The sequence below is a fragment of the Marichromatium sp. PS1 genome (assembly GCF_041155115.1).
Classification (GTDB): Bacteria; Pseudomonadota; Gammaproteobacteria; order Chromatiales; family Chromatiaceae; genus Marichromatium; species Marichromatium gracile.
In genome coordinates, this window is sequence record NZ_BAAFHB010000004.1 from 395,273 (window position 1) to 510,615 (window position 115,343).

General features: G+C 69.4%; 83 protein-coding genes and 1 tRNA gene (1 of these 84 cut by a window edge). 31 read left to right on the forward strand and 53 right to left on the reverse strand.

Annotated features, from left to right (window positions below; translation table 11 throughout):
* The first annotated feature begins 57 nt into the window (after window positions 1–57).
* Window positions 58–1,413: an SPOR domain-containing protein gene (locus tag ACAM26_RS10880; RefSeq protein WP_369613638.1), complete on the forward strand. Its 1,356-nt coding sequence runs from the start codon at window positions 58–60 to the stop codon at window positions 1,411–1,413.
* Window positions 1,414–1,427: 14 nt separating this feature from the next.
* On the opposite strand, the gene ACAM26_RS10885 is transcribed toward ACAM26_RS10880, so the two are convergent.
* The 3 genes from ACAM26_RS10885 to ACAM26_RS10895 are packed head-to-tail and all read right to left on the reverse strand — an operon-like array spanning window position 1,428 to window position 5,830.
* A complete protein-coding gene (locus tag ACAM26_RS10885; RefSeq protein ID WP_369613639.1) occupies window positions 1,428–3,779 on the reverse strand; it encodes an RND family transporter in 2,352 nt (783 codons plus the stop codon).
* 25 nt (window positions 3,780–3,804) lie between these two features.
* Complete coding sequence (locus tag ACAM26_RS10890; RefSeq protein ID WP_123142417.1) at window positions 3,805–5,022, reverse strand: DUF1302 family protein; 1,218 nt, start codon at window positions 5,020–5,022, stop codon at window positions 3,805–3,807.
* Window positions 5,023–5,044: 22 nt separating this feature from the next.
* Entirely contained in the window at window positions 5,045–5,830 is a 786-nt protein-coding gene (locus tag ACAM26_RS10895; RefSeq protein WP_123140932.1) for an outer membrane lipoprotein-sorting protein, read from the reverse strand.
* Window positions 5,831–6,101: 271 nt separating this feature from the next.
* Here ACAM26_RS10895 and ACAM26_RS10900 point away from each other — a divergent pair, with 271 nt between their 5' ends.
* The 7 genes from ACAM26_RS10900 to ACAM26_RS10930 all read left to right on the forward strand — a co-directional run bounded on the left by ACAM26_RS10900 (window position 6,102) and on the right by ACAM26_RS10930 (window position 18,717).
* Window positions 6,102–11,576: an amino acid adenylation domain-containing protein gene (locus tag ACAM26_RS10900; RefSeq protein WP_369613640.1), complete on the forward strand. Its 5,475-nt coding sequence runs from the start codon at window positions 6,102–6,104 to the stop codon at window positions 11,574–11,576.
* Complete coding sequence (locus tag ACAM26_RS10905; RefSeq protein ID WP_369613641.1) at window positions 11,573–12,682, forward strand: saccharopine dehydrogenase NADP-binding domain-containing protein; 1,110 nt, start codon at window positions 11,573–11,575, stop codon at window positions 12,680–12,682. The genes ACAM26_RS10900 and ACAM26_RS10905 overlap by 4 nt, the downstream gene beginning before the upstream one ends.
* Complete coding sequence (locus ACAM26_RS10910) at window positions 12,679–13,782, forward strand: trans-aconitate 2-methyltransferase (RefSeq protein WP_369613642.1); 1,104 nt, start codon at window positions 12,679–12,681, stop codon at window positions 13,780–13,782. Before ACAM26_RS10905 ends, ACAM26_RS10910 begins: the two co-directional genes overlap by 4 nt.
* Window positions 13,779–15,863, forward strand: coding sequence for a methyltransferase (locus ACAM26_RS10915; protein WP_369613643.1), 2,085 nt, complete (start codon window positions 13,779–13,781; stop codon window positions 15,861–15,863). Before ACAM26_RS10910 ends, ACAM26_RS10915 begins: the two co-directional genes overlap by 4 nt.
* On the forward strand, window positions 15,860–16,954 hold the full coding sequence (locus ACAM26_RS10920; protein WP_369613644.1) for a Gfo/Idh/MocA family oxidoreductase: 1,095 nt from the start codon (window positions 15,860–15,862) through the stop codon (window positions 16,952–16,954). Before ACAM26_RS10915 ends, ACAM26_RS10920 begins: the two co-directional genes overlap by 4 nt.
* Window positions 16,951–17,658 carry a VOC family protein gene (locus ACAM26_RS10925; protein ID WP_123140926.1) on the forward strand — a complete coding sequence of 236 codons (708 nt, stop codon included), beginning with the start codon at window positions 16,951–16,953 and terminating at the stop codon, window positions 17,656–17,658. Before ACAM26_RS10920 ends, ACAM26_RS10925 begins: the two co-directional genes overlap by 4 nt.
* Before the next feature lie 138 nt (window positions 17,659–17,796).
* Window positions 17,797–18,717, forward strand: a complete 921-nt coding sequence (locus tag ACAM26_RS10930) for a helix-turn-helix transcriptional regulator (protein WP_369613645.1) — start codon at window positions 17,797–17,799, stop codon at window positions 18,715–18,717.
* Here the strand turns inward: ACAM26_RS10930 and ACAM26_RS10935 are convergent.
* Window positions 18,690–19,430 carry a 4'-phosphopantetheinyl transferase superfamily protein gene (locus ACAM26_RS10935; RefSeq protein WP_369613646.1) on the reverse strand — a complete coding sequence of 247 codons (741 nt, stop codon included), beginning with the start codon at window positions 19,428–19,430 and terminating at the stop codon, window positions 18,690–18,692. The two genes, ACAM26_RS10930 and ACAM26_RS10935, sit on opposite strands and share 28 nt — an antisense overlap.
* A 209-nt stretch (window positions 19,431–19,639) precedes the next feature.
* On the opposite strand from ACAM26_RS10935, the gene ACAM26_RS10940 reads away from it, so the two are divergent.
* The 7 genes from ACAM26_RS10940 (at window position 19,640) to ACAM26_RS10970 (ending at window position 35,007) form a co-directional block, all read left to right on the forward strand.
* Entirely contained in the window at window positions 19,640–22,618 is a 2,979-nt protein-coding gene (locus ACAM26_RS10940) for a salicylate synthase (protein ID WP_369613647.1), read from the forward strand.
* Entirely contained in the window at window positions 22,615–29,127 is a 6,513-nt protein-coding gene (locus tag ACAM26_RS10945) for an amino acid adenylation domain-containing protein (RefSeq protein ID WP_369613648.1), read from the forward strand. The genes ACAM26_RS10940 and ACAM26_RS10945 overlap by 4 nt, the downstream gene beginning before the upstream one ends.
* Window positions 29,128–29,461: 334 nt before the next feature.
* Entirely contained in the window at window positions 29,462–31,579 is a 2,118-nt protein-coding gene (locus ACAM26_RS10950) for a TonB-dependent receptor (protein ID WP_123140921.1), read from the forward strand.
* A 13-nt stretch (window positions 31,580–31,592) separates the two neighbouring features.
* A complete protein-coding gene (locus tag ACAM26_RS10955; protein ID WP_369613649.1) occupies window positions 31,593–32,873 on the forward strand; it encodes an MFS transporter in 1,281 nt (426 codons plus the stop codon).
* Complete coding sequence (locus ACAM26_RS10960) at window positions 32,863–33,648, forward strand: thioesterase II family protein (RefSeq protein WP_369613650.1); 786 nt, start codon at window positions 32,863–32,865, stop codon at window positions 33,646–33,648. The genes ACAM26_RS10955 and ACAM26_RS10960 overlap by 11 nt, the downstream gene beginning before the upstream one ends.
* 14 nt (window positions 33,649–33,662) lie before the next feature.
* Window positions 33,663–33,983, forward strand: coding sequence for a hypothetical protein (locus tag ACAM26_RS10965; protein WP_369613651.1), 321 nt, complete (start codon window positions 33,663–33,665; stop codon window positions 33,981–33,983).
* A 22-nt stretch (window positions 33,984–34,005) separates the two neighbouring features.
* On the forward strand, window positions 34,006–35,007 hold the full coding sequence (locus ACAM26_RS10970) for a hypothetical protein (RefSeq protein ID WP_369613652.1): 1,002 nt from the start codon (window positions 34,006–34,008) through the stop codon (window positions 35,005–35,007).
* 47 nt (window positions 35,008–35,054) lie between these two features.
* Here ACAM26_RS10970 and ACAM26_RS10975 read toward each other — a convergent pair whose 3' ends face one another.
* The gene (locus ACAM26_RS10975; protein WP_369613787.1) at window positions 35,055–35,765 is read right to left on the reverse strand and encodes an IS1 family transposase; all 711 of its coding nucleotides are present in this window, start codon (window positions 35,763–35,765) and stop codon (window positions 35,055–35,057) included.
* A 147-nt stretch (window positions 35,766–35,912) separates the two neighbouring features.
* On the opposite strand from ACAM26_RS10975, the gene ACAM26_RS10980 reads away from it, so the two are divergent.
* Window positions 35,913–37,253 (forward strand): pentapeptide repeat-containing protein, encoded by a 1,341-nt coding sequence (locus tag ACAM26_RS10980; RefSeq protein ID WP_369613653.1) that lies wholly within the window; start codon window positions 35,913–35,915, stop codon window positions 37,251–37,253.
* Between the two features lie 266 nt (window positions 37,254–37,519).
* Here the strand turns inward: ACAM26_RS10980 and ACAM26_RS10985 are convergent.
* Window positions 37,520–37,609 (reverse strand) — tRNA-Ser (locus tag ACAM26_RS10985).
* 294 nt (window positions 37,610–37,903) lie between these two features.
* Here ACAM26_RS10985 and ACAM26_RS10990 point away from each other — a divergent pair.
* The gene (locus tag ACAM26_RS10990) at window positions 37,904–38,575 is read left to right on the forward strand and encodes a Bax inhibitor-1/YccA family protein (protein ID WP_062275071.1); all 672 of its coding nucleotides are present in this window, start codon (window positions 37,904–37,906) and stop codon (window positions 38,573–38,575) included.
* A gap of 72 nt (window positions 38,576–38,647) precedes the next feature.
* Window positions 38,648–38,833: a hypothetical protein gene (locus ACAM26_RS10995; protein ID WP_005224143.1), complete on the forward strand. Its 186-nt coding sequence runs from the start codon at window positions 38,648–38,650 to the stop codon at window positions 38,831–38,833.
* A 57-nt stretch (window positions 38,834–38,890) separates the two neighbouring features.
* On the opposite strand, the gene ACAM26_RS11000 is transcribed toward ACAM26_RS10995, so the two are convergent.
* The 3 genes from ACAM26_RS11000 to ACAM26_RS11010 all read right to left on the reverse strand — a co-directional run bounded on the left by ACAM26_RS11000 (window position 38,891) and on the right by ACAM26_RS11010 (window position 45,106).
* Window positions 38,891–40,651, reverse strand: a complete 1,761-nt coding sequence (locus ACAM26_RS11000) for a SufS family cysteine desulfurase (protein ID WP_369613654.1) — start codon at window positions 40,649–40,651, stop codon at window positions 38,891–38,893.
* A gap of 215 nt (window positions 40,652–40,866) precedes the next feature.
* The gene (locus ACAM26_RS11005; protein WP_123143197.1) at window positions 40,867–41,865 is read right to left on the reverse strand and encodes an MDR family oxidoreductase; all 999 of its coding nucleotides are present in this window, start codon (window positions 41,863–41,865) and stop codon (window positions 40,867–40,869) included.
* Window positions 41,866–41,905: 40 nt separating this feature from the next.
* A complete protein-coding gene (locus ACAM26_RS11010) occupies window positions 41,906–45,106 on the reverse strand; it encodes an EAL domain-containing protein (RefSeq protein ID WP_369613655.1) in 3,201 nt (1,066 codons plus the stop codon).
* 355 nt (window positions 45,107–45,461) lie between these two features.
* On the opposite strand from ACAM26_RS11010, the gene ACAM26_RS11015 reads away from it, so the two are divergent.
* Window positions 45,462–45,803 (forward strand): hypothetical protein, encoded by a 342-nt coding sequence (locus ACAM26_RS11015; RefSeq protein ID WP_369613656.1) that lies wholly within the window; start codon window positions 45,462–45,464, stop codon window positions 45,801–45,803.
* Between the two features lie 16 nt (window positions 45,804–45,819).
* On the opposite strand, the gene serS is transcribed toward ACAM26_RS11015, so the two are convergent.
* The 18 genes from serS to rpoE all read right to left on the reverse strand — a co-directional run bounded on the left by serS (window position 45,820) and on the right by rpoE (window position 61,809).
* Window positions 45,820–47,094, reverse strand: a complete 1,275-nt coding sequence (serS, locus tag ACAM26_RS11020) for a serine--tRNA ligase (protein WP_369613657.1) — start codon at window positions 47,092–47,094, stop codon at window positions 45,820–45,822.
* A 16-nt stretch (window positions 47,095–47,110) separates the two neighbouring features.
* Window positions 47,111–47,416, reverse strand: coding sequence for a DUF190 domain-containing protein (locus tag ACAM26_RS11025; protein WP_123140912.1), 306 nt, complete (start codon window positions 47,414–47,416; stop codon window positions 47,111–47,113).
* Complete coding sequence (crcB, locus tag ACAM26_RS11030) at window positions 47,413–47,787, reverse strand: fluoride efflux transporter CrcB (protein WP_190287942.1); 375 nt, start codon at window positions 47,785–47,787, stop codon at window positions 47,413–47,415. Before crcB ends, ACAM26_RS11025 begins: the two co-directional genes overlap by 4 nt.
* 653 nt (window positions 47,788–48,440) lie before the next feature.
* Entirely contained in the window at window positions 48,441–49,022 is a 582-nt protein-coding gene (locus tag ACAM26_RS11035; RefSeq protein ID WP_123143200.1) for a class I SAM-dependent methyltransferase, read from the reverse strand.
* An 18-nt stretch (window positions 49,023–49,040) separates the two neighbouring features.
* On the reverse strand, window positions 49,041–49,706 hold the full coding sequence (locus ACAM26_RS11040; RefSeq protein WP_369613658.1) for an endonuclease III domain-containing protein: 666 nt from the start codon (window positions 49,704–49,706) through the stop codon (window positions 49,041–49,043).
* The gene (locus tag ACAM26_RS11045) at window positions 49,700–50,935 is read right to left on the reverse strand and encodes a sugar phosphate nucleotidyltransferase (protein WP_369613659.1); all 1,236 of its coding nucleotides are present in this window, start codon (window positions 50,933–50,935) and stop codon (window positions 49,700–49,702) included. Before ACAM26_RS11045 ends, ACAM26_RS11040 begins: the two co-directional genes overlap by 7 nt.
* A 148-nt stretch (window positions 50,936–51,083) precedes the next feature.
* Window positions 51,084–51,830, reverse strand: a complete 747-nt coding sequence (gene pdxJ, locus ACAM26_RS11050; RefSeq protein ID WP_200189290.1) for a pyridoxine 5'-phosphate synthase — start codon at window positions 51,828–51,830, stop codon at window positions 51,084–51,086.
* Between the two features lie 62 nt (window positions 51,831–51,892).
* Window positions 51,893–52,630 (reverse strand): DNA repair protein RecO, encoded by a 738-nt coding sequence (gene recO, locus ACAM26_RS11055; protein ID WP_369613660.1) that lies wholly within the window; start codon window positions 52,628–52,630, stop codon window positions 51,893–51,895.
* 9 nt (window positions 52,631–52,639) lie between these two features.
* Window positions 52,640–53,542 (reverse strand): GTPase Era, encoded by a 903-nt coding sequence (era, locus tag ACAM26_RS11060; RefSeq protein WP_369613661.1) that lies wholly within the window; start codon window positions 53,540–53,542, stop codon window positions 52,640–52,642.
* Window positions 53,535–54,212: a ribonuclease III gene (gene rnc / locus ACAM26_RS11065; RefSeq protein ID WP_369613662.1), complete on the reverse strand. Its 678-nt coding sequence runs from the start codon at window positions 54,210–54,212 to the stop codon at window positions 53,535–53,537. The genes era and rnc overlap by 8 nt, the downstream gene beginning before the upstream one ends.
* The gene (locus tag ACAM26_RS11070) at window positions 54,209–54,604 is read right to left on the reverse strand and encodes a DUF4845 domain-containing protein (RefSeq protein ID WP_123143206.1); all 396 of its coding nucleotides are present in this window, start codon (window positions 54,602–54,604) and stop codon (window positions 54,209–54,211) included. The genes rnc and ACAM26_RS11070 overlap by 4 nt, the downstream gene beginning before the upstream one ends.
* 10 nt (window positions 54,605–54,614) lie before the next feature.
* Window positions 54,615–55,433, reverse strand: a complete 819-nt coding sequence (gene lepB, locus ACAM26_RS11075) for a signal peptidase I (protein ID WP_369613663.1) — start codon at window positions 55,431–55,433, stop codon at window positions 54,615–54,617.
* Window positions 55,434–55,575: 142 nt separating this feature from the next.
* Window positions 55,576–57,378, reverse strand: coding sequence for a translation elongation factor 4 (lepA, locus tag ACAM26_RS11080; protein ID WP_123141031.1), 1,803 nt, complete (start codon window positions 57,376–57,378; stop codon window positions 55,576–55,578).
* A gap of 218 nt (window positions 57,379–57,596) precedes the next feature.
* Window positions 57,597–59,018, reverse strand: a complete 1,422-nt coding sequence (locus ACAM26_RS11085) for a DegQ family serine endoprotease (protein ID WP_123141032.1) — start codon at window positions 59,016–59,018, stop codon at window positions 57,597–57,599.
* An 87-nt stretch (window positions 59,019–59,105) separates the two neighbouring features.
* Entirely contained in the window at window positions 59,106–59,576 is a 471-nt protein-coding gene (locus ACAM26_RS11090; RefSeq protein WP_123141033.1) for a SoxR reducing system RseC family protein, read from the reverse strand.
* A 3-nt stretch (window positions 59,577–59,579) separates the two neighbouring features.
* Window positions 59,580–60,455 (reverse strand): MucB/RseB C-terminal domain-containing protein, encoded by an 876-nt coding sequence (locus tag ACAM26_RS11095; RefSeq protein WP_223806149.1) that lies wholly within the window; start codon window positions 60,453–60,455, stop codon window positions 59,580–59,582.
* 82 nt (window positions 60,456–60,537) lie between these two features.
* Window positions 60,538–61,098 (reverse strand): sigma-E factor negative regulatory protein, encoded by a 561-nt coding sequence (locus tag ACAM26_RS11100; RefSeq protein ID WP_165913505.1) that lies wholly within the window; start codon window positions 61,096–61,098, stop codon window positions 60,538–60,540.
* A gap of 132 nt (window positions 61,099–61,230) precedes the next feature.
* The gene (gene rpoE / locus ACAM26_RS11105) at window positions 61,231–61,809 is read right to left on the reverse strand and encodes an RNA polymerase sigma factor RpoE (RefSeq protein ID WP_062274792.1); all 579 of its coding nucleotides are present in this window, start codon (window positions 61,807–61,809) and stop codon (window positions 61,231–61,233) included.
* A 356-nt stretch (window positions 61,810–62,165) separates the two neighbouring features.
* Here rpoE and nadB point away from each other — a divergent pair, with 356 nt between their 5' ends.
* The 3 genes from nadB (at window position 62,166) to ACAM26_RS11120 (ending at window position 71,212) form a co-directional block, all read left to right on the forward strand.
* A complete protein-coding gene (gene nadB, locus ACAM26_RS11110; protein WP_123141036.1) occupies window positions 62,166–63,794 on the forward strand; it encodes an L-aspartate oxidase in 1,629 nt (542 codons plus the stop codon).
* Window positions 63,795–64,101: 307 nt separating this feature from the next.
* Window positions 64,102–68,304, forward strand: a complete 4,203-nt coding sequence (locus ACAM26_RS11115; protein ID WP_369613664.1) for a response regulator — start codon at window positions 64,102–64,104, stop codon at window positions 68,302–68,304.
* Window positions 68,294–71,212, forward strand: coding sequence for an ATP-binding protein (locus tag ACAM26_RS11120; RefSeq protein WP_369613665.1), 2,919 nt, complete (start codon window positions 68,294–68,296; stop codon window positions 71,210–71,212). Before ACAM26_RS11115 ends, ACAM26_RS11120 begins: the two co-directional genes overlap by 11 nt.
* Here ACAM26_RS11120 and ACAM26_RS11125 read toward each other — a convergent pair.
* The 11 genes from ACAM26_RS11125 to ACAM26_RS11175 all read right to left on the reverse strand — a co-directional run bounded on the left by ACAM26_RS11125 (window position 71,209) and on the right by ACAM26_RS11175 (window position 85,588).
* On the reverse strand, window positions 71,209–73,794 hold the full coding sequence (locus ACAM26_RS11125; protein WP_132230013.1) for an EAL domain-containing protein: 2,586 nt from the start codon (window positions 73,792–73,794) through the stop codon (window positions 71,209–71,211). The two genes, ACAM26_RS11120 and ACAM26_RS11125, sit on opposite strands and share 4 nt — an antisense overlap.
* A 264-nt stretch (window positions 73,795–74,058) precedes the next feature.
* The gene (locus ACAM26_RS11130) at window positions 74,059–75,771 is read right to left on the reverse strand and encodes a fused response regulator/phosphatase (protein ID WP_132230012.1); all 1,713 of its coding nucleotides are present in this window, start codon (window positions 75,769–75,771) and stop codon (window positions 74,059–74,061) included.
* Window positions 75,772–75,790: 19 nt separating this feature from the next.
* Entirely contained in the window at window positions 75,791–76,096 is a 306-nt protein-coding gene (locus tag ACAM26_RS11135) for an STAS domain-containing protein (RefSeq protein ID WP_123141041.1), read from the reverse strand.
* Window positions 76,097–76,177: 81 nt separating this feature from the next.
* Entirely contained in the window at window positions 76,178–77,254 is a 1,077-nt protein-coding gene (locus ACAM26_RS11140) for a chemotaxis response regulator protein-glutamate methylesterase (protein ID WP_123141042.1), read from the reverse strand.
* Window positions 77,255–77,276: 22 nt separating this feature from the next.
* The gene (locus tag ACAM26_RS11145; protein ID WP_369613666.1) at window positions 77,277–78,473 is read right to left on the reverse strand and encodes a methyl-accepting chemotaxis protein; all 1,197 of its coding nucleotides are present in this window, start codon (window positions 78,471–78,473) and stop codon (window positions 77,277–77,279) included.
* 88 nt (window positions 78,474–78,561) lie between these two features.
* Window positions 78,562–79,173, reverse strand: coding sequence for a chemoreceptor glutamine deamidase CheD (gene cheD / locus ACAM26_RS11150; RefSeq protein ID WP_123141044.1), 612 nt, complete (start codon window positions 79,171–79,173; stop codon window positions 78,562–78,564).
* 2 nt (window positions 79,174–79,175) lie between these two features.
* Window positions 79,176–80,018 carry a protein-glutamate O-methyltransferase CheR gene (locus ACAM26_RS11155; protein ID WP_123142808.1) on the reverse strand — a complete coding sequence of 281 codons (843 nt, stop codon included), beginning with the start codon at window positions 80,016–80,018 and terminating at the stop codon, window positions 79,176–79,178.
* A gap of 145 nt (window positions 80,019–80,163) precedes the next feature.
* Window positions 80,164–82,404, reverse strand: a complete 2,241-nt coding sequence (locus ACAM26_RS11160; protein ID WP_369613667.1) for a methyl-accepting chemotaxis protein — start codon at window positions 82,402–82,404, stop codon at window positions 80,164–80,166.
* Between the two features lie 57 nt (window positions 82,405–82,461).
* Entirely contained in the window at window positions 82,462–82,965 is a 504-nt protein-coding gene (locus tag ACAM26_RS11165) for a chemotaxis protein CheW (protein ID WP_123141047.1), read from the reverse strand.
* Between the two features lie 47 nt (window positions 82,966–83,012).
* Window positions 83,013–85,187 (reverse strand): chemotaxis protein CheW, encoded by a 2,175-nt coding sequence (locus ACAM26_RS11170; RefSeq protein ID WP_123141048.1) that lies wholly within the window; start codon window positions 85,185–85,187, stop codon window positions 83,013–83,015.
* Window positions 85,188–85,222: 35 nt separating this feature from the next.
* Complete coding sequence (locus ACAM26_RS11175) at window positions 85,223–85,588, reverse strand: response regulator (protein ID WP_062274831.1); 366 nt, start codon at window positions 85,586–85,588, stop codon at window positions 85,223–85,225.
* Window positions 85,589–86,143: 555 nt separating this feature from the next.
* Here ACAM26_RS11175 and ACAM26_RS11180 point away from each other — a divergent pair.
* Window positions 86,144–86,704, forward strand: coding sequence for a DUF1566 domain-containing protein (locus ACAM26_RS11180; protein WP_369613668.1), 561 nt, complete (start codon window positions 86,144–86,146; stop codon window positions 86,702–86,704).
* A 13-nt stretch (window positions 86,705–86,717) separates the two neighbouring features.
* Here ACAM26_RS11180 and ACAM26_RS11185 read toward each other — a convergent pair whose 3' ends face one another.
* Window positions 86,718–88,649 (reverse strand): methyl-accepting chemotaxis protein, encoded by a 1,932-nt coding sequence (locus ACAM26_RS11185; RefSeq protein WP_369613669.1) that lies wholly within the window; start codon window positions 88,647–88,649, stop codon window positions 86,718–86,720.
* Between the two features lie 497 nt (window positions 88,650–89,146).
* On the reverse strand, window positions 89,147–89,482 hold the full coding sequence (locus ACAM26_RS11190; RefSeq protein WP_062274840.1) for a hypothetical protein: 336 nt from the start codon (window positions 89,480–89,482) through the stop codon (window positions 89,147–89,149).
* Between the two features lie 523 nt (window positions 89,483–90,005).
* Here ACAM26_RS11190 and ACAM26_RS11195 point away from each other — a divergent pair.
* Window positions 90,006–91,286: a dicarboxylate/amino acid:cation symporter gene (locus tag ACAM26_RS11195; RefSeq protein ID WP_123142812.1), complete on the forward strand. Its 1,281-nt coding sequence runs from the start codon at window positions 90,006–90,008 to the stop codon at window positions 91,284–91,286.
* Between the two features lie 91 nt (window positions 91,287–91,377).
* Window positions 91,378–94,821, forward strand: a complete 3,444-nt coding sequence (locus tag ACAM26_RS11200) for a sulfite exporter TauE/SafE family protein (protein ID WP_369613670.1) — start codon at window positions 91,378–91,380, stop codon at window positions 94,819–94,821.
* A 7-nt stretch (window positions 94,822–94,828) separates the two neighbouring features.
* Here the strand turns inward: ACAM26_RS11200 and ACAM26_RS11205 are convergent, their stop codons facing one another.
* Both ACAM26_RS11205 and ACAM26_RS11210 read right to left on the reverse strand, forming a co-directional pair.
* A complete protein-coding gene (locus ACAM26_RS11205; protein WP_123142814.1) occupies window positions 94,829–96,364 on the reverse strand; it encodes a GTPase family protein in 1,536 nt (511 codons plus the stop codon).
* Window positions 96,361–97,593, reverse strand: a complete 1,233-nt coding sequence (locus ACAM26_RS11210; protein ID WP_123141054.1) for a YcjF family protein — start codon at window positions 97,591–97,593, stop codon at window positions 96,361–96,363. Before ACAM26_RS11210 ends, ACAM26_RS11205 begins: the two co-directional genes overlap by 4 nt.
* An 892-nt stretch (window positions 97,594–98,485) precedes the next feature.
* On the opposite strand from ACAM26_RS11210, the gene ACAM26_RS11215 reads away from it, so the two are divergent.
* Both ACAM26_RS11215 and ACAM26_RS11220 read left to right on the forward strand, forming a co-directional pair.
* Window positions 98,486–99,100: a hemolysin III family protein gene (locus ACAM26_RS11215; protein ID WP_123141056.1), complete on the forward strand. Its 615-nt coding sequence runs from the start codon at window positions 98,486–98,488 to the stop codon at window positions 99,098–99,100.
* Entirely contained in the window at window positions 99,097–99,330 is a 234-nt protein-coding gene (locus ACAM26_RS11220) for a SlyX family protein (protein ID WP_123141057.1), read from the forward strand. The genes ACAM26_RS11215 and ACAM26_RS11220 overlap by 4 nt, the downstream gene beginning before the upstream one ends.
* Window positions 99,331–99,339: 9 nt before the next feature.
* Here ACAM26_RS11220 and rluB read toward each other — a convergent pair whose 3' ends face one another.
* The 7 genes from rluB to ACAM26_RS11255 are packed head-to-tail and all read right to left on the reverse strand — an operon-like array spanning window position 99,340 to window position 105,137.
* Window positions 99,340–100,170, reverse strand: a complete 831-nt coding sequence (gene rluB / locus ACAM26_RS11225; protein WP_123141058.1) for a 23S rRNA pseudouridine(2605) synthase RluB — start codon at window positions 100,168–100,170, stop codon at window positions 99,340–99,342.
* Entirely contained in the window at window positions 100,160–100,792 is a 633-nt protein-coding gene (gene scpB, locus ACAM26_RS11230) for an SMC-Scp complex subunit ScpB (protein ID WP_123141059.1), read from the reverse strand. Before scpB ends, rluB begins: the two co-directional genes overlap by 11 nt.
* Entirely contained in the window at window positions 100,773–101,672 is a 900-nt protein-coding gene (locus ACAM26_RS11235) for a ScpA family protein (protein ID WP_369613671.1), read from the reverse strand. The genes scpB and ACAM26_RS11235 overlap by 20 nt, the downstream gene beginning before the upstream one ends.
* 44 nt (window positions 101,673–101,716) lie before the next feature.
* Window positions 101,717–102,934, reverse strand: a complete 1,218-nt coding sequence (locus ACAM26_RS11240; protein WP_082806104.1) for a tryptophan--tRNA ligase — start codon at window positions 102,932–102,934, stop codon at window positions 101,717–101,719.
* Window positions 102,935–102,951: 17 nt separating this feature from the next.
* The gene (locus ACAM26_RS11245; RefSeq protein ID WP_123141061.1) at window positions 102,952–103,623 is read right to left on the reverse strand and encodes a site-2 protease family protein; all 672 of its coding nucleotides are present in this window, start codon (window positions 103,621–103,623) and stop codon (window positions 102,952–102,954) included.
* A 10-nt stretch (window positions 103,624–103,633) separates the two neighbouring features.
* Window positions 103,634–104,254 (reverse strand): L-threonylcarbamoyladenylate synthase, encoded by a 621-nt coding sequence (locus tag ACAM26_RS11250; RefSeq protein WP_369613672.1) that lies wholly within the window; start codon window positions 104,252–104,254, stop codon window positions 103,634–103,636.
* A 10-nt stretch (window positions 104,255–104,264) separates the two neighbouring features.
* Complete coding sequence (locus tag ACAM26_RS11255; protein ID WP_165913512.1) at window positions 104,265–105,137, reverse strand: PHP domain-containing protein; 873 nt, start codon at window positions 105,135–105,137, stop codon at window positions 104,265–104,267.
* 89 nt (window positions 105,138–105,226) lie between these two features.
* Between ACAM26_RS11255 and ACAM26_RS11260 the strand changes: the two genes are divergently transcribed.
* Together ACAM26_RS11260 and ACAM26_RS11265 are read left to right on the forward strand one after the other, a co-directional pair.
* Window positions 105,227–105,970 carry a hypothetical protein gene (locus tag ACAM26_RS11260; protein WP_123142820.1) on the forward strand — a complete coding sequence of 248 codons (744 nt, stop codon included), beginning with the start codon at window positions 105,227–105,229 and terminating at the stop codon, window positions 105,968–105,970.
* 96 nt (window positions 105,971–106,066) lie between these two features.
* Complete coding sequence (locus ACAM26_RS11265; RefSeq protein ID WP_369613673.1) at window positions 106,067–106,885, forward strand: DUF3050 domain-containing protein; 819 nt, start codon at window positions 106,067–106,069, stop codon at window positions 106,883–106,885.
* On the opposite strand, the gene ACAM26_RS11270 is transcribed toward ACAM26_RS11265, so the two are convergent.
* Entirely contained in the window at window positions 106,848–108,053 is a 1,206-nt protein-coding gene (locus ACAM26_RS11270; RefSeq protein ID WP_123142831.1) for an ammonium transporter, read from the reverse strand. The two genes, ACAM26_RS11265 and ACAM26_RS11270, sit on opposite strands and share 38 nt — an antisense overlap.
* Window positions 108,054–108,422: 369 nt before the next feature.
* On the opposite strand from ACAM26_RS11270, the gene ACAM26_RS11275 reads away from it, so the two are divergent.
* Complete coding sequence (locus ACAM26_RS11275; RefSeq protein ID WP_369613674.1) at window positions 108,423–110,099, forward strand: methyl-accepting chemotaxis protein; 1,677 nt, start codon at window positions 108,423–108,425, stop codon at window positions 110,097–110,099.
* On the opposite strand, the gene ACAM26_RS11280 is transcribed toward ACAM26_RS11275, so the two are convergent.
* The 3 genes from ACAM26_RS11280 to ACAM26_RS11290 are packed head-to-tail and all read right to left on the reverse strand — an operon-like array spanning window position 110,087 to window position 113,596.
* The gene (locus ACAM26_RS11280; protein WP_369613675.1) at window positions 110,087–110,713 is read right to left on the reverse strand and encodes a membrane integrity-associated transporter subunit PqiC; all 627 of its coding nucleotides are present in this window, start codon (window positions 110,711–110,713) and stop codon (window positions 110,087–110,089) included. The genes ACAM26_RS11275 and ACAM26_RS11280 overlap by 13 nt on opposite strands.
* Window positions 110,710–112,377 carry an intermembrane transport protein PqiB gene (locus ACAM26_RS11285; RefSeq protein WP_123141068.1) on the reverse strand — a complete coding sequence of 556 codons (1,668 nt, stop codon included), beginning with the start codon at window positions 112,375–112,377 and terminating at the stop codon, window positions 110,710–110,712. Before ACAM26_RS11285 ends, ACAM26_RS11280 begins: the two co-directional genes overlap by 4 nt.
* Window positions 112,352–113,596, reverse strand: a complete 1,245-nt coding sequence (locus ACAM26_RS11290; protein ID WP_369613676.1) for a paraquat-inducible protein A — start codon at window positions 113,594–113,596, stop codon at window positions 112,352–112,354. The genes ACAM26_RS11285 and ACAM26_RS11290 overlap by 26 nt, the downstream gene beginning before the upstream one ends.
* A 163-nt stretch (window positions 113,597–113,759) precedes the next feature.
* On the opposite strand from ACAM26_RS11290, the gene hrpB reads away from it, so the two are divergent.
* Window positions 113,760–115,343: the 5' portion of an ATP-dependent helicase HrpB gene (gene hrpB / locus ACAM26_RS11295; protein ID WP_369613677.1), read on the forward strand. 936 nt of this gene lie beyond the right edge of the window; the window shows 1,584 of its 2,520 coding nt (coding positions 1–1,584); the start codon lies at window positions 113,760–113,762; the stop codon falls past the right edge of the window.

The window sequence follows — 115,343 nt, forward strand, 5'->3', positions numbered from 1 at the left end:
CCAGCGCGCGCCCCACCCCGCCCCCAGGCCCTGGACTCACTGCGCGAGGAGCGTTGGATGACAGAAGAGAATTCCACACCGCGCACCGCCGAGGCGGGCGCGAAGCAGGATCGGGACGCCGCCCTGATCGCCACCATCAGCCATCGTCTCGCCCGGGTCGCCGAACAGGACCCGGACGGCACCGAGACCCTGGTCAACAGTCTGGGGCGGGCGCTCGCCCAACTCGACCAGGGGCAGATCGGGATGCGCGAGCGCATCTATCTCGCCGAGATCCTCCAAGCCTTCGAGGACCTGGAGACCGACCCGCGCCAGCTGCGCACCCTCGAACGGCTCGCCGAGGACATGGTCGCCCCGATGCCGGAGCCGGGCGCCCAGGACAACACCCTGGAGTCGCTGTTCGAGGACCCGCTGCCGGGGCGCGTCCATCAGGCCCAGAAGAGATCCCCCGAGCCCGAGCCTCAACCCGAACCCGAGCCGCCACCGAGACCGCGGCCGACCCCGCCGCCCGAACCCGCACCGCCGCCCAGACCGGAGCCGGAGCCGGAACCCATAGCCGCCGTCCACGAACTCGACGACGACATTTGGGAGCGCACGCCCGCGCCCGCGCCGCCACCGCCGCGGCCCGAGCGACGCGCACCGCCACCACCGCCCGAGCCGGACCCCGAGCCCTTGGCACGCGCCAGCCGGGCACGTCCGCGGCCCGACGCCGACGGTCGCGCGTCTGGCACGGCCAGCGCGACGACACAGCGGCTCGATCCACGCGACCGTAAATGGTGGGAGAGACAGCTCGAGCGCGTCAAGCTCCAGGGCGCGGCCGCGCTCGGCGCGCTCGGCGGGGTATTGGTGCTGGTGATCGCGCTCGCCTGGTGGAACCTGGGGGGCGCGGTCGCCGGACTCGGCGCCGGGCTCAGCGACGAGCCGCTGCGCGCCATCCAGGGGCTCGAGACCCAGGTCTCGGGGCTCCAGGCCGAGGTCCGGGCGCTCACCGACGCGCTCGAGACCACCCGCGCCGAGCTGGCCGAGGCACGACGCGACGCGCCCGTCGACGACGGCGACGCCGACTTCCCCGACGCCCCCCTCGCAGCAACCCCGGCGCCGACCACCCCGACGCCGACCGCCGCGCCCGGACGGCGCGTCGCGCTCAAGGAGATCCGCTACACCCTGCAGCTCGGCGCCTTCCTCAGCGAGGAGCGCGCCGGGCGCTTCCAGCGCCAGCTCGCCGCCCAGGGGATCGACACCTGGCGCATCGACAGCGGCCCGGGCAGCGGCTGGATCGCCATCACCGAGGGCATCTACCCCGGCTGGACGCCCGCGGCCACCGCCCTGGCCAAGCTCCCCCGACCACTGCGCGACGCCGGCGCCTGGGTGCGCGAGCTGCCGGTCGGCACCGAGCTCTACACCGGGCGGCGCTGAGGCCGCCCGGCCCCTCACCCCCGGCGTGACCGGGGGTCGAAGGGACGCAGCCGCTCGAGCAGCACCGGGGTGACGAAGAAGTCGGTGAGCAGCGCCGCACCGATCCCCAGCGCCACCAGCGCGCCCATGTGGACGAACATGTTCACCGTCGAGGCGAGATAGACGGAGAAGTTCAGCACCAGCACCACCGAGGTCAGCACCAGGGCGACGCCGACGCTGGTGAAGGTACGCCGGATCGACTCGACGTAATCGCCACCGGTGCGCTGGTGCTCGAGCCGGGCATGGGCGATGAAGTGGATGCTGTCGTCGACCGCCAGCCCCAGCAGCATCGGCATGATGGTCACCGTCATGATGTCCATCGGGATCCCGCTCCAGCCCATGGCGCCACCGACGGCGAGCGCCGGGGCGACGTTCGGGATCATCGCGATCAGGCCGATGCGCACCCCGCCGAAGACCACCATCATCAACCCCCCGATGATCACCAGCGCCACCATGAAGGAGCCGAGCTGGCCCCAGGTGACCTGGTGCATCATGTAGGTGTACTGCGCGATCGAGCCGATCAGATACACCTTGGCGTCGGGGAACAACTCGGCGGCGCGGGCGCGGATACGCTCGAGCTCGCGCTCGGCCTCCTCCGAGTCGTAGTCGCTGACCTCGATCATCATCCGCAGTCGCTGGTAGTCGTAATCGACCCAGCGCGCCGCCTCGGTGCCGCCGGCGTTCTCGTAGAGCAACAGCAGCTGGGCGAGCAGCTGGCGATCCTCCGGCAGCCGGTAGTCGGCGTCGCCGCCGCCGAACACCGCCTGGTGCAGGTCCTTCACCACCAGGTTGAGCGAGGTCACCCGCTTGGTCAGCGGGAAGCCGAGGATCTCCTCGCGCAGCTGGTCGAGCTTGGCGAGGTTGGCCGGCTCGCGCGCCTTGTCCGGGGCGTCGAAGGCGATCGCCAGGTCATAGGCGTAGAGCGAGCCGACCTCGCTCTCGGCCACCGCGTTCATCCGCGCGATATAGGGCACCTGCAGCCCCATGGTCTCGCGATAGTCGAACGAGACGCGGAACTGACTGAGCCCGGCCACGCAGCCCAGGGTGAGCAGCAGGAAGACGGCGATCACCGCACGCGGACGACGCAACACCCAGCCGCCGAAGGCGCCGAGCAGCCGCTCCAGCGCACGCCCACGGGGGCGATCGCCCGGACCCGCGTCCGGCGCCGGGGCGCGATCCCGACCGAAGCTCAGCAGCACCGGCAACACCAGCACCACCAGCGCCCAGGTCACCAGCACCAGGCTCGCCGCGGTGTAGCCGATCCAGTGGATCGGCTGCAGCGGGATGAGCAGGAAGGAGAGCATCGCCGCGGCCGTGGTCAGCGCGGTGAACAGCAGCGGCCAGCCGGTCTCCTCCAGGGCGTGGAGGATCGCCGCGCGGCGCGCGCCGGTGACGAGGAAGCGACGGCGGAAGTGGTTGATGACATGGATCGAGTAGCCGATCGACACCGCCATGCCGAGAAACAGCGGCAGGAACACCAGCGAGGGGTCGATACCGACGCCGAGATGGCCCTGCACCCCGAGCACCATCGCCATCGCCGCCGCCGCGGTGAGCAGCGGGAAGAGCACGCCCCACACCGAGCGCAGCGTCACCGCCAGGATCAGCGCGCTGACCAGCAGCGAGATCCCCAGCAGGCGCGGCGCCTCGGCGTTGAAGAACCGCTTCTTCTCGTAGTTGACCGCCGGCAGCCCCGAGACCTGCGGGCGCATGAAGGCGTACTCGGGCTGGGCGGCGATCTCGCTGCAGCTGCGCCCGACCTGCAGGTCCGGGCCCTCGCTGCGCGCGACCTCGCCATAGCCGTGGAGACGCAGCATCACCCAGGTCTGGGTGCCGTCGGCCGAGACCAGCCGATCGCGGATCGACGGGCGCGACATCGCCAGGGCGCGGATCTCGGCGAGCGCCGCGGCCGACTCCGGCACCGGCTCGGGGACCAGCTCGGTGATCTCCAGCCCCTCCTCGCTCCCGAGCATGAACTCCAGGTCGGTCAGCGACAGCACCTCGTCGGCATGGGGGACGCGACGCTCCAGCTCGGTGCCGAGCGCGCGGATGCCGCGCAGCACCTCGGGGCTGAACACGTCCTCGTGCTCGATCAGCACCGCGCAATAGTCGCTGTTGCCGAAGATGCGCTCGAAATGGTCGTGGTCCTGACGCATGGCGTCGTCTTCGAGCAGCCAGTTGTCCGGGTCGACATCGCTGTGCAGGCCGCCGATCCCGGACACCGCCGCACCGAGACAGAGCCCGACGCCGAGCAGCACCCACAGTCGGCGACGCAGCAAGGTCTCGGTGAGCCGGCGAAAGCCGAGGTTGACGCGCTCGATCCTCAGCATGACGCGCTCCCCGTGGCGGCGCGGGTCAGAAGCTGTACTTGAGCTTGAGCCATAACTGATCGTTCTCCTTGTAGAAGGCGAAAGCCCCCTCCTCGCCGCCGAACAGGTCGAGCCCGAGACCGGCGTGGAAGCGATCGGTGACCGCGTAATCGAGGCTGAGGCGGTTGTAGTAGCCCTGCTCGTTGGGACGGACGAAGAGCAGGTTGCTGAATTCGAGGGTCTCGCGCAGCAGATCGGCGCTCAGCCCCAGGGTGAGCACCGGGGTATGGGCCTCGCTGGCCAGGCCCTGGCCATAGCCGGGGATCCAGGCGTCCGAGACCTGGGCGATCAGCGTCCAGTTGTTGCCCGGCGTCCAATCCAGCCCGAGCATCCAGTGCAGCAGGTCCTCGCGGCGCAGCGGGTCGCGCCAGTCGGCGGGCTCGAGGCGCTGCCCCTGGATGTAGACCGCCTCGCCACGGAACACGAAGCTCTGCCACGGACGGGCGAACTCCAGCCCCCAGAGGGTCAGACGATGGTGGCGCGGCACCAGGGTGAGGGCGCCGTCGGCGCCAGACTCGCGATCGAGGCTCGGCAGGTCCTCCCAGGTGTGGAGGACGGAGACGGCGAGATCGAGCCCGGCGCCGTAGTAGGACCAGCGCGCGGCGAACACCCCCTCGTCGAGGGCGCTGCCGGGACGCTCGACGCCCGCGCGCGCCACCCCCTCGGGGACCGGGTCGGGCAGCGCCCAGACCTCGCTCGGCGCGCGTCCGGGGCGAAAGCGCGGCGACCAGATCAGCGTGATCTGGCTGGAGTCGTCGAGCCGGCGCAGCCGTAGCGCGTCGACCCCGAGCCGCACCTCGTCGAGCTCGCGGGTGAGCGACTCGGAGCTGTCCAGGGTCGAGACCCGGTCGACGATACGCAGCCCGTCGGCACGCCCCCAGATCACCACCTGGCGCCCGAGTCGCGCGTCCCAGCCGCGCCCGACTAGATCGAGATAGCCCTCGTCGAGCTCGATCCGGTTGCCCTCGAAGGCGAGATCACGCTCGGCGGTGATGCGCGCGAACAGCTGACGATCGCCCTCGCCGGCGTAGAGCCGCAGCCGCGCCCGGGCGCGCGAGCCCTGGGTGTCCTGAGGGGCGGCAAGCTGCAGCGCCTGATAGGTCTCGACGAAACCGTCCCAGCTCAGGGTGTCGAGCAGCTCGCCCGAGGCCGCCGGCGACAGACAGCCACAGCACAGCAGGACGGCGACGAGACGGCGACACATCGACGGGAACGACACGGCGGGGTCAGCGCAGATGGCCGCGCTGGATCGCCGAGACCTCGAAGAGCGCGTCGCGCAGCCCGGTGTCGTGGGCGATCTCCTCGATGGTCATCAGCGTGCGGTGGTCCTGCTGGACGTTGTGCATCTCGGTGCGGAACTGCACCCAGAAGCCGTCCTGCTGGCGCGCCTCGAGCACCCGCAGCACCTTGAGCAGACCGCGGTGGTCGTAGAACTCGACCTTGATCGGCAGGTCGGCGTCCTTGCGCACCCACACCTGCTTGCGGGTATAGAACTCGTCGGCAGCCTTGGGCACCGACTCCACCACCCAGCAATCGTGCCCGTCGAGGCGTTCCTCACCGATCAGTTGATGGGTGTCCTCCTCGACGCTGCGGTCGCCCAAATCGTCATAGGTGAAGTCCGAGCCCATGAAGGCGTCGTTGCGCGACTCGCCCATGATCCGCCGCACCCGCTTGAGCGCGGGCAGATAGAGCCAGCGATCGTCGTCACGCGCGATGTCGTCGTACTCCCAGGTGAGGAAGGCGGTGCCCTTGACGTCGGGCGGCGACTGCAGCGCCATCACCTTGCGGGTGTCCGGCCCGTCGTCCTTGGACAGCACCAGCATCCGCCGCACCCGGGTGCTGCCGTTGCTGTTGATCAGCTCCATCACCATGGTCGAGCGGCGATCCTCACCGTCGGGACGCTGATCGACACGGGTCATGATCTCCTCGCCGGTGGGGGCGGCGAGGGTCGTGGCGGCGGTGAGCGCGAGCGCGCCGGCGAGCAGGCGGGATAACAGTTGGGCGCTGGGCATCGATGGGGTCCTCTGATCGGTTTCGGGGAGGCCCCCAGCCTATGAGTCGCCCCGCCCCGACGCTCCCCGCATAGGGTCGCACGCTGACCCGATCTGAAGTTTTCCCGTCCGCGCCACAGAGAATCCCGATTCGGGCAGAGGCCGTCCCGTTGCGGTGAGCGGCGTCCTGCAACGGGCCTTTAACCTCAAATAATAATGATTCTCGAATACATTCTTAAGTAGATCGCCGGCGCGTCCCCGGAGCCCGGATCACAGGAGCGGATTCACCACCATGCAAGCCACCGAGTTGATGACCGAACTGGAGACCCTCGGGGTCGCGCTCTGGGCCGAGGACGGCAAGCTGCGCTTTCGTGCCCCCAGCGGCGTGCTCACCGAGGAGCGCATGGCGCACCTGCGCGCGCACCGCGACGACCTCCTCGCCCTGCTTGCCGAGCCGGCCACGGTCGAGGTCGACGCCGACCCGGCGCAGGCCCACGCGCCCTTCGGCCTGACCGATGTGCAGACGGCCTATCTGCTCGGCCGTCACGACTCCTTCGGTTACGGCGGCGTGGCCTGTCACGGCTATCTCGAGGTGCTCTACCCCAGGGTCGAGGACCCGGCGTGCTTCGAGACGGCCTGGAACCAACTGATCGCACGTCACCCGATGCTGCGCGCGGTGATCGCCCCCGAGGGCACCCAGCGGGTACTCGAGACCGTGGCGCACTACGCGCTCCGGGTCGACGACCTGCGCGCGCTCGACACCGCCGCGCGCAAGCACGCCCTCGCCGAGACCCGCGCCGCGCTCGATCACCGTCTCTACGAGACCACCCGCTGGCCGCTGTTCGAGCTGCGCCTGAGCCGCACCGAGGCCGGCGAGATCCTCCACGTCTCGCTCGACTCGCTGATCGCCGACTGGGCCAGCGCCAGCATCCTCTTCGACGAGCTCGACCGCATCCTCGCCGGCGAGGGCGAGGCGCTGCCCGCGCTCGAGATCGGCTTCCGCGACTATCTCGTCGCCGAGCGACGGATGCGCGAGAGCGCCCGCTATCAACGCGACCGTCAGTACTGGATGGCGCGCGTCGACGCCCTGCCGCCGGCCCCCGAGCTGCCGCTCCGGCACGACAGCGGCGAGGGTCCGGCGCGCTTCGCCCGTCATCACGCCCGGCTCGATGCGACGACCTGGGAGCGGCTGCGCGCCCGCGCCGCCGAACACGGCACCACCGCCACCATCCCGGTGCTCGCCGCCTACGCCGCCGTGCTCCAGCGCTGGAGCCGACACCAGGCCTTCAGCCTCAATCTCACCCTGCTCAACCGGCTGCCGCTGCACCCGCAGGTCGAGCGGCTGATCGGCGACTTCACCTCGGTGAGCCTGCTCGAGATCGCACCGCTCGACGGACGCGCGTTCGACGACTGGGCCGCGGCGATCGGCGAGCGGCTGTTCGCCGATCTCGACCACCGGCTGTTCTCCGGCGTCGAGGTGCTGCGCGAGATCACCCGCCGACGCGGCCGCGAGGCGGCGCTGATGCCGGTGGTCTTCACCAGCGCCATCGGGCTCGGCCGGGGCGAGCCGCCGCGCAGCGGTCGGCGCACCCTGCGCGGGCTCACCCAGACCCCGCAGGTGCTGCTCGACTGCCAGGTGATGGACGATCACGACGGGCTGGAGATCAACTGGGACGTGCGCCAGGGCGTCTTCCCCGAGGGCATGGTCGAGGACATGTTCACCGCCTTCACCAGCCTGCTGCGCGCGCTCGCCACCGAGCCGGCGCGCTGGCGCGACCAGGACCCGGTGGCGCTGCCCGAATGGCAGCGCCAGGAGCGCCGCGCGGTCAACGACACCGCCGCCGCGCTGCCCGAGCGGCTGCTCCACCAGGCGGTGTTCGAGCGCGCCGCCGAGCACCCCGGGGCGAGGGCGCTGATCGACGCCCGCGGCACGCTCGACTACGCCACCCTGACGCGCGCCGCCGGCGCCGTCGCCGAGGCGCTGCGCGCGGCCGGTTGTCGACCGGGCGAGCGGGTCGCGGTGGTGATGGAGAAGGGGCGCGAGCAGGTCGTCGCGGTGCTCGGCGCCCTGCTCGCCGGCGCCGTCTATGTGCCGATCGACATCACCCAGCCGGCGCTGCGCCGGGCGCGGATCATCGAGCGCGCCGATGTCCGACTGGTGCTCACCCAGTCCTGGCTCGCGCTCGACAGCGGTTGCACGGAGATCGCCGTCGACACCCTGGCGCCCGCCGCCGAGGTGCCGGTGTGTCCCGCCGGCGACCCCGACGCGCTCGCCTACGTGATCCACACCTCCGGCTCGACCGGCGAGCCCAAGGGGGTGATGATCAGTCACCGCGCCGCCTGCAACACCATCGACGACATCAACCGCCGCTTCGGCGTCGACGCCGGTGCGCGGGTGCTCGGGCTCGCCCAGCTCGGCTTCGATCTCTCGGTCTACGACCTCTTCGGCACCCTCGGACTCGGCGCCACCCTGGTGTTGCCCGACCCGGCGCGCGGCGCCGACCCCTCGCACTGGGCCGAGCTGATCGCCCGCCACGCGCTGACCCTGTGGAACTCGGTCCCGGCCCAGCTGCAGATGCTCGCCGGCTACCTGGAGAGCGAGCCGCGCGCCCTGCCCTCGCTGCGTCTGGCGCTGCTCTCCGGCGACTGGATCCCGATCACCCTGCCCGAGCAGCTCGCCCGGCTGCTGCCCGATCTGGCGCTGGTCTCGCTCGGCGGCGCCACCGAGGCAGCGATCTGGTCGAACTATCACCGCATCACCCGGGTCGACCCCGACTGGACCAGCATCCCCTACGGCCGACCACTAGCCAACCAGGGGCTGCGGGTGCTCGACGCCGAGCTGCGCGACGTCCCGGTGTGGACCCGGGGTGAGCTCTATCTCGGCGGCGCCGGGCTCGCCCAGGGCTATCTCGGCGATGCCGAGCTGACCGCGGCGCGCTTCATCACCCACCCGCGCGACGGCCAGCGGCTCTATCGCACCGGGGACCTGGCGCGTTACCGCCCCGGCGGCGAGGTCGAGTTCCTCGGTCGCGAGGACGGTCAGGTGAAGCTGCGCGGTCATCGCATCGAACTCGGCGAGGTCGAGAGCGCGCTGCTCGCCCATCCCGATGTCGGCGCCGCCGCGGCGGTGATCAGCGCCCCCGGCGCGGGCGAGCGCGCGCTGCTCGGCTTCGTCGAGTGCGCCGCCGTCGAGCGTCCCCCCGAGGACGATCCCGAGCCGCTGCGCCGCGCCGTGGCCCGTTTCGCCGAGCGCCAGTGCGCCAACACCTCGCGACTCGACGAGGCCAGCGCCGAACTCGAGGCGGCGGCGCGTCAATCGATGCTCGCCGCCCTCGCCGCCCGGGGGCTGTTCGCCGACACCGAGAGCTGGCAAGCCTTCGACGAGATCCTCGAGCGCGCCGCCATCGCCCCGCGTCACCACTGGCTGACGCGCCGCTGGCTCGACCTGCTCGAACGCGGCGGCTGGCTCGAACGCGCTCAGGACGCCGAGCGCTACCGCCTCGCGCGCCCCTTCTGCGCCGCGGCCGCACCGGCGGCCTGGACACGACTGCGCGAACACCACGGCGCGGTCTTCTCATCGGCCTTCGTCGACTATCACCTCGCCCATGTCGAGCGGCTCCAGGCGCTGCTCGAGGACCGCGCCGATCCCTTCGCCCTGCTCTTCCCCGAGGGGCGACAGGAGACCGCGCTGGCGATCTATCGCGACGACCTCGCCGCGCGCTACAACAACCAGGCCGCCGCCGCACTGATCAACCGCGTCGTCACCGGGCACGGCGAGCGCCATCCGCTGCGCATCCTCGAACTCGGCGCCGGCACCGGCGCCACCACCGCCGAGGTGCTGGCGCTGCTCGAGGGCTACCCGGTCGACTATCTGTTCACCGACATCAGCCCCTTCTTCCTCGGCGAGGCCCGGCGGCGCTGGGGCGAGCGCGCGGGGATGCGCTTCGCCCGCTTCGACCTCGACGGTGATCTCCGCGCCCAGGGGCTGGCGCCCAACGGCGCCGACCTGATCCTCTGCGCCGGCATGCTCAACAGCGTCGCCGACCCCGAGCGCGCGCTCGATGCCATCGTCGAACTGCTCGCCCCGGGCGGCTGGCTGGTATTCACCGAGCCGACCGAGGAGCTGGCCCACGTGATGCTCACCCAGGGCTTCATGATGAGCCCGCGGGACGACGGCGCCGGACGCTTCCTCTCCCGCGAGCGCTGGCGCGCGCTGATCGAGTCGCGCGGCGGCGCACTCGCCGTGGAGCTGCCCGAGGCGGCCCACCCCCTCGCCTGCCGCGGCATGGCGGTGTTCGCCGCGCGCTTCAAGCGCGAGCGCCGCGCCCTCGACCTCGACGACCTCGCCGCCACCCTCGCCCAGCGACTGCCGGCGCCGATGCGCCCCGCGCACCTGCAGGTCCTCGACCGTCTGCCGCTCAGCGCCACCGGCAAGATCGACCGCAAGCGCCTCGCCGGACTGCGCCCGGCACCGCTGACCGACGGCGACGAGCACGCCGCGAGCGACGCGCGCGCGCCGGACCCGCTCGAGACCGAACTCTGCGCGATCTGGGCCGATGCCCTGGGGATCGAGCGGATCGCCCCCGAGGAGAACGTCTACGATCGCGGCGCCGACTCGCTGATCCTCGCCCGGGTCGCCGGACGGCTGCGCGAGGAGGTCGACGCCGCCGCGCCCTTCGCCTACGACACCCTGCTGCGTCAGATGCTCAACGAGCCGACGGTGGCCGCGCTCGCCGCCGCGCTGCGCGCCAGCCCCGAGGCCGAGCCGGCCGCGGCGCCGGTGGCGCAGCCGGACCGCGCGGCGGCGAGCGCCGAGAGCAACGCCCGGCTGGTGTCCTTCGGCGGTGGTGATACGGGTCCGCTGCGGGTGATGTTCCACGCCGCGCTCGGCACCCTCGACTACTTCCAGCATCTCGGGCGCGGGCTCGCCGCCCAGCGGCTCGGGCCGGTGGTCGGCATCGCCGTCGCCGACGTCGAGCGCTATCTGGCCATCGACACCCCGGCGCTGATCGAGACCGTCGCCGCCGATTACGCCGCGCGGCTGCGCGCCACCGGCCACACCCGCTTCCAGCTCGTCGGCTACTGCCTCGGCGGGCTGCTCGCCACCGAGACCGCGCGCCGGCTCTTCGAGCAGGGCCTGGAGGTGGTCGACCTCACCCTGGTCGACAGCATCCCGATGTTCATCGACACCGACGAGGAGCTGGCCTTCGAGGCGATCTTCGTCCCCAACCTCAACCTCGATCCGGTGGCGGCGGTGTTCGGCGAGCAGGTCGAGCCCGAGCAGCTCCATCGCGCCATCGCCCGGCTCACCGACAACCCCGAGCGCCGGGTCCCGGCCGGGGCGATGGCCGCGCTCTCCGGCGACCCCGGACTGGAGGCGGTGGCCGCGGCGGTGCGTGCCCGCGAGGCGATCGACCAGGAGACCCGGCTCGCCGGCTATGCCAGCGCCGCCGCCGCCCAGGCCGGGCTGCCGGTCGGTCCCGAGCTGGTCCCGGCGCTCTTCCGGGTGTGCCGCCACAGCATGCGCGCGGCGCGCTTCGACCCGCCGCCCTATGTCGGCGACATGACCTTCCTGCGCTGCCGCGAGCAGCAGTCGTTCGGCATCGCCGCCGGGGTCGGGCATCTCGCCGCGCCCTTCTGGCAGGAGGTCTGCCTCGGCGAGTTCCGGCTGATCGACGTCGCCGGCAACCACTTCAGCGTGATCGAGCCGCCGCACGTCGAGCAGGTGCTCGCCCATCTCGGCGCCGCGCTCGGAGCGCAACAGTGAGGGTCGGACTGCTCGGCGCCAGCGGCGAACTCGGCGGCGTCGCCGCGCGCGTCCTGCTCGATGGCGGACTCGACACCCTGCGTCTCGGCGCACGCGATCGGCGCCGCGTCGAGACGCTGGCCGCCGAGCTGCGCCGACGGGCGCCGGGGGCGCGCATCGAGACCCGCGCGGTCGATCTCACCGAACCGGCCTCGGCGCTGGCCTTCGCCGCCGACTGCGGGGTGCTGGTCAACTGCGCCGGTCCGGCCCGCGACACCAGCCGCCCTGCCGCGCTCGCCGCCATCGCCGCCGGGGTCGATCTGGTCGACGCCAGCGCCGAGCCGGGGATCGCCGCGCTGTTCGAGCGCGCCCCGGCGCGCACCGCGCTGCTCGGCGCCGGGCTCCAGCCGGGGTTGACCGGGCTGCTGCCACGCTGGCTGGCGGGGCGGGGGTTTGCGCGCGTCACCCGGTTGCGCAGCTATCTGCGGGTGTTCGACCGCTTCACCGCCACCGCCGCGACCGACTTCCTCCACGCCACCGACGCCGGCTGCCTGCCGCTGGCGGCCTGGCGCTCGGGACCGCGCGGCGGCGCGCTGGCGCGGCGCAGCGCGGTCGAGCTGCCCTTCTTCGACGCCCCGGCGACGCTGCTGCCCTATCTCGATCAGGAGGCGATGGCGCTCGCCGGGGCGCTCGGGCTGGAGCACGGCGACTGGTTCAGCGTGGTCAGCGCGCCCCAGGTGCTCGACGCCTTCGACCGCGCCCCCGCGCTGGATCCGGAGGCGGCACGCGCGGCGCTCGAACGCGCCAGCGCGCTCGACCTGCTCGGGCGTCGCCCGCGCATCCAGCTGCTGGTGGAACTCGCCGGACGCGACCCGGCGGGACGGGCGCTGACCCGCTGCGCCCTGGTCGACGGCGTCGGCAACGCGACCGTCAGCGGCACCCTGATCGCCCTCGCCGCCCAGGCGGTCGTTGCCGGAGCGCTCACCCCCGGCGCGGGCTTCGCCGCGCTCGCGCTCGACCCCGAGGCGATGCTCGCGGGGCTGCGTGCGCAGCGCGCGATCGAGCCGCCGCAATGGCTCGACGGCGGGGTCGAGGACCTCGCCGTTACCGAGGAGGGCGCGCTGTGATCCTGTTGCCGAGTCAGCAACGGCTGATCGCCGCCATGCCCCGTCCCGCCGCGCCCGAGGCCCTGGCCGCGGCGCTGGCACGGCTCGAGGCGATCAGCCTCGCGGCGATCCTGCGGGTGCTGATCGAGCAGCGCGCGCTCGTCGCCGAGACCGGGCGCGATGCCGCCGCGGTCGCCGCCGCGCTCGGCGCCGCGCCGCGTCACGTCTGGCTGATCGGTCGCTGGCTCGCCGTGCTCGCCGCGCGCGGCCTGATCGTGCGCGACGGAGCGGGCTATCGCCGCGCCGCCGAGACAGCGCCCGAGGTCGCCACCGAGGCGCTCGACGCGGCCTATGCCGCGCTCGGCTTCCCGCCGGGGATGGCCGGGCTGCACCGGCTCGCGCTCGGCCATCTCGTCGACCTCGCCCGCGACCGCACCGGCCTGCCCGAGCTGGTGTTTCGCAACGGCGGCGATCTCGCCGACCTCGGCGCCTATCAGCGCAACCACTTCACCGCCGCGCTCAACGCCGTCTGCGCCGAGCTGGTGGCGCTGCGACCACGCCGGGTGGTCGAACTCGGCGCCGGGCTGGGACACACCACCGAGGCGGTGCGCGCGCGCCTCGGCGCACTGCCGCCGGATTATCTGTTCACCGACGTCTCGCGCCTGTTCACGCTGGCCGCGGAGCGCCGTCACGGCGTCGACACCGCGCTGCTCGACATCGACCGCGACCCGCGCGAGCAGGGCCGCGCGCCCGGCTCGGCGGCGCTGGTGCTGGCCACCAACGTGCTCCACAACGCCGTCGACGCGGTACGCGCCCTCACCCACATCCGCACCCTGCTCGCCCCCGGCGGCTGGCTGGTGTTCAGCGAGTCGGTCGACGACAGCGCGGCGACGCTCGGCGCCATGCAGTTCCTGCTCTCGCCCGCACCCGGCGCGCCGCGCCCCGGCAGCGGCGACGAGCGTGCACGCGAGGGACGGGGGTTCCTCGACACCGCCGGCTGGCGCCGCGCGCTCGAAGGCGCCGGGCTGGCGATCCATTCCATCCTGCCCGAGGAGGACGACCCGCTGGCCCTGGCCGGTCAGCGGCTGTTCATCGCGCAGGCCCCCGAGGAGTCCGCATGATCCGCTCATCCACCCTGTTCGCGGCGCTCGAGGCCGCCGCCACCACGCCGCGCCTGATCGTCGACGGTCACGTCTGGAGCGGCGCCGCGCTGCTCGAACACGCCGAGCGGCTCGCCGCGCGGCTCGCCGCCGACGGACTCGGCGCCGGTCGGCATCTCCACTGGCGTCCCGACGACCCGGCGCTGACCCTGCAGGCAGGGCTCGCCTGTCTGCAGCTCGGCGCCGAGCTGCGACTCGACCCCCAGGCGCCGCCGCCCCCGGACCCGGCCGATCTCGCCGCGATCGAGCCGCTGCAGACAGCGCCGCCGGATACCGCGATCGCGCACCCCGGCCCCTGGTTCGGCGCGCCGCGCATGCTCGCGCTCCAGGAGACGCCCGCGGCGCTCGCCCTCACCGCCGCGCTCGCCTGCTGGCAGCAAGGCGGCTGCGTACTGTTGCTGCCGGCCGACTGTGCCCCGGCACGCGCGCTCGGACTGCTCGAGCGCGACCGGGTCGATCAGGCGCTGATCGCGCCGACCCGGCTCGACGCCCTGGCGGCCCACCCGGCCGCCGCGCTGGCCGATCTCGATGCCCTCGAACGGCTGTTCTGCCCGCTTCTCGACCCCGGCCAGCAAATGCCGTCACAGCAGCTCGGCGTCGACTGCATGTCACTGGTCGAGACCGGCGATGGCTGGACGATCGCCACCCCGACGGCGCGACTGGAGGCCGAGGCGCGCGCCCTGCCCGAGCTGGCCGAGGCGGTCGCACTCGAGCGCCCGGGGACGACACCGCGACTGGTCGCGGTCCCCGCCCCGGCGCGCACCGCCCTCCCGACCCTGCCCGAGGACCGGGCGATCGACATCGGCATGACCGCCGACGATCTCGATCACGCCGTCGCGCTCACCGAGCGGCTCGCCCGGATCGCCCTCGACTCGATGCTCAACGCACTCTGGCGCGGCGGTCTGTTCACCGATTCCGAGACGACCCACGCCCCCGACGAGGTGCTGCGCCGGGCCGGGGTCGCCCCCGCCCATCGCGCCCTGGTCGGGCGCTGGCTCGAGGTGTTGCGCGCAGAAGGGCTGCTGGCCGCCGAGGCCACAGGCGCGCTGCGCTCGACCCGCCCGCCGAGCGCCTACGACGACGCGGCGCTCGCCACCGCCTGGACGACGATCGAGGAGGCGTGGCGCGACTGTCTCGGCAGCGCCGAGACCATCGTCTACGCCCGCGACAACGCCGCGCGCCTGCCGGCGCTGCTGCGCGACGAGCACCGGGCGGTGCACCTGCTCTTCCCCGAGGGGCGCACCGAGCGCGCCGCCGCGCTCTATCGCGAGTCGGTCGTCGGTCGCTACCAGCACCGCGCCATGGCCGAGCTGGCAGCGTGCATCGCCGCCGCGCACCCGCGCGGGCGGGCGCTGCGGGTGCTCGAGGTCGGCGCCGGCACCGGCGCGACCACGGAGCAGGTGTTGCCGGCGCTCGCCGGGTACGCGGTCGACTATCGCTTCACCGATGTCTCCGCCTTCTTCCTCGATCGTGCCGCCCCCCTGCTCGCGCCCTATCCCTGGGTGCGGCGCGGCCTGCACGACATCGACCGCGACCCCGCCGAGCAGGGGCTGGCCGCGGCGCGCTTCGACCTGATCCTCGCCGGCGGGGTGCTCAACGCCGCGCGCGACACCGACGCCTCGGTGCGCTGGCTCGGCGAGCTGCTGGCCCCCGGCGGCTGGCTGCTGCTCTCCGAGCCGACCCGCGAGGAGTATTGGGTGATGGCCTCGCAGGCGCTGATGCTCAGCGAGGCGAGCGACGCGCGGGCCGACGCCCGCGCCACCTTCCTCGATCTGGCGCAGTGGCGCGCGGTGCTCGACGGCGCCGGTCTCGAGCGGGTGCGCGAGCTGCCCGGTCCCGATCACCCGCTCGATCGGCTCGGTCATCGGGTGTTCGCCACCCGCCGGCCAGCGGCACCAGCGAGCGCCGCGACCCTGGCCGCACGACTCTCCGCGCCCTGCGATCTGACGCTGGTCGCACACCTGCCGCGCACGCCCTCGGGCGCGATCGACCGCGCGCGGTTGGCGCGAGAGACCGCGATCGAGACGGAGGCCCACGCATGAGCACCAGCCACCCCGTCAAGGTCGTGGTCGCCGGCACCGGCTTCGGTCGTGTCTATCTCGATGCGGTGCGCTCGGCGCCCGAGCGCTACACCCTCGCCGGCATCCTCGCCCGCGGCAGCGACTACTCGCGGGCGCTCGCCGGCAAGCTCGGCGTGCCCTGCTACACCGATCCCGAGCAGATCCCCGGGGATGTCGCCATCGTCTGCGTGGTGGTGCCCTCGGGGGCGACCGGCGGGCCGGGCGCGGAGATCGCCCAGCGGCTGCTCGCCCGTGGCGTGCACGTCCTCCAGGAGCACCCGGTGCACGCCACCGAGATCACCGCCTGCCTGCGCGCCGCGCGCGCCGGCAACGCCGCCTATGCGGTCAACACCCTCTACCCCAACCTCGCGCCGGTGCGGCAGTTCATCGACACTGCCGCGCGGCTGCGCGCCCAGCAGCGCATCCTCTGTGTCGACGCTGCCTGCAACAGCCAGGTCAGCTACCCCTTGCTCGACCTCATCGGTCACGCCCTCGGCGGGCTGCGGCCCTGGTCGTTCACCGACTGCCCGCCGCCGCCCGGTCAGCCGTTCCGACAGCTCTATGCCGAACTCGCCGGGGTGCCGGTGACGCTGCGCGTGCACAACCAGGTCCACCCCGAGGACCCGGACAACCACGGGTTGCTGATGCACCGGGTGTCGCTGTTCTGCGAGGGCGGCGTGCTCACCCTCGCCGACACCCACGGCCCGGTGCTGTGGAACGCGCGGCTGCACGCGCCGCGCGATGCCAGCGGTCGGCTGCGCCTTGCCGGTCCCGGCACCGAGCGGCTCGACACCCCGAGCACCAGCCTGATCGACGGTCTGCCGACGCCGACCTTCCACCACATCTTCGCCCACACCTGGCCCGATGCCGTGGTGCATGCGCTCGATGCGCTGCGCGCCGACATCGCCGAGCCGGGCGGTCGCGCGCGTGCCGGACGCTGGGCGCTCGACGTCTCGCTCGCCTGGCGCGAGCTTGCCTCGCGGATCGGCGTCCCCGAGCTGATCCGCCCCGATCCACCCCGTCCCGTGGCGCTGGAGACGCTGCTGGGCGAGCCTTGCGAGGAGCCGCGATGAAGACCCGTTGCAGTCATGTCCTGGTGCGGGTGAACGACCTGCACCGCGCCGTCGACGACTACCGTCGGCTCGGTTTCCAGGTCGACTACGCCACCCCGCGCGAGCGCGCGCAGCACGCCCATGTGTGGTTCAGCGACGGCCCGGTGATCGAGTTGCTCACCACCCCGGCCAACGCCCGCTGGTTCAAGTGGCCGATCGACCTGATCGCCGGGCGTGGCGCGGGACGGCGGATGATCGGCTGGAGCGCGCGCGGCGAGGGCTTCTGCGACCTCGCCGTGGTCACCGACTCGGGGCTGTTCGACGCCACCCGCAAGACCCTGTGCGCCGCCGGCATCCCGATCGGTCGCGCGGTACGCTGGCGCCGACGTCGCGCCGACGGAAGCGAGACCCGCTTCAGCTTCGCCTATCCGCGCGACCCGGCGCTGCCCTTCATGGTCAGCCCCTACCAGCCGCGCCAGCACCCGGCGACGATCCGTCATGCCAACGGCGCCAGCCGTCTCAGTCGGGTACGGCTGGGCGCGCCCGTCGAGCGTCATGCCGAGATCCGCCGCATCATCGGCGATGATCCGACCATCGTGCTCGAGGATGCGCCGAGCAGCGGGGTCAGGACGATCGAACTCACCGGCCTGACCGAAACGCTCGACCCCGCGCTGCTGCACGGCGCGACAATCCGGGCGGCATCGGCCGAACAGGATTGCAAATAAGATTAATTCTTGTTTACGATACTCCCCCATCCCCAACAGGGTCGTGCCCGCGCCGTCCACCGCGATCGCGTGGGCGCTGCCCGTGTCGGCGACCCCATCACGACCGACGCCAGCGGTCATTGCGTTCAGGAGGGAGGAATGTCTTGTCTACAGGAATCATCGTCCGCGGCGGGGCACCGTCAGCCCAGACCCGCACCGCGGGTCCACGAGGCCCTGCCGGGCGTCCAGGGCTGGTCGATCGAGGTCTGTCCGGGGATGACCGCCGCGCTCTACAGCGGTAACGGACAGCGCGAGACCCAGGCGGTGGTGGTCAACACCAGCCACCAGGTGCACTTCACCTGTCTGTTGCGCGAGGCCTCGCAGGCGCGGGTGCGCGATCGGGTGTTCTGCCCCAAGGTCGGCGAGGGCTGCATCGGCTACGCCCCGGACGAACGCTTCGCGGTACGTTACGGCGCCCAGTACCAGCAGATCGATCTGGCGCTCAGCCCCGAGCTGCTCGGCGAACTCGTCGGCGAGGACTTCGGCCAGGTCAGCGAGGCGATCGCGCAGGGCTTCCTGATGCGCGCCAGCCGTCCCGGCAACCGCACCATCGCCGCCGCCACCCGCCTCGCCCAGCGTATCCAGCAACCCGAGCCGCTGCTGCTGCACGCCGCCGCGCTCGAGTATCTCGGCTGGCTGCTGCACGGGCTCACCCCCGACGAACGCGATCCGCGCACCCCGCTGCGCGAGCGCCGTTGTCTGCTCGCCGCGCGCGAGCGTCTGCTCAGCAACCTCAGCGAACCGCCGACCATCGCCGAGCTGGCCCAGGACACCGGGCTCAACCAGCTCAAGCTCAAGCAGGGCTTCAAGGCGCTGTTCGGCACCAGCATCTACGCCCTCTTCCAGCAACATCGCATGGACCGTGCCCGCCAACTGCTGCGCCAGCACAGCGTCACCGAGACCGCACTGATGCTCGGCTACAGCAACATCAGCCACTTCAGCGCCGCCTTCCGCAAGCAGTTCGGGGTGCTGCCGAGCGAGACCCGCAAGCACTATCTCGGCAACGCCGGCGCCGACTGAGCCGCGTCCCAGTTCAGTTGCCACCAATCCACCTGCGTCCAGGGACGCGCGCAGGCCAGCGCCAGATGCACGCCGCTGTCGAGACACCGGTGGCGCGCCTGCCAGCAACGCCCGCGCCAGCGACAGCGATAGCGCCCGTCGCCCTCGGGGCGAAGCGCCAGTGCGGCGAACTCGATCCCGAGCCCGAGGCCGATGCCCTTGGCGATCGCCTCCTTCAGCGTCCAGGCGATGTAGAAGCCCTGCTCGGCCGACACCGGCGCCGGCGCCAGCCGATCCTCCGGGTGGCCGATGGCGATCCCCGCGATACCGCCGCGGCGCACCGCCGGTTGCTCCAGATCGATCCCGACCGCCCCACTTGGGTCGCAGGCGAGCGCCACCCAGTCGCCGGCGTGCGACAGGTTGAAGGCGAGCGCGCCGCTCGCCAGCGCGGGCTTGCCGTGGGCCTCGCACACCAGCGCCAACGCCCCGGGTGACTCACCGAGCAGCGCCGCCAGCACCCGCCGCTTGAGCGCGTGCGCGCTCGCGCAACGCAGCCGGTCGGCGGGCCGGCGATAGCGCGCGCAACGCGACCGCTCCGCCGCCGACAGCCAGGGCGCGAGCGCCTCGCCGCGCGGCGCCAGGGGGGCAATCACCACCAGGGGCCGATCCAGCCCGCCGGCCAGCACCGACTCGACCCCGGACCAGGGGCACTCGCGCCAGTCACCATCCAACACTCACGTCATCCTCCATCCGACATCGCGCCTGGAGCGCCGATCCGATCTCCGCCGGGAAGAATCCCGATCGGGGTTCACGGCTGCCGATCCGGGGAGTCGGCCACCGATATAGCAAATGATAATTGATATCAAATAAGCCTTCAGCCATCCGTCCCTGCACGGTGCAGATGGCGCATCGTTCTCTCGCCCGACAACCCCGGAGACCCTCCATGGACCACACCCTCGCGTTCTGGCCGCCCGAGACGGCGCAAAGCTATCGGGACAAAGGCTACTGGGAACCGCTGACCCTGGGCGAGCAACTGCGCCGCTGGGCCGTGACCCAGGGCGAGCGCACCGCGCTGATCGCCGGCGACGCGCGCCTGAGCTACGCCGCGCTCGACGCCCGTGTCGACCGTCTCGCCGCGGCGCTGCACGGGCGCGGCATCGCGCTCGGCGACCGGGTGCTGGTACAGCTGCCCAACGACCTGCCGCTGGTGCTCACCACCCTGGCGCTGCTGCGCCTCGGCGCGGTGCCGATCATGGTGATGACCGCGCTGCGCGAGCGCGAGCTGGCCGCGCTCGGCGCGCTGGCCGAGCCGGTCGCCTGCGTCGTCCCGGACCGCTTCCACGGCTTCGATCATCGCGCCCTGGCCGAGCGCATCCAGGCCGGGCTGCCGAGCCTGCAGGAGATCGTCGTGGTCGGCGAGGCCGGGCCGCACACCGCCTTCGCCGCGCTCGACGCCGAGCCCCTCGACCTGCCCCGGCCCGACCCCGAGTCGATCGCGCTGCTGCTGCTCTCCGGCGGCACCACCGACGTGCCCAAGCTGATCCCGCGCACCCATGTCGACTACGCCTACAACGCCCGGCGCGCCGCCGAGATCAGCGGGCTCGACGCCGACAGCGTCTATCTCGCCGCGCTGCCGGTGGCCCACAACTTCCCGCTCGCCAGCCCCGGCATCCTCGGCACCTTCTGCACCGGCGGCCGGGTGGTGCTCGCCCGCACCCCGGGCTTCGACGAGACCTTCCCGCTGATCGCCCGCGAGCGCGTCACCCACACCGCGCTGGTCCCGGCGCTGGTGCCGCTGTGGCTGCAGGCGCGCGAGTGGGACGACACCGATCTGTCGAGCCTCCAGGTGCTCCAGGTCGGCGGCGCCCGGCTCGAGCCCGAGACCGCCGCGCGCATCCGTCCCGAACTCGGCTGCACGCTGCAACAGGTCTTCGGCATGGCCGAGGGGCTGCTCTGCTTCACCGGGCTCGACGATCCCGACAGCATCGTGCTGCACACCCAGGGGCGACCGATGTGCGCCGACGACGATGTCCGCATCGTCGACGCGAATGGTCACGAGGTCGCCCCCGGCGAGGCCGGCGAGCTGCTGGTGCGCGGCCCCTATACCATCCGTGGCTACTATCGCGCCGAGGCCCACAACCGCATCGCCTTCACCAGCGATGGCTATTACCGCTCCGGCGACAAGGTGCGACGCACCGCCGAGGGCGCGCTCGTCGTCGAGGGACGGATCAAGGACCAGATCAACCGCGCCGGGGAGAAGATCGCCGCCGCCGAGATCGAGGCCCTGCTCGTCGAGCACCCGGCGATCCGCGAGGCGGCGCTGGTGGCGCTGCCCGATCCACGACTCGGCGAGAGCGCCTGCGCCTGCGTGCTCGGCGACGACCCGACACTCGATCTCGCCGCGCTCCACCGCTTTCTCGCCGCGCGCGATCTGCCCCGTCACAAGTGGCCCGACCGTCTGGAGCACCTCGACGGCTGGCCGCTGACGGCGATCGGCAAGATCGACAAACAGGCGCTGCGCACGCGCTTGCAACCGGCGACCGAGCGCCCCGCGCCGCGCGCCTATCTCGAGCACCGGCTGCGCATCGTCGGCGAGCCGCTGCAACTGGCCACGCGTCTCGCCCAGGCCGGGCTCGACGACACCCTGACGCTCTACGAGCGCGACGGCGAGTGGTCGCTGGGCATCGGCGTCGCCGCACGCCTCGACCTCAACCTCGAACGGGTGCGTATCCGCTACGACGAGGAGACGCGGAGCTGGCCGCTCGAGGACTTCCCCAGCGCGGTCGAGGCGGCGCTCGCGGCACTGCCCTTCAGCGGCTGGCGCGCCTACGGCATGGCCCGCTTCGAGCTTGCGCGACGCTTCCACGGCCTGCCCGACGCGGACACTCGCACCGAGCTGCTGCAACTGGTGGTGCCCGCGCGCGAGATCCGGCTGCGCGAGGGCGAGGCCTTGCTGCGCGGGCTCTCGCAGCAGGACCTCGACGCCCTCGCCGAGACCCTCGGACGGCTCGACAGCGACCGACCCGAGACCCCCGACCTGCCGGTGCGCGCGGTCCAGGCCCCGGTCGCCCACGAGCACGGCGAGGCCTATCAGCAGATGGTCGCCGCGGCGGTGGCCGAGATCCAGGACGGCCAGTACCAGAAGGTGATCCTGTCGCGCCGGGTCGGCATCCCCGAGCCGATCGACCCGATCACCAGCTATCTCGCCGGGCGACGCAACAACACCCCGGCGCGCTCCTTCCTGTTGCTGTGGCCGGGCTTCCGCGCCGCCGGATTCAGCCCGGAGACGGTGCTCGAGGTCTCGGCCGAGGGCTGGGTGAGCACCCAGCCGCTGGCCGGTACCCGCGCGCTCGGCGAGACTCCGGAGGAGGAGTCGGCGCTGCGCGCCGAGCTGCTCACCGATCTCAAGGAGGTCGCCGAGCACGCCATCTCGGTCAAGCTCTCGTTCGAGGAGCTGGAGGCGGTCTGCGACCCGCGGACCATCCAGGTCTCGGAGCTGATGTCGGTGGCGCGACGCGGCTCGGTACAGCACCTCGGCTCGCGCGCCGGCGGTCGGCTCGCCCCCGGCGCCAACCCCTGGCACGCCTTCCAGTCGCTGTTCCCGGCGGTCACCGCCTCGGGCATCCCCAAGCGCGAGGCGATCGACGCCATCGGCCGTCACGAGACACAGCCACGCGGGCTCTACAGCGGCTCGGTGCTCACCGTCGACAGCGACGGCACCCTCGACGCGGCGCTGGTGCTGCGCGCCTTCTACGAGCAGGGCGGTCGGCAGTGGTTGCAGGCCGGCGCCGGGCTGATCGCACTCTCCACCCCGCAGCGCGAGCTGCAGGAGACCCGCGAGAAGCTCGCCGGGGTCTGCGCCACCCTGTTCGCCCCGGCGCTGGCCGCCAACGACCAGCCCGAGGAGGCCCGCGCGTCATGAGTACCTGCGCCGCCATCGCCCCCGAGACGGTGCGCGAGCAGGTCTGCGCGCTGCTGCCGCTGCCCGCCGCCGAGGTCGCCGCCGAGGACAACCTGATCGCGCTCGGGCTCGACTCGCTGCACGTGATGCGGCTGGTCAGCCAGTGGCGTCGCGCCGGCGCCGAGATCGGCTTTGCCGAGCTGATCGAGCGCCCCACGCTCGCCGCCTGGCAGGGGCTGCTCGGCGCCGCGCCGGCGCCGACAGCGCCGGCGCCGACAGCGCCCCGGCACGACCCCGCCGCGCCCTTCGCGCTGACCGACGTCCAGCACGCCTACTGGATCGGTCGGCAGGACGGCCAGCCGCTCGGCGGGGTCGGCTGTCACGCCTATCTCGAACTCGATGGCGACGCGCTCGACCCGGCGCGGCTCGACGCCGCCTGGCGCGCCCTGCTCGCCCATCACCCGATGCTGCGCGCGCGCTTCGACGACCAGGGACGCCAGCGGATCGCGGCGCAGAGCGGCTGCGCGCCGCTCGCCGTCCACGACCTGCGCACGCTCGACCCGGCGAGCCGCGCGCAACGCCTGGAGACGATCCGCGAGGCGCTCTCGCACCGCCGTCTCGCCGTCGAGCGCGGCGAGGTCGCGGGGCTTGCGCTGAGCCTGTTGCCCGAGGGTCGCGGTCGGGTCCATCTCGACCTCGACCTGCTGGTGGCCGATGTCGAGAGCCTGCGCATCCTGCTGCGCGATCTGGCCAGGCTCTACGCCGCGGACGCGCCCCCGGCGGCGCCCGCCGGGTGGAGCTTCGCGGACTATCTGGCGGCGGTCGAGACGCGCGCCGCGCCGCGCCTTGAGGCCGATCGTGACTACTGGCGGGCACGCGCCGCGACCCTCCCCGCCGGTCCGCAACTCCCGCTGCGCCAGGCCCCGGAGACGATCGACCGACCCCGCTTCCGCCGCCGCCGGCACTGGCTCGATGTCGCCGACTGGCGACGCCTCGGCGAGCGCGCCCAGGCCCGCGGCCTGACCCCGGCGCTGGTGCTCGCCACCGCCTATGCCGAGGTGCTCGCACGCTGGAGCACCGAGCCCAGGCTCTCGCTCAACCTGCCGCTGTTCGACCGCCACGACGACCTCCCCGGCGCGGCCGAGGCGGTGGCCGACTTCACCAGCCTGCTGCTGCTCGAGGTCGACTGCGCCACGCCGCGCGACTTCGCCGCGCGCGCCGCGACGGTCCAGCGCCAGTTCCATGCCGACATGGCCCACGCCGGCTATTGCGGCGTGCGGGTGCAGCGCGACCTCGCCCACCTGCGTGGCGGCGATGGTTTCGCCGCCCCGGTGGTGTTCGCCTGCAACCTCGGCGCGCCGCTGCTCGACGACGACACCCGCGCGACCCTCGGCGCGTTCGAGTACATGATCTCGCAGACCCCGCAGGTGTGGCTCGACCATCAGGTCTACGAACAGGACGGCGCCCTGCTGCTCGCCTGGGACGCGGTCGAGGCGCTGTTCCCCGAGGGCATGATCGACGCCATGTTCGCGGCCTACACCGAGCTGCTCACGCGTCTGGCGCGCGACGAACGGGCCTGGTCCGAGCCGGCGATGCTGCCGCTCCCCGAGGCGCAGCGTCGGGTCCGCAGCGAGGTCAACGCCACCGCGCTGGCGCTCCCCCCGCGTCTGCTCCACGCCGGACTCTTCGCCACCGCACGCCGCGAGCCCGCGCGCCCGGCGCTGGTCGACGGCGAGCGGGTGATCGACCACGGCGAACTCGCCGCCGCGGCGCTGCGCATCGCCGGCTGGCTGCGCGCCGCCGGACTCGCCCCGGGCGAGGCGGTGGCGGTGTCGCTGCCGCGCGGCGCGGCCCAGGTCGCGGCGGTGTTCGGGGTGCTCGCCGCCGGGGGCTGTTATGTCCCGATCGGGGTCGAGCAGCCGTCGGCGCGACGCGCACGCATCCTCGAGCGCGCCGGGGTCGGGCTGGTGCTCGATGCCGAGACGATCGCGCAGGCCCGGGCCCACGCGCCGTTGCCCGCGCCGATCGCGGTGGCGCCGAGCAGCCCGGCCTATGTGATCTTCACCTCCGGCTCGACCGGCGAGCCCAAGGGGGTGGAGGTCACCCATCTGGCCGCGGCCAACACCATCGATGCGATCAACCAGCGCTACGGCGTCGGGCCGGAGGATCGGGTGCTGGCGGTCTCGGCGCTCGACTTCGATCTCTCGGTCTACGACCTCTTCGGCCCCTCGCAGGTCGGCGGCGCGCTGGTCTGCGTGCCGGAGACGGCGCGGCGCGATGCCGCCGTCTGGCGCGCGCTGATCGCGCGCCACCGGGTGACGCTGTGGAACTCGGTGCCGGTGCTGCTGGAGATGCTGTTGAGCCTCGCCGGGACGGACGAGCACCCGCTCGGGCTGCGCCTGGCGCTGGTCTCGGGCGACTGGATCGCCCGCGACCTGCCGGCGCGGCTCGACGCCGCCACCGACGGCGGTTGCCGCATGGTGGCGATGGGCGGGGCGACGGAGGCGGCGATCTGGTCGAACGCTTTCGAGCCCGCGCCCGAGCCGCTCCCGGGCTGGAACTCGATCCCCTATGGCCGACCGCTGCCCAATCAGTGCTATCGCGTGGTCGACGCCCAGGGACGCGACTGCCCCGACTGGGTCCCCGGCGAGCTGTGGATCGGCGGGGCGGGACTGGCCAGCGGCTATCGCGGCGATGCCGAGCGCACCGCCGAGTGCTTCGTCACCCGCGCCGGGGCGCGCTGGTATCGCACCGGCGACATCGGCCGCTATCACCCCGACGGGCTCCTGGAGTTCCTCGGTCGCGCCGATCACCAGGTCAAGGTGCGCGGGCACCGTATCGAGCTCGGCGAGATCGAGACCGCGCTCACCGCCGCGCCCGCCGTCACCGAGGCCTGCGCCCTCACCCTCGGGCAGCCGCCCCGTCTCGGCGCGGCGGTGGTGCTCGCCCCCGGCGTACAGCCCGAGCAGGCCCTCGCGGCGCTGCGCGAGAGCCTCGCCCAGCGCCTGCCCGAGTACATGATCCCGACCTCGATCCTGCCGCTCGAACGGCTCGATCTCAGCGCCAACGGCAAGGTCGATCGCCGCGCGATCGCCGCCCGGCTCGACGCGCTCGACGCCGCAGGCGCGCGCACCCCGCCCCGGGGGCCGCTCGAACAGGCCCTCGCCGCGATCTGGGCCGAGGTCCTCGGGCGCGAGGACATCCACCGCGAGGACGACTTCTTCCTCCTCGGCGGCGACAGCCTCTCGGCCACCCGGGTGGTGGCGCAGCTCGAACCCCGGGGCATCGCCATCGAGCAGCCGCTGCGCCATCTCTTCGCCCACCCGCGGCTGGCGGACTTCGCCGCCGCGGCCAAGCAGGTCGAACAGATCGCCGCCCGTGCCCTGGTGGCCGATCGCGCGGCGCGTCACGCGCCCTTCCCGCTCACCGAGATCCAGCGCGCCTACTGGCGCGGTCGCACCCAGGGTCTGGCGCTGAGCACCGGCACCCGGTACCTGATCGTGCTCGACGGCGCCGGGGTCGACCTGGAGCGGCTGGAGGCGGCCTGGAACCTGTTGATCGAGCGTCACGAGATGCTGCGCGCCACGGTCGAGGCCGACGGCGAGCAGCGCATCCTGCCCTCGGTGCCGCGCGTGACGATCACCGTCGATCATCTCGACGAGGCCGGTCCGGCGACCGCCCAGGCGGTGCTCGACGCGGTCTGGGACGCCGCCCCCTCGCCGACCGTGCAACGCTGGCCGGGACACTGGCTGCACGCGGTGCGCTACGGCGAGCGGACGCGGATCGGGTTGTGCATCGACTACCTGCTGGTCGACGGCTTCAGCGTCAAGCTGCTGCTCGCCGAACTCGCCCGGCTCTATGCCGACCTCGACACCGAACTGCCGCCGATCGGGGTCTCGTTCCGCGACTATGTGCTCGGGGTCCGTCCCGCGCCCGAGGCCGAGGCGCGCGCCGAGACCTATTGGCGCGCGCGCCTCGACGATCTGCCGCCGGCCCCGGCGCTGCCCCTGGCGCGCGCGCCCGAGTCGCTGGAGCGGGTCGCGTTCGGCCGTCGCGAGGCGCGGCTCGAACCGGCCGTCTGGGCGCGGCTGGAGTCCGGCGCGCGTGCGATCGGCGTGACCCCGTCGGTACTGCTGCTCACCGTCTATGCCGAGGTGCTCTCGCGCTGGAGCGGCGGCGGGTCGCACACCCTCAATCTGACCCTGTTCGATCGCCAGCGCGTCCACCCCGACATCGACGCCGTGGTCGGCGACTTCACCAGTCTCGCGGCGCTGCCCTACCGGCCCGAGGCGGCGAGCGATCTGGCCACCCGGGCGCGGGCGGTGCGCGAGACCCTGGTCGAGGTGCTGGAGCACCGCGCGCGCTCCTCGATCTGGCTGCAGCGCGAGCGCACCGCCCGGCTCGGGCCGGACGGCGCGGCGCTGCCGGTGGTCTTCACCAGCACCCTGGGGCTGCCCGAGCGCCACGGTGTCGCACCGCCCCGCGACTTCCCGGCGCTGGTCGGCGGCGGGCGCTCGGAGACCCCGCAGGTGTGGCTCGACCACCAGCTCTACGAGCAGGACGGCGCCCTGGTGTTGCAGTGGGACGCGGTCGAGGCGCTGTTCCCCGAGGGGATGCTCGATGCCATGTTCGCGACCTATACCGCGACGCTCGCGCGGCTGGCCGAGGACCCGACGGGCTGGTCGCGCCCGCTCGTGCTCGACCTGCCCGAGCCGCAGCGGCGGATGCGCGAGGAGGTCGGCGCCACCGCGCAGGACATCGCCCCGCGCCTGCTCCATGCCGGGCTCTTCGCCACCGCGCACCGCGACCCCGGGCGCCCGGCGCTGTTCGACGGCGAGCGGGTGATCGACCACGGCGAACTCGCCGCCGCGGCGCTGCGCATCGCCGGCTGGCTGCGCGCCGCCGGGCTCGCCCCGGGCGAGGCGGTGGCGGTGTCGCTGCCGCGCGGCGCGGCCCAGGTCGCGGCGGTGTTCGGGGTGCTCGCCGCCGGGGGGTGCTATGTCCCGATCGGGGTCGAGCAGCCGTCGGCGCGACGCGCGCGCATCCTCGAGCGCGCCGGGGTCGGGCTGGTGCTCGATGCCGAGACGATCGCGCAGGCCCAAGCCCATGCGCCGCTGCCCGCGCCGGTCGCGGTGGCGCCGAGCGGTCCGGCCTATGTGATCTTCACCTCCGGCTCGACCGGCGAGCCCAAGGGGGTGGAGGTCACCCATCTGGCCGCGGCCAACACCATCGATGCGATCAACCAGCGCTACGGCGTCGGGCCGGAGGATCGGGTGCTGGCGGTCTCGGCGCTCGACTTCGATCTCTCGGTCTACGACCTCTTCGGCCCCTCGCAGGTCGGCGGCGCGCTGGTCTGCGTGCCGGAGACGGCGCGGCGCGATGCCGCCGTCTGGCGCGCGCTGATCGCGCGCCACCGGGTGACGCTGTGGAACTCGGTGCCGGTGCTGCTGGAGATGCTGTTGAGCCTCGCCGGGACGGACGAGCACCCGCTCGGGCTGCGCCTGGCGCTGGTCTCGGGCGACTGGATCGCCCGCGACCTGCCGGCGCGGCTCGACGCCGCCACCGACGGCGGTTGCCGCATGGTGGCGATGGGCGGGGCGACGGAGGCGGCGATCTGGTCGAACGCCTTCGAGCCCGCGCCCGAGCCGCTCCCGGGCTGGAACTCGATCCCCTATGGCCGACCGCTGCCCAATCAGTGCTATCGCGTGGTCGACGCCCAGGGGCGCGACTGCCCCGACTGGGTCCCCGGCGAGCTGTGGATCGGCGGGGCGGGACTGGCCAGCGGCTATCGCGGCGATGCCGAGCGCACCGCCGAGCGCTTCGTCACCCGCGCCGGGGCGCGCTGGTATCGCACCGGCGACATCGGCCGCTATCACCCCGACGGGCTCCTGGAGTTCCTCGGGCGCGCCGATCAGCAGGTCAAGGTGCGCGGGCACCGTATCGAGCTCGGCGAGATCGAGACCGCGCTCACCGCCGCGCCCGACGTCACCGAGGCCTGCGCCCTCACCCTCGGGCAGCCGCCCCGTCTCGGCGCGGCGGTGGTGCTCGCCCCCGGCGTGCAGCCCGAGCAGGCCCTCGCGGTACTGCGCGAGACCCTCGCCCAGCGCCTGCCCGAGTACATGATCCCGACCTCGATCCTGCCGCTCGAACGGCTCGATCTCAGCGCCAACGGCAAGGTCGATCGCCGCGCGATCGCCGCCCGGCTCGACGCGCTCGACGCCGCAGGCGCCCGCACCCCGCCCCAGGGGCCGCTCGAACAGGCCCTCGCCGCGATCTGGGCCGAGGTCCTCGGGCGCGCCGACATCCATCGCGAGGACGACTTCTTCCTCCTCGGCGGCGACAGCCTCGGCGCCACCCGCACCGTCGAGCGGCTCAGGCGCGAGGGCGTCACCCACACCCTGGTGCCGCTGCGGCTGCTGTTCGGCGCCTCCACCCTGGCGGCGTTCGCCGAGCGGATCGCCGAGTTCGGCGCCGTCTCGCCCGGCGACCCGGGGACGGAGCAGACGGTCTTCGAGGAGGGCGCGCTGTGAGACCACGCGGCACGCCAGGCGCCACACCGGACGATCCCGGCTGAGCCCGCCTCGCCCTCATGCACACCCGACCTTCCAGCCAGCCGATGACAGCCATCCCGCGGCTGTCGGCCAGCCACGCCCCGCGCCGCGCACCGCGGCGGGGGCGCTGCGCGATGCCGATGCGCCCAGCGCCGCGATGGAACGGCACAGGCACACCAGGCAACCGTCTCCCGCCAGCCGAGCGGCGGGCGACGACATCACGGAGCGACCCGCGCCCGTGTTCACCCGAGGCCCGCAAGGCCCATGCATCGCTAAGGAAAGAAGCACGCAGATGAACAAGAGAGAGCATTCCATGACGCCCCCACAGCAGATCCAGCCATTGATCCTGGCGCTGGTCGTCGGCGCGAGCGGACTGACCACCCTGCCCGTGGCCACGCACGCGGCGGGTGCGGAGACCGGGGAGGCCTCGGTCTCGCTGTCGACCATCACCGTCACCGCCCGACGCGGCGAGGAGCAGGCCAAGGAGATCCCCTTCGGGCTCAGCGTGCTCGGCGGCGAGCAGCTCGAGGAGCAGCGTCTCGACAACCTCGAGGAGGTGCTGGCGACGGTGCCCGGCGTCGACATCAGCGGCGACGGCGGTCCCAACAACTCCAACGTGCGCATCCGTGGCGTCGGCTCGCTCTACCAGCTCAACATGGACGACAACTCGGTGGTGCTGAACGTCGACGGGGTGTCGATGTCCACGCGCAACCTCGCGCTCGGCATGCTCGACATCGAGCGCATCGAGGTGCTCAAGGGGCCGCAGGGCACCCTGTTCGGACGCAACAGCGAGGCCGGCGCGATCAATGTCACCACGCGCAAGCCGACACGCTATTTCGAGGGCCATGTGCGCGGCGAGGTCGGTGAGCTCGGACGCAAGATGGGCGAAGCGGTGTTCAGCGGCCCGATCTCCGAGCAGGTGAGCGCCCGCGTGGCCTATCGCAACACCACCTCGGATCTCTGGGTGGAGAACAGCCGCGACGGCGAGCCGCTGATGCGCCCGCACGAGCAGACCCTGCGCGGCACCCTGCTGTGGGAGATCGGCGCGGGCACCGAGGCGACGCTGGTGGCCGAGCGCTACTCGATCGAGCACCAGGCCAACCTGATCGTCGCCCAACCCTATGGCGATCAGCCGGCCAACGACCTCACCCCGGGGCTGTTCGACGACAACGAGCGCAAGACCGAGCGCTACTCGCTGGAGATCAACCACGACCTCGCCGGCAGCCGGCTGAGTCTCATCACCTCGCTGGTCTCGACCGATATTGTCAAGTGGAAGGCCTATGACCGCACCATCACCGAGCAGGTCTTCGGTTTCCCCGGCGAGGTCGCCTTCCTCGACACCTCGGAGCAGGACGAGACCAGCCAGGAGCTGCGCTGGTCGTCGCTGCCCGATGCCCCGGTGTTCTGGGTGACCGGCCTGCACCTGTCGCAGTCCGACCGCACCTTCGACACCCTCGACACCATGACCGGCAACTTCTATGCGCGCGACTTCAGCAGCCAGAGCGCGGCGCTGTTCGGCGAGCTGACCTATCCGCTCGGCGATGCGCTGAAGCTCACCGGCGGCGTGCGTCACTCCTGGGACGAGAAGGACTACGAGGCGAGCTATCGGCGCGGCGCCACGGTGACCCGCGACGAGCGCGACCTCAGCGACGACTACACCACCGGGCGACTGGCGCTGAGCTATGCCCTCAGCGAGGAGACCAACCTCTACGGCCTGCTCGCCCGCGGCCACAAGTCCGGCGGCTTCAACGACTATGCCTCCAGCATCGAGGGCAGCACGCCCTACGACTCGGCGAGCGTCAACACCCTCGAACTCGGCTTCAAGCACGAATCGCTCGACGGGCGCTTCACCCTCAACGGCGCGCTCTTCTTCAACCGGGTGAAGGACGACCACCTGCTCGGCTACGACGCCCACACCTTCGCCGCCACCGCGATCAACGCCGACACCGAGAGCAAGGGCGCCGAGCTGGAGGGGCGCTATGCCTTCGACAACGGGCTCTCGCTCGCCGCCGCGCTCAGCTATACCGACGCCCAGATCACCAGCGACGCGGTCGGCGTCTCCGGCGGCGACGTCGACGACGGCAACCGCGTCCCCGAGGTGCCGCGCTGGGGCGCGAGCCTGAGCCTCGGCCACGTCAAACCGCTGCCGGCCGTCGGCGGGCTCGGTCCGCTCACCCTCAACACCCAGCTCAGCTATCGCTTCGTCGGCGAGCGCCCCGGCGACCCGCAGAACACCTTCGACCTCGACGCCTACCAGAAGCTCGACCTGCGCGTCGGCCTCGCCGCCGGCAACGCCGAGCTCTATCTGTGGGCCGACAACCTGCTCGACGAGGACTACGACCTCTACGCCTACCAGTACACCCCGACCCTGCGGATCGGCGCGCCGGCGCGCGGGCGTACCGTCGGACTCGGCGTCAATTACTTCTTCTGAGACCTGATCCGTGATGAATGATCCAACCCGGACCAAGACCCCGAGGTCCACCTGGTGGCTGCTCGCCAGCCTCTACACCACCCAGTACCTCGGGCTCGGCTTCTTCGTCATCGCCCTGGCCGCGCTGCTGCGCGAGCAGGGCGCGCCGCTCGACCAGATCAGCCTGGTCTATATGCTCGGGCTGCTGTGGGCGCTCAAGTTCCTCTGGGCGCCGCTGGTCGACCGCATCGGCGTGCGCCGCTGGGGGCACTATCGCGGCTGGCTGATGCTGATGCAGGCGGGGATGATGGCCTGCTTCCTGCTGATCGGCGCCTACGACCTGATCGACGACTTCTCCACCATCTATCTGCTCTGCGTGGTGGTCGCCCTGCTCTCGGCGACCCAGGACATCGCCGCCGACGGGCTCGCCTGCCGGCTGATCCCGGCCGAGGAGCGCGGCACCGGCAACGGCATCCAGGTCGCCGGCGGACTGCTCGGCAACATGCTCGGCGGCGGCGTGGTGCTGATGGCCTATCCCTATCTGGGGTGGGTCGGCAGCATGGTGGTGCTCGCGCTCGCCACCGGGGTGGCGCTGGTGCAGTTGCTCGTCTTCCGCGAGCCGCGCTGGCCGGTGGCGACGACCGCGCGGCCCCGGCTGCTGCCGCGCATCGGTGCCCTGCTGCGCGCCCGCCCCGGGCGCTACTGGCTGGCGATGCTGCTGCTCTACCCGCTCGGCTACAACCTGATGTTCATCCCGCTGACCCCGATCCTGGTCGATCTCGGCTGGTCGGTCGAGCGCATCGGCTTCACCGTCAACGTCTTCGGCTCGGTGGTCGGCATCATCGGCGCGCTGGCCGCGGGCTGGGTGTTCAACCGCGTGGCGCGACGCAACGCGCTGACCGGCGCGGCGCTGCTGCAGATCATCGGGGTGGGCGCCGTCGCACTGCCGCTGCTGGGGATGACCGACACCCTCACGGTGATGCTCGCCATCGGCGCCTTCTTCCTCTTCTGCAATCCGGCCACCACGGTGCTGGCGGCGGTGATGATGGACCACGCCTCGCACGACGCCCCGGCCACCGACTACAGCCTGCAGTTCAGCCTGAGCATGGGCTTTGCGATGGTCGCGGCGACGGTGAGCACCTCGCTGGCCGAGCAGCTCGGCTATCTCTCGGTGATCTGGACCGCACTGGCGGTGGCCGTCGTCGCCCTGCTGCTGGCGCTGCCCTACCGCTTCCAGCGGGTCTTTCCCGAGGGTGAGTCGACGGAGGACGCACCCGCGCTGGACCCCGCCGTGGTGACGGGCGATGCGCGCTGAACCCTCGCGCCACCTCGCCCCGGCCGCCGCCACGGCGGCGGCCGGGCGCTGGATCCGCCGCCCGCAACCGCACCCGGCGGCGCGGCTGCGGCTGTTCTGCCTGCCGCACGCCGGCGGCACCCCGGCGCTGTTCAAGCACTGGCCGCCGCTGCTGCCCGACTGGATCGAGCCGCTGATGGTCTGTCTGCCGGGGCGCGAGAACCGGCTCGACGAGCCGCTGCCCGAGGACATCCCCACCCTGGTCGGGCAGCTTGCCGGTGCCGTGCGCCCCTGGCTCGATCGTCCCTGGGCGCTGTTCGGCCACAGCATGGGCGGGGCGCTCGCCCACGAACTGACCCAGACGCTCATCGACCAGGGACTGCGCGCGCCCGAGCAGCTGGTGATCTCGGCGCGCGAGCCGCCGCAGTGCCACCACGGCGGCGACCTCCACCGGCACGACGACGACACCCTGTGCGCGGCGCTCACCGCGCTCGGCGGCACCCCGCCCGAGCTGCTCGCGCTACCCGAGATCCGCGCCATCGTGCTGCCGGCGGTGCGCCAGGACTACCGCCTGATCGAGACCTACCGCCCCGACCCCGAGCGCCCGCCGCTACCCTGCCCGCTCACCGTCTTCCGCGGCCGCGACGACCCCGACCTCGACGCCGAGGAGGCCGACGCCTGGTCGCGCTGGACCGACGCCGGGTTCCGCGTCGAGACCTTCCCCGGCGGACACTTCTATCTCAGCGACGCGCCGGGCCCGGTGGTCGCCCGGTTGAGCGCATTGCTCGCCCAGTAGCCCCGCAGGTCGGGTTGCCCGTCGCGCAGCGGTCACCGGGAGGCGATGGCGATCGGGGCGGGCAACCCGACATCCATGCCTGGAGACGGCGCGCGGCGGTGATGGGCACGCTGCGCGTTGCCCATCCGACCGGCGCGATCGGTGGGGCCGTCGGCCACGACATCGACGAATCGGCTTCTTGGACGGCTTGCCCGACATCGGCGCAAGGGATGAAAAACCGCCTCGGTGTCCCGAGGGCGCTTGATGCCGATCACCAGACGTCGGCGCAGATATCGGGTGACGTGGCGTCGGGCGATGACGGAGCGATGGGGCTTCCCTACAATGGGGACACCTGATGTGTAACCGGGATGGTGGCGGATGTCCAGGCGGTGGGATGGCAAGGAGAACCTCTGGGCGCTGGAGGAGCAGGACGTCCTCGCGAAGCTTGCGCTGTTACGGGCCTCCGCCGACGATGCGGCGCGACACGTCCGCAACCTCTATGTCACCTTCCTGCTGTTCAGTTTCTATATCGCGGTCATCGTCTTCTCCACGGACGACGAACAACTGCTGCGCGAGACCGGCGCCACCCTGCCGCTGCTCGACATCGAGTTGCCGTTGCTGGGGTTCTATAGTTTTATCCCCTGGCTGGTGCTCTTCTTCCACGCTCACCTGCTGCTGCAGTTCTTCCAACTCTCGCGCAAGCTTTTCAATCTCGACGCCCTGTTGCTGAAGCTTCCCGAGGCGGAAGAACGCACCTATCGAGAGCTACCCTTTCCGCTCGTCTTCAGCTATGCGCTCATCGGCCGACACCACCCGGGCCTGATCCGCTTGATGCTGCGAGTCGTGGTCAAAGTGACCATGATTCTCTTGCCGATCCTGCTGCTGGCCGCCATTCAATGGCAGTTTCTGCCCTATCACAGTTTCTGGATCACCCTCGACCATCAGCTCGTCATAACCCTGGATCTGCTGCTCATCGCGCTGCTCTGGCCGCGCCTGAGTTCGCGCTCTGGCCGCTGGCGAATTCGCTGGCCGACATCCAGATGGTTGCCGAGAAAGATCGGGAGGCTGATTCGTCCGAACCGGAGATGGCAGCGCAGGGGCGCGAGAGTACCTCCAGCCTTGGCACTAATCTTTTTATCCGTTATATGGGGGCTAATGGCTCCACCGGGAGGTGGAATCGAATGGATGATCGGTGAAAACCAACCGTGGATAAACTGGCTCTTTCAACGCAACCTGAATTTACGTGAGCGCGTATTAATGGGAAAGACCCCACCCGCCGAGGTGCTATACGCGGCCCATATCGACACGGATGAAGAGCGCGCCGAGATATGGAAAGACGTCGGTCAAGCACTGGACTTGCGACATCGGGTAGTGCCCTGACCGATAGGGTTTTGAATCTCTCGATGTGTTTGGCTTCCCACAATGAATCACACGCACATCTTGGCGTTGTAGTGATGAATGAAGTTCCAGAGTGCACCAAGATGGTTTTCCTGGTTCTTCGAGAACGCGAGCGACTTTCTCACCAAGCGGGAGATACGCTGCCGGAGTGTACCGTTAAACCGTTCGATATGGTTGGTTTCCCCTTGTGACTTCGCACTGGGATAATGTCGGTGTGCCGGGATGATCCGCGCATAGGCGCTCCAAAAATCTGTGTAGACGGGAGCGGAAGTCTGATATTGCGCTGGGATGGAATCCCACAGAGCCTGTGCGGAGCGCTCCGTACGATCGCCAACATGGACCCCGACGATACGCCGGGGCAGGCGATCCATAGCGAGCCAGATCCATTGTTTGTTCAGGCGTTTTCCGACAAAGGACCACAGTTCGTCGCACTCCAGGATTACTCCGTAGGATGTGGTGTTTTTTTTTAGCGCGACCTGACGAGGAACCTTCTTGTACTTCTCGTTCACGTAGTTCTGCAGCCAAGCCTCGGAGACCTTCACCGCACGGGCAATTCCGGCCAGGGAGATTTTTTCCAGCAGCAACCGATCGATCAGTTCGCGGGTTTCCTGAGAAACCTGCCCCTTGGCAGGATGGATAACGAACTGGCGACCGCAATCTTGACACTTGTATAACTGCTTTTTCAGCCGGTTGAATCCATTTTTGGTCACATGGTTGGAGTGACACTGCGGACATGTCAGATACATTTTCTTCAACCTTAAAGAAATGGATTCTGATCTTATCGAAACCTATCGGTCAGGGCACTACCCAATCTTGACACTTGTATAACTGCTTTTTCAGCCGGTTGAATCCATTTTTGGTCACATGGTTGGAGTGACACTGCGGACATGTCAGATACATTTTCTTCAACCTTAAAGAAATGGATTCTGATCTTATCGAAACCTATCGGTCAGGGCACTACCCGACATCGCGATTTGCGGTATGCGGATTTCTGGAGAGCGACGCTTTGGGATGTCGACCTCAGGGCGGCGCAACTGCAGGGGGCCGACCTCAGAGAGGCGCAACTGCAGGGGGCCAATCTCAGGAGTGCGCAACTGCAGGGGGCATATCTCAGCTGGGCGCAACTGCAGGGGGCCGATCTCATAGAGGCGCAACTGCAGGGGACCTATCTCTGGGGGGCGCAACTGCAGGGGGCCGATCTCAGGAGTGCGCAACTGCAGGAGGCCTATCTCTGGGGGGCGCAACTGCAGGGGGCCAATCTCAAAGAGGCGCAACTGCAGGGGGCCGATCTCTGGGGGGCGCAACTGCAGGGGGCCGATCTCTGGGGGGCGCAACTGCAGGGGGCCGATCTCAGCTGGGCGCAACTGCAGGGGGCATATCTCAGATGGGCGCAACTACAAGGGGCCGATCTCATAGGGGCACAACTACAGGGGGCATATCTCAGATGGGCGCAACTGCAGGGGGCCGAACTCAGGGGGGCGCAACTACAGGGGGCCAATCTCAAAGAGGCGCAACTGCAGGGGGCCGATCTCAAAGAGGCGCAACTGCAGGGGGCCGAACTCATAGAGGCGCAACTGCAGGGGGCTGATCTCGGGGAGGCGCAACTGCAGGGGGCTGATCTCGGGGAGGCGCAACTACAAGGGAGCAGTTTGCAAGGCGCGACATTTTATTCAACAGATTTCGAGAATACCAACCTAACACTTTCCTACCTCAAATCAGTAAAATTTCTTCCTATCATCCCCAAAAAGACGAGCCTAATCTCAACGGACTTTTTAGCCGAGCGCAGGATTTTCTTGCAAGCCATAAGACTTAGTGACACCATGGAATGGACGAGCGTCAATTCCATTGAAAAAACAGAATACGATCTTGAAATTTATTCTGATTTTATTTCTAAAGAAGCGAAAGAAAGAATTTCCACAAGCATCGAAACTTTCTGGTCGATTGCCTTCGATCTGCCGTTGACGCCAACGGTGATTTCACCGGAGCAAGCCCCACAGGCAATCTATGACCAATGCGGCCTCTTCGCCAATTGGCCTGACCCGCCTAGTGAGGAAGAATTCCTGCAGGAACAAGCGGGCTATCTCGCCAACCTTGCCTGTTCTGACCAATACATTGCGGCACGCATGATTGAAAGAGCTGAAGCCAATCCGATATTGGCTGAGGCGATTCAAAGAAGGGCGAGTGAAGAAGACTGCCCAATCCTCAACGAGGCGTTGACAGCCCCGTAGGTTGGGTTGCCCATCGCTCACCGGTCATCGAGGCAGCGATGGCGGTCGCGACGGGCAAACAAACGAGCCCGATCGACGCCAGAAGACGATCGAGGTCATCGTCAAGCGACGGCTCAGCCGTTGGGTTGCCAAGGATGGCCAACCCAACCGACCGGCTTCATGCGCCCGCTGGTTATACCGGCCCCAAAATGAAAAAACCCGCCGAGAGGCGGGTTTCCAGAATCAAGCGAACCGTGAGCAGATGGGCTGCAAGCGCTTGATTGATATGGCGGAGGGACAGGGATTCGAACCCTGGAAGGGCGTTAACCCTTGCTGGTTTTCAAGACCAGTGCATTCAACCGCTCTGCCATCCCTCCAATAACTTTTTCCGCCGTGACGGGCCGCGTTCAAGACCGTCGCTTGCGACCGCTCAGCTACCTTTCCGGGGCAGGCGCGGGACGACCTGTGGGGACGGCTTGAGTTGGCGCCGGTCGTCCGCATCTGGCGGGGATGGAAGGATACCGCAACTCGGGCGTTTTCCCAAGTCCGGTCGGGCTTGCGCGGGGCGGCGGGTCAGGTATCCTTCTGGAACTTGAGAGATCGCAATCAGTCTCACCCAGCGATCAACTCGGTTTCCCAACCTGTTCGACCATAAGGAGTGAATGCACGACATGGCCAACAACAACTTTTCCTTCGTTCAGAGTGCCCCGTCGGCCGTCTCGGCCAACAAGGTGCTCAAGAACACCTACCTGCTGCTGGCCGCGACCCTCGGTTTCAGCGCGCTGACGGCGATGCTGTCGATCGCGCTGGCGATGCCCTCCTGGACCTACCTGGCCTCGGTGATCGTGGCCATGGTGCTGGGGATGTTCGTGCTGCCGCGCACCGCCAACTCCTCGGCCGGCATCGGCGTGATCTTCCTGATCACCGGCCTGATGGGCTTCGGTCTGGGCTCGATCCTGAGCATGTATCTGGCGCTGCCCAACGGCCCGCAGACCGTGGGTCTGGCCTTCGGTGGCACCGCCGCGATCTTCCTCGGGCTGTCGGGTTACGCGCTCAGCAGCAAGCGTGACTTCAGCTTCATGGGCGGGTTCATCTTCGCCGGCATGATGGTGGTGATGATCGCGGTGATCGCGAACCTGTTCCTGCAGATGCCGGCGCTGTCGCTGGCGATCTCCTCGGCCATCATCCTGCTGATGAGCGGCTTCATCCTGTTCGATACCAGCCGGATCGCGCGGGGTGAGGAGACCAACTACATCATGGCCACCTACGGCATCTATCTGAGCATCTTCAACATCTTCATCAGCCTGTTGCAGATCCTCGGCATCATGGGCGGCGACGAGTAATCACCCTGCTCGCCCCGCAACAGCCCCGGCCCCGCGCCGGGGCTTTTGTTTGTCTCGCCGGAGGTCTCCACCATGGAACTGTTCCTGAAGATCATGGCCGCAGCCCTGCTCGGGCTGATGCTGTTCTATCTCTGGCCGGTCTACAAGCGCTGGCAGGAGCACGGCCCCAAGGCCGAGAAGGGTGACTGGGCGGCGGCGATCGTGCCGCTCGGCGCAGTCGCGGCGCTGGTGATCGTGCTGATCATGGCGGTGCGCTGAGGCGCGCCCCACCCTCCCCCGGCACGGGGCCGTCCGGCCCCGTGCCAACGCATTCGCTCAGGCGTCCGCCGCGACCTGACGCGCGGCCACCTGACGCAGTCGCTGCACCATCGCCTCGAGTCCGTTGCGCCGGTTCATGCTGAGATGCCCGTCGAGCCCGAGCCGGGCGAAGAAGGCGCGGGCGTCGAAGTCGAGGATGTCGCGCGCGCGCTGCCCGGAGTAGAGCTGCTGGAGCAGTGCGATCAGCCCGCGCACCAGCTCGGCGTCGCTGTCGGCGAGGAACTCGACGCGCTCGGGGTCGTCGGGCATGGCGCGGGCGGCGATATAGACCTGGCTCTGACACCCCTGTACATGCGTCGCGGCGTTCTGCATCGACGCGGGCAGGTGCGGCAGCCGACCGCCGAGGTCGATGATGTATTCGTGCCGGGTCGGCCAGTCGGGCAGCAGCTCGAAGTCGTCGGCGATCTGCGCGGCGGCGGCGGCGGGCGACTCGGCGCTCGGCCCCGGGTAGTCGAGCGCGGTCTCGGCGACGGGCGCGACCCGTGCCTGACGCGCGCGCATCTCGTCAGCGATCTCGGTCAGCGCATCGGCCAGGGTGTCGATCTCCTCCAGGGTGTTGTAGACCCCGAAGGAGGCGCGCACCGTGGCCGCCACGCCGAGCCGGTCCATCAGCGGCTGGCAGCAGTGGTGGCCGGTGCGCACGCAGATGCCGCGCAGGTCGAGCGCGGTGCCGAGGTCGAGGCTGGAGATCGCCGGCGCCTCCATCACCCAGGAGGTGACGCAGCTGCGCCGCTGCGCCCGGCCCTTGAGCGCGAGCCCGGGGATGGCCTCCAGACGCTCGGTGGCATGACGCAGCAGCCACTGCTCGTGGGCGCTGATGCGCTCGAAGCCGACCGACTCGATCCAGTCGATCGCCGCGCCCAGCCCCACCGCGCCGGAGATGTTGGGCGTGCCGGCCTCGAAGCGGGTCGGCGGCGCGGCATAGCGGGTGGCCTCGAAGCTGACCTGCTCGATCATGTCGCCGCCGCCCTGGTAGGGCGGCATCGCCTCGAGCAGCGCGCGCTTGGCATAGAGCACGCCGATCCCGGTCGGGCCGTAGAGCTTGTGGCCGGAGAAGGCGTAGAAGTCGACATCGAGCGCGCGCACGTCGGTGCGCCCGTGGGCGACCCACTGGGCGCCGTCGACCAGCACCAGGGCACCGTGCGCGTGGGCCAGCTCGATGATCTCGCGCACCGGGTTGACGGTACCGAGGGCGTTGGAGACCTGGTTGACCCCGACCAACCGGGTGCGCGGCGAGAGCAGCCGACGATAGGCGTCGAGGTCGATGTCGCCGGCATCGTCGATGGGGATGACGCGGATACGCGCCCCGGTCTGCTCGGCGACCATCTGCCAGGGGACGATGTTGGAGTGGTGTTCGAGGTTGGAGAGCAGGATCTCGTCGCCGGGGCCAAGGTTGGCGCGCCCCCAGGTGGCGGCGACCAGGTTGATCGCCTCGGTGGTGCCGCGGGTGAACACGCACTCGGCGGGTTCGGCGGCGTTGAGGAAGCGCGCCACCGCCGCGCGGGCGTGCTCGTAGAGCCGGGTGGCGTGCTGCGAGAGGCGGTAATTGCCGCGATGGATGTTGGCGTGGGCGCTACGGTGATAATCGCTGACCGCCGCGATCACCGCCTGCGGCTGCTGGGTCGAGGCGGCGCTGTCGAGATAGACCAGCGGGCGACCATCGACCTGGGTGGAGAGGATGGGGAACTGGGCGCGCAGCGCGGCGACGTCGAGGGTCGCGTCATCGCTGCGCGGAGCCGGTGCGGCTTGAGCGTTCATGGCTGAATTCATTGGTTTAAGGCGATGCACGATTCTATCGCGGCGGCGCCCGGTGCGGTCGGCCGGATGCGTCTGCGACAGTGCGGCAGGCACTCGGGTGGCACACGGCGCGCGTCCCTGGGCGGCGTGGTCGATTCGGTCGACGGGGCGCGCTCCGCGCGCCCCCATTGGGTAGGGAGATGGGTCCGCCGCGGGCGAGATGCCAGTGGCGCGGCTCAGTCGGCCTCGGGGATGCGCACCACGGTGCGACCGCGGACCCGTCCGGCGAGGATCTCCTCGGCGGCCTGGGGCAGTTGCGCGAAGTCGACCTCGCGGGTCATGGTCTCGAGCCGGTCGAGATCGAGATCGCGCGCCAGCCGCGACCAGGCGCGCTCGCGCAGCGCGTGCGGGGCCATCACCGAGTCGATGCCGTAGAGGGTGACGCCGCGCAGGATGAAGGGCGCGACCGTGGTCGGCAGCTCCATCGCATCGGCCAGCCCGCAGGCGGCCACCGCGCTGGCGCGCTGCATGCGACTGAGCACGTTGGCCAGGGTGAGCCCGCCGGCGACATCGATCGCCGCCGCCCAACGCTCGGATTCGAGCGGGCGCGGGGGCTGGGTGAACTCGGCGCGATCGAGGATCTCGGTGGCGCCGAGCTCGCGCAGATAGTCCGCCTCGTGCGGGCGCCCGGTGACCGCGGTGACCCGATGACCGAGCCGTCCCAGCAGCGCCACGGCGATGCTGCCGACACCGCCGGCGGCGCCGGTCACCAGCACCTCGCCGGCGCCCGGTTCGAGTCCGTGCGACTCCAGCGCCAGCACCGCGAGCATCGCGGTGTAGCCGGCGGTGCCGATGGCCATCGCCTGGCGGCTGGTCAGCCCCTCGGGCAACGCCACCAGCCAGTCGCCCGGCACCCGGGCGCGTCCGGCATAGCCGCCGGAGTGCTTCTCCCCCACCCCGTAGCCGTTGAGCACCACGCGATCGCCGGGGCGGAAGCGCGGATCGCCCGACTCCACCACCCGACCGGCGAAATCGATGCCGGGGATCAGCGGGAAGCGCCGCACGATCGGCGAGCGTCCGGTGAGCGCCAGCCCGTCCTTGTAGTTGAGCGTCGAGTACTCGACCGCGACGGTGACATTGCCCTCCATCAGGTCGGCCTCGGTCAGCCGGGTGAACTCGAGCTGCTGGGCGCCGTCGCGACGGTCGATCCGATAGGCGCTGAAGGTGGTCGTCATGTGGCGATCTCCTGTGCGTTGGGAGTGAGGGGTGGAGACGTCAGCCCGCCGTCGGGACCAGGGCGCGCTGGGGTGAGCGACGAGGACCTCGCGCACGCTGCTGGTCCTCGAGCATGCGCGTCAGGGTATTGGCCGAGACCGGGCGGCTGATCAGATAGCCCTGGATCAGGTCGCAGCCCTCGGCGGTGAGGATACGTTGTTGGCGAAGGTCCTCGACGCCCTCGGCGACGGTGCCGATATCGAGATTGCGCGCCATCGACAGGATGGCGCGTACGATCGCGCGGCTGCGTCCGTCGGTGGCGAGGTCGTTGATGAAGCTGCGATCGATCTTGATGAAGTCGACCGGGAAATGGGTGAGATAGCTGAGGCTGGAATAACCGGTGCCGAAGTCGTCGAGCGAGATGCCGATACCGAGGGCACGCAGTCGCTCCAGCTCGGCCAGGGCGCGCTCCGGGTCTTGCAGCAGCACCCGCTCGATCAGCTCGATATGGAGCAGGCGCGCGGGGATGTCGTAGCGTTCGAGCAGGTCGGCGATGGTCTCGGCCAGCCCGCCGGCGGTGATCTGCGGCTCGGAGACATTGACCGAGACGCGGATCTCGGGCAGCCCGGCGTCGCGCCACAGCCGCATCTGGCGCAGCACCGCCTCGATCACCCAGCGCCCCACCGGCACCACCAGATCGCTGCTCTCGATGATGTCGATGAAGACCCCGGGCATCACCAGCTGACCGCCACGCTGCCAGCGCAGCAGCGCCTCGGCGGCGTGGATGCCGTTCTGCTGCGGCTCGACCAGCGGCTGATAATGGACGACGAACTGCTCCTCGGCCAGGGCAATGCGCAGCGCCTCCTCGAGCGCCAGGCGCTCGACCGCCGCGGCGGTGATTTCGGGGCGGTAGAAGGCGATCGAGCGCCGCCCGCTGCGCTTGGCCGAGAGCAGCGCCGAGGCGGCATTGCGCAGCAGCTCGGCGGCATTCTCGCCGTCGCCGGGATAGAGCGCGCCGCCGGCCGAGGCGCTGAGGGTGAGCTGACCGTGACCGGCGATCTCGATCGGCTGACAGCAGATGGCGAGATAGTGCGCGGCGAACGCCGAGGCGGCGGAGATCTCGCCCTCGATCTCGGTGAGGATGACGAAGGTGTCGTCGCTCAGCCGCGCCACCAGATCGCCCGGCCCGGTCGACTCGCTCAGCCGCTCGCCGAGCACGCAGAGCACGGTGTCGGCGACGTTGTGACCGTAGCTGGCGATGACGTCGTTGTAGCGATCGATATCGACATAGAAGACCCCGAGGCGCTGACGATGGATGGTCGCCAGGTCGACGGCCTGGGCCAGGCGCTGCTTCAGCAGCCGGGCGTTGGGCAGGCCGGTGAGGGGGTCGTGGTTGCTGAGATACTCGATCTCCTCGGCCGAGCGGTAGCGCTCGGTGATGTCGCTGAAGATGGCGACATAGTTGACCACCTGACCGTGGTGGTTGCGGATGGCGTTGATACTCATCCACTGCGGATAGAGCTCGCCGTTGCTGCGCCGGTTCCACAGCTCGCCCTGCCAGCGCCCCTGCTCGAGCAGCGCGCGCCACAGCTGACGATAGAAGTCCTGACCCTGACGACCGGACTTGAGCAGTCGCGGGTTGCGACCACGCACCTGCTCCGGGGTGTAACCGGTGATCTCGGTGAAGGCGGGATTGACCGCGACGATCTCGCCGTCGGCATCGGTGACGATGATGCCCTCGGCGGTGTTCTCGAACACCGCGTTGGTCAGGCGCAGGATGTCCTCGCGCCGGCGCTGCTCGCTGAGATCGCGGATGATCGCCACGCGCAGCCGTCCGCTCTCGAGCTCGATGCGCCGGGTGCGCACCTCGGCCGGGAAGGTCGAGCCGTCGCGCCGCCGGTGCAGCCACTCGAAACGGGCGCTGCCGTGCTCGGCGAGAAACCCCAGCACCTCGGCGTTGCTGTCGGCCGAGCGACGCCCGTCGGCCTGGAACTCGGGCGAGAGCGCGCCGGGATGGACATCGGTCAGCTCGGCGGCGCTGTCATAGCCGAACAGCCGCGCCGCGGCCGGATTGGCCAGACAGCTCAGGTCGGCGCCGTCGATCACCCACATCGCCTCCTCGGCGCCCTCGAACAGGGCGCGGTAGCGCGCCTCGCTCTGGCGCAGCGCCTCCTGGGCGCGACGATCCTCGGTGATGTCGAGCACCGAGCCGAACACCCGCAACGGCTCGCCACGATCCCCCGGCACGATCCGGATGCGCTGGCGCACCCAGCGCACCCCGGCGTCCGGGCGCACCACGCGATGCTCGACGTCCTCGGTGGCAATACCGCACCGCGCCGCATCCAGTACCCGGGCGACGCGGCCACGGTCCTCGTCATGGACCCGTTCGAGCAGCCCCTGCTCGCTGGCGACGAAGGTCCCGGGATCGACCCCGAGGATGGCCAGCAGCTGCGCCGACCAGAACACCCGACCGGTGGCGAGGTCGAGTTCCCAGCTGCCCAGCGCAGTGATTGCCTGCGCCTCGCTCAGCAGCGTCTGGGTGCGATACAGGGCGCTGAGATCGCGCCCGCAGCCCATCACCCCGAGCAGCTCTCCGTCGGGACCGTGATAGGGGGTCTTGAGGACGTCGAAGAGCAGGCGCTGGCCGCGCGCGTCGCTGTACCAGAAGTCGAAGCGGCGCGCGCGCTTCTGTTCGAGCACCAGTCGATCATCGGCGCGCACCCGCGCGGCGACCTCGGGAGGGAAGAGCGCCTCATCATCCTGACCGATGATCTCCGCCGGCTCGCGACCGACCAGCGCGCCGAGCGCGCGGTTACAACCGAGATAACGCCCGTTCTCATCCTTGAAGAAGATCAGGTCGGGCGAGTTGTCGAGCACGCTGCCGAGCTGCCCCTGGGTGAGCGCCAGTGCCTGCTCGGTCAGCCGATATGCGGAGACATCGCGATGGGCGACCAGCACCTGCCGCTCGGCCTCCTCGCCATCGTTCAGCAGACGGGCGCCGAGACTCAGCCAGCGGGTCTCGCCCTCGAGCGGCAAGACGTATTCGAGCGAGAAGTCGGCGCGCCGCCCCTGGCAGACCTCACGGACCCCCTGGCGCGCCTGATCGAGCACCTGGCCAGGCCCCTCCGGCACCGCCCAGACACCGAGCGGCAGGGTCGCGCGCTGCTGACGGTTGCTGTAGAGCACCCGCCCCTCGGGATCGATCACCGCGATCGCACACTCGAGGGCATCGAGACATGCCCAGGCATCGATCGACTTCATGGACGGCTCGGGATGGCGGGACAACGGAGACTGGAACCTTTTCTCATCGTGCTCGGTTAGGGGGCGAGACAGACATGCGACGGGCGGAGGGAGGGGTCGCGACCGAGCATGCGCCACGGCTCCGTCTCCCTGACCCTTGGGCGATCAGCATAGAACAACATCCGTGCCCACGTGCCCCACCCCGGGGCGACTCATCGGAACCCGCATTCTGACGGGCGCAAGGGCATTGATCAAATGGGGCGTCCCCACCCGAGCAGTACATCATCGACGAACCTCGGGGACAGCCGGCGACGCCGCCGCTATGCTTGACGACACCTGCCGAACACGCGCCGGTCGCAACCGGCCGGAGCCCGTCATGCATCAGCACGCACGCGCCGTCTGCGGCGCCGGACCTGTCGTTCTCGTCCTGGTCGCAAGCCTCGTCGGCTGCGCCACCGCCACCCGCCATGTCACCGACTGGGGCAGCATCACCCTGGCGCCGGGCGACACCGGCACCTGTACCTCCAACCCCTGCGCGGTCTATCTGCAGCTGCCGCCCGGCGAGGGCCGCTACCGGGTCACCGCCAATCAGGTCGATCTCGGCGACTACCCGGCGGGCGCACTCGCCGCGCTCGGGCACTTCTACGACAGCAAGGCGCTGGAGATCGTCGGCGCCGGGGTGGCGCGCGCCTACGTCTATATCCCGCAGACGCGCTGAGGCGGCGCGCCCGGACTCAGCCGAGCACCTCGAGACCGCCCATGTAGGGGCGCAGCACCTCGGGCACGGTCACCCGACCGTCGGCGAGCTGGTAGTTCTCGAGCACCGCCACCAGGGTGCGACCGATCGCCAGCCCGGAGCCGTTGAGGGTGTGCAGCAGCTCGGGCTTGCCGGTCTCGGGGTTGCGCCAGCGTGCACGCAGTCGCCGCGCCTGGAAGTCGCCGAAGTTGCTGCACGAGGAGATCTCGCGATAGGCCTGCTGACCCGGCAGCCACACCTCCAGGTCGTAGGTCTTGCGCGAGGAGAAGCCGAGATCGCCGGTGCACAGGGTCACCACCCGATAGGCCAGCCCCAGCCGTTGCAGGATCGACTCGGCGTGCCCGGTGAGGGCCTCGAGCGCGGCGAAGGACTCGGCCTCGGGCACCGCCTGCACCAGCTCGACCTTCTCGAACTGGTGCTGACGGATCATCCCGCGGGTGTCCTTGCCGTAGGAACCGGCCTCGCTGCGGAAGCAGGGGGTGTGGGCGACCCAGCGGCGCGGCAGCTCATCGGCCTCGAAGATGCAGTCGCGCGCCAGATTGGTCACCGGCACCTCGGCGGTCGGGATCAGATAGAGATCGCGCTCGCCGGGAACCTTGAACAGATCCTCCTCGAACTTGGGCAGTTGACCGGTGCCGTAGAGGCTGTCGGCGTTGACCAGATAGGGGACATAGGTCTCGGTGTAGCCGTGCTCGGTGGTGTGCACGTCGAGCATGAACTGGATCAGCGCGCGATGCAGCCGCGCCATCGGCCCGGACAGGGTGACGAAGCGCGAGCCGGTCACCTTGGCGGCGAGATCGAAGTCCATCCAGCCGTTGCGCGCGCCCAGGTCGACGTGATCGAGCGGGGTGAAGTCGAAGCTCGGCACCTCGCCCCAGCGCCGCTCCTCGCGGTTGTCGGCCTCGTCGCGCCCGTCCGGCACGCTGTCGTCGGGCAGGTTCGGCAGCCCCAGCGCGATCGACTCGATCTCGCCCTGGCACTCGGTCAGCGCCTGCTCGGCGGCCTTGAGCCGATCACCCAGGTCGGCGACCTCGGCGAGCAGCGGCTGAATATCCTCACCCGCGGCCTTGGCCTTGCCGATCGACTTGGAGCGGGTGTTGCGCTCGGTCTGCAGCGTCTGGGCCTCGACCTGCAGCCGCTTGCGCTCTTGTTCGAGCTGCTCGAAACGGGCAGTGTCCAGGGTCACGCCGCGACGGGCGAGCAGCTCGGCGACGCGCGCGAGATCGTTGCGCAACAGTCGTGGGTCTAGCATGTAGTCTCCTTGGGTCTCAGGACTCGACGGTGACCGGCCAGGACACGATGTGCCCCGGTTTCACCTGATTACGGATTCGGGCGATCGCCGCACGGGCACGTTCGGGGGCATCGAAGAACTCCACCACCAGCGGCAGATCGAGCGACAGATCGATCAGCGAGGCGGCGTGGGCGCGCCCCGAGGGACCATAGCCCTCGATCGCGCGCAGCACCGTCACCCCGCGCACCCCCAGCTCGTCGCGCAGGGCGTGCACCAGGGGTTTGAGCTCATGATCGGACTCGGCGAGATAGACCCGCACCATGATCGCTTCGTTCTGACTCACAGTGACCTCCCCAGGGCGATGCCCGCCCAGCACAGCAACACGCAGACCCCGACGCTCGCGCCCACGTTCAGGGTGGCGCGCAACAGCGCCCCCTGCTCGATCAGGTTCAGGGTCTCGATCGAGAAGGTCGAGAAGGTCGTCAAGGCCCCCAGAAACCCGACCAGCACGGCGCCGCGCCACTCGGCCGCCACCGCCAGCCGCTCGGTGAGCAGCACGAACAGCAGCCCCATGAGGAAGGAGCCGATGACGTTCACCGCCAGGGTGCCCCAGGGGAAGTCACGCCCCAGCACCCGGTAGACGCCGGTCGAGATCCAGAAGCGCGACAACGCCCCGAGCGCGCCGCCCCCGGCGATCGCCACAAGTTGCAACACGGTATCTTCCCGCCAAAAGGGATAAGTCTACTATGGACGTCCGGGCCTTTGCCCGGGCGAACGCCCCGCCCACCCTGGCCACTGCCGCACATCCGAAGCGCACACACAGCGGACACCGATCGCACCGACTTGATATTATCGGGCCACGGCAATACCACTGCCCGCAGCGACCTCGACTCAGACTGCTGAGCAAAAAAATATCACCGACCCTCAACGCCGCTGACGCAACCTTCTGATAAAAAAGACATAAAAATCAAAAGCGTCAATGTCAGCCAGCGAGAAAACAGGGCATACATCGGTGCAAGGCATCTATTTTTCGCCACTCAAGAGCTTCGGCAGAAAAGACCAAGCGCTTGATTCAAAATGCTTTTTAGGGAATTTGCGGCCGCAATGCTCAATCCATTACAACAAGGATTGAAACGCAGGGATCGCTGCCGGGTAGAGATGGGCGAGCACGGCCGCAATGCTCAACCCATACAACAAGGATTGAAACCTTGGATGCGCCAAACGCTGTTTTGTTGCGATGAGAGGGTGAGGAACGGGCAACTCAACCTGCGAGATGACATAGCGATTTAGGTTGGGTTGCTGTTTTTCAGCAACCCAACATCGGTCGATGGCGTCAACAGCGATCAGATCGATCTCAATGCATCGAGTCAGCAGTGTTCGAGCAATACGCTGAAATCCCCCGCCAGATAACCCTCACGCACCCTCATGGTCGCATTCAAGGTATCAGCGAGCTGTTGGATCTCGGTGGGTCGGCGGCAATTGTAGATGAGCGAGGTGTCGCGGCCCTTGAGCAGGTTGAACACGAAACCGCGACGGCTGGCGGCGAGACAGTTGCGGATGAAGCTCTGGGTCTCATCCCAGGTGAGGATGTTCATGGCGCCGCTGCAGACGTAGTAATCGGCCTCGGGCAGCGGATCCTGGAGCACGTCGCACTGGCGGATCTCGCAGCCGGTGCGCGCGCGCGCCGTCTCGATCATCGGCGCCATCACGTCGAGACCGAGATAGCGCCCCGGCGTCTGGTCGCGCTCGCGCAGATAGACGAGGAAGTCGCCGAAACCACAGCCGGCATCGGCCAGCTCGACGCTGGAGAGGTCCTCGGGCAGCAACTCGCGCAGCACCCGGAAACGTACCCGCTGGGTCTCCTCGGAGATCCACTGCACCCCTTCGGCATTGGTGCCGTGGGTCTTGAGTGCGTCATCGTAGAAGGTGTGGTTATCGACTCGCGGCATGGTCTCGCAATCCTCGTCTCAGCTCACCTGGGTCGGTATCGATGACGGACAGCACGCCCGCAGCGCACACCCCGCACAGACCGGCCTGGTCCGGCAGGCATGCTTGGCGTGCGCCACGATCAGCGCATGATACTCCTGCAACAGCGCGACATCGTCCGGCAGCGCCCGCTCGAACCAGCGGCGGATGGTCTCGTAGTCCTCGTCACCGCCGAGCAACCCGAGCCGCGAGAACAGTCGCCGGGTATAGGCATCGACCACGAACACCGGGCGCGCGAAGGCATAGAGCAGGATGTCGTCGGCGGTCTCCGGGCCGATGCCGGGGGTCGCCAGCAGCCACTCGCGCAGCCTCGGGGTGGCGAGCGCGGCGAGCGGCTCGAGACCGCCAGCGGCATGATAGCGCTTGCAGAATCCCTGCAGGCGTCGGGTCTTGACCCTGTAGTAGCCGCTGGGCCGCAGCAGCTCGGCCAGCCGCGCCGGATCGAGCGCGAGCAGCGCCTCGGCGTTCAACGCCGTCTCGGCGCGGACCTGGTCGAGCGCGCGCTCGACGTTACGCCAGCTGGTGTTCTGGGTGAGGATGGCGCCGACCATGACCTCGAACGGGGTCTCGGCCGGCCACCATCCCTGGGGGCCATGGGCCGCGAGCAGGGTCCGATAGACCGTCTGCGGCGTGGCCGCCGCTACCACTCGACGTCCCTGGACACCACCACGATGCCCTCTTCCGAGACATCGAAACGCTCGCGATCGCGTTCGGGATCGATGCCGACCTGCTCGCCCGGCGGCACCACCACGCCCTTCTCGACGATGCAGTTGCGCAGATGGGCCTCGGCGCCGACCTCGACGCCGTCGAACAGGATCGCCTCCTCGACGATGGCGCTGTCACCGACGCGCACGCAGGGGAACAGCATCGAGTGATTGACCCCACCGCCGCTGATCACGGTGCCGGCGGCGAGCATCGAGTTGACGAACACCCCCTCGTTGCCGCTGCGCGCGCCGGGCACGGTACGCGCCGGCGGATACTGCCCCTGGGCGGTGCGGATGTTCCAGTTGTCCTGGTAGAGATCGAGCGGCGGCTGCGGGCGCAACAGCGCCATGTTGGCGCGATAGTAGGCATCGACCGAGGAGAGATCGCACCAGTAGCGATCCGGAGTGACGCGCCCGCGCTCCTGACCGAAGCGATAGGCGCGCACCCGGTGGCTCTGGGTGAGATGGGCGAGCACGTCCTTGGCGAGATGACGATCCGGGGGCAGCGGGCCGACCTCGGCATCGGCGCTCTCGCGGCGAGCGAAGGCATCGAACAGCCAGCCGCGATCGAAGACATAGACGCCCATGGTCTCGAAGGCACGCTCGCCGGTGATCTCACCGGCGCGCTCGGCCGGCAGGATGCGCACGATGCGGTCGTGCTCGTCGAGTTCGACGCGGGCCTGGGTCTGCGAGGGCGGCGCGCCGGGATCGACCTCGCGCACCGCCACCGTGACCTCGGCGCGGGCGTCGACATGGGCGTGCACCATCTCGCTGTAGTCCATGCGATAGACGGCGCTGCCATCGAGCGCGAGGACCTGGCGCGCGCGGTTGCGCTCGATCAGGTTGCGATTCTGGCGGATCGCGTCGAAGGGCCCGGCGTACCAGTGCTTGCCATCGCGCATCTGCGCCGGCACCGGGATGATGAACTCGCCGAGTTCGGGGTTGTAGATCGACCAGCCATCGCGCAGGTGTTTGTGCAATGAGTGACTCTTGTACTGCGTGATCACCAGGACCTGACGCAGCCCGGAGTGCAGACAGTTGGCCAGCGCGAAGTCGATCACCCGGAACTTGCCACCGAAGGGAACGGCCGCCTTCGGGCGATGACGGGTCAGAGGCGCGGGGCCCACCCCGCGATCGATGGCAAGCAAAAAGATCAGGGTATCTGCGGACATGGCTCTTGGCTTTGGCTGACGGGAGTATTTTCCCGCGGCACAGTCTAGCCCGCAGATCGAGGTCGGGGAACGACGTCGGGCATGTTCCGATCGAAAGGGTCATGTCGATCGGGCACGCCGAGCGCCCTCCCCCGACGGCGCATGCCTCTCAGCGACGGCTGCCCACGGCGATCTGTGCACGCATGTCGCGCACCGCGCGATCGAGTCCGGAGAAGAGCGCGCGGGCGATGATCGCATGACCGATGTTGAGCTCGGTGATGCCGGGGATGGCGGCGATCGGCTTGACGTTGTCGTAGTCGAGCCCGTGTCCGGCATTGACCTGCAGGCCCAGCGACAGACCGTGATCGACGGCGCGCTCGATGCGCGCCAGCGCCTCGGCGCGGGTCTCGCGCGTCTGCGCATCGGCATAGTGGCCGGTATGCAGCTCGACGACCGGGGCGCCGATGGCGCGCGCCGCGTCGAGCTGTGCCGGCTCGGGGTCGACGAACAGCGACACCCGCACCCCGGCCTCGGCCAGACGGGCGCAGAAATCGGTGAGATGGGCCTGATTGGCGATCAGGTCGAGTCCGCCCTCGGTGGTCAGCTCCTCGCGTCGCTCGGGGACCAGACAGCAATCGTGCGGGCGCAGCCGGGCGGCGATCTCGCCCATCTCGGCGGTGGCGGCCATCTCCAGGTTCATCCGCGTCTGCAGGATGCCGCGCAGCAGCTCGACGTCGCGGTCCTGGATGTGACGACGGTCCTCGCGCAGGTGCAGGGTGATGGCGTCGGCCCCGGCCTGCTCGGCGACCAGCGCCGCCTGGATCGGCTCGGGGTAGCGGGTGCCGCGCGCCTGGCGCACGGTGGCGACGTGATCGATGTTGACGCCCAGCAGCACCTCGTTGGCATGCGTGCTCAAGGGATTTCTCCTCGCTTCGTACGGTCGGGAAGGCGGCGCCATGACCGGCGTCGCCACTCAATCTAGTGTGGGGATGAACGCTCGCGCCCGCCATACCACTGCTGGAACAGCGCGCGGGTGCGCAACGGACGTTCGCCGAGATGCGGGGCGAGCATGGCGCGCAGCAGCGCCCGCGCCTCGCGCGCGCGTTCGGCGTCGGCCGGCGCGGCGTCGGCGGCGAGCGCCTGCAGGGTGGCGCCACGGCAGCACAGTCGCGGGTCATCGGTGGCGGTGGCCGCGCGCAGCCCCTGCTCGGGCTCGAAGACATAGTCGGCGGTGGCGCGCACCGGCCGACCGGTGGCGGTCTCGACATCGAGCGCGAGGCCATACCCCAGGGCATCGAGCAGGCGCAGCTCGAAGCGGCGCAGCACCGGCTCGAGGTCGTCCCCCGCGGCCAGTGCCGCGAGCGCGACCTGGTAGTCGTCGAGCAGCGCATCGTGCGGGTCCTCGCGACCGAGCAGACGCAACAGCAGCTCGTTGACATAGAAACCGCAGAGCAGCGCCCGACCGGCGAGCGCATAGGGTCGGCCCACGGCCTCGACCCGGGTCAGGGTGCGCACCTCGCCGCGCCCGCCGAGTTCCAGCCACAGCGGCTGGAAGGGCTGGAGCAGCGCGGCGCGTCCGCCCGAGCGCGCGCGCCGCGCGCCGCGGGCGACCGCGGGCAGCCGCCCGCGACCGACACAGAACAGCTCGACCAGCAGGCTGGTGTCGCGATAGTCGTGCCGGTGCAGGACGAAGCCGTGACAGGCGCTGGCGCTCACCGCCGCCGATCAGTCCTCGCTGTAACCGAGCCGCGCGAGCGCGGCCTCGTCGCTCGACCAGCTCTTCTTGATCTTCACCCAGACCTCGAGATGGACCGGGCAGTCGAAGAGCTTCTGCATCTCCAGACGCGCCTGGGTGGCGGTGGCCTTGAGCGACTCGCCCTGCTTGCCGATGATGATCGCCTTCTGTCCCGGGCGCTCGACCCAGATCAGGGCGTTGATCATATAGCGCCCGTCGACCGCCTCGAAGCGCTCGATCTCGACCGTGGTGCGATACGGCAGCTCCTCGCCATAGCGCTGGGTGAGCTGTTCGCGCAGCAGCTCGGCGGCGAAGAAGCGCTCCGAGCGGTCGGTGAGCTGGTCCTCGGGGAAGATCGGCTCGCCCTCGGGGAGCGCGGCGAGCACCGCCTGCTCCAGCGCCTCGACCTGACTGCCGCGCGCCGCCGAGACCGGGAACAGCTCGCGGAAGGCGTGACGCTCGCCCAGGGTCTGGAGGAAGGGCAGCAGCGCCTCCTTGTCCTCGACCCGGTCGACCTTGTTGATCACCGCGATGCACTCGACCCCGGCGCGGGCGACGGCGGCGAGCGCCTGCTCGTCCTCCTCGGTCCAGCGCAGCGCCTCGACCACGAACAGGATCAGGTCGGTGTCGGCGAGCGCGGCGCGCGCGGTACGGTTGAGATAGCGGTTGAGCGCACTCTCGCCGCGACGATGGATGCCCGGGGTGTCGACGAACAGGATCTGTCCCTCGGCGCGGGTCTTGACCCCGAGGATGGAGTGGCGCGTGGTCTGCGCCTTGTGCGAGGTGATCGCGAGCTTCTGACCGAGGATGCGGTTGAGCAGCGTCGACTTGCCGACGTTGGGGCGCCCGACGATGGCGACGGTGCCGCAGCGACCGGTGATGGCGTCATTCATGTTCGAGGATCTCCAGCATGGCCTCGGCGGCCGCCTGTTCGGCACGGCGCCGGCTGGTGCCGGTGCCTCGGGTGGTCAGATCGGCATCGCCGAGCGCACAGACCACGGTGAAGGATTGTGCATGCTGATCACCCTCGATGGTGATCACCGTATAGCCCGGCAACGGCCGCTTGTGGGCCTGGAGGAACTCCTGCAGCCGGGTCTTGGGGTCCTTGCCGGAACGGTCGATGCTGGTCTGCTCGAGACGCTCGGCGAACAGCTTGGCCACCACGGTATTGGCCACGGCGAAGCCACCGTCGAGATAGACGGCGCCGAGCACCGCCTCCAGGGCATCGGCGAGGATCGAGTCGCGGGCGTGACCGCCGGTGCGCAGCTCCCCCGCCCCCAGGCGCATGTAGTCGCCCAGCTCGATGCCGCGGGCGAGCTTGGCCAGCGACTCGCGCTTGACCAGGCTCGCGCGCAGACGGCTGAGCGTGCCTTCGGCGGCCTCGGGGAAGCGATGGCCGAGCGCCTCGGCGATCAGCAGCCCGATCAGGGCATCGCCGAGGAACTCGAGACGTTCGTTGTTGTTCGGGCCGACGCTGCGGTGCGTCAGGGCCTGTTCGAGCAGTTCGGGGCGGGCGAACTCGTGCCCGAGCACACGGGCCAGCCGTCTGGGGTCTGCATTCACTGAGTGCTGATTTCCACCTGATTGTGGAACGTGAGCACGACATCGACGTTGAAGAACAGATGCGTGCGACGTTCATACTCGAGGACCACGCTGAATCGATCGGCATCGGTCCGCTTGATGACGAACTCCTGCGCCGAGACCGAGGTGATCCCGTTGATGTCGAGATTGCGCATGAGATAGTCGGTGATCTTGCGCGGATTCCTGCCCACCGGCTCGACCGGATCCTCGAGCCCGTCCATCACCGACTGGATGGTCAGGTTCTGCATGTAGATCGGCCCGAGCTTGAGCAGCAGGGTGATGAAGAAGGCCGCCAGCCCGACCAGGATCGTGAAGGAGAGGATCCCGGCCCCAGCTTGCCGGCGGGCGGGCGTCGTGCATCTGCGTGTCGGCATCGCTCGCACCTCAGTCGATTCCGTCGCCGAGTCGCGACCAGGCGATCGGCAGGCCGTCGCGGGCACCGTCCCAGTGCATCCAGATGCCGAACGCCTTGCCGACCAGATTCTCCTCCGGGACGAAGCCCCAGCAGCGACTGTCGTTGCTGTTGTCGCGATTGTCACCCATCACGAAGTACTGCCCCTCCGGCACCTTGACCGAACCGAAGGCGAGCACCCGGCAGCCGGGCGGCAGATCGGGGGCGCGCGAACGGGTGAGGATGCTGTGCTCGACCCCGCCGAGGCTCTCGAGGGCCTCGCGCGCGCCGGTCATCTCTCGCCCGGAGCCGACACCAGTGTAGCGCCCGATCGGCAGCTGGGCCACCGGCTCGCCGTTGAGATAGACGGTCTTGCCGCGATAGCCGATGACGTCGCCGGGCAGCCCGATCACCCGCTTGATGTAGTCGGTCGAGGGGTCGAGCGGGAAGCGGAACACCACCACGTCGCCACGCTCGGGCTCGCCGATGTCGACGAACTTGGCGTTGAGCACCGGCAGACGCAGCCCGTAGGCGTACTTGTTGACCAGGATGAAGTCACCGGTGAGCAGGGTCGGCATCATCGAGTTCGAGGGGATGCGGAAGGGCTCGACCACGAACGAGCGCAGGATCAGCACCGCGAAGATCACCGGGAAGAAGGCGCGCGCATACTCCACCACCACCGGCTCCTTGACCGGGGCGCCACCGGCGGCGGCACGGCGACGCGGGGCAAGCCAGCGCGCGTCGAGCAGCCAGATCGCGCCGGTCACCACGGAGGCCAGCACCAGGAAGGCGGGAAAGTCGAAGTTGGTCATTGCGTCTGCAGGGTCTCTTGGTCCTTAGGGGATGGTCCGTGCCCCGGGGGGCGACAGGCGACGGCGGGCGCGTCCACCCGAACGGGCGAGCGGCGAGTGACGGGCGCCGGGGCCGCGCGCACCGGGCGCGCGGCCGGCGGGCTCAATTATCCTTGCCGACCTGGAGCACGGCAAGGAAGGCCTCCTGCGGGATCTCGACCTTGCCGACCTGCTTCATGCGCCGCTTGCCGGCCTTCTGCTTCTCGAGCAGCTTGCGCTTGCGGGTGGCGTCACCGCCGTAGCACTTGGCGGTGACGTTCTTGCGCAGCGCCTTGACCGTGGTGCGAGCGATGATCTTGGTGCCGATAGCCGCCTGGATGGCGACCTCGAACATCTGCCGCGGAATCAGCTCCTTCATCCGCTCGGTGACCTCGCGCCCACGCGACTGCGACTGCGCGCGATGGACGATCGAGGACAGCGAGTCGACCTTGTCGCCGTTGATCAACACGTCGAGCTTGATCAGGTCGGCGGCCTCGAAGCGCTTGAACTCGTACTCGAAGGAGGCAAAGCCACGGCTGACCGACTTCAGCCGGTCGAAGAAGTCGAGCACCACCTCGCTCAGCGGCAGGTCGTAGGTGACCTGCACTTGGCCGCCGAGATACTGCAGGTTCTTCTGTACCCCGCGCTTCTCGATACAGAGGGTGATGACCGCGCCGAGATAGTCCTGCGGGACGAGGATGTGGGCCTCGATGATCGGCTCGCGGACCTCGGCGATCTGGTTCGGCTCGGGCAGATTGGCGGGGTTGTCGACCTTGATCAGCTCGCCGTCGTTGCGCAGCACCTCGTAGACCACGGTGGGCGCGGTGGTGATGAGGTCGAGGTCGTATTCGCGCTCGAGCCGCTCCTGGATGATCTCCATGTGGAGCATGCCGAGGAAGCCGCAGCGGAAGCCGAAGCCGAGCGCCTGGGAGACCTCGGGCTCGTAGTAGAGCGCGGCGTCGTTGAGGCGCAGCTTGCCGAGCGCCTCGCGCAGGTCCTCGTAGTCGTCGGTGACCACGGTATAGAGCCCGGCGAAGACGCGCGGGCGCATCTCCTTGAAGCCCGGCAGCTTGGCACCGGGGTTGTCGGGATGGGTGATGGTGTCGCCCACCGGCGCGCCGTCGATCTCCTTGATGCCGGCGATGAGGAAGCCGACCTCGCCGGTGGAGAGACACTCGCGGTCGGTCTTCTTCGGGGTGAAGACGCCGACCGCATCGACCTGATGGGTGCGCCCGGTGGACAGCATCTGGATCTTGTCGCGACGACGGATCTCGCCGTTGACCACCCGCACCAGCGAGACCACGCCGACGTAAGGGTCGAACCAGGAGTCGATGATCAGCGCCTGCAGCGGTGCCTCGCGGTCGCCTTCGGGCGGCGGGATGCGCTCGACCAGCGCCTCGAGGAGATCGGGGATGCCGAGACCGGTCTTGGCGCTCACCCGCAGCGCGTCGGTCGCCTCCAGGCCGATGATCTCCTCGATCTCGCCGATCACCCGCTCGGGCTCGGCCGAGGGCAGGTCGATCTTGTTGAGCACCGGCAGCACCTCGAGCCCCTGGTCGATCGCGGTGTAGCAGTTGGCCACGCTCTGCGCCTCGACGCCCTGGGCGGCATCGACCACCAGCAGCGCGCCCTCGCAGGCGGCGAGCGAACGCGACACCTCGTAGGAGAAGTCGACGTGACCGGGGGTATCGATGAAGTTGAGCTGGTAGGTCTCGCCGTCGCGCGCCTGATAGTTCAGGGTGACGCTCTGCGCCTTGATGGTGATGCCGCGCTCGCGCTCGAGGTCCATGGAGTCGAGCACCTGGCTCGACATCTCGCGATCGGTCAGGGCTCCGCTGACCTGGATGAAGCGGTCGGCGATGGTCGACTTGCCGTGATCGATATGGGCGATGATCGAGAAGTTACGGATGTGGGAGAGATCGGTCATCGGGATTGCGTGTGCGCCCAGCGGCTGATGAATGCGAGTGATCGCGATGCCGCCCGGTTGAGGGCGCGGCATCGCGACAGATAGCCGCTCATCTTACCAGAGGCGCGGGGGACGGCGCATCAGGCAGCGGCCAGCCAGCGGCCAGCGGCCAGCGGCCAGCGGCCAGCGGCCAGCGGCCAGCGAAGAGGATAGCCGCGCTGGCCGGGCCGATGCCCGGATCATTCGGGGTCGGGCATGCGGATGGCGAAGAACATCCGCCCGTCGCTGCGTTGCACCAGCACCGCCACCGAGCGCCCCGGCTCGATCCCGGCGAGGATCTGCTCGAAATCGGCGGGGTCGGCGACCGGCTGGCCGTCGAGCATCAGGATGAGGTCGCCGGCGCGCAGCCCGGCGCGCTCGGCCGGGCCGGGTTCGAGGGCCTCGACCATCACCCCGCCCTGCTCGACGCCGAAGTGCTCGCGCTGCTCCGGGGCGATGGCGCGCACCACCAGGCCGATACGGTTGGCCGGGGTCTCATCGAGCGCCGGCGGCGCGGCGAAGGCGTCCTCCTCGGGCAGCTCGGCGATGGTGACCGAGAGGCTGATCCGCTCGCCACGACGCAGCACCCTGAGTTCGGCCTGCTCACCGATCGGCGTCACCCCGACCAGCGGCGGCAAGGCGCTGGAGGTGAGCACGTCCTTGCCGTCGAAGGCGAGGATCACGTCGCCCGGGCGCAACCCGGCCGCCGCCGCCGGGCTGTCGGCCAACACCTCGGCGACCAGCGCGCCGCGCGGCTGCTTGAGGCCGAAGCTCGCGGCCAGTTCGCGGGTGACGTCCTGGATCATCACCCCGAGCCAGCCACGGGTCACGCGCCCCTTGGTCTTGAGCTGTTCGATCACATCCATGGCGACATCGATCGGGATCGCGAACGACAACCCCATGAAACCGCCGGTGCGGCTGTAGATCTGGCTGTTGATGCCGACCACGCGGCCATCGAGATCGAACAGCGGCCCCCCTGAGTTACCGGGATTGATGGCGACATCGGTCTGGATGAAGGGGACATAGTTCTCCGAGGGCAGGTTACGCCCCTTGGCGCTGACGATACCGGCGGTGGCCGAGGACTCGAAGCCGAAGGGCGAGCCGATCGCCAGCACCCATTCACCGACCTGGAGATCCTTGGAGGAACCGATGCGCACCGCCGGCAGGCCCTCGGCGTCGACCTTGAGCAGCGCGATATCGCTGCGCTTGTCGGTGCCGACCAGATCGGCGACGAACTCGCGCCGATCGCTGGTACGCACCACGATCTCGTCGGCGCCCTCGACGACATGCGAGTTGGTCATCACGAAGCCGTCGGAGGAGACGATGAAGCCGGAGCCGAGCGAGCGCGACTCGATGTCGTCGGGCAGCTCGCCCTCCTCGCCGAAGAAGCGATCGAAGAAGTCGCGCAGCGGCCCCTCGTCGGGCAGGTCGGGGATGGTGAAGCCGTGCATCTCGGAGACCGAGGACGTGTGCTGCTTGGTGCTGATGTTGACCACCGAGGGGCCGTTCTCGGCAACCAGGCTGGCGAAGTCCGGCAGGGTACGCCCGACGGCCATCCCCGGCGCCAGGGCGCAGCAGAGCAAGGTGGTCAGAGCGAGCGAGAGACGGGGTTTCGAGCGCATGGTTGCTCCTCAATGATTCATCGGCGCGGCCGGGGCCGCTTGGCTGGCGGGTTCGCGGGCGCCTGGAGCGACGGGCGCAATCAGCCGTCAGGGCTCGAGCAAGGTCACCCGCAGCGGCTCGGCGCCGAGACGACGGATCACCTCCGGCTGGCGTGATGGATCCCGGGCCAGGGCACGACTGTAGCCGCGAAGCCACACCAGTGCGAGAGTAAGACCCAAACCGGCCCCGAGCAACCCCAGCGGATCGGACGCGGCGCCACCGAGTGCGTTTCCCGCCACGGCACCGAGCACCAGCCCCAGGGTCGGCGCCAGATAGGCCGCGAGCGAGAGCCGAAGCACGCCCTGAGCCGAGATCGCCAGGACCACCTCGTCGCCGACCTCGACCCCGATCCGATCACGTGCGCGGACCTCGGCGGCGCGCCGCGAGAACAGCCGCTCGAGCAACGATGTGCCACAGGCGCCACGCGCGGCACAACCGCCACAGACGCTGCGCCGCTGGGTCCGGACGCGAACGTGATCACCGTCGCGGGCGATCACCCGCCCCTGTTCTTCGATCATGGTTCAGTCCTCGGCGTGGCGGCGCACGCCCGCCACCGCCGCTTCCACGGTCGCGACCGGCACCTCGCCGACCGCGGTGATCTGATAACCGGCGCGCCAGGCCCCGGCGGCATGCACGGCACCGATGTTGGTCGCCCCCTCGAGCCCGGGGGTGGCCGTCCGTTCGACATAGATCGAGTAGGCCGAGAGCCGGTCGGTGAACAGGAAGTGCTCGAGCTCGCCGCCGTCGTCCTGTGGGATTCGGTGATGGGTCACCAGCTCGAACCCGGTGGGCTGATCGACGAACCGCCATTGCGGCGGCGGTTCGGTCACCGGCGCCTCGCGCACGCCCTGGGGCGCGGCCTCGGGCTCGGTGCCGTCGTCGGGGTGGAAGGTGACGGTGGCGAACATCAGCTGCTCGAGCGCCTGCTCGGAGCGGTCGATCAGATCGGATTTGAGCGGCAGCGCGGTCGCACGGTCGATATGGAAGCGATAGCCGTATCTCAGCGCATCGCGCGGGATGATGCCGATCACCTCGGTATCGCGTCCGGCCACCCGCCCCCGCCCCAACCGTTCGACACGATAGTGTTCGCCGAGGCGCTCGGGGTCGATGCCGTTGGTGTCGATCAGGCCGCCACCGCCGCCGGCGCTCCGCACCGAGATGCCGTAGCCGTCACGCATGGTGCAGTTGACCCGCCGGGAGTCGCGCGAGAGCGCCCGCACCGGGCCGCTGAGCGCGACCAGACGCTCCTGGGTGTGACCGGCGGCGACACGATGGATCAGGTGCAGGGTCTCGAGCTGGTTGTCATGGAGATAGACCAGGGTGCCCTCGTAGCTGAGCGCGCGCAGCGCCTCGGACATCCGGTCGAGCAACTCGGCGACCGGCGCATCGGAGCGCATGCGCGCCTGCTCTCCCGACGCCCCGGCCAGGGGCGTGCTCAGACACAGCAGGAGCAGGCAGACCCGACCGGTCGACCGGGGACTAGCGAGGCGATTCATAACCGACGAAGGTCGCATAAGGCAGCATGCCCTTGGCCCCGCTGGCGGAGGCCGTGTCTTGATGAGTGACCAGGAACAGATCGAGCTTGTTGGCGAGATCCGGGCGATCGATGCCCCAGCGCCCGTCGCCGACGGTGACCACCGCAGGCGGCGGTGCCTGATGCTGCGCCGTGGCCGGGAAGCCGCCCTCGAGCCGGTCGCCGCCCTGGAGAAACAGCGGCGGCACCGCGAACACCGCGACGAAGGCCGCGGCGGCGGCCAGCGCCATCCCCGCTGCCGGCGCCAGCGCGCGGCGCGGCTGGAAGCGATGGCGCTGATGGAACACCAGGGCGTCGGCCACCACCTGCTCACGCACCGCATCGGCCACCCCGGCGCACGACGGATCGAGTCGCTCGCCGCGGATGGCGTGACCGATCATCTGGTAGCGCGCCCAGGTCTGGCGCAACGCGTCATCGTGCGCCAGCGTGTCGAGCAGGCGCCCGGCGCTGGCGGAGTCGAGTTCGCCGTCTTGGAGTTCGGAAAGTCGTTGTCTTAGCTCGGTCATTGGTTCACGCCTGCGCTGGGTTCTGTCGCTGTCTCGGCCTTGCACCCGAGGTTCACGCGTCATCGCGCGAGCCGAGCGCTGGGCCACCCAAGGCCCGAACGGACATGCCGCACGGGCGGTTGACGCCCATATTCAGGGCTTGAGCAACGGACGCAATCGCTTGTCGATCGCGTCACGCGCCCGAAAGATGCGCGAGCGCACGGTGCCGATCGGGCACTCCATGGCATTGGCGATCTCCTCATAGCTCATGCCCTCGAACTCCCGCAGCATGATCGCCGTGCGCAGGTCATCGGGCAGGTCGTCGAGCGCGGCCTGGACCGTGCGCGCGATCTCGTCGCCGAGCAGCTCACGCTCGGGCGTGGCGCCATCGCGCAACCGCCCGCCGCCCTCCATCTGCTCGGCCACCTCGGCCTCGACATCGCCACCCGGCGGGCGCCGCCCCTGGGCGACGAGATGATTCTTGACGGTGTTGACGGCGATCCGGTAGAGCCAGGTGTAGAAGGCGCTCTCTCCGCGAAACCCCGGCAAGGCGCGATAGGCCTTGAGGAAGGACTCCTGGGCGACATCCATCACCTCCGCTGGGTCGCGCAGATAGCGCGAGATCAGGTTGGAGATCTTCTGCTGGTACTTCAGCACCAAGAGGTCGAAGGCGCGTTTGTCACCGGCCTGGGCGCGCTCGACCAGCTCCTGATCGGCCTGACGCTCAGACATGGGTCACGACCGCCGGTCCCCCGACCATCGGCTCCGTTGGCATGGACAGCTCCCCGGTTAGGAAGTTCTTCGGACAGGGCCGCAAAAATCCGACCCCGACCGTGCGAATCAAAGCATGCAATCCTGACCGGAATCGCTCGAAGCGGCAAGTCCGTGCAACGCTCACGGCCCCATCGATCGGTCGCCGCCATCGTCACGACACGGCAGTGGCACGGCGTGCGGACTGGATTTCCCGACCCCGGCGGCATAAAAATGAAGGCTGCCCCGCGCCGCGGCGTGGAGACGACTCCGGCCCCGAGCACCTCCCGAGACCGGCGTTGAACCATCCCTGTTCCCTATTGCAGCGAGTCCCGACCATGCCAGCAACCGTTCATCGTCATGACGTCCTCATCCTCGGCAGTGGTGCCGCGGGGCTCAGTCTCGCGCTGCGACTCGATCCCGATCTCTCGGTCGCGGTGGTCTCCAAGCGCGAGCTGGTCGAGGGCAGCACCCTCTACGCCCAGGGCGGCATCTCGGCGGTGCTCGACGAGCACGATTCGATCGAGTCGCACGTCCAGGACACCCTCAAGGCCGGCGCCCATCTGTGCGATCGCGAGATGGTGCGAATGGTCGTCGAGCGCGGCCCCGACAACATCCGCTGGCTGCTCGACCAGGGTGTCGAGTTCACCCGCGACGAGGCCTATCAGAGCACCGGCGGCTACCACCTCACCCGCGAGGGCGGGCACTCGCACCGGCGCGTGGTCCACGCCGCCGACGCCACCGGGCGCGCGGTGGCGACCACGCTCGAGGCGCAGGTGCGCGAGCGCGCCAACGTCTCGCTCTACGAGCAGCACATCGCCGTCGACCTGATCACCACCAAACACCTGCCGGGCAGCCGCGATCATCGCTGTCTCGGCGCCTACATCCTCGATCTCGGCAACGGCCAGGTCGAGACCTTCATGGCCCGTTTCGTGGTGCTCGCCACCGGCGGGGCCAACAAGGTCTATCTCTACACCAGCAACCCCGACGTCTCCACCGGCGACGGCATCGCCATGGCCTGGCGCGCCGGGTGTCGGGTGGCGAACATGGAGTTCATGCAGTTCCACCCGACCTGTCTCTATCACCCCGAGGCGCGTTCCTACCTGATCACCGAGGCGCTGCGTGGCGAGGGCGCACGGCTGCTGCTGCCCGACGGCGAGCGCTTCATGCCGCGCTTCGACGAGCGCGCCGAACTCGCCCCGCGCGATATCGTCGCGCGCGCCATCGACCACGAGATGAAGCGTCTCGGCGCGCCCTGCGTCTATCTCGACATCTCCCACCGCCCGGCCGAGTTCATCATCGAGCACTTCCCGACCATCCACGCCCGCTGTCTCGAACTGGGGATCGACATCACCCGCGAGCCCATCCCGGTGGTGCCGGCGGCGCACTACACCTGCGGCGGGGTGATGGTCGACAGTCACGCCCGCACCGATCTGCCCGGGCTCTATGCCAGCGGCGAGACCGCCTACACCGGGCTGCACGGGGCCAACCGCATGGCCAGCAACTCGCTGCTCGAATGCCTGGTCTACTCCGAGCGCGCTGCCGAGGACATCGCCCGCCTGGCACCCAAGGTCGAGTTCGCTCCCGACGCGCCGGAGTGGGACGAGAGCCGGGTGACCGAGCCCGACGAGGAGGTGGTGGTCACCCACAACTGGGAGGAGCTGCGCCGCTTCATGTGGGACTATGTCGGCATCGTGCGCACCACCAAGCGGCTGCGTCGCGCCAAGCGCCGCGCCGACCTGCTCGCCCACGAGGTGATCGAGTACTATGCCAACTTCCGGGTGAGCAACGACCTCATCGAGCTGCGCAACCTGCTCGAGGTCTCCGACCTGATCATCCAGTCGGCGCTGCGCCGGCGCGAGAGCCGCGGGCTGCACTACACCCTCGACTTCCCGCGCCGCGACGCCTCGCAGCGCACCCCCACCATCCTCATCCCCGACCGCTACGTGCCGCGCGCCCGTCACTGAAGGATCCGGCGGGCAACACGCCGACCACGGCCGCAAGGGGTCGACCCGAATGCGCCTCGAATCACAGCGAGGCGCACCCATCGCCCCATATAATTAGGGAGTTAAGCCCACCACCCAGCACCAGGTCGGCACCCTCGCACGCGGTATGCCGACCGCGGCGCATCCTGCCCACCGCCCGGAGTCCAGCGCGCATGTCATCCCCGCACTCAGCCGCTCCCCGCCATCGCATCCGCGCGCCGCGCGGCATGACCGATGGCGAGCGTGGCGATCGAGCAGCAAGCACGCACCGCCTCGGGTGGCGAGCGCGATGAGCTGGACGCCGCGCCCGGCCTCATCGCTGCGTCATCTGCTGCCGCTGTTCGCACTGATCCTGGTGTTGCTGATCGGCGCCTTCTCGGTGCTGCTGTGGTGGATCCAGGAACAACGACTGCGCGAGATCGTCGCCGCCGACATCGACGAGATCGCGACCGTCTTCAACGCCGTCCTCGACGACCAGAGCGACTGGCTCGACGCCCTCGCCACCTCGGTGGCGATGGACACGACCACCCGCGAGGCGCTCGCCGCGCGTGATCCCGAGCGTCTCGATCGGCGCTGGCGTGCCCTGTTCGAGCGTCTGCGCATACGCAATGGACTCACCCACTTCTACTTCATCGGCGTCGATCGGCGCACCCTGCTGCGATTGCACGCCCCCGAACGGGTCGGCGACCGGATCGACCGCTTCACCGCGCGCCAGGCCGAACGCGACGACAGCGACGCTCAAGGGCTCGAACTCGGCCCGCTCGGCACCTTCACCCTGAGGGCGATCACGCCGATCCACGATCGCGGACGCCGCATCGGCTATGTCGAGGTCGGCAAGGAGATCGAGGACATCCTCGCGGCACTGCACACCCCCACCGAGACCCGGCTGGCGGTGATCATCCGCAAGCAGCTGCTCGATCGCGCGCCCTGGGAGCAGGGCATGCGGCTGCTCGGACGCGAGGGCGACTGGGAGCGCCTGACCAACAGCGTCATCACCTACAGCTCACCGGGTGGCATCCCCGCCGGCCTGGATCACGCCATCGAGCAGATCGACCGCCCCGGTCACACGCAGCACGACCCCGGTCGCGAGCTGATGGTCGACGACACCCGCTGGCGGCTGTCGCTGCTGCCGCTGGACGATGTCGCCGGCCGACACGTCGGCGACCTGCTGCTGGCCCACGACCTCACCAGCGAGGCCAGCGCCTTCAGCCATCACATCCGTACCTGGGGACTGGTCACCATGTTGCTGCTGAGCGCGGCACTGAGCGCCAGCGGGCTGCTGGTGCGGGGGGCCAGGCGGCTGATCCGCCGCCAGCAGGCCGAACTGGTCGAGCACCAGGGACTGCTCGCCGCCACCCTGCGCTCACTCGGCGAGGGGGTGATCAGTACCGATGCCGACAAGCGCATCATCGACATCAATCAGACCGGCGAGCAGCTCACCGGCTGGATGGCCACCGAGGCACGCGGACGCCCGCTCGGCGACGTGCTGCTGCTGGTCGACCCCGAGACCCGCGACCCCATCCCGCTGCCCAGCACCGCCACGGTCGAGCGCGCCACCGAGCAGGCGCTGCTGATCACGCGCAGCGGCAACGGTCGTCCGGTGGTCACCAGCAGCGCTCCCATCCGCAACGATCAGGGCCACACCCTGGGCGCGGTGATCGTGTTCCGTGACATGAGCGAGGCACAACGCATCCGGCACGAGCTCGAACTCAGTCGCGAACGCTACATGCTGGCGATCGACTGCAGCAGCGACGGCATCTGGGACTGGGACCTGCGCAACAATCAGGTCTTCATCTCCCCGCGCTGGAAGGAGCAGATCGGCTTTGCCGATGACGAGCTCGACAACGCATTCGAGAGCTTCGAGACACGACTCCACCCCGAAGACAGGCGCCGGATCCTCAATCAGCTCGCCAACTATCTGCAGCAGCCGCAGGACTCTTACGCCCTCGAGTTCCGGCTCAGACACAAGAACGGCAGCTATCGCTGGATCCTCTCGCGCGGACGGGCGCTGTGCAACGCCCAGGGCGAGCCGTATCGAATGAGCGGCTCGCACACCGACATCAGCGCCCGCAAGGAGGCCGAGCGGACCATGGCGATGCTCTCGGCCGCGGTCGAGCACAGCGACGACCTGGTCGCCATTCGCGACCCGGAGCTGCGCGTGATCGCCGCCAACCCGGCCTTCGCCCAGGCCGTCGGCGTGGACTCCACCGGGCATCTGGTCGGGCGCACCGATGCCGAGCTGCTCGGCATCGCCCCCGACGAGGAACCGGCGCGCTCACTCATGGCCGACGAGCGCCGCGCCCAGTTCCTCCCCGCGGGCGAGCACATCGTGCGCGAGCACGACGCCCGGCTCGCCAGCGGCGAGACCCGTACCCTGCTGACCAAGAAGTACCCGATCTACGACCACGACCAGCGACTGATCGGCACCGGCACGCTGTCGATCGATATCAGCGCCCGCAAGCGCACCGAGGATGCATTGCGCGAGACCAACGCGGCGCTCAAGGCAGCGATCGAACGCGCCAACGCCATGGCCAACCGCGCCAAGATGGCCAGCCGCGCCAAGAGCCGCTTCCTGTCGAACATGAGCCACGAGATCCGCACCCCGATGAACGGGGTCATCGGCATGCTCGGACTGCTGCGCGAGAGCCCGCTCAACGCCGATCAGCAGCGCTATCTCGAGATCGCCCAGCACAGCGGCGAGGGGCTGCTCAAGATCATCAACGACATCCTCGACTTCTCCAAGGTCGAGGCCGGCAAGCTCGAGCTCGAACGCATCGACTTCGACTTCGGCGAACTGCTCGACGACTTTGTCGCGACCATGGCGCTGCACGCCCACGAGAAGGCGTTGGAGCTGACCTGCACGGCGGCGCCGGATATCCCCACGGCGCTGCGCGGCGACCCCGGGCGTGTGTTGCAGATCCTCACCAACCTGGTCGGCAACGCGATCAAGTTCACCGAGCATGGCGAGGTCGCGGTACGCGCCACGCTGCTCGGATGCGATGCGCACCAGGTCAGAGTGCGCCTGGCGGTCCGTGACACCGGTATCGGCATCCCGCACGACAAGCGCAAGCGGCTGTTCCACGGCTTCTCCCAGGTCGATCCGTCGAACACCCGCCGCTACGGCGGCACCGGACTGGGGCTGGCGATCACCAAGCAACTGGTCGAGCTGATGGGCGGCGAGCTCGGCCTCGAGAGCACCTTCGGGCAGGGCTCGATCTTCTGGTGTGACCTGCCCCTGGCGCGCCAGCAGGGGCCGGAGGCGGAGCGCCACCCACCGCAGCCCTCGGCGCGGCTGCGCGACACACGGGTGCTGGTGGTCGACGACAACCGCCACACCCGTGAGTTGATCGCCGCACAGCTCGGCGACTGGGGGCTGGCCAGCGCCGCGGCCGGCGACGGCGACCAGGCGCTGACACAACTCCACCGGGGTGTCGCTCAGGAGCGCCCCTTCGCCATTGCACTCATCGACGTGAACATGCCGGACATGGACGGTATCGCCCTGGGCGAGGCGATCAGGGCCGAGCCGGCGCTGGCCGGAACCGCACTGGTGATGATGACCGCGCTCGGCATCGCCCGCGAGACCGAGCGCTGTACCCGTCATGCCCTCGGCCTTCAGCTGACCAAGCCGGTGCGCCAGCGCGAGTTGCTCGACACGCTGGAGCAGACGCTGAGCCGCCCCGCAGATCAGCCACGCCCAGCCGCATCGCCCGCTCGCCGCGAGCGCCATCCGGCGCGACTGCTGCTTGCCGACGACAATCTCACCAACCAGCAGGTGGCACTCGGCATCCTCGGTCACCTCGGCTTCGACGCCGACTGCGTGAGCGACGGTCGCCAGGTCCTCGAGGCGCTCGCCGCGCGTCACTACGACCTGCTGCTGCTCGATGTACAGATGCCGCTGCTCGACGGACTCGAGACCACCAGGCACATTCGCGACCCGGCGCAGGGCTTGCTCAACCGCGACATCCCGATCATCGCCATGACTGCGCATGCGCTCGAAGAGGATCGGGAGCGCTGCCTGCAAGCCGGCATGAACGACTACCTGGCCAAGCCGATCGACCGCAAGGCGCTGGCCGCAGCACTCGAGCGCTGGCTGCCGCGGCAGGCGCTCGCCCCCCCCGGGGCCCCTCCGGTCCTCGACACACCGGCGCTGATGGAGGGGCTGATGGCCGACCGCGCGCTCATCCATCAGGTGATCGAGACCTTCCTCGACGACATCCCCAGACAGCTCGCCTCGCTCGGCCGGCAGCAGCAACGGCGCGATCTCGCCGCCTGCGCCCATCACGCCCAGCACATCGAGAGCGCAGCCGCCAGCCTCGGCGCCAGACAGCTGGCCGAGGCGGCCGCCGAACTCGAGACGGCCTGTCGCTGCGCCAGCGACCCCGCAACGTTCGCCGCATCGCTCGGCGCCGTCGAGACGGCCTTCACCGATCTCCGCGCAGCCCTGACCCGACTCCAAGACACCCTGCTCCAGGAGCATCATCATGTCAGTTGACCCACTTGCGCCTCGCCGTCAGGAGGTCGCGCTGCCACAGGGCCTCGACCAGGCCAGCCGGGACCCGATGCCGCCCTGGAGTCGCGAGCTCTGGACACGAACCTTCGACGCCCTGCCCGACATGATCGCGCTGATCGACCATCAGCGACGTATCCTGCGCGTCAACCGCGCCATGGCCGAACAGCTCGGCTGTACCCCCGAGTCGCTGATCGGTCGCCCCTGCTACGCGGTGGTCCACGACACCGACGCCCCGCCACACGCCTGCCCGCTCAGCCGCACCGAGCAAAGCGGCGAGAGCGCCACCGCCGAACTCTACGAGCCGCGGCTGGGCGGTCATCTCAGCATCACCACCACGCCGCTACACGACGCCGACGGCGAGCTGGTCGGCTATGTCCATGTCGCCCACAACGTCACCGATCGTCAGCTGGTGCGCGAGCAGCTCTATCTCCGCCTCGAGTGGCAGCGGCTGATCATGGACCTGTCGATGCGCTTTCTCACCACCCCGAGCGAGCAGCTCGAGGGGGCGATCCACGACGCCCTGGCCAAGGTCGGCACCTTCATCGGTGCCGATCGCGCCTGTCTCCATGAGCGCGCCCCGGGGGGCGACGAGCCAAGGCGCATCGCCGCCTGGTGCAACCTCGAAGAACGCTCCGCGACACCGACCATGCGCTGGCTCTCCTGGTCGATGATCGAGCCGCTGCTCTGCCAGCGTCACGACGGACCGCGCTTCCTGTTCACCACCCGCGAGGGCCTCGCCGCCGACGACCCGTTGCGCGCACAGCTCCAGGGCCACGGCATCCACACCCTGTTGCTGCTGCCGCTGCGCGACACCCGGGGCTGTCATGGGTTCATCGCCTTCTGCACGGCGCAACCCGACAAGCACTGGGCCGAGGCCGAGATCGACCTGCTGATCCTGCTCACCGAGCTGTTGCTCAACGCGCTGCGGCGCAAGAAACGCGAGGATGACCTGCGTCAGGCCCGCCTCCAGGCCGAGCAGGCCGCTCGCGTCAAGAGCGCCTTCCTGGCCAACATGAGCCACGAGATCCGCACCCCGCTCAACGGCATCATGGGCATGAGCGACCTGCTGCTCGACACCCCGCTGACCTTCGAGCAGAAGCGCTATACCGAGATCCTGCGCGCCAGCGGCGAGAGCCTGCTGTCGCTGATCAACGGCGTGCTCGACCTGTCGAAGATCGAGGCCGGCAAGCTCGCGTTGCAGCACGAGCGCTTCGAACCGCGCCCCCTGATCGAGGACATCGCCGAGATGCTCGCCTTCCGCGCGCAGGAGAAGGGGCTGGAGCTGACCTATCACCTCGCCGAGCTCGAGCGGCACGCCTTCCGCGGCGACGCCGACCGGCTGCGCCAGGTGCTCATCAATCTCGTCGGCAACGCCATCAAGTTCACCGACCGCGGCGAGGTACGGATCCACGCCCGTCAGCTCGATGCCGCTGGCGCGATCCGCTTCGAGGTCGCAGACACCGGCATCGGCATCGCCGCCGAGGACCAGCAGGTCCTGTTCGAGGCCTTCACCCAGCGCGACACCTCGCACAGTCGACGTTATGGAGGTACCGGACTGGGACTGGCGATCTCGAAGCAGCTGGTGGAGCTGATGGGCGGGCGCATCGGCGTCGACAGCACCCTCGGCGAGGGCGCCTGCTTCTGGTTCGAGCTACCGCTGGAGATCGACGACAGCGCACCGTCTCCGCCGTGCCCCGCGATCGGCGCGCGCCTGCTGATCGTCGACGATCATGCACCCAGTCGCCAGCTCGCCGGCGAGCTGCTCACCCGCTGCGGCTGCCGCCACAGCGCCGCCCATACTGCCGCACAGGCACTCGGTCTGCTGCGCCAGGCGCTACGCGCCGGCGACCCCTACCAGGCGGTGCTGATCGACCTCTCGCTGGCCGCCGAGAGCGACGGCTGCACGCTCGACGAACAGATCGGCGCCGACCCCCTGCTTGCCGATACCGCGCGCGCACTGATGGTGCCGCTCAGTCTTCACGACATCCCGAGCCGTCCCGACTGCCGCTTCGATCACTACTTCACCAAGCCCTTGCGCGCCGAGCACCTGCGCCAGGGACTCGAGCGGATGCTGCACGCCGACGAGACATCGCCGCCGATCCAGCCTCGCGCAGCCGTGCCGCCACGCCCGACGTCGCGCCGGATCCTGCTGGTCGAGGACAACCCCACCAATCAGGTCGTGGCCCGCGGCCTGCTCGCCAGGCTCGGTCATCCCGAGGTCGACCTCGCCCGTGACGGCCATGGCGCGCTCACGGCACTCGCCGGCGCGCACTACGACCTGGTGATCATGGACTGTCAGATGCCGGAGATGGACGGCTTCGAGACCGCCCGACGGATCCGCGACGGCGAGGCCGGGGCCGAGACCGCGCAGATCCCCATCGTGGCGATGACCGCGCTCGCCCAGGAGGGCGATCAGGCGCGCTGTCTGGCCGCCGGGATGAACGCCCATCTGCCCAAGCCGATCCAGCCGCAGACGCTCGCCGCAGTGCTCGAGGCGCAGTTCGCCGAGGCCCCGTCACCGCCCCCCGCAGCAGCCGCCGAGGACGAGACGGAGGTGTTCGTCGCCGCCGAGCTGCTCGAACGGATGATGCACGATCGCGAGATCCTGCTGGAGGTCATCCCCCAGTTCCTCAGCGACCTGCCCGAACGCATCACCGAACTCGGCGCCGCACTCGATGCCGGCGACCTCAGTGAGGCGGCGTTCAAGGCGCACAGCATCAAGGGCATGGCCAGCAATCTGTCCGCCCCGGCGCTCGAGCAACAGGCGTTGAGACTCGAGCAACACGCGCGCGGCGATGCGCTGGAGCAGGCACGCGGGGCGTTCGCCGCGCTCGGCGAGGCCTTCGGCGTGCTCGCACAGACGCTCGAGACCTGGATGCAGGGACTCTAGCCCGTCGTCGAACGGGCGGCGAGCGCGGCCAGATAGCGCTCGCACTCGAGCGCAGACAGCGGTCTGGAGAAGAAGAAGCCCTGCGCCAGCCGACACCCGTTCACGCGCAGGAAGTCACGCTGGCGCGCCGTCTCCACCCCCTCGGCGAGGACATCGAGCGAGAGGCTCTCGGCCAGCGCGATGATCGCCTTGGTGATGGCCACGTCGCTGGCGTCCTCGGGCAGCTCGGAGACGAAGGAGCGGTCGATCTTGAGCTTGGTGAAGGGCAGGCGCTTGAGATAGCTCAGCGAGGAGTAGCCGGTGCCGAAGTCATCGAGCGCCACCTTGATACCGAGTGCGCGCAGCCGCTCGAGCTGGGGGATGACCTGATCGGAGGCGCGCATCATCACCGACTCGGTGACTTCGAGTTCGAGCTGCCCGGCGGCGAGTCCGCTCTCGCGCAGACTGCGCTGGATCAACTCGAGCAGCTCATGGTCGGCGAACTGCTTGGTCGAGAGATTGACGCACATCATCGTCTCCGCCGACAACAACCCGGCATCACGCCACTCGGCCATCTGCCGGCATGCCTCGGCCAGCACCCAGCGCCCGAGCGGCACGATCAATCCCGACTCCTCGGCCAGCGGGATGAACTTGCCCGGCGCCACCAGACCGAGTTCCGGGTGCTGCCAGCGCACCAGCGCCTCGAGCCCGTGCAGTCGCTCGCCATTGAGCTCGAGCTGCGGCTGGTAGTGCAGCACGAAGGACTCCTCGGCCAGCGCCTGGCGCAGACTGCCCTCGAGCAGCACCTGCTCGAAGGCGTGCGCGGTCAGCTCCTCGGTATAGAAGTCGAAGGTGCCGCCGCCCCCGGCCTTGGCGCGATAGAGCGCGGCATCGGCGTTGCGGATCAGGTCGTCGCCGCTGGCACCGTGTTCGGGGTAGCGACTGATGCCGATGCTCGCGCCGAGCACCAGATTGTGTCCCTGCAGTTCGAACGGCGTGGAGAAGGCGCCGATGATCCGCTGGGCGACGCCGATGACCTGATCGCTCCCCCGCAACCCGCGCAGGATCACGCCGAACTCGTCGCCGCCCATCCGCGCCAGGGTGTCGCCCGGCGCGAACAGCCCCCGCAACCGGTTGGCGACACGCTTGAGGATACGGTCGCCATCGCTGTGGTCGAAGCTGTCGTTGATGTGCTTGAAGCGATCGAGATCGACGATCAGCACCGCCAGCTCGTCGCCCTGCACCCGGGACTGCTCGATGGCAAAGGTCAGACGCTCGGAGAACAGCGCGCGATTGGGCAGCCCGGTGAGCAGGTCATAACGGGTGAGCTGGGTATTGGCCTGATCGCTCGCCTCGAGCCTGGCGAGCAGGTGCAGTCGCTCGGTGATCTCGCGCGAGGCCTCGATGATGCCGACGATATGGCCGTCATCGTCGTAGAGCGGGCTGGCGGCGACCTCGAAGCTGCGCTCCCTGCCGTCCTTGTCGGTGCGGTGATGCACCACCTTGCACGGCGCCCTGGTGTCGAGGATGCGCTGCAGCGGACAGGGGTTGCGGGCATCGCCGCAGGGTTCATCCCTGCCCTGCCACAGCTGGTGGCACCTGAAGGCGTTCGGCGCCAACCCGATGGTGCGCATCAGCTCACGCGCGCACTGATTCATCCGCAACACCTGGTAGTCGAGCCCGATCACCAGGATCGGTTCGTCGATCCCGTCGATCACATGCTGGAGGAAGGTCCGCTCCTCGCGCAACGCCCGGGCACGGGCCAGGGTCTGTACCGACATCCGATTGAACGCCCGCGCCAGCTCGTCGAGTTCGTCGTGCCCGTCGCAGGGCAGCGGTGCCACCTCGCGCTCCACGGCCAGGGCGTGAGCGGCATGCTCCAGCCGTGTCACCTTGTCGACCACGAAGCGCTGCAGCAGGATGCCACCGGCGAGCAGCATCAACGGGAAGATCAGCAAGTGGTCGAGTACCGAGCTGAGCCAGGCCGCATCGGTCCGGCGCTCGACCGAGGCGCCCGGGATGCGCACGCTGAGGATGCCGCGCAGCTCGCCCGCGCGATAGCCGAATCCGCCCTGGTAGTGCTCGGCGATGGCGGGCGGGGCGGCGGCACGGTCACCGTGACAGCCGAGACAGGCCGGCTCGACCCAGATCGGCCGCGCATAGTGATAGATGCGCTGGCCATCGGCATCGTTGAGCGCGACCAGACGATCGGCGACCTCGGGCGAGCGCTCGAAGAAGCGGATCGCCTCGATCTCGTCGGCATCGGCCTGATGGGCCGGATTGCGCGCGCGCAGGCTCACGGTGCTGAAACGCAGCGCGCTCGGGACCTGTTCCTGAACCGCCTCGGCCAGACGGTCGATCGCCGGCGTGGGCAGGAAACCGGCTTGCCACGAGGGGTCGCCCGACGGGGTGAGGTAGTGGACCCGGTGGGCCGCCAGCAGCACCGTATGCAGGGTACGGGCATCGTCGCGCACCTGATCGAGCATGAACTGACGCAGCGTACGGTGGTGGTCGAACTGCAGGGCGAGAAAACCGATCAGGACCACGATACCGACCCCCAGCCACAGCTTGAACTGCAGTCGTGACAGGTGAATTCGGCTCATCTCGGTCTCTCAAGCATGGTCTTCTCGTTCTCGACACGGGACACCTTCCGCACTCGCCGCTGCGGGCGCCGAGCCGCGCCCGGCACCAAGACGCCGAGCGGCGCCGACCCCGAATGAATGGGGAACGAGTCATGCAAAGGTATGTCACATCCGGTGAGCGCGACAACCCGCCTGGGTCAGCTGAGCGGTGATTCTGCGACATCCGTCCGTCACCGCCGCCGACAGCACATCGGTGAGCGACCACGACAGGGAGGGAATGGGGCGCTACCAGCGATAGTGTGCCTCGACCCGCGAGCCGCTGGCATCGATGCTGACCGACTCGCACAGTCCGCGCACCAGGGTCAGGCCGCGTCCCCAGGGACAAGCGGCATCCGGAGCGGTGAAGTGCTCGGTATCGAGGGCGAAGCCGGTGCCGCTGTCGGCAACCGAGACCACCACCTCACCACCGCCCTCGACCGGAGTGAAACCGACCTCGACCCGCACCCAGCCGTGACAGCCCTCGGCCAGCCGCGTGGCTCGCTCGCGGTAATACTGCTCGAAGCCATCGGCGGTCCGTTTCATCCGCGACGAGAGTCCCAGCACGCCGTGCTCGAGGGCGTTGGCATAGAGTTCGGCGAACACCGTCTCGAGCGCGCCCTCCTGGGCCTCGAGCCCGTCGAGCAGCCCGAGCGGACCGAGCGCGGCGCGCAACGAGGGCGGATTGCCGATCTGGCCGTCGCGCAGCTCCAGCGACCAGCGCCAGCTGCCACTGCTGCCACGTACCAGCTGGCCGTTGGAGACCGGCACGGTGGCGGCATCGAGCGGACACTCGAGCAGGGCGATGTCGTCGAGCTGTTCGGTCTGCTCGCAGTGACGATCGAGCGCCTCGATCAACGCCGGCAGCAGCGACACCCCGGGTTGCCAGCCGTGCAGCAGCTCCATCAGGCCACGCTCGATGAACATCCGCCCCTCGCGATCGAGCGCCTCGAGCAACCCGTCGCTCATCAGCAGCAGACGATCGCCGGGTGAGAGCGCCACCCGGTGGTGCTGCTCGCGCATCGGGAACTCGGCCTGGATCCCCAGCGGCAAGGCGTGCGAGGGAAGTTCGACCAGTGCCTCGTGGGTGCGCAACCAGCCGCTCGGCATGCCGCCGTTCCACCAGAACAGGGTATCGCCTGTGGCCGAGATCGAGATCAGCACCGCGGCCATGAAGCGATCGGCCGGCAACACCTGGTGGAGCTTGCGGTTGATCGCGGCGAGCACCCGGGCGTCATCGGCGCCGCGGCGGGTCATGGTATGGAAGATATCGGCCACCGGCAGGGCGCCGAAGGCGGCGGCCAGACCGTGACCGGTGAAGTCGCCGAGCAGGATGCGCAGCCCGCCGTCGGGCAGGCGCTGGGTGAGCACCAGGTCGCCGTTGAACAGTGCCGCCGGGCGTTGCAGCAGCGCCAGGCGTTCGACCTCGACGTTGCGGTTGCCGACGGCATAGCTCAGCACCCGCTCGGCGAGCGCCTGCTCCTCGTGCTCGCGCTCGAGCAGCTCGGCGAGCGCGAGCTTCTGCGCCGCCAGACGCCGGTGCAGATCACGCACCCGCTCCATCGCCCGGATCCGCGACTTGAGCACCCCGAGACTGAAGGGCTTGGAGAGGAAGTCGTCGCCGCCAGCGGCGATGCAGCTGGTCATCGACTCCTCGTCGCTCAAGGCGGTGAGGAAGATCACCGGCACGAAGTCCATCCCCGAGAGCTGCTTGATTCGCGTCGTCGTCTCCAGGCCGCTGAGCCTCGGCATCATCACGTCCATGAAGACGATGTCGGGACGCTCGTCGACGAACAGCTCGAGCGCCACCTCGCCACTGAGCGCCTCGAGCGTCCTGAAGCCCTCGCGCTGCAGCATCCGCGACAACAGACGGCAGTTGGCAAGCTCGTCATCGACGATCAGCGCGGTACCGCGCTGCTCTCGTGGGCTGTCACCGACCGCGCCGGTGGTGGATACATCCATCGCTGCTGCCCCCGGCCCCTCAGTCGAAGGCGAACAGACGATCGAAGTTGGCGATCTTGAGCACTCGCATCACATCGCGCTGGGCGTTGATGATGCGGACCTGGGCACGCTCGCCGCCGGCGTGCTCGCGCAGCAGCAGCAACATCCCCAGTGCCGAGCTGTCGAGATAGCTCGCATCACCCAGATCGACCACGAAGCGCATGGTGGTCGGCGAGAGATCGCGATAGGCATCGCGAAAGATCTTGTGCAGCGAGAAGTCGAAACGACCCTCGATGCTGATGGTGACCTCGGAGTGGGTTTCATCGACTTGGCGTTTGACAGACATGAGCTTTAGAGCACCTGGGTTGACCGCTGGCGCGCACCGGGCGGTGCCTCCAGCATGAGTGGGAAGGCGGCGCAACGACGGTCAATGTGAGCGCTCCCCCGGCGCCCTCCCCCGTGCGGCCTTGAGCAGCGCGTCGGCGATCGCATGCAGCGGCAGCACCGCGCTCGCCGCGCCACGCTTGACCGCCTCGCCGGGCATGCCCCAGACCACGCTGGAGGCCTCATCCTGCGCGACAGTATAGACACCGAGCTCGTGCAACCGCTTGAGACCGGCGGCGCCATCGGCGCCCATGCCGGTGAGCAGCGCGGCGCAGGCATTGGTGCCGGCGGCGCGGGCGACCGAGTCGAACAGCACATCGACACTCGGGCGATGGAGGTTGACCGGCGGCTGATCGTTGATCCGGCAGACATAGCGCGCGCCATCGCGGGCGAGCTGCAGGTGGCGATCGCCAGGGGCGATATAGACGTGTCCCGGCATCATCCGATCGCCCTCGGCGGCCTCCTTGACCACCAACCCGGTCTGGCGATTCATCCGCTCGGCGAAGGCGGCGCTGAATCCGGGCGGAATGTGCTGGACGATGGCAATCCCCGGCGCATCCGGGGGCAACCGCATCAGCACCTCGTGGATCGCCTCGGTGCCGCCGGTCGAGGCGCCGATCGCGATGATCCGGTCGGTGGTGCGGTAATGGCGCAGCACCGGCGGCCGCGGCGACGCGGCCGCCCCCGTCGCGCCCGGCCCGGGCCGGGCGCGCACGCGCACCCGGGCGGCCACCCGGATCTTGGCGATCAACTCGTCGGCATAGTTCTGCAGCCGCCCGCTCAGATCGAGCGCGGGCTTGCACACGAAGTCGACGGCGCCGAGCTCGAGCGCCTGGAGGGTGACCTCGGCGCCGCGCTCGGTCAGCGACGAGACCATCACCACCGGCATCGGATGCAACCGCATGAGATTGCGCAGGAAGGTCAGGCCGTCCATGCGCGGCATCTCGACATCGAGCGTCAGCACATCGGGATCGAGCGCCTTGATGCGCTCGCGCGCGACATAGGGGTCCTGCGCGGTCCCCACCACATCGATGTCGGGGGCGGCCTCGAGCAGCTCGGAGAGCAGCTTGCGCACCAGCGCCGAATCATCGATTACCAGGACACGAATCGGTCTACCCACGAAGAAGCTCCCGTCTCAGCGTTCAGAACAGCTCGATCTCGCCTTCATCCATCGACTGCTGGGTGACCGAGCGATGCGCGGTCTGCTCGAGCTCGCCACGCAGCTGCTCGAGCCGCACGCGCGCCGCGGCCAGCTCGTCCCCGGAACTCGAGGGTTCGATCAGCGGCAACTGGCGCAGCTCGGCGGCGAAACGCTCCATGAAGTCGATGCGCACTTGGGCGCGCATCATCACCTGATGAGCGATGTCCTGGAACTGCAGCAGTCGCACCGCATCGGCGACACTGACCTGGATGCGATCGACGATCGCGGTGAGCTGCTCGAGCCCGGAAGAAACGTTCTGGTTCAGCAGCTGCACCTGCTCGATCATGTCGTCCATCGCGCCCTTGGCGGTGATCGAGGCGTTCATGTCCTGCGAGGCCATGCGCGCGACGATGGCATGGGTATCGGCGAAGAACCCCTGGGTCTGCTCGACCTGACCACGGATCTGCTCGGTGAAGGCCGCCGAATCCATCGACAGCTTGCGCACCTCCTGCGCCACCACCGAGAAGCCGCGCCCGGACTCGCCGGCGCGGGCCGCCTCGATCGCCGCGTTGAGCGCCAGCAGATTGGTCTGACGGGCGATCTTGGTGGCGCCGTCGAGTCCGGTGAAGATGCCGTCGATCTGCGCCGAGAGATCCTCGATCTGGTGGACCACCTGGACGCTGTGCTTGCCCATGTCGATCAGCCGGGCGACGTTCTCCTCGAGCAGCCTGCTGTTCTCCTCGAGAAAGACGTTCATGTCGATGTGCGCCGCCTCGCCGGCGGCATCGTCCTCGCCGCCGGACATCCCCTGCACCAGACGCATCACCAGATCCTGCTGGGTCTTGGAGGTATCCGAGAGCCCCTGGAAACTCGCCTGCAGATCGCTCGACGCCTGCTCGACCAGCCCATCGACCTGACCGATGAGCTCGCGCAGCTCGGCCATCTCGGGGACGATCAGCGCATCGATCTCGCGCACCAGCTCCCACAGCTCGCGATCGGCCCGGGCATACTCCGGCGTCGACTCCTGCCGCGCGGGCGGCTGCCCGGGACGCAGCGTCCACCACAGCGTACCGGCCCACCCCAGCGCCAGGAGCAGCGTGCCCAGCCAGGGCGGGATCAATCCCGGCAGCAGCACCTGTTGCAGCAGCACGACCAGGCCGAGCGCGAGCGGTGGCCAATACGGCTTCAACTTCGACATATCTCCTCCATGCTTGGCCGATGCCCGCTGTCGACGTCTCACGGCGGCCGGATCGAGGGCGCGACGACAGGCGTCGTCGCGCCGGGTTTCAGGAAAACAGCTCCACTTCACCCTCCACCTTGGATTGACGCAGCCGCTGCCGGTAGGTCAGTTCGCGCTCGATGATGGTGTCGTTGTGCAGGCTGCGCAGCCGCTTGACCAAAACCTTGCCGGAGGAGGGAAAGAAATAGATCTTGCGTGGATAGTTGCCGAGCAGGTCGCGTGCGACCAAGGGTATCCCTTCGGTATCGAGATAGTCGATCACGAAGTCCGCGTTGCGCTCCCCGACCATATTGCTCTTGAACCCCGGCAACACGTTGCCCCCCCCGAAGACCTTGGCCTCGAGGTTGTGGCGCCGCGCGCCGAGCTTCAGCAGTTGGTTGATGAGCATCTCCATCGCATAGTCCCCGTAGCGCATCGAGCGCCCGAAACGCTCATCCTCCTCGCGCTTGTCATCGGGCAGCATGAAGTGATTGATCCCGCCGATCCCGCTGGCCCGGTCGCGCACGCAGGCGCCGACACAGGAGCCGAGCACGGTCACCATCAACAGGTCACGATTGGAGACATAGTACTCGCCCGGCAGAATCTTGACGGCATCCATGTCGAAATGCCGGTCGTAGTAGAGATTGGGGGCGAGGACCTCCTCGAAACCGCCATTCATGCTCACCTCGTACGTCCTGATGGTCGCGCAACGGGGATGCACACGGTCTGCCCCCGGGGGCGAAACAGATCAGCCGCGTGCAGCAAGCTCTCCGAGTGACCGACGAACAGCAACCCCTGCGGGTAGAGCAGCGGGTGGAGTCGCTGCATCAGTCGATATTGGGTCGGCTTGTCGAAATAAATCAGCACATTTCGACAGAACACCGCCGCGAAGGGGCCCTGCATCGGCCATTGGGTCTGGAGCAGATTGAACGGCCTGAAGCGCACCAGCGCGCGAACCGCCGGATTCACCCGCACCATCCCGGCGTTGGTGCCGCGCCCGCGCAGGAAGAAGCGTCTCACCAGATCGCGCGGCAGTCGCTCGACCCGCTCGGCCGAGTAAACCCCGGCCTGCGCCTGCTCGAGCACATTGGTGTCGAGATCGGTGGCGAGGATGCGCACCGGGGGCGACCAGCTGCCGAAGGTGTCGATCATGGTCATCGCCATCGAGTAGGGCTCCTCGCCGGTGGAGCAGGCCGCCGACCACAGCTTCAGCGGGCGACGCGTCTGCGCGTGCAGCGTCTGGACATGCTCGGCGAGGATCGGGAAGTGATGCGACTCGCGAAAGAACGAGGTGAGATTGGTGGTCAGCGAATTGACGAAGTGTTGCCACTCCTCGGCATCGCTCACCAGGCGCTCGAGATAGTCCTCGAACGAGCGCAGCCCGGTGGCCCGCAGGCGCCGGGTAATCCGGCTGTAGACCATGTCGGCCTTGCCGGCGTGCAGCGAGATGCCGGCATAGGTGTAGATCAGCTTCCGAATCCGCTCGAAATCATGACTGGTGAAGGGGAACTCGCGCTCGTGCATCGTCTGCGCTCACCGGCAGGCCGCGCCACGGCGCGGTCCCGTCCTTAGGACCACTCGTACCGCCAGCGCGGATGCGCCGGCGGCCCCGGGCGAACGACCCGGTCGCCGGGCGCGGCAAATGCCGCGCGACGACCTCGGGACGGACTCAGAACTCCTCCCAGTCGCCGTCGTCACCGGCAGGCGGCGCGACCATCTTCTTCTGCTTGGTCGGCGCAAGCGGGCGCTTGGCCGCCGGCCGCGCGCTCGGGACGGTGGCGACAGTACGCGGCGCCATGCCCTGCGCGACCAGCCCCTGATCGACCTTGAACACCGAGACCACCTTGGCCAGGGCACGGGCCTGCTCCTCGAGCGACTCGGCCGCGGCCGCGGCCTCCTCGACCAGCGCGGCGTTCTGCTGGGTGACGTCGTCCATCTGGGTGACCGCCTGATTGATCTGCTCGATGCCGGTCGACTGCTCGTCGGAGGCGGCGGAGATCTCGGCCATGATGTCGGTGACGCGCTTGATCGAGGTGACGATCTCATCCATGCGCTCGCCGGCCTCGTTGACCTGGGCGGTACCCGAGTCGACCTTCTCGACGCTGTCGGTGATCAGGGTCTTGATCTCCTTGGCGGCGTTGGCCGAGCGCTGGGCGAGGTTGCGCACCTCGGCGGCGACCACCGCGAAGCCGCGGCCCTGCTCGCCGGCGCGGGCGGCCTCGACCGCGGCATTGAGCGCGAGGATATTGGTCTGGAAGGCGATGCCGTCGATCACCCCGATGATGTCGGCGATCTTCTTGCTGGCCTCGGAGATCGCCGCCATGGTCTCGACCGAGGCCTGCACCACGGCGCCGCCCTTGACCGCGACCTCGGAGGAGGTCACCGAGAGCTGGTTGGCCTGACGGGCGTTGTCGGCATTCTGCTTGACCGTGCTGGTGAGCTCCTCCATCGAGCTGGCGGTCTCCTCCAGCGAGCTGGCCTGCTCCTCGGTGCGCTGGCTGAGGTCCTGGTTGCCGGTGGCGATCTCGTTGGAGGCGGTGCTGATGGTGTCGACCGACTCCTTGATGCGCAGCACCAGCTGCTGCAGATTGGCCACCGTGGTGTTGACCCCGTCCTTGGTCTCGCCGAACAGCCCGGGATAGTCCTTGTTGATGCTCTGGGTCAGATCACCCTCGGCGAGCGCCTTGGAGACCCGCATCACGTCCTTGAGCCCGACCTCGGTGGTGTCGGAGAGCTGATTGAGCATCTGCCCGATCTCACGCGCGAAGCCCTGCTTGGAGGAGAGGTCGAGGCGCACGCTGAAGTCGCCCTGGGTGGCCGCATCGACGATGCTGCGGATCTCGTTGACGACATTGGTCATCGAGGTCACCGAGCCGTTGACCCCGGCCTTGGTGCGACCGAACAGTCCCGGATAGTCGCGGGTGATCGACTGCGACAGATCGCCGGCGGCAAGCGCATCGGCCACTCGGGTAATGTCGTTGAGACCGGTCTCGGTGGTATCGGAGAGCTGGTTGATGTTGACGCCGACGTCCTTGCCGAAGCCCTGCTTGTCGGTGAGATCGATCCGCTTGGAGAAGTCACCTATGGCGGCCGCCTCGACCACCTGGGCGATCTCGCCGACCAGGCTCTTCAGCGTCTCCTGCATACGCTGCAGCGAGTACAGCAAGCTGCTGTTGTCATCGGGCTTGGTATGGATGGTCTGGGAGAGATCGCCGGCGGCGATCACCCGAACCATGGAGGCGGCGTAGTCGGGCTCGCCGCCGAGCTGGCGCATCAGCCCGCGCACGATCCAGAAGCCGACGGCAATGCCCACCACCAGCGCGATCACGCACAGCAGCAGCACCTGGGTGGTGGCCGAGTCGACGTTCTGCTGCGCATCCTCGCCGGCCGCGCGCATCAGATCGGTCTGGAAGGTGATCAGCGCCGCGATCGCGTGCAGATAGTCCTCCTGGGCGTCCTCGACCTCGGTCTCGAGCAGCGCCTTGGCCGCCTCGCGCTGACCGTCGCGCAGCAGCCCCATCAGTCGCGACTGGGCGTCGAGATAGGCCGCGCGGGTCTCGCGAGTCGCCTCCAGGCGACGCACCCCTTCCTGTGACGTGATCGTCGACTCGAGCTGATCGAGGTTCTTGGTGATCTCGCGCCCGCGCTGCTCGATCGCATCCATCTCGCGCTGCATCTTCAGCCGATCGTTGTCGATCAGGATGTTGCGTACCGAGCGGGCCACCGCATTGACACTATCGATGACGTTGTTGGCATAGACCGTTTTCGGGAACAGGTCCTGGGTGATGGTGTCGATGTTGCGATTGATGCCGTAGATCTTGCTGATGCCAATGAACCCGACCACACCCAGCAGCACCAGCACGATGCCGAAACCCAAGCCCAAGCGTGTCGCGACCTTCAAATTCCCCATGTCGGCTCTCCCGTCATGCTCTCGATTACCGACGCCACCGCGCACGCGGCGACGCGCTCACTCGGCACTCGCGCGTGCCTGATCGACCAGCCCCATCTCCTCGCTGTTCATCAGCCGCTCGATGTTGACCATGATCACCATGCGCTCCTCGAGCGTGGCCAGACCATCGATATAGGCGGTATCGAGCACGGCCCCGAACTCGGGCGCCGAACGGATCTGCTCGTGGTGCAGCGCGATGACGTCGGAGACGCCGTCAACCACCATGCCGACCACGCGCCCGGTGATGTTGAGGATGATCACCACGGTGAACTGGTTGTACTCGACCTCGCCGAGTTCGAACTTCAGGCGCATGTCGATGATCGGCACGATCACCCCGCGCATGTTGATCACGCCCTTGATGAAGTGCGGCGAGTTGGCGATCTTGGTGACGGTGTCGTAGCCGCGGATCTCCTGCACGTTGAGGATATCGATGCCATATTCCTCGTCGCCCAGGGTAAAGGTGAGATACTCGCGCGAGTCCTCGCTGTTGACGGTCGTCGAATCCTGAGAGTCTTCGTTCATCGGTTCCTCCACGGGACCCTACTCCTCCGATGCGGTGTGGATGATGGTCAGGGCGTCTTGCGACTGAGCCGGACCAGGGCGTCGACGTCGAGAATCATGGCGACCCGCCCATCGCCCATGATGGTCGCCCCGGAGATCCCCTCGACCTTGCGATAGTTGGTCTCCAGGCTTTTGATCACGACCTGGTGCTGGGCGAGCAGCTCGTCGACCTGCAGCGCGGCGCGCCCCTCGTTGGACTCGATGATCACCAGGATGGTCTCCTCGGCGGCGACCTGCTGACGGCTCAGTCCGAAGATCTGGTGCAGGGCGACGAGCGGTAGATATTCCTCGCCGACGTGCACCACCTTGCCCTTTCCGGCCAGGGTCTTGCATTGTCCCGCCTGCGGCCGGATCGACTCGCGGATCACCGTCAGCGGGAGGATGAAGGTCTCGTTGCAGACCCGCACCGACATGCCATCGAGGATCGCCAGGGTCAGCGGCAGGCGGATGGTGATGCGCGTGCCGCGCCCCGGCTCGGAGTCGATCTCGACGCGACCGTTCATCGCCTCGATGTTACGGCGCACCACATCCATCCCGACACCGCGCCCGGAGATGTCGGTGACCGCCTTCGCCGTCGAGAACCCGGGGGCGAAGATCAGCTGCCAGACCTCCTTGTCGGTGGGGTTGTCGGGGAGCGCCACGCCACGTTCGGCGGCCTTGGCGAGCAGTCGCTCGCGATCGAGCCCGGCGCCGTCGTCGCTGACCTCGACGACCACATTGCCGCCGCGATGACTGGCCGCGAGCACGATCTCGCCGGTCTCGGGCTTGCCCTGCTCGATGCGCTGCTGGGCGGTCTCGATGCCGTGATCGATGCTGTTGCGAACCAGGTGGTTGAGGGGGTCGGCAAGACGCTCGATCAGCCCCTTGTCGAGCTCGGTGTCCTCGCCGATGAGCTTCAGCGTGACCTTCTTCCCGAGTGCCGAGGCGGTGTCGCGCACCACCCGGGGGAAGCGATTGAAGACGAAGCTGATCGGCATCATGCGGATCGACATCACCGCCTGCTGCAGGTCGCGCGAGTTGCGCTCGAGGTTGGCCAGACCGTCGAAGATCCGTTCCTGGGCGACCGGATCGAGCGCGGAGGCCGACTCGGCGAGCATCGCGTGGGTGATGACCAGCTCGCCGACCAGGTTGATCAGCTGGTCGACCTTCTCGACGCTGACCCGGATCGAGGACTCGCCCTGGGGCTGACGGCCCGGGGCCGGTTGCGGCTGGCGACGGCCACCCGCCGGTGGCCTGCTCCCCGCCCCACCCTCGGCCGCGGGCGGTGAGCGCGGCGTGGCGGGTTCCTCGACGGGGGGGGCGGCCTCGGGGGCGCCGGGCGCGGTCTCGAAGAAGCCGAACCCCTGTTGCTGCTCGTCGCGCTCGCGCTCGGCGGTCTCGGCGACCTGATCCATGCCCGGGCTGCCGCCGAACAGACCGAAACCGTCGAGCTCCTGATCGGCGCCGCGATCGCTGCCCGGCGCCCCCTCGAAGAACCCGAAGCCATCCTCCTCCTCGCCCCCGCCGGTCTGCTCCTCGCGGGTGATCTCGACCTCCTCGGGATCGCAGAGAAAATCGAAGATCTCGACGATGGCCTCACGCTCGACCTCGGTGCACAATCGCCAGGCTAGGCGATCGACCGGGACGTCGGCGGGGACATTGCGCTCGAGTTCGCCGAGTTCGGCGAGCGCCGCGGCCAGCCCGGCCTCGCGCTCGTCTCCACTCGCGCCGAGCAGGTCGGCGGCGAACACCAGGCGCCAGCAGGCGCACGGATCAGCGGGGCCAGCGGGCGGCTCGGGGACGGTCTCGAGCGCGCCGCCCTGGGACAGCTGCTCGAGCCGGGCGCAGACCTCGGCGATCTGCGGATCCTCGAATTCCTCGCCACGCTGATGGGCGGCGAGCTGGGCCTTGAGCAGGTCCCCGGCCTGGAGGGTGGCGTCGATCATCTCCACCGTCGGCGCCAGCTCGTGCTTGCGCAGACGGTCGAGCAGGGTCTCGAGGATGTGCGTCACCCGGGCGACGTCGTGAAAGCCGAAGGTGCCCGCCCCGCCCTTGATCGAGTGGGCGGCCCGGAAGATGGCATTGAGCACCTCCGGATCGGGGGCCTCGATATCCAGCTCCAGCAGCAAGGTCTCCATCTCGGCCAGATGCTCGCCGGCCTCGTCGAAGAAGACCTGATAGAAACGGGTCATATCGATGGTCATGTCCGCCCCTTAATCCTTGTCGCCCGGGAGACGTGTCAGCCGATCACCTTGCGCACGACCTCCAGAAGCTTCTTCGGGTCGAAGGGCTTGACCAGCCAGCCGGTCGCACCAGCGGCCCGCCCCTGGCTCTTCATCGCATCGCCCGATTCGGTGGTCAGCATCAGGATCGGGACCGATCGATAGTTCGGCAAGGCACGCAGCTGCTTGATCAGTGTCACCCCGTCCATCCGCGGCATGTTCTGATCGGTGAAGATCAGGTCGAAGCGACTCGCGCGCGCCTTGTCGAGACCGTCTTGGCCATCGACCGCCTCGGTCACACTGTAGCCGGCCTCCTTGAGGGTGAAGGAGACCATCTGGCGGATGGAGGCGGAATCGTCCACGGTGAGAATCGTCTTAGCCATCGAGAGAATATTCCAATTCGATTGTCTCTGTGTCCCCCATCTGGGGACACGTCATACGTACAAAAGCACGCAACAACCTCTCGTCGGAATCCCGTCGCGCACGCGACGCGCCCGAGCTCAAGCCGGAACCTTGCGATGTGCTGGGTCGGCGTCCGGCGTCATCTCGTGGATGCCGGACGGATGGACACCTCCGTGTGTCGAGGACAGGATCAAAGGGGACGTTCCTGCCAAGAGCCAAGGGACTGCGGGATACGCCGACGCCGGCGGCGAGCAGCGGATAGGATGAAACGAAAGGGACCCTTGAGTCGGGCCTGAGGGCGACATGGCACATGATGAAGGACGGTCTGTTCGTCAGGGCTCCTTGTTTCGCGGCACGTGCGCCAGTGCGGCGCTAACGGCCAATCCGCCTCTTTTGAAAAGAGGACCGGATCGAACACGGCGACTCGACTCAGGTCGTTCCCGTGTCCGGCGACGAATGACCGCATCCACATTCGCGCCTCCATAGTATAGTCATCACGGACGCAAGACCACCGTTCAGCCGTACCCTCTCGAACCATGACCCACAGTACCCGGCTCCTCCCTCTCGTCACGACCCTGGCCCTGACCTCGCCACTCCTGGCCCAACCGCCGCAACCCGCCGAGATCCCCGACGCCGCCGGGATCTGCCTGCCCAACCGGGCGCAGACCACGCCATCGGCCGATTTCACCCCGATCGAGGACGGCCAGGCGGTGCGCCATCAGCCCACCGGGCTCGACTGGCAGCGCTGCGCGCTCGGCCAGCGCTGGGACGGGCGCGACTGCGTCGGTCGGCCCGGCAGCTGGTCGTGGCGCGCGGCCGAGGCGCTGGCCGCCCGACGCGACGACGGCTGGCGCCTGCCGCGCGCCGATGAGCTCACCACCATCGTCGAGCGCTGTCACCCCGGACCGGCGGTCAACCCGCAGGTCTTCCCCAACACCCCGGGGATCATCTTCTGGACCAGTTCGGGGGACACCGGCGGGCTCGACCGCGCCTGGGCGGTGAGCTTCTTCGCCGGCAGCCGTTATCGCATGAGCAAGGAGCAGGAAGGCGCGATCCGGCTGGTGCGCGAGACCCCGGACGGGGCCGCCGCGCCCTGAGCCGGATCGGTGACTACAGACTGAAGCGCTTGACCAGCGCCTCCAGGCGCTGAGCACGCTCGACCAGGGTGGCGTTGACCTGCTGACCGTGCTCCATCGCCTGGGTACTCTCCTCGGCGAGTTGGTGGATCCGCGCCATGCTCGCGCTGATGCTCTCGGTCACCTCGCGCTGCTCACGCGTGGCCGCGGCGATCTGCAGCCCCATCTCGTTGACCCCACCGACACCGGAGCGGATCTCCTCGAGCGCCACGCCGGCGCGGCCGGCCAGGGTGGCGCAGTCCTGGGCCTGGCCATTGCTGTGCTGGATCGCCTCGGCGACCTGGTGGGCGGCGCGCTGCAGCTCCTCGACGATGGCCGCGATCTCGCGGGTCGACTCCTGGGTGCGGTTGGAGAGGTTGCGGACCTCGTCGGCGACCACCGCAAAACCGCGCCCGGCCTCGCCGGCACGCGCCGCCTCGATCGCGGCGTTGAGCGCGAGCAGATTGGTCTGCTCGGCGATCGCCGCGATCGCCTCGATCACCTGCCCGATCCCGGCGCTACCGCGCTCGAGACGTTCGACCACCGGCTGCATCTCATGCATCTGCGTGGCCAGTTGGTCGATCGCGGCGGTGGTGCGGCGCACCTCCTCGCCGCCCTCGGCGGTATGGCGTTCGGCGGCCTCGGCCGCGGCGCGGGTATCATCGGCATGCTGCGAGACCGAGCGCGCCGAGGCGGCCATCTCGGTGCTCGCCGAGGCGACATGATCGGTCTCCTGCTGCTGCTCGCGCGCCAGCGCGATGGTCTGATCACCGGCGGCGAGCAACTGCTGCGCCGATTCGTCGAGCTCGGTGGCGGTCCCTGCCACCTCCTGAATGATCCGGTGCAGCGTCTCGGTGTGGCGGTTGAGCGCGCCGAACAGGGTACCGATCTCGTCATCGCTGGTGATGTCGAGACGCAACGTCAGGTCTGCCTCCATCAGCGCGAGCTGATCGACGGCGCCCTTGATCGGACGCGCGACATAGCGCTGCACCGCCCAGGTGATGGCCCCGGCCAGCCCGAGCAGCAGCACCAGCAACATACCGTTGAGCAACCAGGCCAAGAGGGTGGTGCTCGCCACCCGCTGCTCGAGTCGCGTCCGCGGCTCGCCGATCAGGTGCACCCCGATACGGGTGCCGTTGGCATCGAGCACCGGCGTGGCGACCACGAACCAGTCAGGGGTGACCCATTTGGACTGTTGCGGCAGGGCGCCATCGGCATCGATCAGGCTGCGCGCAAAGGCCACTGCCTCGGCATTGAACCAGCGATCGTTGGCCAGCACCCAGTCGCCCACCGCGGTATTGCTGCGCAGCGCGGGCAAGGCGCGGGCGCGATCGGCATCGATCAGCAGGACATACTGCAGCGCATCGGCCTGGAAGTTGCGGCTGACGCTGCCGACACCCTGGATCATCTCCAGGCTGCCCAGATAGCGCTCGTCGTCGAACACCGGTGCGAAGGCATGGATGTTGACGCCGAGCTCACCGACCTCAAACTCGGCGTGCGGCTTGCGCTCGACGAGCGGCCGTTGGGGCGCTGAGGCAGGGTCCATGCCGTGGGGATTCCAGCTGCGCACGATCAGTCGCCCCTGGGGATCACGCAACTGGAAGCGCAGACCACGATAGTTGGTGGTGGCGCGATAGAGCGCCGAGATCCGCGTCAACTCATCACCTCCAGCGGTCGAATCAGTGAAGATGGAGATGATGCTCGGACTCTGCGCCAGGGCCACCGTAGTCCCGATCCCAAAGTTGTCCTTGGCGTGTAGCCGCTCGTCGAGCACCAGCCGCAGGGTTTCGGCGCGCTCGGCCACCACGCCCTCGGTCAAGCGCTGCTTGACCCACTGCAGCGAGCCGAAGCCGATGACCAGGAACAGGGTGCCGGACAGGGCGATGATCAGGAGTAGACGTTTCTTCAGCGAGAGGGATCGGAACATCAGAGGGACCTAGGAAGGGGATGGAGACTCTCGAAGACGGGTGGTTACGAGGCAACAGTGCACCACGCCGCCATACCGGACAGCGGATGCCATCTGATCGACGACATGGATGTCCACGACACACAGCAACAGCACGGCTGTGCCATGGGCACAGTGTCCGCAACATGGGAAAGGCTGTAGAGCCTGGACCTGACTGGGGATATCTGGAGGAATCCGGAGGGGACGCGATCTGTATGAGCGATGAGATACGACACAACGCGATGCCACATGCTTGCCGGATGCACAGGCAAGCAGATCACGGCGGTCACGAGCAGATCGAGTCTGCCGCTACCCTCGACTCTCCAACGGCGCATCGTCCTTGTCGAGCAGGGGTGACGGCCTCAGTCCGGGCTATCTTAGCGACCACCGGACAGGGGCGGCAAGCGCGGTCCCACCATGGGCGCCGACGTCGCCCGCCGCGTGTGGCGGGCGATGTCGCGCCGGATGATGCACCCTGTTCACCAGGGGCGGTACTCGAGCCCCGGAATGGCCGCGCGGTCGAAAACCTGCGGCAGGCACTGCATCAGCTCCTCGAGCTCCTCGAGCGCCATGTGGCGGCCGTAGGAGGCCTTGGCGGCATCGATCGGCAGCTCGACCCAGTAACGCGATGCGGCGGGCTCGAAGAGGATCTGCAGCACGTTCTCGTCGGTATCGATGATCCCCAGATAGTCGTCCTCACTCTGCAGTCGCGGTAGCAGCTGCTCGCGAATCGCCCGCGCGCTCATCTCCACCGCGCTGGCCGAGGAGACGGCCTCACCCGCCCGTTCGAACAGATAAAAGACTCGGTAGTGCATGGTCGACAGTCATCGCTCCAGTGTGAACGCCGCGGATGACATATCCATCCCGCGGCCAGATGTTTCCATACGGCACCGCCACGGCCGGGACCATTGACGAAGCCATGCTATGATCCCGCACGCAGACGATCTCCCCCGGTGGCGGCCAACGGCGATCCACTGGCCATCACCGGGATGCTGATCGATTCCCGAGACGGAATCAATCGGACGCTCGCCGCCGCGTACCCGCTCGCTGGGCGCGCTCCAGGGAGCGGCTCCGCCGCGGACTCGGGCGTCCAACCCCCGAACATACCGCGACTCGCACCGTCAGTGCGCGATCGATTGTTGGGACGATGATCGACGCGCCACCGCACGGGGACTGCGAAACGACCCACCCGTCCCCTCGGGACCGCTCGCGCGCGACCGCCCGAAACGCAAGAAAAACAACGCCTGACCAAGGACCTAATCACTAGAACAGCGATCGGGATGCGGTGCCCCGCAGGTGACGCACCGGCAGGCAACCCGATCGACGCCGGAGGCATCGATGGCCTTTTTCAAACTCAAGCTCCACTGGCAGATCCTCATCGCCCTCGTCCTGGCCATCGCGGCCGGCCTGCTGGCCGGTCGCGAGGCCACCCTGCTCGGGGTCAGCGTCTATTCGATCTTCGACTTCATCGGGCAATTGTTCCTAAATGCCCTGAAGATGCTGATTGTACCCCTGGTGGTCTCCTCCATCATCGTCGGCGTCTCGGGCATCGGCGGCTCGCGCAATCTCGGGCGTCTGGGGGCCAAGACCATCGGCTACTACGTGCTCACCACCCTGCTGGCGGTGCTTGCCGGGTTGTTCGTGGTCAACCTGCTGCAACCCGGGGTGGTCGAGGGCTCGGCCCAGGAGGTCTTCGGCTTGAGCGCCGAGCGCGCCGGGTTCGAGGCGCAGTTCGCCGACAAGGACGCCGGCGACATCGTCGAGGTCTTCCTGCGCATGATCCCGACCAACGTGGTCGCCGCCGCCAGTGCCGGCCAGATGCTCGGGCTGATCTTCTTCAGCCTGCTCTACGGCTACTATCTCACCCGCATCGAAGGCGATCACGCCAAGGTCCAATCCGACTTCTGGAGCGGCATGTTCGCGATCATGATGCGGATCACCGACCTCATCATGCGCTTCGCCCCGCTCGGGGTCTTCGCCCTGGTGGCCAAGACCGTCGCCGACTCGGGGATCGAGGTCTTCGGCCCGCTGGCGCTGTTCTTCCTCACCGTGGTCGCCGCACTCGGCATCCACTTCTTCATCACCCTGCCGCTGTTGCTGCTGCTCGCCGGCTTCAACCCGTTGCGTCACTATCAGGCGATGAGCGCCGCGCTGCTCACCGCCTTCTCCACCGCCTCTTCCTCGGCCACCCTGCCGCTGACCATGGAGTCGCTGGAGAAGAACGCCGGGGTGTCCAACCGCACCACCAGCTTCGTGCTGCCGCTCGGCGCCACCGTCAACATGGACGGCACCGCGCTCTACGAGTGCGTGGCGGTCATCTTCATCGCCCAGGCCTACGGCATCGAACTCGGGCTCGCCACCCAGATCACCGTGGTGCTGCTGGCGCTGACCACCTCGATCGGGGTGGCCGGGATCCCGGCGGCGAGCCTGGTGGCGATCTCGATCATCCTCGCCGCCGTCGGCCTGCCGCTCGAGGGCATCGGTCTGATCCTCGCCGTCGACCGCATCCTCGACATGATGCGCACCTCGGTGAACGTCTTCGGCGACTCCTGCGGCGCGGTGCTGATCGCCAAGAGCGAGGGCGAACAGGGCATTCTCCAGGGACCGGTGCGAGGCTGATCGGCGTCCCGGCGCGAACCATCGGAACGGCGGCCGGTCGAATCCGGCGCCGTTCCCGTCAACATTCCACCCCGAGCGCATGACCTCAACCGTGTCGCAACCCACCGACGACGACGGCACCGCCCGCGCCTTCCGCTCCCGCGTCCTCCGCCCCACCGAAGGCGTGTTCCTCTTCCACCCCCGCGCCATCGAGCGGCTGGTGGCCAAGCAGCTCGGTCCCCATGGCTACGAAGGCTCCATCCCCGAGCCGATCTATGCGCTGATGCCCTGCGCCGACTTCCTCCACGGGCTCGAGACCGAGAACCCCGAGGCGCTGGCGGTGATCGAGGGCCTCGACCTGCCCGCCGAGGTGATCCTGCTGCCGATCCCGCCCGAGCAGCGATTCGACCGTGCCGGGTTCGTGCGGCTGCTGCGCGACTACTGGGGCCGGCGCTTCGAGGCCGAGGTGGCGCGCGCCTGGCAGCTCGCCGGCGAGCAGGTGCCGACCCGCGCCACCGCCACGCTCATCGAGCTGATCGGCGCCGGCGCCTTCGCCGAGATCCGCGAGGTGCTGGGGCGCGACGGGCTGATCCCCCAGGGCATCGCCGACCCGCTCGTCTGCCGCGCCTTCGTCGCCCTGCTCGTCCGGCTCCACCGCTTCGCCCCGGGGACGCGCGGCTTCCTGTTCCCGGCGATCGCCGACTGGGCGGCGCTCGATGCCTGGCTCGCGACCCTCGATCTCGACCCCGACGGCGACCGGCTCACGGCGCTGCTCGCGCGCACCCGCCCCGATCGCGCCTGTGGCGAGGCGCCGCGCCAACTGCCACTGCCCACCGCCCTGCCCTATGGCACCGGCGACCCGGGGCTGAGGGTATGCGCCCCGCTGCCACCGCCCGCGCCGCGGACCCCGGCGACACCGGCCAGCGCGCCGCCCGCGCGCACCGCCACCTTGCACTCGGCCTGCCTGGCCGCGCTCCATCAGGGCTCGCAGCTGCCCCGACAGCGCTGGAACCAGCGCCTGCGCGACTGGCTGCTCAACGCCCTGGGTCCACTGCTCGCCGCGCTGCTCGCCCTCGGGCTGCGTCTCGAGCGGCGCACCCGCGGGCTGCCGGCGGTGCTGATGGCGCCCTACCTGATGCTGTTCCGGCATGCCATCCGCATGGCCCAGCGCGCCGAACTCAACGACCGCTATGCGCTGACCCTGTGGCAACTGGTCAACGCCGAGCGGCTGTTCCAGCGCATGGGCCAGCCCTGCGCGCCCGATGCCGAGCAGATCGCCCGGATCATCGCGCGCCGCATCGATCGCGCCCGCCAGGCACTCGGTGACCTCATCGCGGTGCGCTGGAAGCTGCCGCCGGGCGAGGCCCAGGCGCTGCGCGCGCTGATCGCCCGGCTGATCGAGGAGGACCGCCACGGTGCCAGCTGCCGCGCCGCCCGGGCACAGCTGCGGATGCTCGAGCAGGTGCTGCACGAGGGCCGCGCCACCTACTATCGACTGCGGCCCTTGCGCTGGATATTGAGCGGCGGACGCCAGCCCTTGCGCCAGATCCTCCCCTTCCAGTCGACGCTGAAGGCGTTGCACGCGCTCGACACCGGGCTGGCGAGACTCGACGGCATCGGCTGGACGGTGGCCGAGGTCGAGCGCTGCGCCGCGCCGCTGCGCACCCTCTCGGCGCGTCACAGCGAGCGATTGCAGACCCAGTTGCGCCCCCATCTCGTGCGGATCCTCGACGAGGCCGGCTTCACCCCCGACGACCACCGTCAGCGGGTCGCCGCGCACAAGCTCCTCTGCGAGCTGCTCGATGTCATCGAGCACCGCCGCCACCTGCGTTTCACCGATGTGCGCGACATCGTCGCGCGCAACACCCTGCGCCTGCCCGACCCCGGTCCTCGCGAGTTGCTCGGCGGCGATCGTCTGGCGCGCTTCGACCGCGCCGCCGCCCGCGCCCTGCCCGGCCTCTACAAGCCCGGCGAACTCTATATCAAGGGCCTGCAACAGCTCAGTGCGCCGCTCTTCGGCACCCCCGGCGGACGCCTGGCGATGCGCCACCTGCTGCTGCCCTTCGGGCTGGCCTTCCTCGGTCTCAAGACCCTCGACCTGCTCGTCGGCCTGCTCGTCCCGCCCGAGAGCCACCCCGAGCTGGCACCGCTGTGGCTGGTCGCCCTGGTGGCACTGATGGTCAACCTCGGCGTCTACACCCGCATTGGCCGGCGGTTCTTCATCGCCCTCTGGCAGGGGCTCGGCACCCTGCTGCGACTGTTGCTGTTCGACGGGGTGCGACGGCTGCTGCGCTGGCGCCCGATGGCCAACCTGCTCGCCACCCGCGCCATCCGCGCGCTCGACCACAACCTGCTGCGCCCGCTGCTCACCGGCACCCTGGCGCTGCTGCCGCTGATCGGGCTGGCCGGCCTGGTCGAGGGGCTTGCCATCGAGCCCGGTGCACCCTTGTTCGGGCTGGCCTTCACCCTCGGCATCCTGATCAACAACACCCCGCTCGGGCGGCGGCTGGTCGATCAGACGGTGAGCGCGCTCGGCGGCTTTCTGCGCCGCGTCAACCAGACCCTGGTGATCGGGCTGGTCAAGGCCCTGCTCGACTTCTTCAAGGAGTTCACCCGGCGCTTCCAGCAGGGGCTGCATCGCATCGAGGAACTGCTCAGCCACCATCTCGCCGAGTCGCTGCCCGAGCTGCTGCTCAAGTCGCTGCTGGCGCCGCTGTGGAACCTGATGCAGTCACTGATCCAGTTCTACGTCACCGTGCTGGTCGAGCCTCAGGTCAACCCGATCAAGCACTTCCCGCTGGTCACCATCGCCCACAAGCTGCTGCTACCCTTCCTGCCGGCGATCACCGGGGTGCTGGTGGCGCTCACCGAGTCGGTGTTGCCGAAGCTCATCGCCTACCCCTTCGCCACCCTCACCGTGCTGCTGCTGCCGGGGCTGGCCGGCTTCCTGGTCTGGGAGCTGAAGGAGAACTGGAAGATCTATGCCGCCAACCACCCGCGCTCGGGGCCGGCCCTGCGCCCGGGGATCGAGCCGGCGGTGATCGGCGAGCACGGCGAGAACATGCGCGCGATGCTGCGTCGGGGGATCCACAGCGGCACCCAGCCCAAGGCCTTCGACCGGCTGCGTCGGGTGCTGCGCGAGCAACTCCGCGACGAGCGCGCGGCACCCTGGCGGGTACACGAGGCCCAGCGTCGGGTGCACGGGATCGAGCGGGCGATGCAGCGTTTCTGCGAGCGCGAACTCGCCCACGCGCTACGCCTGCGCAGCGCCGAGCCCGGCTGCCGCCTGGCACAGGTCGAGACCCTGGCGCCACGGCTGGCGACCAATGCCTGCGCGCTCAGACTCGCGCTCAGACCGGCGAGGGCCCCCGCCGCCGCGGTGCAGCTCGGCATCGACATCACGCTGCGCGACGGGCGGTTGCACTACCGCGCCACCGCCACCGGCCCGCTCGCGCGGATCGAGCCGGAGTGCTGGCGTGCCATCGCCGAGGACATTGAGTTCTTCGCCGGGCGGGCCGGGGCCGAGCGGTTGGAGATCCTGCTGCCGCCGGGCTGAGGCCGGCTCAGTCGCGCCCGCCACCCGGCCAGCGCAACAGGATACGCCCGGCGTTGGCGAGCTGGCGGCGCAGCAGGCGCCAATCCTCCCCGCCCTGGCGCGCGCCGCGCACCCGCAGCAGCCGCGCGCGGCTGGCGCGATCGAGCCGCCCGAGCAGGGCCGACCACAGTGCGTCATCGACGTTGTAGGCCGTCTCGGGCAGCAGCGCCACCGGGACGGCATCGGGCAGCGGCACGGCGAGATCGGTGCTCGCGTGCTCGAGCGCGGCGCGGATGTTGGCCGCCTTGGGACGAGCGGCGCTGTTGAGATCATAAGGCGGCGCCCACTCGCGCACCGGGCGCAACCGATCGATGTGCGAGAGCACCAGCAGCAGCGGCGGCGCCGGACGCTCGGGACGCGCGGCGAGATGGGCGCGCAGGGCATCGAGTCGCGCGCGTTCGGTGGCGCGATCGGGGCGGTGCGCCGGGCTCACCCACAGCAGCATGTCGGCGGTGTCGGCCGCGGCGTGCAGCGCCGCGTCGTCGAGCTGCTCCAGCCCCGGGGTGTCGAGCACCAACCCCAGCGCCAGACCGTCGCGTTCGAGACGCAGCGGGGTCGGCTCCCGGGTGGTGCCGGGCAAGGCGTCGGTGGCCAGACGCAGGCTGCCGAAGAGCGCATTGATCAGACTCGACTTGCCGGCGTTGGCGCGCCCGAGCACCAGGATGCGCAGCGGCTCGTCGGCCTCGGACTCGCGCTCGGACCGGTCGAGGTCGCGCGCCGATTCATCGAGGCGCGGCGGCGCCGCACCCGGCGTCTCGTCGAGCGAGAGCCGACCGCTGTAGAGGGCGATGGCGTAATAACCGACCTTGCGCACGTACTCGCGCAGCACCCAGGCATAGAGCTCGTCGCGCGCCAGCGCATAGCCGCGGCTGCGTAGCCGCGACAGCGCCTCGGCGAGCAACGCGCTGGTCGGACTGGCCACCCAGCGCCCGGCGCGATAGAGCCCGTAGAGACGCTCGGCGAAGCCCTTCCAGCGATAGAGCCGCGCCAGCATGCCGAGGGTGAGGGTGTGGCTGAAGGGGATCTGCTCGGTCACGCTGAGACGCAGGTCGTGGCTGGCGCGCTCGATCACCAACAGGGCATGCGGCAGGGTCAGCTCGAGCAGCGGCTGCTCGACCTCGGGGTGGAAGTGACGGGCGACCCGCTCCAGGGTCTGCTGGCCGAGCAGCCCCAGACGCATCCCCTCGCCCAGCGGCCAGTCCTCCGGGCGCAGCTCGGCGAGCTGCTGCTCGACCACCGCCCAGGCGTCGACTCCGCCCGGGGTCCAGTCGGGGTCGGGCCCGGTGTGGGCCGCGTCCAGACAGGCGCGCTCGCGCCGCGCCGCGAGCAGCATCAGCCCGTGCCCGAGCAGCACGCAGAGCGCCCCGCCGAGCAGCCAGTAGAACACCATGCCCTGCTGATAGAGCCACCAGCCACCGGCGAGCAGCAACGCCAGCGGCGGCAGCGCCCAGAACGCCAGCGCCAGCGCGCGCCAGCGCCCCACCCAGCGCAACAGCGGATTCATCGCCGCCCCCGACCGACCAGCGCCCGTCCGCGCTCGAGCTCGGCGGCGAAGCGCGCGCGCAGCGCCCGCGCCTGGGTCTCGACGCCGTGACGACGATCGTTGAAATAGGCCCCGGCGGCCTTGCCCAGGGCATAGGTGGTGGCGCCGCTCGCGCTCGCCCCCCACAGCGCGCCGAGCGTCTGGCCGAGCCCGGGCACCAGCTTGACCAGGGCGCGCCCGGCGGCATGAGTGGCATAGGCCGCGCCCACGCCGATGCCGAGCAGGCCGAGGAATTCGCTGATCTCGCGCCGCGACCAGGGCTGGCCGTAGAGCGCAGCGAGGCTCTGCAACAGCTTGGCCTGGATCGCCGGCACCCCGACCAGGTCGACCGCCGGCAGCGCACCGACCCCGGCCGCGGTCAGGGCATAGCCGACGATGTGCGGATGGGCGCTGCGCGCGAACAGGTCGCGCACCTCGGGATCGGCCCGCAGCAGCTCGGTCAGACGCAGACTGGAGACCCCGTCGAGTGCCGACCACAGCGCCTCGATACCGTAGTCCGGTGGCGCGAAGCCGTCCTCCGGCAGGGTCAGATCGATCGCCACCCAACGCACCTCGGCCGTCCCCGGCAGCTCGCCGAGCGCGTCGCGCTGGGCGCGCAGCGCCCGGACCAGATCGTTCGGCAGGTCCATCGGCCAGGGGTCGTGGTCGAACCGATAGGGTGTCGGGTGCGGATCGGTGACCCGCGCATAGAGTTCGTGCAACCCGGTCTGGGCGACCACCACCGGCCACTCGGGGTGGCGCCGACGGACCTCGCGCAACACCGCGTGCACCGCCTGCTGATCGGGATCGGCGACCTTCATCACCGCCAGCAGCAGGTGCGACTGCGACTCGCAGAAGCGGATGTCCTCGGCCGGGTCGTAGTCGATCTCGCCGAGCCCGCGGGTGTCGAGGAAGCGCACCAGCGGCAGCTCGGCGGGGAAGTCGTAGAGCCGCGCGGTCCTGGTGCAGGGACGGAAGCCGTCGCCGACCTCGGCGGCGCTGCTCGCGGTGAGCGTGCGCACGATCGAACTCTTGCCCGACTGGGTCTTGCCCACCAGCCACACCACCGGCGGCGGATGGCGCTCGCGCGCCGCGGCCAGGGTGCGCTCGAGCGCCGCCTCGTCGACCCGGGGGTCGAGCAACACCTCGCGAACACGCCGCCAGCGCGCGCGCCAGCCCTCGCCGTCCTGTTGATCCGATGACTCGGTCATGACCACCTCGTTACCGCTACCAGCTACCAGCTACCAGCTACCAGCTACCAGCTACCAGCTACCAGCTACCAGCTACCAGCTACCAGCTACCAGCTACCAGCTACCAGCTACCAGGGGGATTGAACCGCGAAGGCGCGAAGGACGCAAAGGGATTCGATGTTGCGCGGCGTCGAAGAACGCCCAACGGAAGCTGGTGGCGCTCAGCGTCCAGCCACCAGCCGACAGCCGCCAGTGGGGAGGGTTGGCGCGGATGATGGCGGCAGCGGCTGGTGTCCTGCGGCGACGGCGGGAAGAAGAACGCCCACTGGTGGCTGGGGACTAGCCACTGCTGGGGCTCTTTCAGCGTCCAGCCACCAGCCGACAGCCACCAGTGGGGAGGGTCGGCGTCGATGATGGCGGCGCGGTTGATGTCCAGCGGCGACGGCGGGAGGAAGAACGTCCACTGGGAGCTGGGAGCTGGGAGCTGGGAGCTGGGAGCTGGCCACTGCTGGGGCCCTCTCCGCGTCCAGTCGCCAGTGGGGGGGAATGACATCCATGATGGCGGCAGCGGCTGGTGTCCTGCGGCGACGGCGGGAAGAAGAACGCCCACTGGTGGCTGGCGGCTGGACGCTGTTAGCTTTCCCTTCGCGTCCTTCGCGGCTTCGCGGTTCAATCCCTCCCGGCTGGCGGCTGGCGGCTGGCGGCTGGCGGCTGGTAGCTAACCGCTGGCGGCTGCCCGCACGGTCTGGCATCCGCGGCCGGCTGTGTAATAATGCAGTCGCACTCAGCCACTCCCTCCTCGGCCCGTCACACTCCACGTCCAGGCGCGGCCGCGGGGGTGGTGTCGAACCATGTCTCATCGCAACGACCACGCATCTCGCGAGGTCATCAGCGCCACAGTTAAGGGTGAATCGTGTACGCAGGAGAACGCTTCAACAGCATCACACATCTGGTGGGCGCGGTGCTCGCCCTGATCGGGGTCACCGTGATGATCACCCTCGCCAGCACCGAGGGCGGCGCGGTACGGATCTCGAGCCTGACCATCTATGGGGTCACGCTGTTCCTGCTCTATCTGTTCTCGACCCTCTACCACAGCCTGCGCGGACGCGCCAAGCAGATCTTCCGCATGCTCGATCATCATGCGATCTATCTGCTGATCGCGGGGACCTATACGCCCTTCACCCTGCTCGCACTGCAGGGCAGCGTCGGTTGGTGGCTGTTCAGCGCGGTCTGGGGGCTGGCGGTGATCGGCATGATCCTCGAATCGCTGCCGCGCAAGGGCGCACGGGTGCTGCCGATCCTGATCTATCTGGCGATGGGCTGGCTGGTGGTGTTCGCGCTCGACCCGCTGATCGCGGCGCTACCGGCGGCCGGTTTCTGGTGGCTGCTCGCCGGGGGGCTCTTCTATACCGTGGGCGTGATCTTCTACGTCCTCGACGATCGCTTCCCCTGGTGCCACGGCATCTGGCACCTGTTCGTGCTCGCCGGCAGCATCAGTCACTACTTCACCATCCTGCTCTACCTATGACCGAGATCACACCCCAGGACGAAGCCATCACCGAGCTGCAGCTGCGCCTGACCTACCAGGAAGACGACCTCAAGCAGCTCAACGCGGTGGTCACCCGTCAGCAGACCGAGATCGACGCGTTGCGCGAGGAACTCGCCAAGGTCCGCGCCTGGATCAGCTCCGCGCTCAGCGCGCGCGATGATCAGACGGGCGGCGCACCCTCCGACGAGCCGCCACCGCCGCACTACTGAGCGGCGCGTTCAGCCCCGACGCCGTGGTCCGCCACCCGGACCGCGGCGCGGCGGGCGCGACGGCGCCATGCCGACGAGGGTCAGCAGACCGTTGAGTTCCTGCTCGTCGAGCGGTCGCCAGTTCCCCGGGAACAGCCGCCGACCGAGTTCGATGTTGCCGTAGCGCACCCGGATCAACCGGCTGACGGTCAACCCCGCCGCCTCCCACAGCCGCCGCACCTCGCGGTTGCGCCCCTCGTGCAACACCACGTGATACCAGCGGTTGGCGCCGCTGCCGCCGCGCGACTCGATATGGTCGAAGCGCGCCGGACCGTCCTCGAGCTCGATGCCCTGGGTGAGCTGGGCCAGCGTCTCCGGGCTCGGCTCGCCGAGGATACGCGTCGCGTACTCGCGCTCGAGCTCACGCGAGGGGTGCATCAGCCGGTTGGCCAGCTCGCCATCGGTGGTGAACAGGATCAGCCCGGAGGTGTTGATGTCGAGCCGCCCGACGGCGATCCAGCGCCCCTGCTTGGGACGTGGCAGCCGACGGAACACCGTGGCGCGCTCCTCGGGGTCGCGCCGGGTGACCACCTCGCCCTCGGGCTTGTGGTAGACGATCACCTGGCGCTCGATGTCGCGCTGACGCTGCAGCCGCACGTCGCGCCCGTCGACGCGGATACGGTCGGCGCGGGTGGCGCGATCGCCGAGCGTGGCCAGCTCGCCGTTGACGCGCACCCGCCCGGCAGTGATCCAGCCCTCGATCTCGCGGCGCGAACCGAGACCGGCCTCGGCGAGCAGCTTCTGCAGCCGCACCGGCTCTTCCTGTGGCACCCGAGGACCCGGGCGTCGGTCATTCTTCATCGTTGTGTTGCTCCGGGACCGCACGCGCGGTCTCCTGGGACGTGGAATGGGGTTGGGGCGGCGCCTCGAGCGCCAACTCCTCGTTGAACAATAGCTCCGGTTCGCGGATCTCGGCCAAGGGCGGCAGCTCGTTGAGCGAGCGCAGCCCGAAGTAGTCGAGAAAGCGTCGGGTGGTGGCATAGAGCGCCGGCCGGCCGGGGACGTCGCGATGCCCCACCACCCGCACCCACTCGCGCTCGAGCAGGGTGCGGATGATGTTGGTGCTGACCGAGACGCCGCGGATCTCCTCGATCTCGCCCCGGGTGATCGGCTGACGATAGACGATCAGCGCCAGGGTCTCGAGCAGCGCGCGCGAGTAACGCGGCGCACGCTCCTCCCACAGCCGCCCGACCCAGGGGGCGAGTTCGGCGCGCACCTGCACGCGCCAGCCGCTGGCGACCTCGACCAGGGCGATGCCGCGCTCGGCATAGTCCTCGGCAAGCTCGACCAGGACGCGATCGAGCACCCCGCGCGCGGGGCGCTCGTGGTCCTCGAACAGCTGCAGCAGCCGCTCGCTGCTCACCGGGGCGTCGGCGGCGAACAGCGCCGCCTCGACGATCTGTTTAAGCCGCTGTGGCGTCATCGTGTTCCTGGCTCTCGTCGGCGCCGCTGTCGCGCAGCCGGACGTGGATCGGGGCGAAGGGTTCGGGCTGAACCAGCTCCAGGGTCGCGCTCTTGACCAGCTCGAGCACCGCGAGGAAGGTCACCACCGCGCCGGCGCGGCCCTCGGTGAGGTCGAACAGCTCGGTGAAGCGGCGGAAACCGCCGCCACCGAGCCGCTCGAGCACCATCGACATGCGCTCGCGCAGCGACAGCGACTCGCGCTCGACCCGGTGACTGACATAGAGATCGGCCCGCGCCAGCACCGCGCGCAGCGCGCCGATCAGCTCGTCGAGCTCGACCGGCGGCGGCAGCCGACGGATCTCGGTCGGCGGCAGCTCGGCGGCGACCGGGAAGAGGTCGCGTTCGAGTCGCGGCAGGGCGTCGATCGTCTGCGCGGCGCGCTTGAAGCGCTCGTACTCGAGCAACCGGCGCACCAGTTCGGCGCGCGGGTCGAGATCGCTCTCCTCGTCCTCGGCAGCTACCGGGCGCGGCAGCAGCATGCGCGACTTGATCTCGGCGAGCATCGCGGCCATCAGCAGATACTCGGCGGCGAGCTCGAGGCGCAGCTCGCTCATCAGCTCGACATACTCCATGTACTGCGCGGTGATGTCGGCGATGGGGATGTCGAGGATGTCGAGGTTCTGACGCTTGATCAGATAGAGCAGCAGGTCGAGCGGTCCCTCGAAGGTCTCGAGAAAGACCTCCAGCGCATCGGGCGGGATGTAGAGATCCTGCGGCAGCGTCAAGACCGGCGTCCCCCGGATCAGGGCGAGAGGCGCGCCCGCCTCCCCGCCACCCTCAGCGGGCAGCGGGGCGGACGCGTCGCCCGTACGCACACGGGCCTCCCCGGCTCGATCCATGGACATCCGATCGACGTGCGCGCCGGCGCGTGACCGGGGGCGGCTCAGACCATCACCAGCGACATCGCGTGACGGACCTCTTCGAGGGTCTCGCGGGCGACGTCACGGGCCTTCTCGCAGCCCTCGTTGAGGATGCTGCGCACCAGCTCGGGCTGGGCGGCGAACTCCTCGGCACGGGCCTGGATCGGCTTCAATTCGGCACAGACGGCATCGATGACCGGCTGCTTGCACTCGAGGCAACCGATCCCGGCCGAACGGCAGCCCTGTTGCACCCAGTCGCACACCGCCGGGTCGGAATAGACCTGGTGGAACTGCCACACCGGGCACTTCTCCGGGTCGCCCGGATCGGTACGGCGCACCCGCGCCGGGTCGGTGGGCATGGTGCGCATCGCCTTCTCGACCTCTTCGGGACGGTCGCGCAGCGAGATGGTGTTGCCATAGGACTTGGACATCTTCTGGCCATCCAGCCCGGGCATCCGCGAGGCCTTGGTCAGCAGCGGCTGGGGCTCGGGGAGGATCTCGCGACCACCGCCCTCGAGATAGCCGAACAGCCGCTCGCGATCGGCCATGGTGATGTTGGCCTGGCCCTCGAGCAGCGCGCGCGCCACCTCCAGCGCCTCCTGATCACCCTGCTCCTGATAGGCGCGGCGGAGCTTGTCGAACAGCTTGCCGTTCTTCTTGCCCATCTTGCGCCGCGCCGCCTCGGCCTTCTCCTCGAAGTCGGGCTCGCGACCATAGATGTGGTTGAAGCGGCGTGCCACCTCACGGGTGAGTTCGACGTGGGCGATCTGGTCCTCACCGACCGGGATCTGGCCGGCCTTGTAGATGAGGATGTCGGCGCTCTGCAGCAGCGGGTAGCCGAGGAAACCGTAGGTGGCCAGGTCGAGTTCCTTGAGCCGCTCCTGCTGGTCTTTGTAGGTCGGCACCCGCTCGAGCCAGCCCAGCGGGGTGATCATCGACAGCAGCAGGTGCAGCTCGGCGTGCTCGGGCACCCGTGACTGCACGAACAGGGTCGCGGCGCCGGGATTGACACCGGCGGCCAGCCAGTCGATCGCCATCTCCCAGATGTTGGCCGGGATCGCGGTGGGATCCTCGTAGGCCGTGGTCAGCGCGTGCCAGTCGGCGATGAAGAAGTAGCAATCGTACTCGTGCTGGAGTTCGACCCAGTTCTTGAGCACGCCGTGATAATGACCGAGATGGAGTCGGCCGGTCGGGCGCATCCCGGAGAGGACGCGCGAGTGTTGTGCGGAGACGGAATTCAAGGATTAACGGCCTCGCGTCAGACGAAAAACAGTTCCATGACGACCCTCGCGCCCGGTAGCAGGGCGACGGTGTCGGCGACCAGTGGCAGCAGGATCGCGCCGAGCACGCCGGTGACCAGGAGGACCAGCAGGATGATCAGACCAAAGGGTTCGAGTCGAGCAAACCACTGCGCCAGGGACGGCGGCAGCAGCGCATTCAGTACACGCCCACCGTCCAAGGGTAACAGCGGGAACAGGTTGAGCACCATGAGGAAGACATTGATCAGCACCCCGGCCGCGCCCATGTAGACCAGCGGCAACGCCGCCCAGGCCGTCTCTGGCCCCAGCCACAGCCCGAACTCGATCACCAGCCCCCAGCCCAGCGCCATCAACAGGTTGGCGCCGGGGCCGGCGAGCGCGACCAGGGCCATGTCGCGACGCGGCCGGCGCAGGTTGCGATAGACCACCGGCACCGGCTTGGCCCAGCCGAAGAGGAAGCCGACCAGCACGAAGGTGAGCGCCGGCACCAGCAGGGTGCCGATGGGGTCGATGTGGCGCAGCGGGTTGAAGGTCACCCGCCCCAGCATCCACGCCGTGCGATCCCCGAGCCGGCTGGCCATCCAGCCGTGGGCGGCCTCGTGCACGGTGATCGCGAACAGCACCGGAAGGGCCAGCACCGCCAGCCACTGGAAATGATTGAGCGTTTCCATGATCGCGGACTCAGTTCAGCGGCGCGGCTTCGCCCTTGCCCTGGCGCACGACCTCGGGGGGCTCGGCGGTCATGTCGATCACCGTGGTCGGCTCGAGGCCGCAGAAATCGCCGTCGATGACCAGGTCGACATGCTTGTCGAGCAGCTCGCGCATGTCGTAGGGGTCGGTCAGCGGGTGCTCGTCATCGGGCATGATCAGCGTCGAGCTGAGGATCGGCTGATCGAGCTCGCCGAGCAGCGCGCGACAGATCTCGTTGTCCGGTACGCGGATGCCGATCGTCTTGCGTTTGGGATGGAGCAGTCGGCGCGGCACCTGTTTGGTGGCGTGGTGGATGAAGGTATAGGGTCCGGGGGTCAGCGACTTGAGCAGACGGAAGGCCTGGTTGTCGATCTTGGCATAGGTGGTGATCTCGGAGAGATCGCGACAGACCAGGGTGAAGTTGTGCTTGTCGTCGAGTCGGCGGATGCGCCGGATGCGCTCCATCGCCGACTTCTCGCCGAGCTGGCAGCCGAGCGCGTAGGAGGAGTCGGTGGGATAGACGATCACCCCGCCCTCGAGCAGGATCTCCACCGCGCGACGGATCAGCCGCGGTTGCGGGTTGACCGGATGAATCTGGAAGAACTGCGCCATCTCTGTGTCCTTAACAGGTCGCGCGCGCGGCGCCGGCGGGGACGGCGCACGACGACCAATCACGCCAGATCGGGATGCACCCGTCGGGCAGCGGCGGCAACCGCCCGAGCATCAGCCAGGGCTGCTCGGGACCGTGATAATCCGAACCCGCCGAGGCCAGCAGGCGTTGCTCGCGGGCATGACGGGCGAAGGTGAAGATCTCGTCGCGGCTGTGACTGCTGGTCACCACCTCGATACCGCAACCGCCGTGCTCGCGGAACTCGCCGATCAGCTGCAGCAGCTTGGTGCGGGTGAGCCGGTAGCGCGCGGGGTGGGCGATCACCGCCTGACCGCCGGCGGCGCGGATCCATCCCACCGCAGCCTCCAGGCTCGCCCAGTCGCCGGCGACGTGCCCCGGCTTGCCGGTGGTGAGAAAGCGCTTGAACACGTCTCCGGTGTCGGCGGCCAGACGCTGCTCGACGAGAAAACGGGCGAAGTGGGTGCGCCCGATCAGGTTGCCCCCGGCGTACGCCCGCGCGCCCTCGTAGGCGCCCTGGATGCCGTGCCTGGCCAGCCGCCGGCCGATCTCCTCGGCGCGCCAGTCACGAAACGCGCGCAATCGCGCCAGCCCCTCTGCAAGCTCGGGGTTGACAGGGTCGACGTTGAGCCCTACCACATGGATGGTACGGGCGTTCCAAGTGACCGAGACCTCGACCCCGGGGACCAGCGTCAACCCGTGGCCGGCGGCCGCGGCGGCGGCCTCCCCGACCCCGGCGGTGGTATCGTGATCGGTCAGCGCCAAGGTCGTCAGGCCGGCGCGTACCGCGCGCTCGACCAACGCGCCTGGGGTCAGGGTTCCATCGGAGGCGGTCGAATGGGTGTGCAGATCGGGAATCGGGGTCATCATGCTAGTCTACCGCAAGGCGGGCGCGGAGGTGGCGTCGGCTTGGCGACACCATCATCCCGACTCATCCGCGCGAGGATCATCCCAGCATGCTAGCCCCGGTCGACCTGTCCCGCATCGCCCAGTGCCTCACCGAGATCGGCGACGAGATCCGTGACGCCTTCGAGCGCGCGACCAACCCGCCCGAGAACGATCCCGACGTGCCGCTCGAGGCGCTCGACCGGCTGCTCGTCACCCTCGAGACCTCCGCGCTGGAGCCGGCGCGAGACGGCGAATTCGGTCTCTGCGCCCGCGAGCGCGCGCTCACCCAGCGACTCGTTCACGGGCTCGACCTGCTCGCCGAGCTCGCCGCAATCGCCCGCGCACTGCAACTGCCGACGCTGGCCCGTCGCGTCAGCACCCTGGCGCTGCCACTGAGTTGCTGGGTGCTGCGCCACGGCGGCGAACTGCTGCGCCCCGCACCACTGGTCGACGCCGCCGCCGGACTGGCCAACACCACCGCCGACCCCGATGAACTGGTGGCCCTGCACCGGCTGATCTCCGAGATCCTCGACGGCATCGGCACCGAGCGCCTCCAGGACCCGGCCGGCCCCGAGGCCGCGCGCGCCTGGCGGGTGCTGCTCTACAACCGCGCCATCGTCGCCACCCGCACCCAGCAGCCGCCCCTGATGCACGAGGCCTTCGAGGCGCTCATCGAGCTGGCCCCGGAGCTCGCGCCGGGGTTCTTCCGCGAGGGCATGGAGCAGATGGAGACGCACGACTACCCCGAGCCGGTCAGGGCGCTGATGCAGGCCTACTACAGTCGCTGGGCCCAGGAGACCCGCTTGCACTAGCGTCCTGCCCTGCCGACCGTCGCGAGCCGATCGCGCGCACTCGCCTATAGTGATGTCTCGGGACCCAAGGAATCATTCGATCACGAGGACAGGCGCATGGCATCACCCGATCTCGACCATCTCCGTCCGCTGCGCCAGCAGCTCGAGCAGCACCCCGTCTATGCCGCCATCGATGACCTCGGGCGGCTGCGCACCTTCATGCAGCACCACGTGTACTCGGTGTGGGACTTCATGTCGCTGATCAAGTACCTGCAGCGCCAGCTCGCCCCGACCGACCTGCCGTGGCGGCCACAGGGCGACCCGGCGCTGCGCTACTTCATCAACCAGCTGGTCCTCGAGGAGGAGTCCGACGTCCTCGAATCCACCACCGCCGCCGCGCCCCTCTATGCCAGCCACTTCGAACTCTATTGCCGCGCCATGACCGAGGTCGGCGCCGACCCCGAGCCCGCCCGCCGCTTCGTCGCGCGACTCGCCCGCGAGCCGCTCGACGCGCTGCTCTACGACCCCGAGCTGGTGCCGCTGCCGGCGCGCTACTTCACCGAGACCACCTTCGGCTTCATCCGCGAGGGCAAGCCGCACCTGGCCGCCGCCGCCCTCGCCCACGGCCGCGAGACGCTGATCCCGATGCTGTTCCGCCGATTGCTCGAGGACATGGCGATCACCCCGGAACAGGCACCGATCTTCCACGCCTATCTGCAACGCCACATCGAACTCGACAGCGACTTCCACGGCCCGCTGTCGATACGCCTGCTCGAGGTGCTGTGCGATGACGACCCGCGCCGCATCGAGGAGGCCGAGACCGCCGCCGAGGAGGCGCTGTGCGCCCGTATCCGTCTCTGGGACGGGGTCTACGAGGCGCTCGGCGCGACACCGCCGCTCAGACCTCGCCGCGATTGTAGTCAGGCTGCGCGGTGATGCGGTGGATGCTGAGGTCGGCGCCGAGATACTCCTCCTCGTCGCTCAGCCGGATGCCGAACAGCCCCTTGGCCATGCCGTAGACCAGCGCGCCGCCGACGAAGGCGAACAGCGCCCCGGCGAGACTGCCGATGGCCTGTGAGGCGAGGCTCACCCCGCCCAGGCCACCGAGCAGCGGCAGACCGAAGATCCCCGCCGCGAGTCCGCCCCAGAGGCCGCAGAGCCCGTGCAGCGGCCACACCCCGAGCACATCGTCGATGCGCCAGCGGTTCTGCGCCAGGGTGAAGGTGTAGACGAAGATCGCCCCGGCCACGGCGCCGGTTGCCAGGGCGCCGAGCGGGTGCATCAGGTCGGAGCCCGCGCACACCGCCACCAGCCCGGCGAGCGGCCCGTTGTGGAGAAAGCCCGGATCCTTGCGCCCGGCCAGCAGCGCCGCGAGGATGCCGCCGACCATCGCCATCAGCGAGTTGACCGCCACCAGCCCGCTCACCGCCTCGACGCTCTGCGCCGACATCACGTTGAAGCCGAACCAGCCGACGGTGAGGGTCCAGGCGCCGAGCGAAAGGAAGGGGATCGAGGACGGCGGGTGCGCCAGCATGGTGCCGTCGCGACGATAGCGCCCCTGACGCGCCCCGAGCAGCAACACCGCAGCCAGGGCGAGCCAGCCGCCGAAACCGTGCACCACCACGGAGCCGGCGAAGTCGTGGAAGGGCGCGCCGAGGTGCGTCTCGAGCCACGCCTGCACCCCGAACGCACCATTCCAGACCACGCCCTCGAAGCTCGGATAGAGCAAGCCGACGACGAGAAAGGAGGCGAGCAGCTGCGGATAGAAGCGGGCGCGCTCGGCGATGCCGCCGGAGACGATCGCCGGGATCGCCGCAGCGAAGGTCAACAGGAAGAAGAAGCGCATCAGCTCGTAGCCGTTCTTCTCCTGCAACGCCTCGGCGCCGCTGAAGAAGTCGATGCCATAGGCGAGGCTGTAGCCGATGAAGAAATAGGCGATGGTCGAGACCGCGAAATCGGCCATGATCTTGGCCAGCGCATTGACCTGGTTCTTGGCACGGACGGTCCCGACCTCGAGAAAGGCGAAGCCGGCGTGCATGGCCAGCACCATCACGGCGCCGACGAGTAGAAAGAGCACATCCGTGCCCGCCTGGGAAGGCTGCATCATGTCGAGGAAACCCCTTGGATCAATTCAGCGGGGGGCCATTAAGCACGATCCAGACCAGCACCCTTTCGACCTCCCGCGGAGAGGACGCCAAACTGCTGATGCACCAATCCATTACAGCCCGCATCCTCGCGGTGCGGCAGTCCCATCAACCGCCAGCGCACCAACCGACACCGCACCATGATGGAGCAATGCGACCAACCTCGCACTCTAAGTGGGCATTCGTGTTTAAGCGACGACAGGGGTACACGAAGCATCCACGGATACCGCTAGAATGACCGCCTGAGAAGGACGTCAAGGCAGGAGCGGCGTCTACGCCACCACAACGAAAGACCGCGTACCAAGCGCGGCAGCATGAGACCACTCGATATGCGATTCTGGATGATCGGCATGACCCTGGGCGTCCTGTCCGGGCTTGGTGGATGCGCGCTCGCGCTGGCGAGCGGCGCCCTATCGATGACCGTCCTCGGTGGACAACTGGTGCTCGCGCTCCTGCTCGGCGCGACCGCCTGGCTGATCCTCGAACGCACCCTCGGCGCCGAACTCAGGGGCTTTGCCGATCTGCTCGCGCGCACCCGCGCCGACGGCGATCTCGCCCGTCGCGCCACGGTCTCGAGCAGCCCCGCCGGTCACTGCGCCCGCCACTACAACGCCCTGATCGAGAGCTTCCAGGGGATCATCGGCAAGGTTCTCTACGACGCCCAGCGTCTCGCCGAGGCGGCCGACACCCTCGCCGCCAACGCCCGCGCTCTGGCCGACGACTCGGCCGCGCAGGGCGAGGCCTCGGCGCGCATGGCCCAGGCCATCGGCGAGATGAGCGCCGGGGTCGAGGTGGTGGCCGAGCACGCCCGCGACTCGGCCAGCGACGCCGAGGAGGCGCGCGCGCTGTCGCAACACGGCAGCCGCATCGTCTCCGATGCCGCCGCCGAGATCGCCCGCATCGCCGACTCGGTCGGGCGCTCGGCGCAACTGATCGCTGCGCTCGGCGAGCGCTCCGAAGAGATCGGCGGGATCGTGCGCACCATCCGCGAGATTGCCGACCAGACCAACCTGCTCGCGCTCAACGCCGCGATCGAGGCGGCGCGCGCCGGCGAGGCCGGGCGCGGCTTCGCGGTGGTCGCCGACGAGGTGCGCAAGCTCGCCGAGCGCACCGCCACCGCCACCACCGAGATCGGCGAGGTGATCACCACCATCCAGACCGAGACCCGCGAGGCGGTCGCAGCGATCGGCGCCGGCAGCGACCAGGCCCAGGCCGGGACCGATCTTGCCACCCAGGCGGCCAGCGCCCTGACCGGGATCGACCAGGGCGCGGCGCGCAGCCTCGAGCGCATCGCCGGCATCGCCGCCGAGATCGCCCAGCAGGGCAACGAGGCCCAGCGTGTCAGCAGTCATGTGCAGGAGATCAGCGAGATGGCCGAGCGCAACGCCCAGGGCGCCGCGACGACGTTGCAGGAGGTCCAGGCGCTCGAGGGGCTGGCCACCAACCTGCACGAGATCAGCAAGGTCTTCCAGCTCGGCGCCGCCGGCGAGCAGGCCACCCGGACCCATCAGCAGATGCCCGAGCTGGTGCAGCGACTCGCGCGCGCGATCGGCGACCAGCTCGAACGCGCGCTGGAGAACGGCGAGGTCAGCGAGCGCAACCTGTTCGAGAGCGACTACCAGCCGATCCCGGACACCGAGCCGAAGAAATTCACCACCGGCTTCGACCGGCTCACCGACCGGCTCTTCCCGCCACTGCAGGAGCCGGTGCTCAAGAGCAACGCCCATGTCGCCTATGCCATCGGCTGTGACCGCAACGGCTATGTGCCGACCCACAACCAGTGCTTCTCCCAGCCGCTGACCGGCGATCGCGACCACGATCTGCTGCACAACCGCACCAAGCGCATCTTCGAGGACCCGGTCGGGCGCCAGTGCGGCGCCCACGAGCTGCCCTTCCTGATCCAGACCTATCGCCGCGACACCGGCGAGATCATGCACGACATCTCCGCGCCGGTGTACGTGCGCGGACGCCACTGGGGCGGTTTTCGTATCGGCTACCGCGCCTGAGCGGCGGTCTCGGGCGGGGTCGGCGGCAGCGCGGCGAGCGCGCCGGCGACCTCGGCACTGAAGCGCGCGAGCAACTCATCGAGAGCGGCGACCAGGGCGCGGCTGTCGCCGGGCGCGGACAGCGGCTGACGATCGTCGCTCTCGCGCACCAGCAGGGTGCGTCGGCCGGTGCCGTCGCGCACCGCCCAGCGCACCTTGAGCCGGGCGCTGCCGTCATCGTTCCCCTCGAAGGCGAGCAGCTCGGCGCCGACCCGCAGATCGACCCCATAGCGCAGCTCGCCCTCGAGCAGCCGCACCCGCTCGCTACCGAGCGCGCGCGCCAGGTTCTCGCTCCACACCCGCAGGAAGTCGTCGCGCAGCGAGCCGCCCCAGCGCTCGAACTCGTCGATCCGCAGCCGGTTGCCCGACTCGCGGGTGACGAGCTGGGGGCGATCGAGATACTCCGGCAGCACCAGCGGGCCGACCCCGACGGCGAGCCCCGGGGCGCGCGCCTCGGGGGGTGCCACCCCCACCGCGCTCAGCGCATAGAACCGTGCCGGCGGCGAGCTGGCGCACCCCGCACTCACCGCCGCCACCAGCGCGACCGCCGCCAATCGCCATCGGCGCTCCGTCATCGTAGACCTCCCTTGCCCTGGATCAGGGCCTCCGGATGCCGCTCCAGATAATCGGCCAGGTCGCGCACCGCGCGCGCCGCCTCGGCCGTCTCCCGCAGCATGGTTCTGAACTCGCGTGTCGTCGCCGCCTCGGGGTCGAGCATCGCCCCGGCATGAGCGAAGGTCGCACGCGCCTCCTCCAGGGTAGCGCGCAGCGCCGGGGCGACCTCGCCGTCGAGCTGCTCGGCGAGCCCGCGCAGACTCGCCAGGGTGTCCTCCAGGTCTTCGCCGAGCTGGCTCAGCACCCCGCTGTCGACCACCTCGCGCACCCGCCCCAGGGTCTGGCCGAGATCGGCGCCGATCTGCTCGAAAGGCACCTGCTCGAGCCGCGAGAGGATGCGCTCGAGCTTGCCGGTGAGCGCCTCGAGCGGCGTCGGCCGGCTGGGGATGACGACATAGTCGCCATAGCGTCCGAGGCCCGCGGCGGGCGCCTCGGGGTCGATGTCGAGCTCGACGTAGAGCTGACCGGTGATCAGGCTGGCGAGCTTGAGCTGGGCGCGCAGACCGAGTTCGACCAGGCGCTCGAGCATGTGCGCATGATCCGGCGCGTGCGCGGCGTTGCGCAAGGCGATGCGCTCGGGTTCGACCTCGATCAGCACCGGGATGCGGAAGATCTCGGCCTCGGGATCGAACTGCAACTGGATGTCGAGCACCTGACCGATCTCGATACCGCGCAGCATCACCGGCGCGCCGATGCTCAACCCGCGCACCGAGCCCTCGAACAGCAGCAGATAGTGCGACTTGGCGGCATAGGTCCTGGCGTGCGCCGCCTCGCGGTTGGGATAGAGCGGGAAGACCTCGAGCGGCTGAGCGGGGGCGCCGCTGCCGGCAATGGTGTCGGGGGTGTCGAAGGCGACCCCGCCGAGCAACACCGAGACCAGCGACTGGGTGTCGAGGCTGATCCCCGCGCCGCTGAGCGAGATGTCGACGCCGCTGGCGTTCCAGAAGCGGGTCTCGGCACTGACCAGGGCATCGTGCGGGGCGGGGATGAAGAGCTCGATGCGCACCGCGCTGGCGTCGTCCTCGAGCCCGAACCCGACCACCTGCCCGACCTGGATCTGGCGATAGTAGACCGGCGAGCCGATATTGAGCGAGCCCAGGGTCGCGGCACGCAGCACGAAGCGGGTGCCGGGGGCGTCGGTGGTGAACAGCGGCGGCTCATCGAGGCCGACGAAGTCGCGCTGCGAGGCGCCGCTGCTGCCCGGATCGAGGGCGATGAAGGCCCCCGAGAGCAGCGTCTCGAGCCCCGAGACCCGGCTCGCGCTCACCCGTGGGCGCTCGACCCAGAAGCGGGTCTCGGCGTTGAGCAGATGGGCGCTGCCGTGCTTGAGCTCGGCGGTGACGATCACCGAGTCGAGGTCCTGGCTGACGTCGATCGCCGTCACCTGGCCGACCTCGACGTCCTTGAACTTGACCTTGGTCTTGCCCGCCTGCAGCCCGGCGGCGCTGGGGAAGCGGACGGTGATGGTCGGTCCCTGCTCGCTGAGCGTCTTCAGCGCCAGCCAGGCGCCGATGGCCAGCGCCAGCAGCGGGATCAGCCACACCAGCGAGGGCGCACCACGTACCCGCACCTCGGCCTCCGGCAGGGCGGGCGCGCCGTCACGGCGCTCGGCGGTCTCTGACATGCTGCTGCTCCAAGCGGTCCCAGATCAACCTGGGGTCGAATGACATCGCCGCGATCATGGTCAGCACCACCACCGCGCAGAAGAAGATGGCGCCGGCCTCGGCCTCGACGCTGGCGAGATTGCCCAGGCGCACCAGCGCCACCAGGATGGTCACCACATAGACATCGACCATCGACCAGCGCCCGATCGCCTCGGTCAGGCGGTAGAGCCGGGTACGCTCGCGCGGTCGCCAGCGCGTTCGCGTGTGCACCGAGAGCAGCAACCCGACGAGGATCAACAGCTTGAGCAGCGGCACGAATACGCTGGCGACGAACACCACCAGCCCAAGCGGCCACATGCCGTGACCGAAGAGGAAGACCACGCCGCTGAAGATGGTATCCGATTGGCTGCGCCCGAGCGACGTGACGGTCATGATCGGCAACAGATTCGCCGGCACGTAGCAGATCAGCGCCGCCAGCACCAGCGCCCAGGTGCGCTGCAGGCTCTCGGGCTTGCGTCGGTGCAACGCCGCGCCGCAGCGCGGGCAGCGCCCGTCGCGCGCCCCACCCGGCGCCGTCACCAGCGCACACACCTCGCAGGTGCGGTGCGCGTCACCGGGACGCGGGGCTGGCGCCGGCGCCAGCGCCACCCGCGACCACACCAGGTCGGGGTCGAGGCTCGCCTGGGCGGCGGCGAGCACCAGGATCAGCGCCGCGAAGGCGAACAGCGAGGTGCCGGGGACGATGGTGGCCATATCGGCGAGCTTGACCACCGCCACCAGGATGCCGAGCATGAACACATCCATCATCCCCCAGGGCGCAAGGGTCCGCATCCAGCGAAACAGCCGCGGCAACCAGCGCGGCACGCGCGCCAGACGCAAGGGCGCGAGCACCGCGAGCAGCAACAAGAGCTGCAGCCCCGGCGCCAGCACGCTGGTGAAGAGCACCACCAGGGCGATCTCCCACTGCCCGCCGCGATAGAGTTCGGCCACCCCGGTCAGCAGCGTGGTCTCGGTGACCTGCCCCTGCATGCGAAAGGCGAGGAAGGGGAAGGCGTTGGCGATCACGAACAGCACCAGCCCGGCGAGGGTGAGCGCCAGGGTGCGCTCGAGGCTGTCGGGGCGGTGACGGCGCAGCACGCTGCCACAGCGCACGCAGCGCGCGGCGCCACCGCGCGGCAACGGCGGGCAGCGCTGCAGCAGACCGCACTCGAGACACTCACTCTGGGTTGGTTGCGACATCGTTGCAGATTCGGCAGCGGGAGACCTCGCCCCTGGCCAAGCGCGGCCGGAGGCATGACAATGCGCCGCGCGATCGCGCCATCCCCGATCCCGGGCGCGACACCATTGTTCCACCGCCCCGGCGTCGATGCACCCCCGGGGCTCAGCCGTCGCCACCGCTCGCATGTCACAGCACACGCCCAACCCCGCTCCACTACCGATCGAGACCAGCCTGCCGGCGCTGATCGAGGCCCTGCGCCACGGCCACGCCCTGCTCCAGGCCCCCACCGGCTCGGGCAAGTCGACCCGCGCGCCGCTCGCCCTGCTCGAGGCCGAGGGGCTGATCGGCGGGCGCATCCTGATGCTCGAACCGCGCCGCCCGGCGGCGCGCATGACCGCCGCGCGGATGGCCGCACTGTGCAACGAAGCGCTCGGCGAGACGGTCGGCTACCAGGTGCGCTTCGAGCGCCGGATCGGCCCGACGACCCGCATCGAGGTGCTCACCGAGGGCATCCTCACCCGCCGGTTGCAGCACGACCCCGAGCTCAGCGGGGTCGATCTGGTGATCTTCGACGAGTTCCACGAGCGCAGCCTGCACGCCGACCTGGGACTGGCGCTGGTGCTCGACGTGGTCGCCAACCTGCGCCCCGAGCTGCGGGTGCTGGTGATGTCGGCGACCATCGAGGCCGAGCCGGTGGCCAGACTGCTCGGCGGCGCGGAGACGATCAGTGCCGCCGGGCGCACCTATCCGGTCACGGTGCACCATGCCGAGCGCCCGGTCGAGCAGCCGGCGGGCCTGGTCGGCGCGGTGGTGCACGCGCTCGCCGCGCACGACGACGACATCCTCGCCTTCCTCCCCGGGGTGCGCGAGATCGAGCGCTGTCGCGCAGCACTCGCCCCCCGGCTCGGCCCCGAGACCGACCTGCTCGCCCTCCACGGCAGTCTGCCCACCGCCGAGCAGGCGCGCGCCCTCGCCCCGCCCTCGCCCGGGCGGCGGCGGGTGATCCTCGCTACCGACATCGCCGAGACCAGCCTCACCATCGAGGGCGTCGGCGTGGTGATCGACGGCGGGCTCACCCGCAAGCCGCGCTTCGACCCCAACACCGGGCTCACCCGCTTGGTCACCGAGCCGGTCTCGCTCGCCTCGGCCGAGCAGCGTGCCGGACGCGCCGGACGGCTCGGGCCCGGTCACTGCTACCGGCTGTGGACCCGCGAGCAGGCGCGCGGGCGCGCCGCACAGCGCGACCCCGAGATCCTCCAGGCCGACCTCGCGCCGCTGGCCCTCGAACTCGCGCTCTGGGGGGTGAACGACCCCGCCGAGCTGGCCTGGCTCGACCCGCCGCCGCAACCGGCCTGGGCACAGGGCCGCGCCCTCCTCCAGACGCTCGGCGCGCTCGATGCGCGCGGCGCCATCACCGCGCTCGGGCGCGCGCTCGCCCAGCTGCCGCTCCACCCCCGGCTCGGGGTGATGCTGCTCGGCGCCGCACCCGAGGCGCGCGCGCTCGCCGCCGATCTCGGCGCCCTGCTCAGCGAGCGCGACCCGGCGCTCGACCCGCGCGCACTCAGCTCACCGGCCGACCTCGGCGCCCGGCTGCAGGCACTGGCGCAACGGCGGGCGCGCCGTCCGACGCCCGGCTTCGATCCGCGCCGACTCGACGCCGTGGCACGCGCCGCGCGTCAGCTCGGCGAGCGGGTCGCGCGCGCCAGCCACCCGCCGGGCACGGCCCGTACCCCGGGCGCGCTGCTCGCCCTCGCCTACCCCGAGCGC

What these genes read in the sequence shown, in the direction of transcription:
- ACAM26_RS10880 (WP_369613638.1), top strand. Translation starts at nt 58, where the DNA reads ATGACAGAAGAGAATTCCACACCGCGCACCGCCGAGGCGGGCGCGAAG.
- ACAM26_RS10885 (WP_369613639.1), bottom strand. Translation starts at nt 3,779, where the DNA reads ATGCTGAGGATCGAGCGCGTCAACCTCGGCTTTCGCCGGCTCACCGAG.
- ACAM26_RS10890 (WP_123142417.1), bottom strand. Translation starts at nt 5,022, where the DNA reads ATGTGTCGCCGTCTCGTCGCCGTCCTGCTGTGCTGTGGCTGTCTGTCG.
- ACAM26_RS10895 (WP_123140932.1), bottom strand. Translation starts at nt 5,830, where the DNA reads ATGCCCAGCGCCCAACTGTTATCCCGCCTGCTCGCCGGCGCGCTCGCG.
- ACAM26_RS10900 (WP_369613640.1), top strand. Translation starts at nt 6,102, where the DNA reads ATGCAAGCCACCGAGTTGATGACCGAACTGGAGACCCTCGGGGTCGCG.
- ACAM26_RS10915 (WP_369613643.1), top strand. Translation starts at nt 13,779, where the DNA reads ATGATCCGCTCATCCACCCTGTTCGCGGCGCTCGAGGCCGCCGCCACC.
- ACAM26_RS10920 (WP_369613644.1), top strand. Translation starts at nt 15,860, where the DNA reads ATGAGCACCAGCCACCCCGTCAAGGTCGTGGTCGCCGGCACCGGCTTC.
- ACAM26_RS10925 (WP_123140926.1), top strand. Translation starts at nt 16,951, where the DNA reads ATGAAGACCCGTTGCAGTCATGTCCTGGTGCGGGTGAACGACCTGCAC.
- ACAM26_RS10930 (WP_369613645.1), top strand. Translation starts at nt 17,797, where the DNA reads ATGTCTTGTCTACAGGAATCATCGTCCGCGGCGGGGCACCGTCAGCCC.
- ACAM26_RS10940 (WP_369613647.1), top strand. Translation starts at nt 19,640, where the DNA reads ATGGACCACACCCTCGCGTTCTGGCCGCCCGAGACGGCGCAAAGCTAT.
- ACAM26_RS10945 (WP_369613648.1), top strand. Translation starts at nt 22,615, where the DNA reads ATGAGTACCTGCGCCGCCATCGCCCCCGAGACGGTGCGCGAGCAGGTC.
- ACAM26_RS10950 (WP_123140921.1), top strand. Translation starts at nt 29,462, where the DNA reads ATGACGCCCCCACAGCAGATCCAGCCATTGATCCTGGCGCTGGTCGTC.
- ACAM26_RS10955 (WP_369613649.1), top strand. Translation starts at nt 31,593, where the DNA reads ATGAATGATCCAACCCGGACCAAGACCCCGAGGTCCACCTGGTGGCTG.
- ACAM26_RS10960 (WP_369613650.1), top strand. Translation starts at nt 32,863, where the DNA reads ATGCGCGCTGAACCCTCGCGCCACCTCGCCCCGGCCGCCGCCACGGCG.
- ACAM26_RS10970 (WP_369613652.1), top strand. Translation starts at nt 34,006, where the DNA reads ATGTCCAGGCGGTGGGATGGCAAGGAGAACCTCTGGGCGCTGGAGGAG.
- ACAM26_RS10980 (WP_369613653.1), top strand. Translation starts at nt 35,913, where the DNA reads ATGTCAGATACATTTTCTTCAACCTTAAAGAAATGGATTCTGATCTTA.
- ACAM26_RS10990 (WP_062275071.1), top strand. Translation starts at nt 37,904, where the DNA reads ATGGCCAACAACAACTTTTCCTTCGTTCAGAGTGCCCCGTCGGCCGTC.
- ACAM26_RS10995 (WP_005224143.1), top strand. Translation starts at nt 38,648, where the DNA reads ATGGAACTGTTCCTGAAGATCATGGCCGCAGCCCTGCTCGGGCTGATG.
- ACAM26_RS11000 (WP_369613654.1), bottom strand. Translation starts at nt 40,651, where the DNA reads ATGAACGCTCAAGCCGCACCGGCTCCGCGCAGCGATGACGCGACCCTC.
- ACAM26_RS11005 (WP_123143197.1), bottom strand. Translation starts at nt 41,865, where the DNA reads ATGACGACCACCTTCAGCGCCTATCGGATCGACCGTCGCGACGGCGCC.
- ACAM26_RS11010 (WP_369613655.1), bottom strand. Translation starts at nt 45,106, where the DNA reads ATGAAGTCGATCGATGCCTGGGCATGTCTCGATGCCCTCGAGTGTGCG.
- ACAM26_RS11015 (WP_369613656.1), top strand. Translation starts at nt 45,462, where the DNA reads ATGCATCAGCACGCACGCGCCGTCTGCGGCGCCGGACCTGTCGTTCTC.
- serS (WP_369613657.1), bottom strand. Translation starts at nt 47,094, where the DNA reads ATGCTAGACCCACGACTGTTGCGCAACGATCTCGCGCGCGTCGCCGAG.
- ACAM26_RS11035 (WP_123143200.1), bottom strand. Translation starts at nt 49,022, where the DNA reads ATGCCGCGAGTCGATAACCACACCTTCTACGATGACGCACTCAAGACC.
- ACAM26_RS11045 (WP_369613659.1), bottom strand. Translation starts at nt 50,935, where the DNA reads ATGTCCGCAGATACCCTGATCTTTTTGCTTGCCATCGATCGCGGGGTG.
- era (WP_369613661.1), bottom strand. Translation starts at nt 53,542, where the DNA reads ATGAATGACGCCATCACCGGTCGCTGCGGCACCGTCGCCATCGTCGGG.
- ACAM26_RS11070 (WP_123143206.1), bottom strand. Translation starts at nt 54,604, where the DNA reads ATGCCGACACGCAGATGCACGACGCCCGCCCGCCGGCAAGCTGGGGCC.
- lepB (WP_369613663.1), bottom strand. Translation starts at nt 55,433, where the DNA reads ATGACCAACTTCGACTTTCCCGCCTTCCTGGTGCTGGCCTCCGTGGTG.
- lepA (WP_123141031.1), bottom strand. Translation starts at nt 57,378, where the DNA reads ATGACCGATCTCTCCCACATCCGTAACTTCTCGATCATCGCCCATATC.
- ACAM26_RS11085 (WP_123141032.1), bottom strand. Translation starts at nt 59,018, where the DNA reads ATGCGCTCGAAACCCCGTCTCTCGCTCGCTCTGACCACCTTGCTCTGC.
- ACAM26_RS11090 (WP_123141033.1), bottom strand. Translation starts at nt 59,576, where the DNA reads ATGATCGAAGAACAGGGGCGGGTGATCGCCCGCGACGGTGATCACGTT.
- ACAM26_RS11095 (WP_223806149.1), bottom strand. Translation starts at nt 60,455, where the DNA reads ATGCGCTCCGATGCGCCGGTCGCCGAGTTGCTCGACCGGATGTCCGAG.
- ACAM26_RS11100 (WP_165913505.1), bottom strand. Translation starts at nt 61,098, where the DNA reads ATGACCGAGCTAAGACAACGACTTTCCGAACTCCAAGACGGCGAACTC.
- rpoE (WP_062274792.1), bottom strand. Translation starts at nt 61,809, where the DNA reads ATGTCTGAGCGTCAGGCCGATCAGGAGCTGGTCGAGCGCGCCCAGGCC.
- nadB (WP_123141036.1), top strand. Translation starts at nt 62,166, where the DNA reads ATGCCAGCAACCGTTCATCGTCATGACGTCCTCATCCTCGGCAGTGGT.
- ACAM26_RS11115 (WP_369613664.1), top strand. Translation starts at nt 64,102, where the DNA reads ATGAGCTGGACGCCGCGCCCGGCCTCATCGCTGCGTCATCTGCTGCCG.
- ACAM26_RS11120 (WP_369613665.1), top strand. Translation starts at nt 68,294, where the DNA reads ATGTCAGTTGACCCACTTGCGCCTCGCCGTCAGGAGGTCGCGCTGCCA.
- ACAM26_RS11125 (WP_132230013.1), bottom strand. Translation starts at nt 73,794, where the DNA reads ATGAGCCGAATTCACCTGTCACGACTGCAGTTCAAGCTGTGGCTGGGG.
- ACAM26_RS11130 (WP_132230012.1), bottom strand. Translation starts at nt 75,771, where the DNA reads ATGGATGTATCCACCACCGGCGCGGTCGGTGACAGCCCACGAGAGCAG.
- ACAM26_RS11135 (WP_123141041.1), bottom strand. Translation starts at nt 76,096, where the DNA reads ATGTCTGTCAAACGCCAAGTCGATGAAACCCACTCCGAGGTCACCATC.
- ACAM26_RS11145 (WP_369613666.1), bottom strand. Translation starts at nt 78,473, where the DNA reads ATGTCGAAGTTGAAGCCGTATTGGCCACCGCTCGCGCTCGGCCTGGTC.
- cheD (WP_123141044.1), bottom strand. Translation starts at nt 79,173, where the DNA reads ATGAATGGCGGTTTCGAGGAGGTCCTCGCCCCCAATCTCTACTACGAC.
- ACAM26_RS11155 (WP_123142808.1), bottom strand. Translation starts at nt 80,018, where the DNA reads ATGCACGAGCGCGAGTTCCCCTTCACCAGTCATGATTTCGAGCGGATT.
- ACAM26_RS11160 (WP_369613667.1), bottom strand. Translation starts at nt 82,404, where the DNA reads ATGGGGAATTTGAAGGTCGCGACACGCTTGGGCTTGGGTTTCGGCATC.
- ACAM26_RS11165 (WP_123141047.1), bottom strand. Translation starts at nt 82,965, where the DNA reads ATGAACGAAGACTCTCAGGATTCGACGACCGTCAACAGCGAGGACTCG.
- ACAM26_RS11170 (WP_123141048.1), bottom strand. Translation starts at nt 85,187, where the DNA reads ATGACCATCGATATGACCCGTTTCTATCAGGTCTTCTTCGACGAGGCC.
- ACAM26_RS11175 (WP_062274831.1), bottom strand. Translation starts at nt 85,588, where the DNA reads ATGGCTAAGACGATTCTCACCGTGGACGATTCCGCCTCCATCCGCCAG.
- ACAM26_RS11180 (WP_369613668.1), top strand. Translation starts at nt 86,144, where the DNA reads ATGACCCACAGTACCCGGCTCCTCCCTCTCGTCACGACCCTGGCCCTG.
- ACAM26_RS11185 (WP_369613669.1), bottom strand. Translation starts at nt 88,649, where the DNA reads ATGTTCCGATCCCTCTCGCTGAAGAAACGTCTACTCCTGATCATCGCC.
- ACAM26_RS11190 (WP_062274840.1), bottom strand. Translation starts at nt 89,482, where the DNA reads ATGCACTACCGAGTCTTTTATCTGTTCGAACGGGCGGGTGAGGCCGTC.
- ACAM26_RS11195 (WP_123142812.1), top strand. Translation starts at nt 90,006, where the DNA reads ATGGCCTTTTTCAAACTCAAGCTCCACTGGCAGATCCTCATCGCCCTC.
- ACAM26_RS11205 (WP_123142814.1), bottom strand. Translation starts at nt 96,364, where the DNA reads ATGAATCCGCTGTTGCGCTGGGTGGGGCGCTGGCGCGCGCTGGCGCTG.
- ACAM26_RS11210 (WP_123141054.1), bottom strand. Translation starts at nt 97,593, where the DNA reads ATGACCGAGTCATCGGATCAACAGGACGGCGAGGGCTGGCGCGCGCGC.
- ACAM26_RS11220 (WP_123141057.1), top strand. Translation starts at nt 99,097, where the DNA reads ATGACCGAGATCACACCCCAGGACGAAGCCATCACCGAGCTGCAGCTG.
- rluB (WP_123141058.1), bottom strand. Translation starts at nt 100,170, where the DNA reads ATGAAGAATGACCGACGCCCGGGTCCTCGGGTGCCACAGGAAGAGCCG.
- scpB (WP_123141059.1), bottom strand. Translation starts at nt 100,792, where the DNA reads ATGACGCCACAGCGGCTTAAACAGATCGTCGAGGCGGCGCTGTTCGCC.
- ACAM26_RS11235 (WP_369613671.1), bottom strand. Translation starts at nt 101,672, where the DNA reads ATGGATCGAGCCGGGGAGGCCCGTGTGCGTACGGGCGACGCGTCCGCC.
- ACAM26_RS11245 (WP_123141061.1), bottom strand. Translation starts at nt 103,623, where the DNA reads ATGGAAACGCTCAATCATTTCCAGTGGCTGGCGGTGCTGGCCCTTCCG.
- ACAM26_RS11250 (WP_369613672.1), bottom strand. Translation starts at nt 104,254, where the DNA reads ATGGCGCAGTTCTTCCAGATTCATCCGGTCAACCCGCAACCGCGGCTG.
- ACAM26_RS11255 (WP_165913512.1), bottom strand. Translation starts at nt 105,137, where the DNA reads ATGACCCCGATTCCCGATCTGCACACCCATTCGACCGCCTCCGATGGA.
- ACAM26_RS11260 (WP_123142820.1), top strand. Translation starts at nt 105,227, where the DNA reads ATGCTAGCCCCGGTCGACCTGTCCCGCATCGCCCAGTGCCTCACCGAG.
- ACAM26_RS11265 (WP_369613673.1), top strand. Translation starts at nt 106,067, where the DNA reads ATGGCATCACCCGATCTCGACCATCTCCGTCCGCTGCGCCAGCAGCTC.
- ACAM26_RS11270 (WP_123142831.1), bottom strand. Translation starts at nt 108,053, where the DNA reads ATGCAGCCTTCCCAGGCGGGCACGGATGTGCTCTTTCTACTCGTCGGC.
- ACAM26_RS11275 (WP_369613674.1), top strand. Translation starts at nt 108,423, where the DNA reads ATGCGATTCTGGATGATCGGCATGACCCTGGGCGTCCTGTCCGGGCTT.
- ACAM26_RS11280 (WP_369613675.1), bottom strand. Translation starts at nt 110,713, where the DNA reads ATGACGGAGCGCCGATGGCGATTGGCGGCGGTCGCGCTGGTGGCGGCG.
- ACAM26_RS11285 (WP_123141068.1), bottom strand. Translation starts at nt 112,377, where the DNA reads ATGTCAGAGACCGCCGAGCGCCGTGACGGCGCGCCCGCCCTGCCGGAG.
- ACAM26_RS11290 (WP_369613676.1), bottom strand. Translation starts at nt 113,596, where the DNA reads ATGTCGCAACCAACCCAGAGTGAGTGTCTCGAGTGCGGTCTGCTGCAG.